This is a genomic window from Shewanella sp. AC34-MNA-CIBAN-0136 (assembly GCF_040309945.1).
Lineage (GTDB): Bacteria > Pseudomonadota > Gammaproteobacteria > Enterobacterales > Shewanellaceae > Shewanella.
This window is the reverse complement of record NZ_JBEOPJ010000009.1, coordinates 57,672-173,014: the sequence shown is the minus strand read 5'-3', so window position 1 is coordinate 173,014 and position 115,343 is coordinate 57,672. Positions and strand designations below refer to the sequence as shown.

The 115,343-nt window shown below is 40.9% G+C and carries 100 protein-coding genes and 1 pseudogene (2 of these 101 cut by a window edge); 51 read left to right on the top strand and 50 right to left on the bottom strand.

The window, feature by feature from the left end; all coding sequences use genetic code 11:
• From lolA to lrp, 3 genes are all read right to left on the bottom strand, one after another.
• Positions 1-152 carry the 5' portion of an outer membrane lipoprotein periplasmic chaperone LolA gene (lolA, locus tag AAEY94_RS11290; protein WP_350978867.1) on the bottom strand. It extends 493 nt beyond the left edge of the window, so only the first 152 of its 645 coding nucleotides appear in the window; it begins with the start codon at positions 150-152; the stop codon falls past the left edge of the window.
• A 2-nt stretch (positions 153-154) separates the two neighbouring features.
• On the bottom strand, positions 155-2,812 hold the full coding sequence (locus AAEY94_RS11285) for a DNA translocase FtsK (protein ID WP_335692158.1): 2,658 nt from the start codon (positions 2,810-2,812) through the stop codon (positions 155-157).
• Positions 2,813-3,085: 273 nt separating this feature from the next.
• Positions 3,086-3,583 carry a leucine-responsive transcriptional regulator Lrp gene (gene lrp, locus AAEY94_RS11280; protein ID WP_101087629.1) on the bottom strand — a complete coding sequence of 166 codons (498 nt, stop codon included), beginning with the start codon at positions 3,581-3,583 and terminating at the stop codon, positions 3,086-3,088.
• 182 nt (positions 3,584-3,765) lie between these two features.
• On the opposite strand from lrp, the gene ald reads away from it, so the two are divergent.
• On the top strand, positions 3,766-4,881 hold the full coding sequence (ald, locus tag AAEY94_RS11275) for an alanine dehydrogenase (protein WP_101087653.1): 1,116 nt from the start codon (positions 3,766-3,768) through the stop codon (positions 4,879-4,881).
• Positions 4,882-4,979: 98 nt separating this feature from the next.
• On the opposite strand, the gene AAEY94_RS11270 is transcribed toward ald, so the two are convergent.
• From AAEY94_RS11270 to AAEY94_RS11255, 4 genes are all read right to left on the bottom strand, one after another.
• Entirely contained in the window at positions 4,980-7,238 is a 2,259-nt protein-coding gene (locus tag AAEY94_RS11270) for a bifunctional diguanylate cyclase/phosphodiesterase (protein WP_350978847.1), read from the bottom strand.
• A gap of 223 nt (positions 7,239-7,461) precedes the next feature.
• The gene (locus AAEY94_RS11265) at positions 7,462-8,676 is read right to left on the bottom strand and encodes an RsmB/NOP family class I SAM-dependent RNA methyltransferase (RefSeq protein WP_059746707.1); all 1,215 of its coding nucleotides are present in this window, start codon (positions 8,674-8,676) and stop codon (positions 7,462-7,464) included.
• A 302-nt stretch (positions 8,677-8,978) separates the two neighbouring features.
• The gene (locus AAEY94_RS11260; protein ID WP_350978844.1) at positions 8,979-10,244 is read right to left on the bottom strand and encodes a sugar MFS transporter; all 1,266 of its coding nucleotides are present in this window, start codon (positions 10,242-10,244) and stop codon (positions 8,979-8,981) included.
• 165 nt (positions 10,245-10,409) lie between these two features.
• Positions 10,410-12,044, bottom strand: coding sequence for an alpha-glucosidase family protein (locus AAEY94_RS11255; protein WP_350978842.1), 1,635 nt, complete (start codon positions 12,042-12,044; stop codon positions 10,410-10,412).
• 505 nt (positions 12,045-12,549) lie between these two features.
• Between AAEY94_RS11255 and AAEY94_RS11250 the strand changes: the two genes are divergently transcribed.
• The 4 genes from AAEY94_RS11250 to AAEY94_RS11235 all read left to right on the top strand — a co-directional run bounded on the left by AAEY94_RS11250 (position 12,550) and on the right by AAEY94_RS11235 (position 21,050).
• Complete coding sequence (locus AAEY94_RS11250; RefSeq protein ID WP_192116063.1) at positions 12,550-15,267, top strand: TonB-dependent receptor; 2,718 nt, start codon at positions 12,550-12,552, stop codon at positions 15,265-15,267.
• Between the two features lie 116 nt (positions 15,268-15,383).
• Complete coding sequence (locus AAEY94_RS11245; RefSeq protein WP_350978840.1) at positions 15,384-16,907, top strand: tryptophan halogenase family protein; 1,524 nt, start codon at positions 15,384-15,386, stop codon at positions 16,905-16,907.
• A gap of 68 nt (positions 16,908-16,975) precedes the next feature.
• Positions 16,976-18,895 carry a glycoside hydrolase family 13 protein gene (locus AAEY94_RS11240; protein WP_350978838.1) on the top strand — a complete coding sequence of 640 codons (1,920 nt, stop codon included), beginning with the start codon at positions 16,976-16,978 and terminating at the stop codon, positions 18,893-18,895.
• Positions 18,896-19,061: 166 nt separating this feature from the next.
• Entirely contained in the window at positions 19,062-21,050 is a 1,989-nt protein-coding gene (locus AAEY94_RS11235) for an alpha-amylase family protein (protein WP_350978836.1), read from the top strand.
• A gap of 104 nt (positions 21,051-21,154) precedes the next feature.
• Here the strand turns inward: AAEY94_RS11235 and AAEY94_RS11230 are convergent, their stop codons facing one another.
• Both AAEY94_RS11230 and AAEY94_RS11225 read right to left on the bottom strand, forming a co-directional pair.
• Positions 21,155-22,468, bottom strand: coding sequence for a coproporphyrinogen III oxidase family protein (locus AAEY94_RS11230; protein ID WP_350978835.1), 1,314 nt, complete (start codon positions 22,466-22,468; stop codon positions 21,155-21,157).
• 419 nt (positions 22,469-22,887) lie between these two features.
• The gene (locus AAEY94_RS11225) at positions 22,888-23,130 is read right to left on the bottom strand and encodes a YecH family metal-binding protein (RefSeq protein WP_182743654.1); all 243 of its coding nucleotides are present in this window, start codon (positions 23,128-23,130) and stop codon (positions 22,888-22,890) included.
• Positions 23,131-23,220: 90 nt separating this feature from the next.
• On the opposite strand from AAEY94_RS11225, the pseudogene AAEY94_RS11220 reads away from it, so the two are divergent.
• Positions 23,221-23,420, top strand: a pseudogene (locus tag AAEY94_RS11220) (delta-class carbonic anhydrase); the annotation flags it as partial.
• 172 nt (positions 23,421-23,592) lie between these two features.
• Here the strand turns inward: AAEY94_RS11220 and AAEY94_RS11215 are convergent.
• Complete coding sequence (locus AAEY94_RS11215) at positions 23,593-24,063, bottom strand: GNAT family N-acetyltransferase (RefSeq protein ID WP_182743655.1); 471 nt, start codon at positions 24,061-24,063, stop codon at positions 23,593-23,595.
• A gap of 290 nt (positions 24,064-24,353) precedes the next feature.
• Here AAEY94_RS11215 and trmY point away from each other — a divergent pair, with 290 nt between their 5' ends.
• The 5 genes from trmY (at position 24,354) to AAEY94_RS11190 (ending at position 32,597) form a co-directional block, all read left to right on the top strand.
• Positions 24,354-24,950, top strand: coding sequence for a tRNA (pseudouridine(54)-N(1))-methyltransferase TrmY (gene trmY, locus AAEY94_RS11210; protein ID WP_335692166.1), 597 nt, complete (start codon positions 24,354-24,356; stop codon positions 24,948-24,950).
• 223 nt (positions 24,951-25,173) lie between these two features.
• Positions 25,174-27,267 carry a glycoside hydrolase family 97 protein gene (locus AAEY94_RS11205; protein ID WP_101087616.1) on the top strand — a complete coding sequence of 698 codons (2,094 nt, stop codon included), beginning with the start codon at positions 25,174-25,176 and terminating at the stop codon, positions 27,265-27,267.
• Positions 27,268-27,666: 399 nt separating this feature from the next.
• Complete coding sequence (locus AAEY94_RS11200) at positions 27,667-29,226, top strand: MFS transporter (RefSeq protein ID WP_101087615.1); 1,560 nt, start codon at positions 27,667-27,669, stop codon at positions 29,224-29,226.
• Positions 29,227-29,566: 340 nt separating this feature from the next.
• Positions 29,567-32,029: a glucan 1,4-alpha-glucosidase gene (locus tag AAEY94_RS11195; RefSeq protein WP_335692167.1), complete on the top strand. Its 2,463-nt coding sequence runs from the start codon at positions 29,567-29,569 to the stop codon at positions 32,027-32,029.
• Between the two features lie 172 nt (positions 32,030-32,201).
• Positions 32,202-32,597 carry a DUF805 domain-containing protein gene (locus tag AAEY94_RS11190; protein ID WP_101087613.1) on the top strand — a complete coding sequence of 132 codons (396 nt, stop codon included), beginning with the start codon at positions 32,202-32,204 and terminating at the stop codon, positions 32,595-32,597.
• A gap of 164 nt (positions 32,598-32,761) precedes the next feature.
• Here AAEY94_RS11190 and AAEY94_RS11185 read toward each other — a convergent pair whose 3' ends face one another.
• Both AAEY94_RS11185 and AAEY94_RS11180 read right to left on the bottom strand, forming a co-directional pair.
• The gene (locus tag AAEY94_RS11185; protein ID WP_101087612.1) at positions 32,762-33,694 is read right to left on the bottom strand and encodes a DUF808 domain-containing protein; all 933 of its coding nucleotides are present in this window, start codon (positions 33,692-33,694) and stop codon (positions 32,762-32,764) included.
• Positions 33,695-33,902: 208 nt separating this feature from the next.
• On the bottom strand, positions 33,903-34,940 hold the full coding sequence (locus tag AAEY94_RS11180) for a LacI family DNA-binding transcriptional regulator (protein WP_101087611.1): 1,038 nt from the start codon (positions 34,938-34,940) through the stop codon (positions 33,903-33,905).
• Positions 34,941-35,301: 361 nt separating this feature from the next.
• On the opposite strand from AAEY94_RS11180, the gene AAEY94_RS11175 reads away from it, so the two are divergent.
• Positions 35,302-35,727, top strand: coding sequence for a T6SS effector amidase Tae4 family protein (locus AAEY94_RS11175; protein WP_350978865.1), 426 nt, complete (start codon positions 35,302-35,304; stop codon positions 35,725-35,727).
• Positions 35,724-36,131 (top strand): hypothetical protein, encoded by a 408-nt coding sequence (locus AAEY94_RS11170; RefSeq protein WP_101087610.1) that lies wholly within the window; start codon positions 35,724-35,726, stop codon positions 36,129-36,131. Before AAEY94_RS11175 ends, AAEY94_RS11170 begins: the two co-directional genes overlap by 4 nt.
• A 145-nt stretch (positions 36,132-36,276) precedes the next feature.
• Here the strand turns inward: AAEY94_RS11170 and AAEY94_RS11165 are convergent, their stop codons facing one another.
• On the bottom strand, positions 36,277-36,987 hold the full coding sequence (locus AAEY94_RS11165) for a DUF3334 family protein (protein ID WP_101087609.1): 711 nt from the start codon (positions 36,985-36,987) through the stop codon (positions 36,277-36,279).
• A gap of 275 nt (positions 36,988-37,262) precedes the next feature.
• On the opposite strand from AAEY94_RS11165, the gene AAEY94_RS11160 reads away from it, so the two are divergent.
• From AAEY94_RS11160 to AAEY94_RS11100, 13 genes are all read left to right on the top strand, one after another.
• A complete protein-coding gene (locus tag AAEY94_RS11160) occupies positions 37,263-38,879 on the top strand; it encodes a methyl-accepting chemotaxis protein (RefSeq protein WP_162024329.1) in 1,617 nt (538 codons plus the stop codon).
• Between the two features lie 334 nt (positions 38,880-39,213).
• Positions 39,214-39,471 (top strand): HPr family phosphocarrier protein, encoded by a 258-nt coding sequence (locus AAEY94_RS11155; RefSeq protein ID WP_041413537.1) that lies wholly within the window; start codon positions 39,214-39,216, stop codon positions 39,469-39,471.
• Between the two features lie 12 nt (positions 39,472-39,483).
• Entirely contained in the window at positions 39,484-41,205 is a 1,722-nt protein-coding gene (ptsP, locus tag AAEY94_RS11150; protein WP_350978829.1) for a phosphoenolpyruvate--protein phosphotransferase, read from the top strand.
• A gap of 81 nt (positions 41,206-41,286) precedes the next feature.
• A complete protein-coding gene (crr, locus tag AAEY94_RS11145; protein ID WP_101087606.1) occupies positions 41,287-41,796 on the top strand; it encodes a PTS glucose transporter subunit IIA in 510 nt (169 codons plus the stop codon).
• 275 nt (positions 41,797-42,071) lie between these two features.
• Positions 42,072-42,413: an ArsC family reductase gene (locus AAEY94_RS11140; protein ID WP_101087605.1), complete on the top strand. Its 342-nt coding sequence runs from the start codon at positions 42,072-42,074 to the stop codon at positions 42,411-42,413.
• Entirely contained in the window at positions 42,413-43,546 is a 1,134-nt protein-coding gene (gene dapE, locus AAEY94_RS11135) for a succinyl-diaminopimelate desuccinylase (protein WP_194956173.1), read from the top strand. Before AAEY94_RS11140 ends, dapE begins: the two co-directional genes overlap by 1 nt.
• The gene (locus AAEY94_RS11130) at positions 43,537-44,247 is read left to right on the top strand and encodes a D-alanyl-D-alanine carboxypeptidase family protein (RefSeq protein WP_192116076.1); all 711 of its coding nucleotides are present in this window, start codon (positions 43,537-43,539) and stop codon (positions 44,245-44,247) included. The genes dapE and AAEY94_RS11130 overlap by 10 nt, the downstream gene beginning before the upstream one ends.
• A gap of 35 nt (positions 44,248-44,282) precedes the next feature.
• Positions 44,283-45,131 carry an alpha/beta fold hydrolase gene (locus tag AAEY94_RS11125; protein WP_182743663.1) on the top strand — a complete coding sequence of 283 codons (849 nt, stop codon included), beginning with the start codon at positions 44,283-44,285 and terminating at the stop codon, positions 45,129-45,131.
• 109 nt (positions 45,132-45,240) lie between these two features.
• Complete coding sequence (gene can / locus AAEY94_RS11120) at positions 45,241-45,855, top strand: carbonate dehydratase (protein WP_101087601.1); 615 nt, start codon at positions 45,241-45,243, stop codon at positions 45,853-45,855.
• Between the two features lie 169 nt (positions 45,856-46,024).
• Positions 46,025-47,209 carry an 8-amino-3,8-dideoxy-alpha-D-manno-octulosonate transaminase KdnA gene (kdnA, locus tag AAEY94_RS11115; protein WP_011637227.1) on the top strand — a complete coding sequence of 395 codons (1,185 nt, stop codon included), beginning with the start codon at positions 46,025-46,027 and terminating at the stop codon, positions 47,207-47,209.
• 71 nt (positions 47,210-47,280) lie between these two features.
• Positions 47,281-48,351 (top strand): 3-deoxy-alpha-D-manno-octulosonate 8-oxidase KdnB, encoded by a 1,071-nt coding sequence (gene kdnB, locus AAEY94_RS11110; RefSeq protein ID WP_101087600.1) that lies wholly within the window; start codon positions 47,281-47,283, stop codon positions 48,349-48,351.
• A gap of 88 nt (positions 48,352-48,439) precedes the next feature.
• Complete coding sequence (gene kdsB, locus AAEY94_RS11105) at positions 48,440-49,177, top strand: 8-amino-3,8-dideoxy-manno-octulosonate cytidylyltransferase KdsB (protein ID WP_101087599.1); 738 nt, start codon at positions 48,440-48,442, stop codon at positions 49,175-49,177.
• Positions 49,178-49,252: 75 nt separating this feature from the next.
• The gene (locus tag AAEY94_RS11100; RefSeq protein WP_182743665.1) at positions 49,253-49,495 is read left to right on the top strand and encodes a DUF2897 family protein; all 243 of its coding nucleotides are present in this window, start codon (positions 49,253-49,255) and stop codon (positions 49,493-49,495) included.
• Between the two features lie 259 nt (positions 49,496-49,754).
• On the opposite strand, the gene AAEY94_RS11095 is transcribed toward AAEY94_RS11100, so the two are convergent.
• Both AAEY94_RS11095 and AAEY94_RS11090 read right to left on the bottom strand, forming a co-directional pair.
• Entirely contained in the window at positions 49,755-50,837 is a 1,083-nt protein-coding gene (locus AAEY94_RS11095) for an AI-2E family transporter (protein WP_101087597.1), read from the bottom strand.
• A 25-nt stretch (positions 50,838-50,862) separates the two neighbouring features.
• Positions 50,863-51,084, bottom strand: a complete 222-nt coding sequence (locus AAEY94_RS11090) for a sulfurtransferase TusA family protein (protein WP_162022940.1) — start codon at positions 51,082-51,084, stop codon at positions 50,863-50,865.
• A 163-nt stretch (positions 51,085-51,247) separates the two neighbouring features.
• On the opposite strand from AAEY94_RS11090, the gene bepA reads away from it, so the two are divergent.
• The 4 genes from bepA (at position 51,248) to AAEY94_RS11070 (ending at position 55,624) form a co-directional block, all read left to right on the top strand.
• Positions 51,248-52,681 (top strand): beta-barrel assembly-enhancing protease, encoded by a 1,434-nt coding sequence (gene bepA, locus AAEY94_RS11085; RefSeq protein ID WP_254439930.1) that lies wholly within the window; start codon positions 51,248-51,250, stop codon positions 52,679-52,681.
• A 97-nt stretch (positions 52,682-52,778) separates the two neighbouring features.
• Positions 52,779-53,135: an arsenate reductase (glutaredoxin) gene (arsC, locus tag AAEY94_RS11080; protein ID WP_350978824.1), complete on the top strand. Its 357-nt coding sequence runs from the start codon at positions 52,779-52,781 to the stop codon at positions 53,133-53,135.
• An 11-nt stretch (positions 53,136-53,146) separates the two neighbouring features.
• Positions 53,147-53,524, top strand: a complete 378-nt coding sequence (locus AAEY94_RS11075; RefSeq protein WP_011637219.1) for a DUF2069 domain-containing protein — start codon at positions 53,147-53,149, stop codon at positions 53,522-53,524.
• A gap of 150 nt (positions 53,525-53,674) precedes the next feature.
• The gene (locus tag AAEY94_RS11070) at positions 53,675-55,624 is read left to right on the top strand and encodes a hypothetical protein (RefSeq protein ID WP_350978822.1); all 1,950 of its coding nucleotides are present in this window, start codon (positions 53,675-53,677) and stop codon (positions 55,622-55,624) included.
• Positions 55,625-55,737: 113 nt separating this feature from the next.
• Here the strand turns inward: AAEY94_RS11070 and hda are convergent, their stop codons facing one another.
• Entirely contained in the window at positions 55,738-56,448 is a 711-nt protein-coding gene (gene hda, locus AAEY94_RS11065) for a DnaA inactivator Hda (RefSeq protein ID WP_059745344.1), read from the bottom strand.
• Positions 56,449-56,602: 154 nt separating this feature from the next.
• Complete coding sequence (locus AAEY94_RS11060; RefSeq protein ID WP_350978820.1) at positions 56,603-57,700, bottom strand: DUF2066 domain-containing protein; 1,098 nt, start codon at positions 57,698-57,700, stop codon at positions 56,603-56,605.
• Between the two features lie 238 nt (positions 57,701-57,938).
• On the opposite strand from AAEY94_RS11060, the gene AAEY94_RS11055 reads away from it, so the two are divergent.
• Positions 57,939-59,168, top strand: a complete 1,230-nt coding sequence (locus tag AAEY94_RS11055; protein WP_101087591.1) for a uracil-xanthine permease family protein — start codon at positions 57,939-57,941, stop codon at positions 59,166-59,168.
• A gap of 123 nt (positions 59,169-59,291) precedes the next feature.
• Here AAEY94_RS11055 and grxD read toward each other — a convergent pair whose 3' ends face one another.
• Positions 59,292-59,633, bottom strand: coding sequence for a Grx4 family monothiol glutaredoxin (gene grxD, locus AAEY94_RS11050; RefSeq protein ID WP_101087590.1), 342 nt, complete (start codon positions 59,631-59,633; stop codon positions 59,292-59,294).
• 234 nt (positions 59,634-59,867) lie between these two features.
• On the opposite strand from grxD, the gene sodB reads away from it, so the two are divergent.
• From sodB to AAEY94_RS11030, 4 genes are all read left to right on the top strand, one after another.
• The gene (gene sodB / locus AAEY94_RS11045; protein ID WP_350978818.1) at positions 59,868-60,452 is read left to right on the top strand and encodes a superoxide dismutase [Fe]; all 585 of its coding nucleotides are present in this window, start codon (positions 59,868-59,870) and stop codon (positions 60,450-60,452) included.
• 297 nt (positions 60,453-60,749) lie between these two features.
• Positions 60,750-62,684, top strand: a complete 1,935-nt coding sequence (locus tag AAEY94_RS11040; RefSeq protein WP_182743669.1) for a PrkA family serine protein kinase — start codon at positions 60,750-60,752, stop codon at positions 62,682-62,684.
• 63 nt (positions 62,685-62,747) lie between these two features.
• Positions 62,748-64,013 (top strand): YeaH/YhbH family protein, encoded by a 1,266-nt coding sequence (locus AAEY94_RS11035; RefSeq protein WP_182743670.1) that lies wholly within the window; start codon positions 62,748-62,750, stop codon positions 64,011-64,013.
• Between the two features lie 9 nt (positions 64,014-64,022).
• Entirely contained in the window at positions 64,023-65,534 is a 1,512-nt protein-coding gene (locus AAEY94_RS11030) for a SpoVR family protein (RefSeq protein WP_182743671.1), read from the top strand.
• A gap of 133 nt (positions 65,535-65,667) precedes the next feature.
• Here AAEY94_RS11030 and fadR read toward each other — a convergent pair whose 3' ends face one another.
• Complete coding sequence (gene fadR / locus AAEY94_RS11025; RefSeq protein ID WP_101087586.1) at positions 65,668-66,387, bottom strand: fatty acid metabolism transcriptional regulator FadR; 720 nt, start codon at positions 66,385-66,387, stop codon at positions 65,668-65,670.
• 588 nt (positions 66,388-66,975) lie between these two features.
• Between fadR and nhaB the strand changes: the two genes are divergently transcribed.
• On the top strand, positions 66,976-68,562 hold the full coding sequence (gene nhaB / locus AAEY94_RS11020; RefSeq protein ID WP_101087585.1) for a sodium/proton antiporter NhaB: 1,587 nt from the start codon (positions 66,976-66,978) through the stop codon (positions 68,560-68,562).
• 116 nt (positions 68,563-68,678) lie between these two features.
• Positions 68,679-69,188 carry a disulfide bond formation protein DsbB gene (gene dsbB / locus AAEY94_RS11015; protein ID WP_350978815.1) on the top strand — a complete coding sequence of 170 codons (510 nt, stop codon included), beginning with the start codon at positions 68,679-68,681 and terminating at the stop codon, positions 69,186-69,188.
• A gap of 70 nt (positions 69,189-69,258) precedes the next feature.
• Here dsbB and AAEY94_RS11010 read toward each other — a convergent pair whose 3' ends face one another.
• The 3 genes from AAEY94_RS11010 to AAEY94_RS11000 form a co-directional block, all read right to left on the bottom strand.
• The gene (locus AAEY94_RS11010; protein ID WP_162022933.1) at positions 69,259-69,705 is read right to left on the bottom strand and encodes a YcgN family cysteine cluster protein; all 447 of its coding nucleotides are present in this window, start codon (positions 69,703-69,705) and stop codon (positions 69,259-69,261) included.
• Between the two features lie 62 nt (positions 69,706-69,767).
• Complete coding sequence (locus tag AAEY94_RS11005) at positions 69,768-70,736, bottom strand: lytic murein transglycosylase (protein ID WP_350978813.1); 969 nt, start codon at positions 70,734-70,736, stop codon at positions 69,768-69,770.
• Between the two features lie 31 nt (positions 70,737-70,767).
• Positions 70,768-71,046 (bottom strand): YcgL domain-containing protein, encoded by a 279-nt coding sequence (locus AAEY94_RS11000; protein WP_101087581.1) that lies wholly within the window; start codon positions 71,044-71,046, stop codon positions 70,768-70,770.
• Between the two features lie 119 nt (positions 71,047-71,165).
• On the opposite strand from AAEY94_RS11000, the gene minC reads away from it, so the two are divergent.
• The 3 genes from minC to minE are packed head-to-tail and all read left to right on the top strand — an operon-like array spanning position 71,166 to position 72,931.
• Complete coding sequence (gene minC, locus AAEY94_RS10995) at positions 71,166-71,831, top strand: septum site-determining protein MinC (protein WP_101087580.1); 666 nt, start codon at positions 71,166-71,168, stop codon at positions 71,829-71,831.
• 27 nt (positions 71,832-71,858) lie between these two features.
• Positions 71,859-72,668, top strand: a complete 810-nt coding sequence (gene minD, locus AAEY94_RS10990) for a septum site-determining protein MinD (protein ID WP_011637202.1) — start codon at positions 71,859-71,861, stop codon at positions 72,666-72,668.
• A gap of 2 nt (positions 72,669-72,670) precedes the next feature.
• Positions 72,671-72,931, top strand: coding sequence for a cell division topological specificity factor MinE (minE, locus tag AAEY94_RS10985; protein ID WP_011637201.1), 261 nt, complete (start codon positions 72,671-72,673; stop codon positions 72,929-72,931).
• A gap of 117 nt (positions 72,932-73,048) precedes the next feature.
• On the opposite strand, the gene rnd is transcribed toward minE, so the two are convergent.
• The 12 genes from rnd to AAEY94_RS10925 form a co-directional block, all read right to left on the bottom strand.
• On the bottom strand, positions 73,049-74,161 hold the full coding sequence (gene rnd, locus AAEY94_RS10980) for a ribonuclease D (RefSeq protein ID WP_101087579.1): 1,113 nt from the start codon (positions 74,159-74,161) through the stop codon (positions 73,049-73,051).
• A gap of 89 nt (positions 74,162-74,250) precedes the next feature.
• Positions 74,251-75,924, bottom strand: coding sequence for a long-chain-fatty-acid--CoA ligase FadD (fadD, locus tag AAEY94_RS10975; RefSeq protein ID WP_101087578.1), 1,674 nt, complete (start codon positions 75,922-75,924; stop codon positions 74,251-74,253).
• A 198-nt stretch (positions 75,925-76,122) separates the two neighbouring features.
• On the bottom strand, positions 76,123-77,016 hold the full coding sequence (locus tag AAEY94_RS10970; protein WP_335692175.1) for an alpha/beta fold hydrolase: 894 nt from the start codon (positions 77,014-77,016) through the stop codon (positions 76,123-76,125).
• 21 nt (positions 77,017-77,037) lie between these two features.
• Positions 77,038-77,820 carry a class I SAM-dependent methyltransferase gene (locus AAEY94_RS10965; RefSeq protein WP_243756366.1) on the bottom strand — a complete coding sequence of 261 codons (783 nt, stop codon included), beginning with the start codon at positions 77,818-77,820 and terminating at the stop codon, positions 77,038-77,040.
• A gap of 77 nt (positions 77,821-77,897) precedes the next feature.
• A complete protein-coding gene (locus AAEY94_RS10960; protein WP_101087575.1) occupies positions 77,898-78,575 on the bottom strand; it encodes a M50 family metallopeptidase in 678 nt (225 codons plus the stop codon).
• A complete protein-coding gene (locus AAEY94_RS10955; RefSeq protein ID WP_182743677.1) occupies positions 78,568-78,897 on the bottom strand; it encodes a hypothetical protein in 330 nt (109 codons plus the stop codon). Before AAEY94_RS10955 ends, AAEY94_RS10960 begins: the two co-directional genes overlap by 8 nt.
• 59 nt (positions 78,898-78,956) lie before the next feature.
• The gene (tsaB, locus tag AAEY94_RS10950; RefSeq protein ID WP_162022929.1) at positions 78,957-79,658 is read right to left on the bottom strand and encodes a tRNA (adenosine(37)-N6)-threonylcarbamoyltransferase complex dimerization subunit type 1 TsaB; all 702 of its coding nucleotides are present in this window, start codon (positions 79,656-79,658) and stop codon (positions 78,957-78,959) included.
• Positions 79,659-79,731: 73 nt separating this feature from the next.
• A complete protein-coding gene (gene yoaA, locus AAEY94_RS10945) occupies positions 79,732-81,657 on the bottom strand; it encodes a DNA repair helicase YoaA (RefSeq protein ID WP_182743678.1) in 1,926 nt (641 codons plus the stop codon).
• A gap of 222 nt (positions 81,658-81,879) precedes the next feature.
• A complete protein-coding gene (locus tag AAEY94_RS10940) occupies positions 81,880-82,407 on the bottom strand; it encodes a hypothetical protein (RefSeq protein WP_208062953.1) in 528 nt (175 codons plus the stop codon).
• Positions 82,408-82,439: 32 nt separating this feature from the next.
• On the bottom strand, positions 82,440-83,462 hold the full coding sequence (locus AAEY94_RS10935; protein WP_101087571.1) for a YHYH protein: 1,023 nt from the start codon (positions 83,460-83,462) through the stop codon (positions 82,440-82,442).
• 362 nt (positions 83,463-83,824) lie between these two features.
• Positions 83,825-84,055 (bottom strand): thioredoxin family protein, encoded by a 231-nt coding sequence (locus AAEY94_RS10930; RefSeq protein WP_101087570.1) that lies wholly within the window; start codon positions 84,053-84,055, stop codon positions 83,825-83,827.
• A gap of 16 nt (positions 84,056-84,071) precedes the next feature.
• Positions 84,072-85,085: a permease gene (locus AAEY94_RS10925; RefSeq protein WP_350978807.1), complete on the bottom strand. Its 1,014-nt coding sequence runs from the start codon at positions 85,083-85,085 to the stop codon at positions 84,072-84,074.
• 348 nt (positions 85,086-85,433) lie between these two features.
• Here AAEY94_RS10925 and AAEY94_RS10920 point away from each other — a divergent pair, with 348 nt between their 5' ends.
• Positions 85,434-86,777 (top strand): hypothetical protein, encoded by a 1,344-nt coding sequence (locus tag AAEY94_RS10920; RefSeq protein ID WP_350978806.1) that lies wholly within the window; start codon positions 85,434-85,436, stop codon positions 86,775-86,777.
• A gap of 165 nt (positions 86,778-86,942) precedes the next feature.
• A complete protein-coding gene (locus AAEY94_RS10915; RefSeq protein WP_350978804.1) occupies positions 86,943-87,494 on the top strand; it encodes a DUF1569 domain-containing protein in 552 nt (183 codons plus the stop codon).
• Between the two features lie 55 nt (positions 87,495-87,549).
• On the opposite strand, the gene AAEY94_RS10910 is transcribed toward AAEY94_RS10915, so the two are convergent.
• Both AAEY94_RS10910 and AAEY94_RS10905 read right to left on the bottom strand, forming a co-directional pair.
• Positions 87,550-87,933, bottom strand: coding sequence for a Fis family transcriptional regulator (locus tag AAEY94_RS10910; protein ID WP_101087566.1), 384 nt, complete (start codon positions 87,931-87,933; stop codon positions 87,550-87,552).
• Positions 87,934-88,167: 234 nt separating this feature from the next.
• The gene (locus AAEY94_RS10905; RefSeq protein WP_101087565.1) at positions 88,168-89,052 is read right to left on the bottom strand and encodes a diguanylate cyclase domain-containing protein; all 885 of its coding nucleotides are present in this window, start codon (positions 89,050-89,052) and stop codon (positions 88,168-88,170) included.
• 810 nt (positions 89,053-89,862) lie between these two features.
• Between AAEY94_RS10905 and hisG the strand changes: the two genes are divergently transcribed.
• The 8 genes from hisG (at position 89,863) to hisIE (ending at position 97,160) form a co-directional block, all read left to right on the top strand.
• The gene (gene hisG / locus AAEY94_RS10900; RefSeq protein WP_101087564.1) at positions 89,863-90,762 is read left to right on the top strand and encodes an ATP phosphoribosyltransferase; all 900 of its coding nucleotides are present in this window, start codon (positions 89,863-89,865) and stop codon (positions 90,760-90,762) included.
• Positions 90,763-90,767: 5 nt separating this feature from the next.
• Positions 90,768-92,057, top strand: a complete 1,290-nt coding sequence (gene hisD, locus AAEY94_RS10895) for a histidinol dehydrogenase (protein ID WP_350978801.1) — start codon at positions 90,768-90,770, stop codon at positions 92,055-92,057.
• Positions 92,058-92,140: 83 nt separating this feature from the next.
• The gene (gene hisC / locus AAEY94_RS10890; RefSeq protein ID WP_162022921.1) at positions 92,141-93,190 is read left to right on the top strand and encodes a histidinol-phosphate transaminase; all 1,050 of its coding nucleotides are present in this window, start codon (positions 92,141-92,143) and stop codon (positions 93,188-93,190) included.
• Between the two features lie 80 nt (positions 93,191-93,270).
• Positions 93,271-94,338, top strand: coding sequence for a bifunctional histidinol-phosphatase/imidazoleglycerol-phosphate dehydratase HisB (gene hisB, locus AAEY94_RS10885; RefSeq protein WP_101087561.1), 1,068 nt, complete (start codon positions 93,271-93,273; stop codon positions 94,336-94,338).
• A 9-nt stretch (positions 94,339-94,347) separates the two neighbouring features.
• On the top strand, positions 94,348-94,998 hold the full coding sequence (gene hisH, locus AAEY94_RS10880) for an imidazole glycerol phosphate synthase subunit HisH (RefSeq protein ID WP_101087560.1): 651 nt from the start codon (positions 94,348-94,350) through the stop codon (positions 94,996-94,998).
• The gene (gene hisA / locus AAEY94_RS10875; RefSeq protein ID WP_350978799.1) at positions 94,995-95,732 is read left to right on the top strand and encodes a 1-(5-phosphoribosyl)-5-[(5-phosphoribosylamino)methylideneamino]imidazole-4-carboxamide isomerase; all 738 of its coding nucleotides are present in this window, start codon (positions 94,995-94,997) and stop codon (positions 95,730-95,732) included. Before hisH ends, hisA begins: the two co-directional genes overlap by 4 nt.
• On the top strand, positions 95,714-96,487 hold the full coding sequence (gene hisF / locus AAEY94_RS10870) for an imidazole glycerol phosphate synthase subunit HisF (protein WP_101087558.1): 774 nt from the start codon (positions 95,714-95,716) through the stop codon (positions 96,485-96,487). The genes hisA and hisF overlap by 19 nt, the downstream gene beginning before the upstream one ends.
• Before the next feature lie 52 nt (positions 96,488-96,539).
• On the top strand, positions 96,540-97,160 hold the full coding sequence (hisIE, locus tag AAEY94_RS10865; protein WP_101087557.1) for a bifunctional phosphoribosyl-AMP cyclohydrolase/phosphoribosyl-ATP diphosphatase HisIE: 621 nt from the start codon (positions 96,540-96,542) through the stop codon (positions 97,158-97,160).
• Between the two features lie 83 nt (positions 97,161-97,243).
• Here hisIE and AAEY94_RS10860 read toward each other — a convergent pair whose 3' ends face one another.
• The 14 genes from AAEY94_RS10860 to speA all read right to left on the bottom strand — a co-directional run bounded on the left by AAEY94_RS10860 (position 97,244) and on the right by speA (position 113,968).
• Entirely contained in the window at positions 97,244-98,113 is an 870-nt protein-coding gene (locus AAEY94_RS10860; RefSeq protein ID WP_101087556.1) for a mechanosensitive ion channel family protein, read from the bottom strand.
• Positions 98,114-98,161: 48 nt separating this feature from the next.
• Positions 98,162-99,097 (bottom strand): lauroyl-Kdo(2)-lipid IV(A) myristoyltransferase, encoded by a 936-nt coding sequence (gene lpxM / locus AAEY94_RS10855; protein ID WP_101087555.1) that lies wholly within the window; start codon positions 99,095-99,097, stop codon positions 98,162-98,164.
• Positions 99,098-99,412: 315 nt separating this feature from the next.
• Positions 99,413-99,712: an integration host factor subunit alpha gene (ihfA, locus tag AAEY94_RS10850; protein WP_011637176.1), complete on the bottom strand. Its 300-nt coding sequence runs from the start codon at positions 99,710-99,712 to the stop codon at positions 99,413-99,415.
• Between the two features lie 3 nt (positions 99,713-99,715).
• Entirely contained in the window at positions 99,716-102,103 is a 2,388-nt protein-coding gene (gene pheT / locus AAEY94_RS10845; RefSeq protein ID WP_350978796.1) for a phenylalanine--tRNA ligase subunit beta, read from the bottom strand.
• Between the two features lie 15 nt (positions 102,104-102,118).
• Positions 102,119-103,102 (bottom strand): phenylalanine--tRNA ligase subunit alpha, encoded by a 984-nt coding sequence (gene pheS / locus AAEY94_RS10840; protein WP_059745381.1) that lies wholly within the window; start codon positions 103,100-103,102, stop codon positions 102,119-102,121.
• A gap of 479 nt (positions 103,103-103,581) precedes the next feature.
• Positions 103,582-106,449, bottom strand: a complete 2,868-nt coding sequence (locus tag AAEY94_RS10835) for an ExeM/NucH family extracellular endonuclease (RefSeq protein WP_350978793.1) — start codon at positions 106,447-106,449, stop codon at positions 103,582-103,584.
• A 551-nt stretch (positions 106,450-107,000) separates the two neighbouring features.
• Positions 107,001-107,885, bottom strand: a complete 885-nt coding sequence (locus tag AAEY94_RS10830; RefSeq protein ID WP_350978791.1) for a putative ATP-dependent zinc protease — start codon at positions 107,883-107,885, stop codon at positions 107,001-107,003.
• Positions 107,886-107,940: 55 nt separating this feature from the next.
• Positions 107,941-108,291 carry a DUF3802 family protein gene (locus AAEY94_RS10825; protein ID WP_101087551.1) on the bottom strand — a complete coding sequence of 117 codons (351 nt, stop codon included), beginning with the start codon at positions 108,289-108,291 and terminating at the stop codon, positions 107,941-107,943.
• A gap of 82 nt (positions 108,292-108,373) precedes the next feature.
• Positions 108,374-108,949 (bottom strand): YceI family protein, encoded by a 576-nt coding sequence (locus AAEY94_RS10820; protein ID WP_350978789.1) that lies wholly within the window; start codon positions 108,947-108,949, stop codon positions 108,374-108,376.
• 60 nt (positions 108,950-109,009) lie between these two features.
• Positions 109,010-109,507 (bottom strand): YaiI/YqxD family protein, encoded by a 498-nt coding sequence (locus tag AAEY94_RS10815; RefSeq protein WP_101087549.1) that lies wholly within the window; start codon positions 109,505-109,507, stop codon positions 109,010-109,012.
• Entirely contained in the window at positions 109,507-110,145 is a 639-nt protein-coding gene (gene pdxH / locus AAEY94_RS10810) for a pyridoxamine 5'-phosphate oxidase (RefSeq protein WP_101087548.1), read from the bottom strand. The genes AAEY94_RS10815 and pdxH overlap by 1 nt, the downstream gene beginning before the upstream one ends.
• Positions 110,146-110,247: 102 nt before the next feature.
• Positions 110,248-110,517, bottom strand: a complete 270-nt coding sequence (locus tag AAEY94_RS10805) for an arginase family protein (protein WP_350978787.1) — start codon at positions 110,515-110,517, stop codon at positions 110,248-110,250.
• Positions 110,518-110,874: 357 nt separating this feature from the next.
• The gene (locus AAEY94_RS10800) at positions 110,875-111,804 is read right to left on the bottom strand and encodes an adenosylmethionine decarboxylase (RefSeq protein WP_162022914.1); all 930 of its coding nucleotides are present in this window, start codon (positions 111,802-111,804) and stop codon (positions 110,875-110,877) included.
• 253 nt (positions 111,805-112,057) lie between these two features.
• Entirely contained in the window at positions 112,058-113,968 is a 1,911-nt protein-coding gene (gene speA / locus AAEY94_RS10795) for a biosynthetic arginine decarboxylase (RefSeq protein WP_101087546.1), read from the bottom strand.
• A 588-nt stretch (positions 113,969-114,556) separates the two neighbouring features.
• On the opposite strand from speA, the gene AAEY94_RS10790 reads away from it, so the two are divergent.
• Positions 114,557-115,343, top strand: the 5' portion of a protein-coding gene (locus tag AAEY94_RS10790; protein WP_101087545.1) for a CvfB family protein. 47 nt of this gene lie beyond the right edge of the window; 787 of the gene's 834 nt are visible here — the first part of the coding sequence; it begins with the start codon at positions 114,557-114,559; the stop codon falls past the right edge of the window.

The window sequence follows — 115,343 nt, the reverse complement described above, 5'->3', positions numbered from 1 at the left end:
TTAATGTCAGTCACTTGTTGGGTAAATGTCGCATGCAAGCTGTCTATATTAGATAGCTTAGCGCGTAATTCGGTTGCGTCATCGGCCATTGCGGCAACGCTGCTTAAACTTGTGGCTAATAATAGGCTTAACACTGTAATACGTTTATTCATCATTAATTCCTCGGTGGTGGCGGAGCCAACACTTCACGATTACCATTGTGGCCTTGGGCTGTCACAATACCTTGGCTTTCCATCATTTCAATAATGCGGGCGGCGCGATTGTAACCAATTTTAAATTTACGTTGTACGCTAGATATGGAGCCGCGGCGAGTTTCGGTAACAAATGCTACAGCGTCATCATATAACGCATCCAACTCTTCTTCGCTATCGGAGGTTTCACCGGGTAACAGTACTTGTTCACCATCTGTAGCACCATTAAGAATTTCTTCAATATATTGTGGCTTACCACGAGCACACCAATCGGCTACGACTTTATGCACTTCATGATCATCAATAAACGCCCCATGAACACGATTTGGCAAACCGGTTCCTGGAGGTAAATACAGCATATCGCCCATGCCTAATAGGGTTTCTGCGCCCTGTTGATCAAGAATGGTACGAGAGTCAATTCGTGACGACACTTGGAACGCAATACGGGTTGGAATGTTAGCTTTAATCAAGCCAGTGATCACATCAACCGATGGACGCTGTGTCGCTAATATTAAGTGAATACCTGCCGCACGCGCTTTTTGCGCGATACGGGCAATGAGTTCTTCTACTTTCTTACCAACAATCATGATCATGTCAGCAAATTCATCGACGACCACCACAATAGAAGGCAGTTTTTCTAATGGTGGCGCATCGTCTAGCATGCTTTCAGAAGACTTCCATAATGGATCGGGAATGTACTCCCCTTTGGCGGCTGCTTCTTTAATTTTAAAGTTGTAGCCTTTAAGGTTACGCACACCTAATGCCGACATTAATTTATATCGGCGTTCCATTTCACCTACACACCATCGCAGTGCATTGGCTGCTTCTTTCATGTCGGTAACCACTTCACACAATAAATGTGGAATACCTTCATACACCGACAATTCGAGCATCTTAGGGTCAATCATAATAAAGCGGACATCATCTGGGCCCGATTTATACAACAAACTGGTGATCATCGCATTCACACCGACCGATTTACCAGAACCCGTTGTACCAGCAACTAATAAATGCGGCATTTTGCCTAAATCAACGACCACAGGCTCACCGGCAATGTCTTGTCCTAACACCATAGACAATGTCGATTTGCTGTCTTTAAACGCGGCAGAATCGAGTACATCGCGCATAAACACGGTTTCACGGAACTTGTTCGGCAATTCTAAGCCTACATAAGCTTTACCTGGAATAACTTCAACTACACGCACGTTTTCAGATAATAATGAACGGGCTAAATCTTTCGATAAATTGGTGATTTTAGACGCTTTAACCCCTGGAGCTAATTCAAGTTCAAAACGAGTAATCACAGGTCCAGGATACACCCCTACTACATTGGCGATAATGTTAAAGTCGGCCAGTTTTGTTTCAACCAATCGAGCAACTTGCTGTAATTCAGCTTCACTTATGGGGTTTTTCTTACGATCTGGAACATCAAGTAAGGTAATGCTCGGTAGCGGATCCATTTTTTGACGCGCTTGTTGAGGGGTTTGGCCATCAATTACCACAACGCCATCCACAATTCGGACATCTTTTTTCGGCTTTTGCTGAGCGACTAATGCCCCTGTTGAATGAGGCTTATTAAATGCTTCCTCAAAAGGTTCATCTGCGATATCTAGATTATTAATTGCAGGGCTATCATTAACGCCATCATCATTGTCGTCATCAATATCAAAATCGACATCATCTTTAGTCGCGACCCAAGGTGCAAAAGGTGTGTCGTCATTATCGAGTTGCATCGACGGTTCTTGGCGATCATCTATATCAAATTCATCGTCATCATTGTCTGATACGTTAATATCTTCAGCAGGTTTAGCCTTGCGGCTAAAGAAACTGCGTTTTTTCTCAACAATAGGTGGCGTCTCTATTGCTGGCTTAATATGAATTGGCACTTTGACTGCCGATTTGCTTGGCTTATCCAGTGAGGGTTCATTTTGTAGATCAATTTCATTACGGCGTTGGGTAAACTTATCCACTAATGACATAAAACCTTTGGTATCTTCGGTCTCACGTTCACGTTTAAATAATCGTGGCAATGTCCATATTTTCTTAGCTAACCAGATAGAACCTAAACCCGTTAACTCAATAATGGTTAACCAACTCACGCCTGTCGCTAAGGTGAAGCCTGCACCAATAAAACACATTAATAGTAATGTGGTGCCGAGCTTATTAAAATACGGCAACATGGCTTGACCAATAACGTCACCTGCAACACCACCGGCTGAAAACACAAACATATTCTCGGCATTCATACTGACCAGCGCAGCTAACGCCAGCAACATCAGAATAAAACCAATGATTCTTAGGCCAACAGAAAAATAATCTATTTCGAACACTCGATGCGCGCGATTAAAAATAAACCAACCGGTTGTGGCTATAATCATGGGAATTAAAAAAGCGATGAACCCGAAGAAATAAAACAACACATCTGCTGTCCAAGCACCTACAGCACCAGTCCAGTTGTGTATCTCACCTTGGAAATGCGACTGACTCCAGCCAGGGTCACTTGGATTGAAACTGGATAATGCCAATAGAATATAGGTTGCAACCATGCAACATAATATAAGACCACCTTCAAGTAGCCTTTGTAGGCCACTGAGTGTTTTAAGACTATTTTCCTGAGTCAAACGAAAGCATCCATAAAAAAGTGAAAAATAAGGGTTAAGATAACAGAATATCACTGTATTTGCAGTGATTATGCACCTTGAATTAATCAAGCTCAATCGATTGTTATGTCGAATTAATCAAGAAACATAAAAGCATTGATGATGGTAGTCAAGATGATGATTTTATATACAAAAAATGTTTAGTTAGCGAAAAAGATGAACATAGGCAACAACAGTCATCTATAATTCATCATTCCGGCTCTAAAAACGGGATAGGCGATTAAGTTAGTGAGATTACCCTAGGTTGTATAACGCAACCTTATTGGTTTGTTTAACCTCCTCCATCACTACATAAGTACGAGTGTCTGAAATGGATGGCAGTTTCAGTAAGGTTTCACCTAGTAATCGCCGATATGCAGACATATCTGACACTCGAGTCTTTAATAAGTAGTCAAAATCACCAGAGACCAAATGGCATTCTTGGATGTCATCAAGCAATTGTACAGCACGGTTAAAGCGGTCAAAAATGTCTGGAGTGTCACGATTTAGAGTGATCTCAACAAAGACTAATAAAGAAGCACCGAGAAAATGTGGATTAACCAACGCAGTATAACCGCTAATAAAACCTTGTTTCTCAAGCCTTTTTACTCTTTCTAAACACGGTGTAGGACTTAAGCCGACTCGTTTAGATAGTTCAACATTTGATATGCGACCATCCTGTTGAAGTTCATTTAAGATATTACGATCAATGCGGTCTAAATCTTTCACTGAAAAGCTTTTACTATTTGCCATATATTCAACCTTGTTTTGTCCTTAAAACAACACTTCTGCCTATTAATTATCGAAATTCAGCAACATAATCTGCTAAAGCAGCACTATACTAGAGTCACCTGAAATAAGCACGTTCAGGTCACAATTAATAACAACTATACCCACTTGAAGTGGGGTTTTTTATGTCAATCGAGGCTCAAATAATGATTATTGGTGTTCCAACAGAAATCAAAAACCACGAATACCGTGTAGGCATGGTTCCTTCAAGCGTACGTGAATTAACCATAAAAGGTCACGTTGTTTATGTTCAATCAGATGCGGGTGTGGGTATTGGTTTTACCGATCAAGACTATATGGATGCGGGCGCCTCGATTTTAGCTACAGCAGCTGAAGTGTTTGCTAAATCAGACATGATTGTAAAAGTTAAAGAGCCACAAGCAGTTGAACGTGCAATGTTACGTCACGACCAGATTTTATTCACTTATTTGCACCTTGCACCAGATTTGCCGCAAACTGAAGAATTAATCACCAGTGGCGCTGTTTGTATTGCTTACGAAACCGTAACAGATGACCGCGGCGGATTACCATTACTTGCACCAATGTCAGAAGTGGCTGGCCGCATGTCAATCCAAGCAGGAGCTCGCGCACTTGAAAAATCATTAGGCGGCCGTGGTATGTTGCTTGGTGGTGTTCCAGGTGTTGAGCCAGCTAAAGTGGTCATCATTGGTGGCGGTATGGTTGGTACAAACGCAGCGCAAATGGCTGTTGGTATGGGTGCTGATGTTGTTGTTTTAGATCGCAGCATCGATGCATTACGTCGCCTAAACGTTCAGTTTGGTTCAGCGGTTAAAGCCATTTACTCAACAGCTGATGCTATTGAGCGTCACGTATTAGAAGCTGACCTTGTAATTGGCGGTGTATTAGTTCCAGGTGCTGCAGCGCCAAAATTAATCACTCGTGACATGGTTAAGCGCATGAAACCAGGCAGTGCAATTGTTGACGTTGCAATTGACCAAGGTGGTTGTGTTGAAACATCGCACGCTACCACTCACCAAGACCCAACTTACATTGTTGATGACGTAGTACATTACTGTGTGGCTAACATGCCAGGTGCAGTAGCGCGTACTTCTACATTTGCATTAAACAATGCAACACTACCTTACATTATCAAGTTAGCTAACCAAGGTTACAAACAAGCATTATTAAATGACAAACATTTATTAAATGGCTTAAACGTAATGCACGGTAAAGTAGTCTGTAAAGAAGTGGCAGAAGCGTTGAACCTTGAGTTCACTGAACCAAAAAGCATGCTTGCTTAAATGAGTAAGTCATTGAATTAACTTTATTCAATAAAAATGCCGCATTAATAAATGCGGCATTTTTTATGTTTATTAAGCGCGAATATTAAACACTGATATCAAAAGATACGAGATTGTTTCGCCAATAATGCAAAGAAGTCAGCTTTTGGCATAGGTTTATAAAAATAATATCCTTGCACCGCTTCAATACTCTGTTTTTTGATAAAATCTAATTCAACTTCAGTTTCAACACCTTCAGCGACAATTGACAGATCTAATGCTCGGCTCATACTGACAATAGCTTCAATCAACGCTTCATGTCGCGCACCCAATGAAATTTTCTGGATAAAGGATTTATCAATTTTAACTTGATCCACAGGGAAGTTTGCCAAATAAGATAAAGATGAATAGCCAGTACCAAAATCATCAACTGAAATTTTCATTCCACGATGCCGAAGTTCTGTTAATAATTGGCTAATCGATGATTGTTGTTTCATCATTAATGATTCGGTGATTTCTAAAGTGATCAGCTGATACGGGATCTGGCTACCACCTAACAACTGTGAAAGGTCATCAAAATAGCGTAAAAATCGTTGTTGTAGATCGGTCGTCCAAAATTCAATCGTCGACACATTAATTGAAAATGGAATGGCATAACCACTTTTCTGCAATGCGATGATACTGGTTATTGCTTGTGTTCTCACCCACTCACCGATTTGAACAATTAAACCAGACTCTTCTGCAATAGGAATAAACTCATCAGGCGAAATAAATTGACCATCATGTATCCAGCGCAATAACACTTCAGCTTTAATGATTTGGCCACTAAACGGATTCACAATGGGTTGATAATACAGTTCAAATTCATTCTGGCTCAATGCAGACTTAAGGTGTAAGTACAATTCTGCATGTCTTTCTGCATCTTTTTGGATCTGCTGATTAAAGAACTGCAGACAATTACGACCTCGAGATTTTGCGTTGTACATAGCTTGCGTGGCGCAATTTAATATTTGTTCCACATTATCAGCATCGTGTGGATAACGAGCAAGGCCAGTACTCATGGATAACATGACATCTTGACCGCCAACAATAAAAAGCTTTTTCAACTCATCCGTTAGATCATCAAAAAGACTAATTAATGACTCGGTACACATTTTACCCGGTAAAACTAATGCAAATTCATCGGCCGCAATACGCGCAATAAGGACATTATCAGGAATGGCACTCAGTAAGCGCTGCGCGACAAATTTCAATACAAGATCACCGTTATCATGTCCGAGGGTGTCGTTAATTTGTTTAAAATGGTCGATGTCCATCAGCATCAAGCTAAAGTCTTGCTTACAACCGTTTACGCTGTCTTCTGAATCGATCATAGCTTGTAGACTTTCAAACAAGTATTTACGGTTCGACAATCCGGTAAGTTGATCGTAGTTGGATTGAAAGTTAATCATTTTTTCAGCGTTTTTACGGGCGGAAATATCGGTAATTAACCATGCAAAACAATTCTGTTGCGTAAAACTATCCCGAATAACGGTCACATTAAGCGAGATATCAATAATATCATTGTCGGTTTTAAGACCTTTTAACTCCCCTTGCCAAGGGTGTCCGCGCTTTAAATGCTCAAATAAATCTGCTACTACATCTTGTTGGGAGTGACTCAAAAAACGATGAACATCAAATAATTTAAGATTGGCGTAATAGGTAGATGTTAAGGATTTAAAAATTGGATTGGCTGATAACACCGAGTTATCTTCACTGGTGATAACTAACGCAATAGGCAAACTGTTAAAAATCTTGCTACTTAACCGTTGAATATGCATTCCGCGGCTTCGTTCAATGGCTAAACTGGCCAAACGTGCCGCTTCTAGTATTAGGTGCAAATCTTGCTTGGACGGCGATTTAATCGTGTCATAGTACATGGCAAAAGTACCCAGTACTTTTTGATTACTGTCTTTTATCGGTTCAGACCAACACGATTTTAGTCCGGCTTTTAAAGGTAATGCTTTAAAGTCTTTCCAATTAGGATGATGTTCAATGTCTTCAACAATGACTCTTTCACAAGTATATGCGGCGGCGCCACAAGAGCCCACATCAACGCCAATCTCGATGCCGTTAATCGCATTGTTATATTCTTCAGGAAGATTAGGAGCCGCACCCGAGAATAACCGTTTACCGTCATCACTCAATAAAAGCACTGATGCACGAGTACCAATTTTTTGTGCTTCTATCAATAATACTAAGGCATGAAGCATTTCGCCTAATGGTAGGCCCTGCAATACCATATCGAGTATTGTACTGTATCGCTCGATACTCGATTCACGAAAATCATGTTGGTCTGTATCTTCTATGAATTTATTGATATGCGGTCCTATATCCATAACGCTCCATTATTACGGCGAATGCTTAAAAATAGATATTTCTAATATGAATAAGATTATGCATTTGTGAGAACTTAATCAATGTCTTAACGTAAATTAATTCAAAACACTCAGTTTAACGAGCAAAATTTATCCATAAATAAAAACAGTGCAAATAAATGCACTGTTTTTATGTTACTCACCATCAATTTAATGAATATAAAAATTGGTATTATTTGAATAATTATTCGCTAATGCGTTCCATCTTTGCAAGATAGAAACCATCGAAGCCGCGTTCTGAAACTAAGATGTTTTCATCTTCAATAAGCGTAAACTGTGGATTGTCTGCAAGAAATGCATCAATTTGATCGCGATTTTCTTCTGGCATGATTGAACAAGTCGCATAGATTAATATTCCGCCGACTTTAACCATACGGCTGTAGCTTTGCAAAATATGTTTCTGCAATTCAACCAGCACAGGCAAACGCTCTGGAGTATCACGCCATTTTGAATCTGGATTACGTTTTAACACGCCAAGTCCAGAACAAGGTACATCTAGTAGCACGCGGTCAGCGGTTAATTTTAAACGCTTAATGGTTTTCGAACTGGCAATAATCCGTGTTTCAACATTATGAGCACCTGCACGTTTAGCGCGAGTTTTAAGATTATCCAGTTTCCATTGTTCAACATCCATCGCGAGCAAACGGCCCTTACCTTGCATTTGTGCCGCGATGTGCAAGGTTTTACCGCCTGCGCCAGCACAAGCATCAACAACACGCATACCTGGTTTTGCATCCACAGCATTGGCAACTAACTGTGAACCCGCGTCTTGCTGTTCAAACCAACCGTCTTTAAATGCATCGGTGCGAAATAATGCTGAGTCTGATGTGACCTCAATAGCAGAAGCTACATCGCTTACTTCTATTGCCGTTACGCCTTCTTTTTTAAGCCTTTCAATAAGGGCGTCGCGATTACATTTCAGTTCATTAACGCGTAAATAGCGTTTTGGTTGTTCAGCCAGTGCCGCACGTTCAGCAGGCCACTTATCACCCAATTGTGCCTGACCAAGCTCATTTAGCCACTCAGGACAACCATCCCATAATACAGGATCAGTTTTGGCTTGTTCTAGATTCGCCTCAAATGCTGCTTGCTCTAGTTGCAATGAATACTGCATTTTAGGTAAATCTAAGCCGTGAAATACATGCCAACCGTTGAGTAGTTTTGACCCTAAACGATCAAATTCTTCTGGTTTAATATCAACCAGAAAACAATATAAGTTTAAACGACGTAAAATATCGCCGGTGACTTGCGTGATCCGCGCTTGCTCTGATGGGTTAAGCGTTAAACCAGAAAAATGCTCTGAATAAGCTCTATCTAATGGTTTTCCTCGGGTTAACACCATGGTTAGTACATTTAAGACTAACTCTGATGAACTGCCTGACAACGGATAAGTCAACATGGGGGCTCTCTATCTAATATAACGATCAATTTAAAAACGTGCTGATCATAGGGATTAAAGCTGTTGATAGCAAGGCCATATCAGGCTTTACTCCTCACTTTGACAGCATAGAATAGCCAATTATTCTACCTTTATAGGTTTTCTGTGAATAACATTTTGTAGCAGCAACCGACCTTAATACCCTGAAGCTAACCCGTCCCCATTCATAACTGCATGATGTTATGTTCACTAATGCAACGCATTAAAAAAGCGGCCCGAAAGCCGCTGATGGTTAATACTAATGACCGGTAATCAAAACGAGATTACATTCTTGAGCCTTTAGCACCATAGAATAAAATAAACGCGTAACACACAACCGGTAAAATAAACGCCACTTGTAAGCCCATACTATCGGCCATCACACCCTGTAATAACGGTACAATTGCGCCGCCAACAATGGCTAAACATAATATGCCACTGCCTTGTGAGGTGTGTGGGCCTAAATCTCGGAGTGCTAAGCTAAAGATAGTTGGGAACATAATCGAATTAAACAATCCAACTGCCAAGATAGACCACATGGCCAATGCGCCAGTACTGTTCATTGCCACTAACACCAGTGCAGCGGCAACAAAGGCATTAAAGGCTAACAAAGTACCTGCTGGAATTTTTTGCATAATAACCGAACCGACAAAACGGCCTATCATCGCCCCGCCCCAATAGTAGGTGATATATTTAGCGGCTTCTGCTTCTTGTAAACCGGCAACTTGCTCTTCGCCTAAAAAGTTAACTAAAAAACTACCAATAGACACTTCAGCACCAACATAGACAAAAATACCTACAGCACCTAACACCAAATGGATGCTTTGTAAGGCACTTGTTTTGCCATTATGCGTTATCACGCCAGTCGCTGAATCATCGCTGTGTTCAGCAATGGTAGGTAAATTGAGTTTAGAAAAAATTAACGCGAGTAAGCCTAACATTGCAGCCAAAATAAGGTATGGAAGTTTAACCACTTCTGCTTCTGATTGCGCTTGGCTTAAGCCTTCTACCGCGCCAGATGCAACAGATAATATCAATACAGCACCAAAGAAAGGAGCAACCGTCGTGCCTAATGCATTAAATGCTTGAGTTAGGTTTAAACGACTTGATGCGGTTTCAACGCTGCCTAACGCATTGACATAAGGGTTTGCCGCCACTTGTAAAATGGTGATCCCAGACGCCAATACAAACAGTGCACCAAGGAATAATCCATACGTTGCAAACGCTGCAGCAGGGTAAAATAACAAACACCCGATACAAGCAATAACAAGCCCTGTTACGATGCCTTTTTGATAACCTAATTTTTTGACTAACTTACCTGCTGGTAATGAGACTAAAAAGTACGCCCCAAAGAAACAAAATTGGATCAACATCGCTTCGGTGTAATTAAGCGAGAACACCGCTTTTAAATGTGGAATGAGAATATCATTTAAACAGGTAATAAATCCCCACATGAAAAACAATGAAGTTAATGACACAAGTGCAAAGCGATAACTACCGCTGCCTCCGGTCACTGTTGTTTGTTGAGTACTTTGCATTGATGAAGCCATAGTGTGGTCTCTTGTTGTTAATTATTATTATGTCGCTGTTTTATAAATTTATAATGGCGGCCGTATAGCATTTGAAGTTTGATACATTAATTTTTATATTGTCTCTCTACTGAAAACTAATAGATCAAAAAAGCTGAAATACTGTCGTATTTCAGCTTAGTCACTCTACTTAGCAAGCAAGCCATAAAAACTGGCATAACTTGGTAATACGAGAGTCGCAGGATGCTGTTTATCTTGCATGCCACTGAGTAAACCATGGCCATCTATAATAGAAGATAAACGTAACTCTTTTAGGTCAAAGGTTTGTTGCATTGCTGACAAGTTAAACAGAACTAGCATCCGTTGTTGATCTTGACTGCGGATGAACGCTAATACATCAGGATGGCTATCAATAAACTGAATATCACCTTCAATCAGGATATGTTGCTGTTTACGCCACTGTAAAAAATGACGATAACTGTTCAGTATTGAATCTTGATCGGCTTCTTGTACATCTACAGCACTGTTATTGTGTAACGGATCTATTGGTAGCCAAGGTGTTGCGTCACTAAAACCTGCATTAGGTGCTTCTTTTACCCAAGGCATTGGCGTGCGACATCCGTCACGGCCTTTAAACATCGGCCAAAATGCTATGCCGAAGGGGTCTTGTAATTGATTAAACTCAATCGGTGCTTCCGTTAAGCCTAATTCTTCACCCTGATAACTACACACACTGCCGCGTAATGAAAACAACATCGCATTGAGCATTTTCACCATCGTTGGGTTAACACTATCTTTACCCCAACGTGATGCAACCCGCTTCACATCATGATTGCCGATAGCCCAACATGGCCAACCATCACCAATACTGGCTTCCAGTTCTTCAACAGTTTGGCGAATATAAGCCGCGCTAAAATCATCGGTTAACAACTCAAAACTGTAGGCCATGTGTAAACGGTCATCGCCTTGAGTGTATTCAGCCATCGTGGCAAGTGAATCTTCAGATGACACTTCACCTAAGGTAACCGCGCCAGGGTAACGATTAATTAATGCACGTAACTCTTCAATAAAGCCAACGGTTTGTGGACGAGTATTATTGTAGTAATGGTATTGGTAAGCATACGGGTTATCTTCACTGAAGCCACGGCCTTGACGCTTATCTTTTGGTTTAGCGGGGTTATCGCGTAATTGTTCATCGTGATAACAGAATGTAATCGCATCGAGACGGAAACCATCAACGCCTTTTTTAAGCCAAAATTCAACATTATCCAGCACAGCTTGACGAACCTGCGGACAATGGAAATTCAAATCTGGCTGACTTTTAAGAAAATTATGCAAATAGTATTGCTGACGGCGTGGTTCCCATTCCCATGCACAACCGCCAAAAATAGCGAGCCAATTGTTTGGCGCACTGCCATCATCTTTAGGATCGGCCCACACGTACCAGTCTGCTTTATCGTTATCACGGCTTTGACGACTTTGCTCGAACCAATCATGCTGATCTGAGGTGTGACTGAGTACTTGGTCAATCACCACTTTTATATTTAATTGATGGGCTTTCTCAATAAGTTGGTCAAAGTCGGCCATGGTGCCAAACAGTGGGTCTATTTCAAGATAATCACTAATGTCGTAACCAAAGTCTTTCATCGGTGATTTGAAAAAAGGCGAAATCCAAATAGCATCAACGTTTAAACTGGCAATATAATCAAGTTTAGCAATGATGCCCTGTAAGTCGCCAACACCGTCACCATTAGAATCCATTAAACTGCGTGGATAGATTTGATATACCACTCCACCGCGCCACCAGGTTACCTGATCCATTGCTTCCCCTTAGAATTAAGCTAACCCCAAAATTACCTGTGAGTTACCTTGATGTTGCGGCTGGGTAACAGCTCGCTGTTGTTTTTCATTACCCCGAGGATACGTGAATAAGGAAATCAGGTTCAATACACCTGCATACGTATGCAAAGAATTAATTGACCTAACGCACTTACTGAAAGCAATAAAAAAACCATTAATACAATAAGTTAACTTGCATAAATAGTATCCTTAAGTTGTTTCGTAATTGTAAAATTGAGCCGCTAATTCGCCACTAATAACGTTGAATACGTATGCATAATATTGTCGGCAAAACTGTACTGGGAGTAGTATCGTCACTGTTGCGCAACAATTTGGTCATAACTTCAGCACTTATGCAGTCACTTATAAAAGTTAATTAAGCATGCTGAGGGAAAAACACAATAAAGACTGTAACCAAAATTCAAAAGGACACTAACACTCGACCTGGACTTCAAGTTGTTAAGTATCCACTAAAGGGGAAAGATGAATGTTGCTATTTAAACCGAGCCTACTTACGCTAGCGTTAGTTGCTGCAGGTGCAAGCATGAGTGCTTACGCTGCTGATGACGTTAATACTACTGACACTGCCGAAGAAAATATTGAAGTGATTCAAGTCACTGGTATTCGTCGCAGCTTACAAGAATCACAATCACTAAAAATGTCTTCATCATCCATTGTTGAAGCCATTTCTGCCGAAGACATTGGTAAATTGCCTGATGTCAGTATTGCAGAATCACTCGCACGCTTACCCGGTGTATCAGCACAGCGTTTAGATGGACGTGCAAACGTTATCTCTATCCGTGGTTTAGGCCCAGATTTTACTACCGCGACATTAAACGGTCGCGAACAAGCCTCGGTTAACGATAACCGTGGTGTTGAGTTTGACCAATATCCTTCTGAATTATTAAATCGTGTTGTGGTGTACAAAACACCTGATGCGTCTGTCATGGCGCAGGCCATTGGCGGCACGGTAGATATGCAAACTATCAGCCCATTAACCCATGGCGAGCAAACTATTGCGATGTCGCTTCGTGGCGAAATGAATGATTTAGGATCACTTAACAGTGGTTCAAGTGACACAGGTTATCGTGGCAGCATTTCATACATCGACCAGTTTGCAGACGACACTATCGGTATTGCGTTAGGTTATGCCCGCATGATGTCACCAAACCAAGAAGAACGCTGGCAGGCATGGGGTTACCCAGAAAATGATGCCGGTGACAGTGTTTTAGGTGGCGCAAAACCATTTGTGCGCTCAAGTGAATTAGAACGTGATGGTGTATTAGCTGTATTTGAATACGCACCTAACGAAAAATTCACTTCAGTTGTTGACATTTACTATACAAAGTTCACTGATGACCAGCGTTTACGCGGTATTGAAATCCCTGCAGCTTGGGGTACTAACGGTGGAGTGACTGCGACAACTACCGAAGATGGTTTAGTGACACAAGGAACCATTAATGGTGCCGAAGTCGTTATCCGTAATGATGTCAACAAACGTGATGCTGAATCACTTTCAATTGGCTGGAATAACAAGTTCACCATTAATGATAACTGGCGCGTTGAAGCTGATATTGCTTTATCAAAAGTTGATCGTACCGACATTGGTATGGAAAGTTATACTGGTACAGGCCGTGGCACCGGTGTTGGTGCAGTTGATGACTTAGGCTTTGCTTACAACGGTAATGGTGGTTACAACTTTACTCATGACCTTAACTATGCAGACCCTAATGTCATCAAATTAGGTGACCCACTCGGTTGGGGTAGCCCACTTGGTGCCAATACTCAAGACGGTTTTATTAACAAGCCTGAAATTGAAGATGAGTTAAACTCGTTCCGTTTAAGCGCAGAATATGTGTTTGATGACGGTGCAGTGCGCAGCGTTGAGTTTGGTGTTAACCGCACTAATCGTGATAAAAGCAAACTTGATAAAGGTTATTACCTAACGTTAGCGGGCTATGACGGTTCTGATAACTACCTAGAATCTGTACCAGAGCAATATTTATTATCGCCAACCTCACTCGACTTTTTCGGCATGGGTGATGTGCTCAGTTATGATTCGTTAGCCTTTTACAATGCGGGCGGCTATACCGAAACAGACGTAGCAGATGTCGATTTATCCCGTGCGACTAACTCTTGGGACGTTTCAGAAGAAGTCTCAACTTTTTATGTTAAAACCAACTTAGAGTCTGAGCTATTCGGATTCCCACTAACCGGTAACATTGGTATACAGGCCGTTCATACTGATCAAAGCTCAAATGGCACTGTCGCGACAGTTGAAGATGATGCAGTTGTATTGACAGCACGCACAGCGGGCGATACCTACCTTGAATGGTTACCAAGCATGAACTTAGGCTTTGAAGTTGCCGATGGTCAAATGCTGCGTTTTGCCGCTGCACGTACGTTAACCCGCGCACGCATGGACAAAATGAATGCTAACGTAAACTTTAGCTACAACGAAAACCCAACTGACGGCGTAAACTGGTCCGGTGGTGCAGGTAATCCAGAACTACGCCCATGGTTAGCGCGTCAGTACGACATTAGCTACGAAAACTACTTTAGCGACCAAGGTTATTTCTCATTAGCTGTGTTCTATAAAGACTTAGAAAACTATGTATATGACCAACAAGCTCCTTTTAACTTTGGAGAGTTGTTCCCAAATCGTGAAGGCAATCCAATTGGTTTAGCCTCACAACCACAAAATGGTGAAGGTGGTTATGTACAAGGTATAGAAGCGTCTTTGTCTCTCGACTTTGGCCTTTTTGCAGACCAACTAGAAGGTTTTGGTACTATCTTGAGTGGTTCGTACAACGACAGTGAAGTGAAAGAAACACCAGATAGCGATCCAACCACGTTACCTGGCCTTTCAGAAAAAACCTTCAATGCCACGGTTTACTATGAAAATGCTGGCTTCGAAGCACGTATTAGCTCACGTTACCGTAGTGACTTCTTAGGTGAAGTCACCGCAATCAGCTTGACTCGTGTAAACGTAAACGTAAAAGCTGAAACCGTTGTTGATGCGCAAATTGGTTATGACTTTACCGAAAGCGGTATCGATGCTCTTTACGGCTTATCGGTTCAGTTCCAAGTAAACAACTTAACCAACGAGCCATTTACATCGTACACAGGTGAAGATGCACGTCACGTGCGTGATTATCAAAACTACGGTCGTAACTTTATGTTAGGCGCAAACTACAAGTTCTAATGGGCTTATAGAATGTACTAAACCGACAAAAAAGCCTCTGTAACCTATTACAGGGGCTTTTTTATTTTATCGGATTCAGTAAAAATAAATCAAAAATAGTTAAAAAGGCGATAACAATGGATCAAACAATAATAAAAAACATTGTCATTGTAGGCGGCGGAACGTCGGGCTGGATGACCGCAGCGATGTTAGCCAAGTTGTTTAAAACACAACTTAACATCACCCTTATTGAGTCTGATACCATCGGCACTATAGGTGTGGGTGAAGCCACCATTCCGCCCCTGCAGATATTTAACAGCGTATTAGGCATTAGCGAGAAAGACTTTATTAAAGCAACTCAAGCCACCTTTAAATTGGGCATCGAGTTTGAAAACTGGCACCAACAAGGCGATGCTTATATGCACGCTTTTGGTAACATTGGTCGTGACTTAGGCTTTACCTCGTTTCATCATTATTGGCTCAGCGCTCAAGCTAATTGTAGCCAACAAAATCAAAATTCATTTAACGCTAATGACTTTTGGCAATACTCGCTTAATTATCAGGCCGCTAAACATAATAAATTCCAACCTATTCAAAGTATTGCTCAAGCGCAGATGAGTGGTATCACCCATGCCTATCATTTTGATGCCAGCTTATACGCCAACTTACTTCGCCAATACAGCACACAACGTGGCGTAACTCGAATAGAAGGCACTATAACCAGCACTCAACTCACCAATGATGGCTCGATAGACAGTATCACCTTACAAAATGGTGACTGCATTAATGGTGACTTATTTATTGATTGTTCAGGTTTTTCTGCTTTATTAATTGAAAAAGCATTAGGGGTAGAATACGAAAACTGGCAGCATTGGCTCCCCTGTGACAGCGCATATGCCGTGCCATCTGAAAGCACCTCTCCTGTCACACCTTACACTAAAGCAACCGCCCATGATGCTGGTTGGCAGTGGCGTATTCCACTGCAACATCGCACTGGCAATGGCATTGTGTATAGCAGTAAACATATGAGCGACGAGCAAGCTAAGCAGCATTTATTAGCCAACCTAGACGGAAAACCGCTAGCCGAGCCACGTAAAATCAACTTCACCACAGGCAGGCGCGTCAAGCAATGGCATAAAAACTGTGTTGCTATTGGGTTATCGAGCGGATTTTTAGAACCCTTAGAGTCCACCAGCTTACATTTAGTCCAATCGGCTATCATTCGTTTAACCAAATTATTTCCCCGAAACGGCATTCAAGCACAGCACATTGATGAGTTTAATCGCCAATCACAAACAGAGTTTGAGCAAATCCGCGACTTTATTATTTTGCACTATCATCTTAATGCTAAACAATCTGCCGACGGTGAACACGGTTTATGGCAGCAATGTCGCGACATGGACATTCCCGCAAGCTTACAACGTAAAATAGATTTATTTACCACCACGGCAACGGTTTTTCGGCATCAAGATGAACTCTTTACCGAAACGGCCTGGATCCAGGTCATGTTAGGGCAAGGCATTATTCCTACAGATTATCATCCACTTACCCAAGCGGTCAGCCAAGTCGATTTAACCGACTACTTAACTAATATCCGTAAGGTCATTGCCAGCACGGTGAAGCAAATGCCGACCCATGAAACCTATATCGAAAAAATTTAAGTATTTGATAAAAAGTAATAATGAGTTAACAGAATAAAAATAAATTACATAAAACAGGACTAGTAATCATGTCATCACATTACTCACACCCAACGCCCCTAGGCCAACATCGCATCAGCAAGCTCGCATCACGTTTAGTATTAGGCTGTGCGCTCAGTGTCAGCGCCATGTCGGTGAATGCCGCACTTAACGTCGAGCCCATGTCATGGTGGGCGGGTATGCAACAACCTACGTTACAACTGTTGATTGCTGGCGATAACATTCGCGACACCCAAGTGAAATTAATCAAGGCTGAAGGTGTCACGCTCAGCAGCGTAGATAAAACCGACAGTAACGACCATTTATTCGTTAATTTGGACTTAAGCCAAGCTAAACCACAACAACTTACTGTGGGTCTATATAAAGACGACCAATTAATTGATCAATTTGATTATGAGCTGCAAACCCGTCAAAAAGGTTCACGCGATCGCCAAGGGTTTAGTAATAAAGATGTGATTTACTTAATCACTCCAGATCGTTTTGTTAACGGTAATCCCGACAATGATAACCACCCAGACATGCTTGAAAAAGCCGATAGAAGCTTTGATGGCGGCCGCCATGGTGGTGATATTATGGGGATCCGCAAAGCACTGCCCTACTTGCATGATTTAGGTGTCACTCAATTGTGGATTAATCCACTGCTTGAAAATAACCAACAAAAGTATTCTTACCACGGTTATTCCACCACAGATTTTTATAAAATAGACCCTCGGTTTGGTAGCAATCAAGAATACCAAGCCTTGGTAGATGAAGCGCAATCATTTGGCATTGGCATTATCCAAGATGTGGTTGTTAATCACATGGGCTCTGGTCATAAATGGATGAACAGTATGCCGAGTAACACTTGGATTAACGGCCAATCCCGTTGGGCGAACGATTCAACTGATGTCAATTACTCAAGCCATAGACGCACTACAGTACAAGATCCTTATTCAGTGAATGCAGACACGGTCGATTTTAGTGATGGATGGTTTGACGTCACTATGCCAGATCTCAATCAGCGCGATCCACACATGGCAACATACTTAATCCAAAATAGCATTTGGTGGGTTGAATATGCGGGGCTGAGCGGTATTCGTGAAGATACTTACTCTTATGCTGACAAAGATTTTCTAACAGCATGGTCAAAAGCCATTATGGATGAATACCCGCATTTTAATATTGTTGGTGAAGAATGGAGTAGTAACCCAGTGACGGTAAGCTACTGGCAAGCTGGTAAGGTAAATGCAGATGGTTATCAATCTTTTGCACCCAGCATGATGGATTTTCCGTTGTATGACACTCTTATAGCAAGCTTAACCAAAGAGGAAGATTGGGGAGCTGGTTTTATCGATCTTTACCAAATGTTGGCTAACGACGTGGTGTATGCCAATCCAAGCCAGTTAGTGTTATTTGAAGGTAATCACGACACTAACCGTATTTACAGTTTAATGAAAAACGACATTGAACTGTACAAAATGGCCATGGCTTATGTACTGACCAGCAACCGTATCCCACAAATATTTTACGGCTCAGAAATAGTCATGCAAAGTCCTACAGAAGACCGTAACGACGGCGCTGTGCGCGCAGATTTTCCTGGTGGCTGGCCACAAGACAGTGTCAATGTGTTTACGGGTAAAGGGTTGAATGCACAACAAACCGAAGCACTTACCTTTGTACGTACATTATTAAATTACCGTAAAAACTCATTGGCGATTCAACAAGGTAAGTTGCAGCACTTTGTGCCAAAAGACAGTATTTATGTCCAAAGCCGTCATCAGGGCAATGAAACCTTACTGGTCATTTATAATAAAAACAGCCAAGCCATTGAGCTTGATTTACAACGTTTTAAATCTGCTATTAATGACAACACTACTGGCGTTGATATTATCAGCAAACAAACGTATTCATTATCTAAGCCGCTTACCTTGGCCAATAAAGGTGTCACGATTCTTAAACTGAGCCATTGATTTTTATCACAGATATGTAGACTCGAATATGTAGAGTCGAATATTTAGACGTTGGAATTTACGCTCTAAAGTTTAGATACAGATACGTTCAGTTATTTGAAATTAAGGAGTGGTTCTATTTGCCTTCAATAGAACCACTCCCATAAAAACAATAAAAGAGAGACTCATGGGCCCCATAACTAAACCGTTAGTAAGCCAACTTCACCGACCTTCCCCAACCTCTAAGGCATTGGTAATAGCCTGTATGCTGGGGTTAGGATTAAGCGCTTGCCAACCCAATACCGTTGAACAAACTGATACTGCGGTAAAAAACGATAACGAAAACGTATCAGTTACTCAAACAAGTCAAACTGCTGCAGCAGGCAAACCTGTGGTATATCAAGTATTCACTCGTCTGTATGGCAACACCAATACTACCAACAAAGCTTGGGGAACTATTGCCGAAAATGACGTAGGCAAATTCAGTGATTTTACTGATGTGGCATTACAAGATATAAAATCATTAGGCACCACTCACCTTTGGTATACCGGCGTACCACATCATGCGTTGGTCAATGACTATACGGCTTATGGCATTGGTAATGATGATCCTGATGTCGTCAAAGGCCGTGCGGGTTCACCTTATGCGGTAAAAGATTATTACAACGTTAATCCAGATTTAGCGGATAATCCGGCTAATCGCTTGGCAGAATTCGAAGCATTAATCGACCGCACCCATGCCAATGGTATGCAAGTGATTATCGACATAGTGCCTAACCATGTCGCGCGCAATTATCATTCTATTTCAGCGCCAAAAGGCGAGCCAGACTTTGGTGCTAACGACGATAAAACTAACACCTATAGTAGACACAACAATTTCTATTATGTAGTCGGTCAAGACTTTCAAGTCCCACAAGCATCGGATGGTTATTTGCCATTAGGCGGCGAAACACATCCCCTCATAGACGCAAAGTTTGCCGAGTCACCGGCTAAATGGACCGGCAACGGTTCACGTTTAGCCAAGCCCGATGCCAACGATTGGTACGAAACCGTTAAAATAAATTATGGAGTCAAACCCGATGGTAGCCATGACTTCTCTGCTCTGCCAAAAGAATATGCAAACAAAAGCACCGCCGAGCATTTAGCCTTTTGGCAAACACAAGCGGCCGATAACATTCCCGATTCATGGCGTAAATTTGAGCACATTGCGCAATATTGGCTAGCCAAAGGCGTAGATGGTTTTCGCTACGACATGGCTGAAATGGTACCAGTAGAGTTTTGGAGCTACCTCAATAGCCACATTAAGCACACCAATCCAAATGCGTTTATTCTGGCTGAGGTGTATAACCCCGATTTATACCGCGATTATATTCATTTAGGTAAAATGGATTACTTGTACGACAAAGTCGATTTATATGACACCTTAAAAGCCATTATTCAAGGTAAAGCTAGCACTGCAGCCATTGCGACAGTTCAAGCCAAAGTCAGTGACATCGATCAGCACATGCTGCATTTTTTAGAAAACCACGACGAACAACGCATCAACACCAACGAGTTTGCTGGCAATCCATTTAATGCCCTACCAGCGATGGTGGTGTCTACAACCTTAAGTCGCTCACCCACCTTGCTGTATTTTGGCCAGGATGTTGGCGAACAAGGCGCTGAAAATGCAGGCTTTGGCCAACCGACTCGCACCAGTATTTTTGATTATATGGGCGTACCGGCTCATCAACGCTGGATGAACAACGGCAAGTTTGATGGCGGACAGTCCACAAGCGATGAAAAGACATTACGCGCTTATTATCAAACGTTATTAAACTTAAGCCACACTGCTACTGCGCTAAGCGGTGAGTACAGGGAACTCGATAGCCTACAACGCCAAAATAAGCTTAAAGGCTATGACGACAGCGTATTTGCTTTTAGCCGTTTTAACGAAGTACAGCAATTGATCATTGTCAGTAATTTCAGTCAAAGCCACAGCAAACAATTTACCCTTCAGTTGCCAAACACACTGATACAAACGTGGCAAATTAGCAGTAATAAAAAGCTGACAGATTTGCTGAAAAGTACCCCACAGAATCAACAACTCATTTTACACAAAGATGGCAGCGCCAGTGTTGATATTGAATTAGCCCCTTTGCAGTCTGTTATTCTTAACGTCGCCAATAAGGCATAAACTGATACTTATAATTGTTTAGTTTATGTAAAAAAGTATCTCATTAAAAAGCCACAGATATGCTTACCTGTGGCTTTTTTAAACGTTTATCGATAACGCACAGACTAAATATTCGGCATCGTTTCAATTGTGCTTAAGGGCAATCCACAGGCCTGTTCGCGTAAAAAATCCATTCCAGACAAAAAGCCTGAAAACATTTTTAGCGCTATAAACTGGCCCTCAACCGTAGTGATATAATTATCGCCCTGCTTATTCAGTGCTCCAGCTGAAATTAAAAAACTCATTTCTAACGGGAATGCGTGCCACAAAGACTTGCCGGTATAGGCTTTACATTGTCGATTGTCCAGTAAGCCGCAGCCCATCATCATCATTAAATAATGCTGTGACAGTGCCTTGGTTTTTAATGGTTTGGTATAACAAGTGCCGCTATGTCCTGCTTTGATACGGTTAATGTAATCTGGGATATTAAAACTGGAAATTCTAAATTGCTCCCCAAAGCGGCCAAATGCGCCTGAACCGACACCGAAGCAGTCTTCACCATCTAATACATATTTATGTTCAACTGGCTGACCAAAATTACGGCTAAAGGTCCACGGAAACTCCATAATATAGTGTTCAGCTAACGCTTGTTTTACCGCTAAAAACTGTGGCCATAACGCTTCAGGTTCGCCAGCAAGGCAACCGGCTTTTTTGCGATTTTTACCAATGCCAATGGTTAACGGATAAGTGGTAATTTGATCTGGACGTAAACGAATGGTTTGAGCCAAGTCGTTCGCCACCGTCTGCGGTGTTTGCATGGTAAAGCCATACATCATATCGAGATTAACCGTAGGGATAATCTCGATAGCGCGGCTAACATACTCAGCTTGTTGTAAACCGCTGCCAAATTTTTCAAAACGACCAACCGCTTTTAAAATCTTATCGTCAAAGCTTTGTATTCCAATCGACATTCGGTCGACCAAACCGTTAAGCAAATGCGGCTGACCATTTTTAAAGTAAATAGGATCGCTTTCACAAGTGACTTCACGTACTGATGTTAATGACTTAATCAACTCTATTGTTTTGATCAGCTCATCTTCTAAAATAGTTGTGGTGCCACCGCCGATATACACCCGATTAAAACGAAATCCTTTGGCAAGCACTTGGCGGATTTCTTGTCTCAGCGCCTTAAAGTATTCTCGGGCTACTGGTTCATTAAATTTAATTTTATGAAACGAGCAATAACGGCACAAGGTATGACAAAAAGGAATGTGGATATAAAGCGTTTCAATCGGCTTGTCTGGCACAATCAGCTGTTGTAATTCATCAAGTGCTACAGCATCTTGCAGATTTAATGAATGTCTTATGGTTTGGCCCATAACCCAGTCAAGGCTGCTTGTGGCAATATTCAACTTTGAGGACGAAAAGAATGTGTTCATGAGTTGGCCTTAGTCTTAGATACTGCCAATGGCATGAGTGTTTAAATCAGCAGAATGGGCTTCAGCCAATCCTGAGTATCTGCGTAAGTGTGCTATTTAACAGCGATTATTTGTGTGATATTAGATTGCGTGATTAGATTGCGTAATTAGAAAATCTATATTTATATGTATAACCACACCTATACCTTTATCTACACAATACGAGCCTTCCTATTGTTAAAGTTTGATGTTGATCACATATTGAAATTCAAAGGTTCAAAGGGGATTGTGTGCTTAATTGGTGAAATGGATTTATCCGAGCCAGAAATCAACACTGAAGAGTTAGTGAGTTAAATTGAAGAGTGTATGGTAAATTATATTTACATTAGGCTTATCTAGAACCAACTAGTGCTAAGCCACATATTGTCATCTTGATTAATTTAGTGATTACAAATTTTATCTGCTGCAGTGGTAATACCGCCGTCACTGGGAATAAACTTACCTTTGCCCTCTAAAAACTCAATCAGCATCTCAGCGTCCATCTCTGTTGCAGAGCAAGTATGATAACGAGTATCTGCACCAAATGTAGTTTGCATCATCATTTTAAGTTCTTGTTTTGTTAACGCTGAGCCGTGGGTTAGCATCATTTGCATAACTTGATGACCGTGAACTGATCCAGACATAGTATCTCCAATTAAAGATGTAATTTATTTGTACTTTATAACGTATTTTTTAATTATAAATATCGATCTCACACACAAGATTTGATTCAGTATAATGGTTCAACAACAGGCCTTGGTTATAATGAAAAAGGATCACCATTCCAAGTGTCTTGGAGTGTCCGCCCTAAAGGGGTTAAAGTGAATGTTAGCACTGTGGGCAAGTGGTGTGTGGGTAACATTTTCAAGGAGAAAACGCTCTTGGTGTGAGAAACTTAGTCACTAACCCAGCGCTACTTGCAGAAATCAAGTAACTGCGATTCGCCGAACTTTAGCTGATGAAATGAGAAGTCACAGATAGCAGATCTGTGAACTTCTGGATTACATCTTGTAGATAACTGTCTATAATTATGGACTTTGCTATTTATTTGGCGGTGATTAAGGGGTTATGACTGTTACCGCAATTGCAGAATGATAATTGATGCTTTAGTTTTTAAGCAATTTTCGCATCGGAATGCAATCCAAACTAATTCCCCTTGGCGAATGATAAGTCGATACTTCATCACCAACAAAACCACAGGCACGGTAAAATGACGCTGCGTTCAGTGTAGATTCAAGTTGTAATAATTTCAGATCATTATCCAAGGCTAACTCTTCCAGAAAAACCAACATGAACTTTGCGACCCCTTGGCCAGAATGGTCAGGATCGACAAAAATAGCGTCTATCATGCCAGTTTCGAGATTAACTTTACCGCATCCGATAACACGATCCTTGAATACCGATACAAAGAAGTTCGCTACAATATCATTAATCAATGCTGCTGAAATGTCGCCTTGTGTCCATAGTGCCAACTGCGATGAACTATAAAAGCCGGTGCATTTTTCAATAATAGCTCGGTTTCTCATGCTGTAAATAGATTGAACGTCAGACTCTAGCGCTTTCCTGATTTTCATCATAAATGACCTTGAATTAGTGACCTCATGAATGTAATTTACGGGTTTGGTGACCAGCACCAATAATTGAATAAATCACACGTCTTCATTATCAATAACATAACGCTTAGCGCTTGTTTTAACAACTGTATTGCTCAATAGCACTAGTCTGTGCAATCTAAAACTCAACCATTAGATTAATCGCGTTACAGCCAAGCTCAAAACTGCAATAATAATGCTATGCGCAGTAACTGATTGATTATTCGACTACGTTATCCGCTTCATGTTTAATTTACCTCTAATAGGATTTCCCCATGCGCGCTTTTGTAGTTCGAGCCAGAGCAGCTCCCGTTGATAGCCAACAATTTTTGGCAGGTATTGGTCAATCGGCCCACACTGAAATTTTAGCTCACACTTTGATGAATACCATTTTTGTCGCCCAATCACATCGCGACGATGTAGTGGTGTATTTAGTGTTAGAAAGCACCCTCGACTTTTCGCGCACCATTTGCTTTCATTCAAGTGAGTTAGGTCATATTGGTGGTTTTCATGAGCAAAACTTAACCCATAAAATTGCTAAAGCTTTAACGACATCTAAAGGCATGGCGAAAGAACAGTTACGTGAAGTTGAAGCAGGTATCACAGTGCGCACTGTTAGCTTTGAAAAACTGGTGCAAGAGTTAGCGGAAGATTATCAGCTGTATATGTTAGAGAAAAAAGGCACCCCAGTACGTGATATCGAGTTTGCTGCTAACCCGTGTTTTTTACTGACCGATCATATTCCTATGCCTAAAAAGAGCTTTAACAGTCTTAAACGCCTGGGTACCCAGCACATAAACTTGGGGCCCAAAATGTTGTTTGCATCACAATGCGTGGTGTTAATACACAATGAATTGGACATGAGATTGTAAATTAATACGATTGCGTAAAGGATAAAGTGTTGGTGAACAATGTCTGAGTCAAGTAATCAACCCTGAGCCAATCATTGTTCGTGGGGTAATAAAATTGTTGCGTAATTTCACTTCAAGCACTTGCTTGGCACACTGAATACGTATGCAAATCTTTGCTGTATAAACGAAAAGCGTCATATATTACTTGTTCTAAAGATAAAATAATAATCAACAAGGACATACTATGGCGCGCGTTTTATTTAACGGAGCAAATCCGCTATCCACACAGTCACACTTTGCACTTAATGTTATCGCAGTAGCTTGTGCTGTCGCGTTATCAACCATTCCCAGTCTCGCTCAAGCTAAAACCATTAATGTCGCCTCGCCTGACAAGCACATCAACATCAGCTTGACCGATGATAATGGCCGTCCTGAATACCAAGTAAAATTTAATGACAATATTGTTATCAACCCAAGTAAATTAGGGTTGGTATTTCAACAGGTAGGTGAATTAGGTACTGATTTTAACATTAAACATGTGACTAACAGCAGCGTAGACCAAACATGGCAGCAACCTTGGGGTGAACGTGAAAATATCCGCGATCATTACAACCGCGTGGTCGCCACCCTGAGTAACGGCAAAATTGACTTTGATATCGAATTTAAAGCATTTAATGACGGTATTGGCTTTCGTTACCTAGTGCCAAAACAAACCGGGTTGGCTAACACACCAAAACTCGATATTACCGATGAATTGACTGAATTTGCCATCCCAGATCCACAACACACAACCGCATGGTGGATCCCCGGGCGCGGCTGGAACCGCTACGAATATTTATACCGTACAACCTCACTTGATAAAATCGACAGAGCCCACACACCTATGACTTTTAGAACGGCTGATGGCGTGCATTTAAGCATCCATGAAGCCGCCCTCACCGATTATGCTGCAATGGTGCTTAATCAAGGGCGTGACGGTATTTTACGTGCTGATTTAACCCCCTGGTCAGATGGTATTCGAGTGAAGACTCAACCTGGCTTTTCAACACCTTGGCGTACGATTCAAATTGCTAAAGATGCCCCAGGTTTACTTAACTCAGATCTTATCCTTAATCTTAATGAACCCAATAAACTAGGTGATGTGTCTTGGGTGCAACCGGGTAAATACGTCGGCATTTGGTGGGGAATGCACCTCAATGAAAACACCTGGGGAAGCGGCCCTAAGCATGGTGCGACCACCAGCGAAACTAAGCGTTATATGGACTTTGCCGCCCAATATGGGTTTGATGGGGTATTGGTAGAAGGTTGGAATGAAGGCTGGGATGGTAGTTGGTTCGATAACGGCGATGTATTCAGCTTTACGAAGGCTTACCCTGATTTTAATATCGATGAGATTACACAATACGGTCACAATAAAAATGTCCGTTTAATTGGTCATCATGAAACCTCAGGTTCAGTGACTAATTACCGAAATCAAATGAGTGATGCTTATGATTTATATCAAAAAAATGGCGTGACTCAAGTTAAAACCGGTTACGTAGCAGACGGTGGTGACATTAAGCGCGTTGATGAAAATGGTATAGTGCGCCATGAATGGCACGACGGCCAATTTATGGTTAACGAATATCTACATAGCGTTACCGAAGCCGCAAAACGTGGCATTAGCATTAATACTCACGAGCCGATTAAAGATACCGGTCTACGTCGTACTTATCCAAATTGGATAGCACGCGAAGGCGCTCGAGGCCAAGAGTTTAATGCATGGGGAAGCCCACCTAATACTCCAGAACATACAGCAATTCTACCTTATACCCGTATGCTGGCTGGGCCGATGGACTTCACCCCTGGGATCTTTAATTTAGCGCCTGAAGGTCTAGATGCGGTTAACCGCGTAAAAACCACACTCACAAAGCAATTAGCCTTGTATGTCGTGTTGTACAGCCCTATTCAAATGGCTGCAGACTTACCGCGTAACTATGTGCGACGTCTCGATGCCTTCCAGTTTATTGAAGATGTACCAACAGATTGGAGCGACAGTATCGCCCTTGCAGGTGAAGTTGGCGACTATGTTGCCTTTGCAAGAAAACAGCGCGGTGCTGAAGACTGGTACCTAGGCGCATTAACAGATGAAGATTCACGAAAATTGACGTTAAAATTAGACTTCCTCACGCAGGGGAAACGCTACCAAGCCCAAATTTATCGTGACGGTGATAAAGCGGATTGGCTAACAAACCCTTATGATTACGTGATTGAAACCAAAATCGTTACTGCAAAAGACGCGCTGACACTTAACCTCGCAGCCAGTGGGGGTACCGCGATTCGTTTTAAAGCTTTGTAACGCTAGAATGTTACATAAGTGTTCGCATTAGGTTGCTCACAAAGCATGAATACGTATGTAGTCAGTTGTACCAAGAACAAGCTCGAGGATACTATAAAACATGCTATTTCGTTTCTAATTGCAGGATGGAATGGTTTAGGTCGTTTCTGGTGTGTCTTCGGCCATGGAGACCATCAGCTTTAGAGTACCTTGATTAACTTTATCCACTGATTATTTGACGAAAGTCGCTAATGGATAAAGCGTAGGTTTTGGCGAATATCCGTCTTAGGGAGATGCGTATTCGCCATTTTTTTAACTATTAATATGTAACATAGCCAACGTAATGGTTACCAACGAATTCGCCATAAGCAATAAAATTAAAAAGAAGTAAGCACAACGACTTACCAAAAAGGATGTCACATGTCTGACAATAATTATAAAAACGTCACCCAACAACCGCAGCTTAATTTTTGGCAAATCTTCAATATGTGTTTTGGATTTTTGGGGATCCAATTTGGTTTCGCACTGCAAAACGCCAATGTCAGCCGTATCTTTCAAACTCTAGGAGCATCCATTGATGACATTCCCATTTTATGGATTGCCGCACCGCTCACGGGTCTCATAGTACAACCTATCATCGGTTATTTAAGTGATAACACTTGGAATGGATTAGGCCGTCGTCGCCCCTATTTTTTAATTGGCGCCATACTAACCACCTTGTCGCTATTTATCATGCCGCACTCACCTACGTTATGGATTGCGGCGGGTATGTTGTGGATTATGGATGCCTCAATCAATATCGCCATGGAACCGTTTCGTGCTTTTGTCGGCGATAATCTACCCAAAAACCAACGGACCCAAGGCTATGCAATGCAGAGCTTTTTCATTGGTATTGGTGCGGTGGTGGCATCTGCCTTGCCATATATTTTAACCAATGTATTTGATGTGGAAAATACCGCCCCAGCGGGCGAAATTGCCGACTCTGTACGCTATGCATTTTACTTTGGTGGCGCGGTACTAATGTTGGCCGTGGGTTGGACCATTATTTCAACCAAAGAATACTCTCCAGAGCAATTGGCTGAATTTCATCAACAAGACACTACTGATGCACAAGACACTAACGCCAATACGCGTACAGTCAAACAATATCAACATGGTGCCATTATATGGATGGCGATTGGCGCCATTTTCACTCTCGCAATTGTAAGCCTAGACCTAGATAAGCAACTTTATATTTTAAGTTTGGGTATTTTTACCTTCGGACCACTGCAACTTTACTGCTCGCGTAAGTTAGCCAAACTGTCAAACAATAACGCTGAATCGTCAGCAACACGCGACGGCTTAGGCATGACGTTTAATGTTGTCGATGATTTGTTTCATATGCCTAAAGCCATGCGTCAGCTAGCACTGGTACAGTTTTTTGCTTGGTTTGCGCTATTTGCAATGTGGATTTACACCACAGCGGCCGTTACTTCGTACCATTACGGCACCACTGATGTGGTATCACAAGCCTATAATGATGGTGCAGATTGGGTCGGTATCTTATTCGCGTCATATAACGGCTTTGCTGCAATTGCTGCGATTATTATTCCGTTTCTAGCTAAAGCCGTCGGCATTAAGCTCACCCATACCATCAACATGTTTATTGGCGGTGCGGGTCTCATCAGCTTTATGTTTATTGAAAACCCTAACCTGTTGTGGATACCGATGATTGGCGTTGGTTTTGCTTGGGCATCCATTCTATCGGTACCTTACGCCATGTTATCAGGTGTATTACCCCCGAAAAAAATGGGCGTTTACATGGGGATTTTTAACTTCTTCATTGTGATCCCACAGCTGTTAGCGGCCAGTATTCTTGGCTTATTGCTTAAGGTATTTTTTGATGGACAACCTATTTACGCGTTAGTACTAGGCGGGATATTTATGATGTTGTCGGGCATTGCGGTGTTATTTGTCGATCAAGACAAGCAAACACAATAAGAATTACCAGTCTTTGTCACTGGTAACTAGGGTCTGTTGATCTTTGCAGGTTAAATTTTGTTCGAGATAAAAACGTTTTAATCGAGGCGAGCGGATTGCTGCCTAGCAATCTAAGCTACTTTTACTTAACGAAGAGTAACTCAACAAAGAGTAAAACGTTTTTAGCCGAACCCTTCGGGCAGCGTTTGTTGGTCATTTTTACTGCGTTATCGACTTTTTATGTAGAATAACTACACCACAAAGTCTCTGCCTTGTACAAATGACCAACAATTTGCTGCAAAAACAACCTTGAAAGATCAACAGGCCCTAAATTAAGATCATTATTTTTTGGGGGAATTCCATGTTAAAACCACATTTACTCACGCATCACAGCATCATAGCGAAAGCTGTCACAACTAGTCTGATGGCACTAGCCTTAAGTGCATGCTCACCAGCTGATACTCAAGTAAACACACAAGCTCAGGTTATTAACGTCGCACCCGGTACCCCGGGCATAGAACCTACTTGGGCTTTCTCAGGAAAAACTGGCATAGGCACATCTTACGAACCCTATGTTAACGGCCATTATCAAGACACAGCTGCAAACCCTGTCAGTAAAGTGTGGTTTTCGATAGCTCAAGGCGTATTAACCGAAACCATGTTTGGCCTTATTCACAATGCCCAGCTTAAAGAACTGCAATTTATTATCTCTGGCAATGGCTTTGTCGATACTGAAAAAGACCACACTATCAGCACTATTGAGTATTTAGATACCGATGATATGGGACGACCATTATCGCTGGCTTATAAAGTCATTAATAAAGATGTTGAAGGTAAATACCAAATAGAAAAACATATTTTTACCGATCCCGATAGAAATAGCTTGATGATGAAAGTCACCTTTACTGCTTTTGAGGCTGGCATTACGCCACACCTTTATGTCAATCCGCACATTGATAACAGTGGTTCAAATGACATTGCTAGTGTTGAAGGCCAATCGCTAGTGGCTTACACCAGCGACACTAATTCAACGGTAATGACCGTTAAAACAGATGTTGATTTTGTCGCTGCAAGCGCTGGGTTTGTCGGCACATCAGATGGTATTGTCGATTTACAAGATAACGGTAAACTTGACTCTCATTACCAAACCACTAGCGACACCAATCAAGGCGGCAACGTCGCCCTAACCGCACAATACCCTACCCTCACCAATGCTAATGACAGCCTAAGCTTTAATTTGGTTATTGGTTTTGGTAAAGACAAAGCAAGTAGCTTAGCCACCACTCAAGCGACATTAGATGCGGGTTATGACGCCGTTAAACAAGCGTATTTAGGCGACGATAAACATCTTGGCTGGAAAGATTACTTAGCCTCGCTGAAGCCATTAAATGACATGAGCAGCAACACTACAGATAACGGTAAATTACTCTATGCCAGCGCCTTAGTGTTAAAAGCTCAAGAAGATAAAACCCATGCTGGTGCGTTAATCGCATCACTTTCAAATCCTTGGGGCGACACCGTTTCAGCTAAAGTCGGTAGCACAGGCTATAAAGCCGTATGGCCACGTGATTTTTACCAATGTGCAATGGCATTTTTAGCCATGGGCGATATTCAAACACCAAAAGTGGCTTTTGAATATTTAAAGCAGGTTCAAGTTCAACAACAAACACCTGGTTTTGCAGGTACTCCTGGATGGTTTTTACAGAAAACCCATGTCGATGGTGAAATTGAATGGGTTGGCGTGCAGTTAGATCAAACCGCTATGCCAATCATGCTCGGCTGGAAACTGTGGCAAGCAGGTGTGCTTAGCGATGCAGAAATAATCCAATGGTATAACGACATGCTTAAACCAGCCGCTGACTTTTTAGTTAAAGGCGGCAAAGTAAAACTGGATTGGAATGACACTGAAATTAACCCTCCTAGTACCCAACAAGAACGCTGGGAAGAGCAAGCAGGATTTTCTCCATCCACAACCGCAGCCGTAATTGCGGGTTTAGTGGCTGCCAGTGATATCGGAGCGCTAGCCAAAGATGAACAAGCACCTGAATATGCCGATTTAGCACGTAAGCTACAACGTCAGCTCGAAACAACGATGGTCACCACCACTGGCTTATTAGGTGAAACAGATGCCAAAGGTAAAGTTGCACCTTACTATGTGCGCATTAGCCCAAATGGTAACCCTAATAACACCGATAAACTCATCGATAACAATGGTAAACCTGGTTTAGATCAGCGCATGATCCTCGATGGTGGTTTTTTAGAATTAGTCCGTTATGGTGTGGTTAACGCCCAAGACCCTGTTATTAAAAACAGCGTCATGCTAATAGACAACCAAGGTCTTGAAGATAACTTACGAGTTAAATACCAATTTACCGCCAAAGATGGCAGTAAAGTACCAGGATACCGCCGCTATGGTAACGATGGATATGGTGAAGACACAATCACAGGTCTTAGCTACGCTGAAAGAGGCGACACCGAAAATCAACGAGGTCGAGTATGGCCTTTCTTTACCGGTGAACGCGGTCATTACGAATTAGCCTTAGCAAAAGCGAACGACACCTTAACCCCTGACACGAAGAAAGTATTAATCAATACCTATGTTCAAGGCATGGAAACCTTTGCTAACCAAGGGTTAATGTTACCTGAGCAAGCTTGGGACGGCGTAGGCAATGAGACTCGTTATAATTACAAAATGGGCCAAGGTACCAACTCAGCAACACCGCTAGCGTGGACTCATGCTGAATACGTTAAATTGGTGCGTTCGATGACCGATGAAAAAGTATGGGACTTTTACCCTGTTGTACAACAAACACTCGCTAAATAGCACTGTATTAATCACAGTGTATTGATAGCACTGTATTAGCTTGTTCAATAAGCCGTTGTGACTCACAACGGCTTTATTTTTTGTGTGTATTTTGAAACAAATCCTTGTTAATTCAACACTATCTTGTTACAAATACACCGGATTAATAAAAGTTAACGTTAAGGAACAACAAATGGATTGGTATGTAAAAGTATTGAAGCAGTATTTTGATTTTAGCGGCCGTGCACGTCGTAAAGAATACTGGATGTTTGGATTAATCAGTGCGGTGATCAGTATCGTACTGACGCTATTAGACATGGGTGTCGGTTTTTACAGCGACGTCTACGGTGCAGGGGTATTAAGCTCAATTTATTCACTCGCCATCATGATCCCAAGTATCGCAGTGAGTGTCCGTCGTTTACACGACACAGACCATTCTGGTTGGTGGTTATTATTGATATTTATTCCATTGCTTGGCATATTAATTTTACTGGTTGTGATGTGCTTTAACAGTAAAGATGACAACGAATATGGGCCAAATCCAAAAACAGTACCAAATCCAGACAGTCCCGATAATTTAACGGTTTAGTCCTAAGAGACTGATTAACATCGTCGTTATCGTCAATACCACGAAAAAAGCATAGCCATGGACTATGCTTTTTTCGTATGTTTTTACCCATCATTGCTTACCACAACAAATACTTGGATTAACTAACTTTTTGCTGGCATTAACTAGTTTTTTGCAGGCAGTAACTAATCTTTTGCAGGCAGTAACTTGGTCACACCATTCATCAATAATACCGCCAAACCACCAGCAACAACACCAAATAATGCATTCAACACGCTTGGGGTTAATAGCCCTAAAACGTCACCAACAACACTCACTTGGCTTACCAGCGTTTCTGCATGCACAATCCATTCAGACACCACATGAATTCCGTGAGTTAAAATACCGCCACCGACCATAAACATGGCAATAGTGCCGACAAATGTCAGGACCTTCATTAAGTAAGGGGCAGCAGATACTAATCCTAAACCCAATTTATGCCCTATTCCACTTGGCTTACGCTGAGCCAGAAACAAACCAAGATCATCGATTTTAACAATCCCTGCTACTAAACCGTATACCCCTACCGTAATCACAATGGCAATCACACATAAGGTTAAAAATTGCCCCATTAGATCCATGTGTGCAGCCACACCTAAACTAATAGCGATGATCTCAGCCGATAAGACAAAATCGGTACGAATAGCCCCTTTTATTTTTTCTTTTTCGAATGCGGCTAAATCTTCGATATCCGCTTTTGCTTTGGCGACTACCGCATCGTCATCAATCACAGGAGCACGCTTATGTGTTAGTGAATGATAGACTTTTTCAAAGCCCTCATAACATAAAAACAAACCACCAAACATTAATAAAGGCGTTATAGCCCATGGAATAAATGCGCTGATCAGCATGGCCATCGGCACTAAAATCACTTTATTTTTAAATGATCCCATCGCCACCGCAAATACCACAGGCAGTTCACGATCAGAAGCAACACCCGACACTTGTTGTGCATTTAAGGCTAAATCATCACCCAGAACGCCCGCAGTTTTGCGTGCAGCCACTTTACTCATTGCCGCCACATCATCCAGAATAGTCGCAATATCATCTAATAGGGTTAATAAACTGGCACCGGCCATAAAAAACTTATCCTTTAAAAACAATTGAATAGCAGGAATTACACACATATTTGAAAGCGATTTAATGATATGAGCACGTAAGTTGTTACTGTAAAATAAGTGATCTTAACTCAGAGCATTAGTTTGCCAAGCTTCTGTAAATAAACAAAAATAGCACTACATAAAGTATTCAATGCACTTAATATCAATTATCTAATTATCTAATTATCTAATTATCTTCAACATTTGCACCACATGAACTACGCACCACTAAATGGGTCTTGATTAATCGCTGGCTAACTTCTTGACCACGGATTAACTTCAACACACTTTCGACAAGTATTTCACCTGCGAACTGAGTATCTTGCTTTATGGTTGTTAACGCCGGATTGGCAAAACTGGCCACTGGAATATCATCGTATCCCACTACAGCAACTTGATCTGGCACTACAACACCGCGCTTTTTCAATGCACGAATGGCCCCTATCGCAATAAGATCACTCGCAGTAAAAATAGCATCAAATGTCACGCCGCTATCTAATAATACGTTGGCGGCATGATAGCCAGAGGCTTCGGTATTAATAGCGTCATGCTGTAACTGTTTGTCAGCTTCGATACCGGTAGATTTTAAAGCATCAACATGACCTAAATATCTGTCGCGAAATTCAGGGCTGCGACTTGACGAGTCACCTAAAAACGCAATGTGTTTATGCCCTAACCCGAGCAAATGCTCCGTGGCCACAAAACCACCTTGATGATTATCGCAACCAATAGACAACACCGCTTTATTGTTATGCTCAGCTCCCCAGATAACAAAGTGAGTATTTTTTTCGATAAGCTTATCAAGTTTATGGGCATAATCCATATAATCGCCATAACCTAATAAAATAATACCATCGGCTTTATTGCTGTCTTCATAATCTGCATGCCAATCCGTTGAAAGCTGCTGAAATGACACCAATAAATCATAACCTTGACGGGCGGTGGCTCGAGTGATCGAACCCAGCATAGAGAGAAAAAATGGGTTGATCATCGACTCATCGTTAGTAGGATCTTCACAAATTAGCAATGCTAACGTATGGCTATTTTGCATGCGTAAGTTACTGGCATTTTTATCGACTTTATAATTGAGTTCTTTTGCAATGGCTTGAATACGCTGTCGCGTTTCTAAATTTACCAATGGACTGTTTCTTAACGCACGAGACACTGTCGATTGCGACACGCCTGCACGGTAAGCTATATCAATAGAAGTCGCTTTAGATGTCATTTCTCTGCATCGCCTTTAGTTAATGGGTGAAGGTTTGAAACTGAAAGTACCCACATTTGCTTTTAATAATGATTTAAAAAAATAGTTAGCCTCTACTATTATGAAATTTATAAATATTGTAGTTTATTCACTTAAAATATTTATTCATAATTCTATCATTTCATAGTAATGAGCCAACTTAAGCTAGCTGAATACGTAAATGGGGGTAGTTAACTACATCATTTACTTTGGTTTTAGGTATCTATTATCATATGTTAAGTTAAGTTATCAGTAATTACTATGGGTAATTTTTTTAACATTAAGAAGGTGGTATTGTTAATTATTCATTTAAAAGGACTTAGTAACATGCTTATTCAATTTAATAAATTATGGGTTAACCATCCTTATCCCAGCAACCCTTGCGACAAAAACATTATTCGCTAATCAATGTGCTATCCGTATGGGTGTGTCATTAGAAGCGTCTGGAATCGATATTTCATCTTTTGATAAAATGTATCCTCAACGTCGCTGTTATCCTGGTTTAAAACATACACCAAGGCATATCCTTGCTGCACAAGAACTTGCAAATTGGATTGACTCTGCTAGCTGTACATTTGTTGGTAACAAACAAGTCCTTAAAAACGATGCTCTATCTGTTTTAAAAGATAAAAAAGGCATTGTTTTTATAATGAATGGTTGGGGAAATACTGATCATATTGATTTATGGGATGGTGAATATTTAAAGGCTGGAGATCCTGACTGGCTTAATTTAGGAGAGCAAATATGGTTCTGGGAAATGTCAGCATGATTCGACCATTTGGTTTACTCGGATCATTATTGTTAATGTCATGTGCTAACGCTCATGTCAGTTTGAACGATGATTCAGGGCAATGCGTTTTCGATAAAGATACTCAACATATTTCTTTACAACTAAAAACACCATGTTCTCTCGTAAAGGTTAATGACGATGGGCGTTATTTTTATCAATACAATAATGTGAAAGTTTATATTGTTGCTGGTGCGCCTGCAGCTTTAGATGAACTCAAAAGATGGCAAGTGAAAGCGATTGATAAATGCTCATTACAATCACAAGCAGTGTTTATCACTGATGGCAAGATGACTGTTTCAACTGTAAGAGATAAAGGGTTAACGTGTCCAACAATTGGCCTAGATGAAAAGGTCTACCGTCACTTCTTAAATAATAAACAATAAATTTTTCTGGTAATAAGATTCTAACGCTATAAGTTGAATGTCTTTAAAGAGCTTCAATAAAGAAATTAACAACCAAGATGGCCTAAATCGAGAGAAACAACCAAGATGAATTGCTTATTTGGTTATGTCTCTCAATCTGCATTACTTATAATCCAAGTTCACTAAGCAAGTCATCTGCGTCATCGACAACAATGCCTTTAATATTGGGATCATTTAATACATCTTTTGATTTTACAGTGCTGACTTGCGCTGTTTTACCATGAGTTTCAATTAACGAGTCCAAATCAAACTCTTCGTCCATTTCAAAGTCTGCTGAGCGAATAAACTCGGTTTTATCCATGGCGAATTCAAGATAAAAAATATGATTATTTTCAGTCTTAAATGACACTCGTCTGGCAACTGCATTATCGAGGTTTGTATCGATAGAAATAGTTAACTCTTTATTAATAACCAACATTTTAGGTTGGCTTTGGCTAATTGATGTTTGCAATTCTTTCGATATTTTACCAATAAAATCACCCAAAATTTGGTTCATTAATTCGCCCATAACATTACTGACATCATCAGAAGTATGTGAAAACGCGAGTTCTGTTTCAGGCATGCCCATGTTGATCATATAGCGGCGATAAATTTCAATAGCCGCAGCAGCTGAAAAATTGATAACAACTAGACCTGAAAAGCCGCCGTCGAAAATGGAAAAACACGCCAAATCAGGCTTTAAACGGGTACGAGAAATACTTTGAACCATCCCAGCATGACTAATATGGCTCGCACTAGTGCTAGACAGAACATGAGAAACAGAATGACAAAGTTTAAGTAAAATGTCGTCATTTTTGACTGTAGAAGATGAATTCATAACGTAGGTACCTTATCCATTAATTAAGCTAATCTTGCGGGTAAATCAAAAAAAAATCAAAATTAAAACAATCGATTAGCATGTTAATTAACCAATCAAACTTAATGGTACACTAATCATTTGATAATCAATAATTTTTTACAAATAAACACATTCAATTAACAAATGTAAAAATCAGCTGTTTGCTCACAAAAACAATCTTTCAAGCTTATGTTTTTTCATATTTTCATTATAATCGCACAACTTTGTATGGATTGTTTGAATTAGGACTGATGATGATTGGATTATTAAGACGCTTAACCATTTTAAAGCGCTTATTCATTATGTTAGCTTTAGCTGCTGTAGGCACTGTGGTTTTCGGTTCTTTTTCAATTAAAGAACAATATAATCATTTAATTGAGGAAAAATATAAGCAGATAAGTGGACAAGTCAGCCAATTAAGTAGCACTCTTGATGCGTTTAAATTGGCTAAGCCGGACGCTACGGTTGAAATATTAAGCCAATTTGCCAGTCAAATTGAGGTTAATGATCATCAAGCTTTTATCATTGTTGATAACCAAGACCGCATTATTGTTAATCCGCTTAATCAAAACTCTATCGGTAAACCACTTGCCAATTTAGCAACATTCAACGGTTCTAATTCATATCAACAATTGATCGCTAACGCCAAAAAAAACAACATCGCACAAAATGAACTTGCTATTGTCGACCAACAAAATCAGCCTCAAACAGTATTAGTCGCAGCGCAGTATTATTCAGCCCTTGATTGGACCTTAATCACTCAAGCTAACGTCAACGATGTTAATGAAAGCATGACAGGTATCATTATTGACTATTTTATTATCATGATGATTATTTCAGTGCCTATTTTTGCATTCTTTTTATTGTTGAATCATTCCATTACCCAACCTCTCAACGTCACGATCGATGCGATGGAACAGATAGCCAAAGGTGAAGGTGACTTGACCCAGCGTTTGTCGACTGAAGGTAACGACGAAGTGGCTAAATTGGCTGATGCATTCAATCAATTTGTGATTAAAATTGCCAATATGGTGGCTAATTTGCAACCGCTCGGGCATACCTTAAATGATGAAGCCATACATTTATTAGACACCGTAAAGTCATCTAATCAAAGCGCGAATCAAGTGCATAGTGAAACCCAAAGTGTCGCCGCGGCTATCAACCAGATGTTATCGACTAGCCAAGAAATGGCACGAAATACACAAGATGCAGCTGACGGTGCCGCTAATGTAAAACATCAAGCGGAACAGAATCAAAAATTGATGCAACAAACCGTTGAACAAACACAAAGTTTAGTCCATGAATTACATCAAGCTGAAACAGTGTCACTAACACTGAGTCATTCATCCGCTGAGATTGGCAGTATTCTTGATGTTATTGGCAGTATTGCAGATCAAACTAACCTGCTTGCGCTCAATGCCGCCATTGAAGCAGCACGAGCCGGTGAACATGGTCGAGGCTTTGCTGTAGTGGCAGATGAAGTACGAGCACTCGCGAATAGAACTCAGTCATCGACTAATGAAATCAATAAAATTATTAGTCAGATCCAAACGGGTATTCAATCGGTTATCGACAGCATTACTCATACCCAACGGGAGTCTGCTCAGTTACAGTCAAAAGCCGTTCAGTCAAGCGATGCAATTATCGAAATTCTAGCACTCATCGATAATATTAGTGGCATGACAGCACAACTTGCTAGTGCCACTGAAGAACAAGCATTGGTTACCGAAGACATCAATGTCAACGTCAATACCATTTCTGAACTCACCGAACAGTCGTTAACCGCTAACGAAACCCACAGCCAGGCAGCGCAATCGTTGCAAGCCATTAGTGTTGATATGAGCAAAACACTAGGGCAATTTAAAATATAATTAATAAAACGATTTATTAACTAAGGCTTGTCAGGCGGAGCATTGCAAATGTCAGCCCCAAAAGCCTTAGTTTTTTACCTGCTAAACCCTCTCATTCTTAGCACTGCCAATATTGGCTTATATCCCTGATGATTACATCGCCGATCATTTCGAGTCGAACATCACTTTTAGCCCTTCTGACTTTAGGGTATATTGTCTCCATCAGATTAAAAACTTGGGTTCTACAAGCATTTTTCAACCAAATGGCTAGTGAGTACTTTCGACTAGCTTATTGAAATATTGATACTTAATCCGATGAGTATTTAGTTGTCATTCATTACAGAGTATGTTGTTTATGTATCAAAAAACGGTCACCATTGTTGCTCCTCACGGTATTCACACCCGTCCAGCGGCATTACTGGTAAAAGAGGCAAAAGAGTTTGATTGCGACATTATGGTCGAATGTAATGGAAAACAAGCCAGTGCGAAAAGTTTATTTAAGTTGCAAACATTAGGCCTTTACCAAGGCATGTCTGTGACGGTGTTAGCGTCAGGTGAACACGGCCAAGCAGCCGTTGACAAAATAGCCTCAATGCTGATTACGCTTAGTTAATAGGACAACGTTATGTCAATCAATGGAATCGTTGTATCTGCAGGTATCGCTTTTGGTAAAGCATTGACTATTACCACCCAACTGCCACCACTCGATTTTAAACTGCTTTCTATTGAACAAATTGACCAGCAACAGCAACAGTTAACCCAGGCAATTCATCACTTGATTGCACATTTACAACACTGCCAACATCACCTGTGCCCAGATTGTGATAATTTCCAACTGATTGATAGCGATATTATGTTGCTTGAAGATGAGGAGCTGCAGCAGCAACTACATCAACATATTGAGCAATTTAGAGTCTGCGCAGCTGTCGCAGTTGATCGTATTTTTAATCAACATGCTGCAGAAATGTTGTCATTAGACGACCCTTATTTGGCCAATCGTAGCGGTGATATAATTTGTTTGGCTAAACGCCTCACCAGTGCTTTGCATGGCCATTTGCAATGGGATTTATCAACACTCACTGAAGACACTATTTTACTCGCTGATGACTTAACCCCTGCTGAATTTGCCATATTGCCATTAACCCACATTACTGGACTTATTCTCGAATCAGGAGGCCTAACAAGCCATACTGCCATTTTGGCTCGGGCAGCAGGAATTCCTGCATTACTCAATTATCAGTTTTCACAATCTGAAGATCCTATTACAGATGGTTCGCAGCTTATTTTAGATGGAATGTCTGGTGAGTTACATATCGCTCCATCAGCTGAACTTTTCGACCAATTAAAGCAAAAACAACAACAAGAGTTACTGCGTCGCCAAGCGTTAATGATTTATAAAGATAAGCCCAGTCAAACCAATGATGGTCATCTGGTCACTTTGCTGGCCAATGTGGGTAATCTGAGTGAAATATCTCATACAGCCGAAGTCGGAGCACAAGGCATTGGCTTGTTTCGTACTGAATTTTTATTGATGAATGCCAAAGCGCTACCTAATGAGCAGCAACAATATAAACTCTATTGTGACGCCCTTCATAGCTTACAAGGTGACGTACTGACCATTCGAACATTTGATATCGGCGCAGATAAAGAGATCCCTTGTTTGCCGCAAAGTAACGAAGATAATCCAGCTCTTGGCATTCGTGGTATTCGCTATAGTTTGGCGCACCCAGAGACCTTTATCACCCAGGTAAAAGCAATACTTCGGGCGGCGAATCATGGCCAGGTTCGATTAATGTTTCCGATGGTAAGCCAGGTTGAAGAACTTGACGCCGCATTTTTATTAATTGAACGTGCCAAAGCAGAATTAATTGAACAAGAAAAAGGTTTTGGTACCCTGAGTTACGGCATTGTGGTTGAAACCCCAGCAGCGGTACTGAACCTACCCAGCATGCTGCCACTGCTCGATTTTGTCAGTATCGGCACCAATGATTTAACTCAATATACTTTAGCGGCCGATAGAACTAATCCACATTTAGCCAAACAATATCCACCTTTATCACCTGCTGTTATTCAATTAATTTCCATCACCATAAACCACTGTAAACAGGCAAATGTTAAAGTCTCTTTATGTGGTGAACTTGGCAGCGATCCATACGTCTTACCTTTGTTAGTCGGACTTGGGCTTGATGAGTTGAGTATCAACCCGGCTAATTTATTAGACGTAAAAGTGGCATTGATTAAAGGTAATTACACAAAATTTGTCCGCCATGCACAACACATTGCTTTGTTAACTCGAATTACTGAAATTCGTAAAGCCATTAACGCTTTTGCACATGATTGCGATTAATCACACGAATAAAGTTGGTAAAGTTGACAGAGCCGTTTACAATTAAGCGCATAAAAATATTAATAAAAGGGGCTTGTTCTTATGGGATTTTTAAGCCGCATTAGACGACTTATTTCCGGCCAACCACCATTAACGGGTGGTATTGCCATTTATGCACCTGTATCGGGTGATATTGTTGCAATTGAAAAAGTACCCGACGTGGTATTTGCTGAAAAAATTGTTGGCGATGGGATTGCTATCGACCCTAAGGGCGAATTTATTGTTGCCCCGATTGATGGCACTATAGGTAAAATTTTTGAAACCAACCACGCATTTAGTATTGAGTCTCCACAAGGGCTTGAGCTGTTTGTGCATTTTGGGGTTGGTACCGTTGAACTTAGAGGCAATGGTTTTAAGCGTTTAGCCGAGGAAGGTCAGCAAGTTAAAGCCGGTGAACCGATTTTGTCTTTCGATTTAGCTTACTTACGCGGAAAAGTTGATAGTTTACTCACTCCGGTAGTGCTGGCCAATATGGAAGACGTTAAACAATTAGATAAGGCCCAAGGCAGCGTTATTGCGGGTAAAGATATTATTTTTACGGTGCAAATGTAACATCAAATTGGTTCGATTTATTTAATACCTCTACTCAATCGTGTCGTAAACTATTACGCCACGATAATATGCAACCTTCAGCTTAAGTGAGCGTAGGTTGCATATTATGAAATCTTTTCAAAACACCGTCTTCGGCTTGTCCAAGCCGCTTCACAATGCCACAATGTTGTTAAATGCATTCAATGATATCAATGTTACATAAGGCACTTTTTCAGGCTTATCTATAGAGCCAAGCCTCTACATGACACCCCTATCGACATTAATGGAGTATTCTTTTGACTTTATACGGCATAAAAAATTGCGATACCGTTCGTAAAGCGCGCAAATGGCTTGAAGCCGAAAAAATTGATTACACGTTTCACGACTTCCGTGAAGATGGCCTAAATGAAGCCATGGTTACGCAGTGGGCTGATGTTGTAGGTTGGGAAACCTTGTTTAACAAACGTAGCACCAGTTTTCGTGGTTTATCTGATGCAGATAAAACGGATATCACTCAAGACAAAGCCATTGCCTTAATGGTGCAACATCCAACATTAATTAAGCGCCCTGTTCTCGTCAATAACGATAAATTACTGGTTGGTTTTAACCTAGCTCAATACCAAGCGTGGTTCGCATAATGAATAATGATGTAGTTGAATTAGCAAAGGATCTGATTTCACGTCCATCGGTAACACCATTGGATGAAGGTTGCCAAACCTTAATGGCCAATCGCCTTGCCGCCATTGGTTTTAACATTGAACCAATGGTTTTTGAAGACACCACCAATATGTGGGCAAGAAGAGGGAACAGTGATCCGGTTTTCTGCTTTGCAGGTCATACCGATGTGGTACCTACTGGTGATCTTAACCGTTGGCATACTCCTCCGTTTGAACCGACCATCATTGATAACTATTTACATGGTCGTGGTGCAGCAGACATGAAAGGATCATTAGCCGCGATGATTATCGCGACTGAACGTTTTGTTGCTAAGCATCCAGACCACAACGGCTCTATTGCTTATTTAATTACCAGTGACGAAGAAGGTCCTTTTATTAACGGTACCACTCGGGTTATTGATACGCTCGAAGCTCGTAATGAAAAAATGACATGGGCGCTAGTTGGCGAACCTTCATCAACGCATAAATTGGGTGATGTCGTCAAAAATGGTCGTCGTGGCAGCTTAACGGGCAACTTAACCGTTAACGGAATTCAAGGCCATGTTGCCTATCCACATTTAGCCGACAACCCTATTCATAACGCGGTTCCAGCACTAACTGAACTCGCACAAATGCATTGGGATAACGGTAATGAGTTTTTCCCACCGACCAGTTTCCAAATTGCTAATATAAATGGCGGTACAGGGGCATCGAATGTTATCCCCGGTGAATTAACCGTGATGTTTAATTTCCGTTACTCAACCGAAGTGACCGCAGAAGAATTGATCCAACGGGTGGTAAGTATTCTTGATGCTCATGGCTTAGATTATGATATCAACTGGATATTTAATGGTTTACCGTTTCTAACGGGTGACGGTCCACTGCTTGATGCCACACGGGAAGCGATTCGCGAAGTCACAGGTTATGAAACCGACCCCCAAACCTCAGGTGGTACCTCAGATGGTCGCTTTATCGCACCAACTGGCGCACAAGTGTTGGAGTTAGGCCCAGTCAACGCGACAATTCATAAAGTGAATGAATGTGTCAACGTGGCCGACTTAGAAATATTAGCTAATTGCTATGAACGCATTTTGGAAAAGCTATTGTGCAAATAAGCTCACTGCTTTGTTCGATTGATATCCCTAACGAGCAAGCTAAACTATACGGTTTAGACGATCGTCATTTAGTTTCAGTAGGACAGTTTTTGCTTGAACAACGCACTGCAACTGCATTTCAGCAGTTGCAGAACGCGGCATCTGCTGCGGGGTTTAATGTACAAATATGTTCGGCATATAGACCATTTGATCGTCAATTGAGTATTTGGAACGCCAAAGCCACAGGTCAGCGACCATTACTCGACCAAGACTCAAATCCAGTTGAGTTTACGTCACTCACGCCCCAACAGCTGATTGATACCATTTTGATATGGTCTGCCCTCCCTGGCGCATCTCGGCATCATTGGGGCACCGATTTCGATATATATGATGCGAATAACATTAGCAAACAAGCACTGCAGTTAATCACTGCAGAATATACCGCCGATGGCCCTTGTGCTTCTCTACATCAATGGCTTATCTCGCATGCTGCTGAGTTTGGATTTTATTTCCCCTATCAACCTGATTTAAGTGGCGTTAGTCCTGAGCCATGGCACATGAGCTATTTTCCTGTCGCTAATGAGTTGTTGGAGCAATTTAGCGCAGATGAATTTGCAAAAGTGTTGTCTGCGGCAGAAATATCGTTAAAATCACCCTTAATTGAACGGCTAACAGAGTTAGTTAATCATTATGTTTTCTTTGTTGCGCCCTCTCCGGCTTAATGTTTGCGCGCATTTCCTCTTTGAATGAGTTTGTTATGTCCACTTTAATGCATCACATAGAAATTGATAATCAACCACTGTATTACTTAGATGAAGGACATGGACCTGTTGTTATTTTTTGTCATGGCTTACTCACCAATAGCACTATGTGGCGATCGCAAATTGACCAACTGTCATCACAGTATCGATGTATTGCCATCGACTTTTGGGGCCATGGTCAAACAACCACTATCCCAGAATCTGTTGAAAATTTACAAGATGTGGCCCAAAACGTATTAACGTTAATGGATAAGCTTGAAATCAACTCTGCCGCCATCGTAGGTCATGGTAGTGGCGGTGCAATTGCGGCAGAGCTTATATTACATGCACCGGCTCGCATTAATGGCTTGGTGATGTTAAACAGTTTTGTGGGATTTGAACCGCAAGTTAATTGCGTTAAATACCAAGGGTTAATGGCTCAAGTTGCCAACGACCAAGCTATATCAGCAGACCTTGCACAAACCATTAGCACATTATATTTTAGTAAAGAGATTGAGCAATTGGTCAACCAAGACCCCAATCTAGCTAATATTGTTGCACAATTTAGCGCTGAATTAACGTCTTACTCTGGCGCCCAACTTACTGCGTTACTTAAATTTGCCAATATGGCCATATTCAAACGTGACACACTCGAATCGGTTGAGTTATTAACATTACCGACTTTGGTGGCCGTAGGATTAAGTGGTTATTTGCGTACCGCACTGGAAAGTTATTTAATGCATGACTGTATTGATGGCAGTCAATTATTGCACATTGAACAAGCTGGTCACTTAGCTAACATCGAAAAACCAGCCATTTTTAATCAGCATCTTGTTGATTTTTTGAGTAAAGTTAATTTTAATTAATCACCTCAATGGATAGACCAGATCCGTCGGCATTGCTGATATACTCATTACAAAATGACATATTACCTGTAATACCTTACCGGTAAAAAACGACCTAATTCGAGCGCTCATGAAACTTCTTAAACCATTATTTGATAATAATCGCCGTTGGGCTGAACGGATCAATAAAGAAGATCCTACCTTTTTTGCGCAACTGGCAAAACAACAAAACCCAGAATACTTATGGATTGGTTGCTCAGATAGCCGAGTGCCTTCTAATCAGATTATCGACTTATTACCCGGTGAAGTGTTTGTTCACCGTAACATCGCTAATATGGTCATTCACACAGATTTAAATTGTTTATCAGTGCTGCAATATGCTGTCGATGTACTAAAAGTAAAGCACATCATGGTCGTTGGGCATTATGGCTGTGGTGGTGTTCGTGCGGCAATGAATAAAGAGCGACTGGGCCTGATTGACAATTGGCTCGGACATTTACGTGACATTTATCGTATTCACGAGGATGCTCTTGAATCGATGAGTGAACAAGGGCGTTTTGATCGCCTGTGTGAGCTTAATGTGATGGAACAAGTGTCAAATGTTGTGTCGACCAACATCGTTCAAGAAGCATGGGATCGTGGCCAAGATGTTGCAATACATGGTTGGATTTACGGAATTAATAACGGATTACTCACAGATTTAGACGTGACAATCGACCGTCTTCATGGGCGCAATTTAGCTTAACCTTGCCTTCTATCTCCATTTACACTTTTAATAGGCCTGTTATTTAGCAGGCCTTTGTTTATTGTTATTAAAAATATGCAATAAAAGTCGCGAACCACCACTGAAGAACGTTATAATCATCCAGTTTATTTAGCGCTACTATGCGCAGAATTTTTAGGAGATGATTTCCATGCCTGGTTTTGAATTATTTGGTCCTGAAGAAAAGCAGGAAGTTGCTGACGTAATGGAGAACGGTTTTACCTTCCGTTATAACTTCGACCATATGCGTAATGATCGCTGGAAAACCCGCGACATGGAGCAACTACTTTGCGAAAAAATGAACGTGAAACACGCTCATTTAGTATCAAGCGGTACTGCTGCATTACAAACTGCAATGGCAGCAGCGGGCATTGGTGCTGGCGATGAAGTTATTGTGCCTCCATTTACCTTCGTAGCCTCTGTTGAAGCCGTGTTTATGGCCGGTGCTGTACCTATTTTTGCTGAAATTGACGAAACATTATGTTTATCTCCAGAAGGTATTGAAGCTGTCATCACACCACGTACCAAGGCTATTAACCTTGTTCATATGTGTGGTTCTATGGCGAAGATGGACGAAATCAAAGCGGTGTGTAAAAAGCATAACTTGGTGATTTTAGAAGATGCATGTCAAGCCATCGGTGGCAGTTATAAAGGCCAAGCATTGGGCACCATCGGTGATGTAGGTTGTTATTCATTTGACTCAGTTAAAACCATCACCTGTGGTGAGGGTGGCGCGATTGTCACTAACAATAGCGAAATTTATAACCACTCACACATGTTTTCAGATCACGGTCATGACCATGTTGGTAATGATCGTGGTGCAGAATCACACCCAATTATGGGTTTGAATTTCCGAATTTCAGAAATGAATGCAGCAATGGGTTTAGCACAATTACGTAAGCTTGATAAAATCATTGCTATTCAGCGTAAAAATAAGAAAACCATTAAAGATGCTATGGCATCTATTGCTGAAATCACCTTCCGTGAAATTCCAGATCCAGACGGCGATTCTGCAGGCTTCTTAACATTTATGATGCCAACAGAAGAACGCACTCAAGAAATTAATAAAAAGCTGGCTGCCAACAAAGTTGATGGTTGTTTTTACTGGTATGTTAACAACTGGCATTACCTTAAAAATTGGAAACACATCCAAGAACTTAAAGCACCTGCCGCATTACCTATTATGCTAATCGCTGATCGCCCTGACTACACTAAAGTGCTGACACCTAAATCTGACGCTATCATGAGCCGAACGATTTCGATGTTGATCAAGTTGTCTTGGACTGATGAGCAAATAGCTGAACGTATTGAAAATATCAAACGCGCTTTTGCCTAGCATTGATGCCTCTCGGTCAGTGATGGCTCAGAGCACTTTTTACAGTACTTATCTCAATGGAGACTGTTGTAATGAGTTTTAAAAATTTTAAATGTGTACCAAAAATGATCTTTGGCCGTGGTTCATTTGTACAACTTGATGTTGTATTAGGTCAAGAACGCCAAGATGCTAACGATTTTGTCGTTTTCCTTGTCGATGATGTACATCAAGGTAAACCGCTAGCTGACCGCGTGCCAACTCAAGCGCACGACCTACTGATTTACGTAAACGTAGATGATGAGCCAACAACTGAACAAGTTGATGCGTTAACGGCGCAAGTTAACGCATTTAACACTAAGTTACCAGTGAGCGTAGTTGGTTTAGGCGGCGGTTCAACGATGGACTTAGCCAAAGCCGTATCACTAATGCTCACTAACCCTGGTAGTTCTTCTGAATACCAAGGTTGGGATTTAATTAAAAATCCTGCAATACATCATATTGGTATTCCAACAGTGTCTGGCACGGGTGCTGAAGCATCACGTACTGCAGTATTGTGCGGACCCGTTCGTAAGCTAGGTTTAAACTCAGATTACACCGTGTTTGATCAAATCATCATGGACTCTGAATTAATTGCAGGGGTTCCGACTGATCAGTGGTTCTATACTGGTATGGATTGTTTTATCCATTGTGTAGAATCATTACAAGGCACATACCTCAACGAGTTTGCTAAAGCATTTGCCGAAAAATCAATGGATTTATGTCGTCAAGTGTTCTTAGACGACCACGCAGAAAAAGACGACAAGTTAATGATGGCGTCATACATGGGCGGTATGAGCATTGCTTATAGCCAAGTCGGTGCATGTCATGCGGTATCTTACGGTTTAGGTTATGTACTGGGTTATCACCACGGTATTGGTAACTGTTTAGCCTTTGACGTGCTGGAAGAATTCTATCCAGAAGGTGTGACTGAATTCCGTAAAATGATGAAAATTCATAACATCACTCTGCCTAAAAACATCTGTAAAGATTTGCCAGATGAAACTATCGCTAAGATGGTTGCCGTGACTAAGAGCATGGGTCCACTTTGGGACAACGTGTACGGTAAAGGCTGGGAAGAGAAAGTTACCGATGAAATGCTGACTAAGTTATTCCGTCGTATATAATAAACGACAGATTAAGTCATAAAGGGCTCTTATGAGCCCTTTTATTTATTGTCTATATTATTGTCACAACCACAAGTAGGTCATATTAATGAAAGTTACTCTATTAATCCCGGCACGTTATGGTTCAAGCCGTTTCCCGGGCAAGCCGCTAGCCCCGATTAATGGTAAACCCATGATCCAACACGTTTATGAACGTGCATCATTAGCAAAAGGCCTCGATAGCATCTATGTTGCTACAGATGACGACCGCATTAAAGATGCCGTTGAATCCTTTGGTGGTAAAGTCGTAATGACCAGCCCTGATGCCGCCTCTGGTACCGACCGTATTAATGATGCCATTGCATTGCTTGGTCTTAACGATGACGATTTAGTGATTAATTTACAAGGCGATCAACCGCTGATTGATCCTATCTCAATCGAACAAATCATAAGTCTATTTGAACGTCACCCTGGTGAATTCGAAATGGCGACATTAGGATTTGAAATCGTCGATAAAAGAGAATTAGACGACCCTATGCACGTTAAAATGGTATTTGATAATGACCATAATGCATTGTATTTCTCTCGCTCTCGTATCCCCTTTGGTCGCGATACCAATGACTATCCGGTTTACAAGCATTTAGGTGTTTATGGCTACACTAAGCGTTTTGTGAATGCCTTTGCTAAGTTACCTTTAGGTAGACTTGAAGATCTCGAAAAATTAGAACAGCTACGCGCACTCGAATACGGCCACAAAATTAAAATTGCTATCAGCGCATTTGACTCTCCAGAAGTCGATACCCCTGAAGATATTCGCAAATGTGAACTACGTTTAGCCGTCGACTAACCAAACATATATGCTTATAGCTGGTGTTGTCTTAACAACATCAGCTATAAAATTGCAGGTTAAAAGGAGTTTCCAATGAGTCTAGAAGGTTATGAAGTTTGGCTAATTATCATTTTAGTCATCGGCGTTATTGCAAGTAACATTGCGGTGTTGAAATATTCTGCCAAATTTAAAATGCCTCAATTTGGTGAACATAAAGACCGAGAGCAAAATCCTGAAAAAGAAACCAGTTCACCAGAATCTGAACAAAAACTGACTGAAGAACCTTCAGACGAGAAAGACAACGGCAGCAAAGACAGCAAAGACAAAACGTTATAATGCTCAATGTACCTATCTATAAAATGAGCCTATCTATAATTTAGTGGGTTGCAAATAGCAAAACGCCCATGTTGGCCTATCTTCTCGTTCTTAATCGTTGTTATTTGCCTAGCAGTTATTTTATATCTGTATTTCCATTCGTCATAACCTCTATATGGCGCAACTTAAGCTAATAATAAAGCTAACCTCATAATGGGGTTAGCTTAAAGTATCCAACGGCTCTGTTGCTATACTGATGTTTTAATACCACAGGCAAGTGTTACTCACTGTCAAGTGTGACTCGTTGTTGCTCTTGGTTATTAGGCCAAGCATTAATGACTGCTTTTACTAGCGATGCTAGTGGTATGGCAAAAAAGACTCCCCAAACGCCCCATAAGCCCCCAAAGACTAACACGGCGGCAATAATCACAACCGGGTGTAAATCAACCGCATCAGAAAACAATAGCGGTACTAATACATTGCCATCTAGCGCCTGAATAATCCCATAACCTAACATTAAGTAACCAAACTCAGCACTAAAACCCCATTGAAAAAATGCGACTAATGCAATCGGCAATGTAACCAAAGTAGCGCCAACATATGGGATCAATACCGACAAGCCTGTCAATACACCTAGTAGTGCTGAGTAACGCAGCCCCATGATAGCAAAAAAGATATAACTGGCTACGCCAACAATAACAATTTCAATCACTTTACCACGAATATAATTAAAGATTTGTTGGTCCATTTCAAACCAAACTTTTCTCGCTAGACCACGGTTAGACGGGAAAAATCGTTTGCTGCCATTTAATAAAAAGTCTTTGTCTTTTAAAAAGAAAAATACCAACAATGGCACTAAAATGGCGTACACCATTAATACTAATAATGACGCAGAATAACCTAAAATTTGTTTCCCTAAATCAATAAGGTGCTGTGTATCAAGCATCTTATTAATTTCTTCCATCATCGAATCAAGTTGTGATGCACTCACAAACTGCGGGTAATCAGCGCTAAACTCGCGCACAATTAGCATGCCCTTATCAATCATTGAGGGTAAATCAGTAACCAATGACACCCCTTGACGCCAAATACTCGGCACCAAACCAAACATCAAAATAATCATCACCCCTAAAAATACCACCAACACGATTGTTGCCGCAGCGGTTCGGCTTATACCCAGTCGCGACATTTGTGCTACCGGCCACTCCAGTAAAAACGCTAACACCAAAGCAACCAGCAAAGGCGCAAGCAATCCAGAACCGAAGTACAATGCAAGACCAATCCCAATAATAATAAACATTAACGTTATGGCTTGTGGATCACTAAAACGGGTTTTGTACCAATCAGTTAAAATTTCCAGCATTGAAAAACCTTTTATATAAACAATATCAATTTGTTTTGGTGATGATAAATGACAAACAATGCGGTTGATCAGCAATGATTTCAATACCAAAACCCATTTTTTTTATCAACAAGGGAACATCTCGGCGTGAACCAGGGTCAGATAAGAGTACATGTAATTTTTCATCCACATCCATCTGTTTTAGTAAAAGTTTCACTTTTACTAAAGGATAAGGACAAACATAGGGTGTTAAATCAATTAAAATCATTATCAACTTGCTTTAAACAATCTAGGGCTATTATCCTAGCTTGTACAATAAACCACAAGCAATGTAACTTAAGCAAACTTGCTGGTTAAGCTTAAATTTTCGATTCAATCATCATTAAAGGTTCCGCTTGAGTAAATTATCATTATCGACCTTTTCAAAATCACTGGCTGCTAGCGCTATTAGTGTGCTTTTTGCTGCCAGTATTGGCCACAGTTTTGCCAATAATGATCTTCCAGATCTAGGTACCGCAGCGGTCAATACTTTTAGTTTAGAAAAAGAAACTGTCTACGGAGACGCTTATATGCGCGTTATTCGTTCATCGGCACCGGTACTCAGTGATCCAGTGTTAACCCAATATTTATCTGAACTGGGTAACAAACTTGTTGCTAATGCCACGGGGGTAAAGACACCATTTTATTTCTTTTTACTCCGCAATGATGAAATCAACGCGTTTGCGTTTTTTGGTGGTCATGTTGGCGTACATACGGGGTTATTTTTAAATGCCGACAACGAAAGTGAACTTGCATCGGTATTAGCCCACGAAATTACCCACGTCACTCAACGCCATTTAGCACGATCTCTTGAGGCACAACAAAAAAGCTCAACTGCCACAATTGTGGGAATGTTAGGGGCTATTTTATTAACGATTGCTGCACCACAAGCCGGTATGGCAGCCTTAGCAACCACTCAGGCCTTAGCAACACAATCTAAAATTAACTATACCCGCTTACATGAAAAAGAAGCTGATCGTATTGGAATGCAAATTCTTGTCGATGCCGGATTTGATCCTAATGCTGCCGCTACATTTTTTGGTCAACTGGCAATTCGTTATCGTTTTACCACAACACCACCACAAATGTTGCTGACGCATCCATTGCCAGAATCACGTATTACCGAGGCACGTAACCGCGCGGCTCAGTACCCTAAAAGTAATGTCCCTAACAGCCTTAACTTTCAGCTAGCTAAAGCGCGTATCCAAGTACGCTTTTCAAGTTTTAGTGATGATGCCGCGTTATCTTTGTTTAATCAACAACTCAAAAAGAACGAGTATTCGTTTAAACAGGCCGCGCTCTATGGCAAAGCTTTAGCACTTTTCCGTTTAGAAAAATTTGCACAAGCTGAAGTGATCATTGATGATTTACTAAAACAAGATGACAATAATCTGTTCTACATCGACACCAAAACAGATTTATTAGATCAGAAAAAAGATTTTGCAGGTGCAATAGCATTATTAGAAGCTCAACGGAAATTAAAACCGACCTCACAAGTGGTCAACGCTAACTTAGCCAATATTTATGTTCAGGCAGATCAGCCTAAAAAAGCTATCCCGCTGTTAGAAGAACTGATATTTTTCGATAAGCAAAGTATGCTGCCGTATCAAATTATGGCTGATGCATATCGTAAGCTAGACAATAAAGCGCTTGAGTATTATAGCAATGCTGAACTCATGGCCTTATCGGCTAACTACAAAGGTGCAATTGACCAACTCAATTATGCATATCGCTATTCTGATGGCCAAAACCTACAAATGGCACGAATTGAAGCAAGAATAAGACAATTCAGACAAGCAGATAGGGCAATGGAAGAATTAAAATAGCCGCGATAATCTAACCTTACAAGCTATTCTTTGATAGAATAATGGCAAACAATAAATCTACTTATTGTTTGCCATTTTTTAATGACGGACTATGACAATGACAACCACCAAAACAACGATATACCATAACCCTCGCTGTTCAAAAAGCCGTGAGACGCTCGCATTGTTGCAAGCTAATGCAGTAGATGTCACTGTCGTTGAATACTTAAAGACGCCACCTACAACCGCTGAAATTCAGACTATTTTGCAACAACTTGGTTTAACAGCTCGCCAGCTTATGCGCACTAAAGAAGACGAATATAAAGCTCAAAATTTGGCTGACACATCGTTATCGGAAGATCAGCTCATCGCTGCAATGGTAGCAACACCTAAATTAATTGAACGTCCTATCGTGCTAGCCAACAACAAAGCAGCCATTGGTCGTCCACCAGAAAATGTTTTGTCTATTCTTTAACGAGTAAAATAATGACTTCACAAACCTTGTTTCAACTAAGTCGAATTGGTTACCTTGCATTACTCCTGCTGCTCAGCGGCTGGTTTATTCAACAAGGCATGAATGGCACCTACTCGCTAGGATTCAGCTTAATATGGATTGTACCTCTACTGTTTCCGCTTAAAGGCATCTTAACCGGTAACCCATATACATATGCATGGGCCAGTTTTATTCTGTGTGTATACTTATTACATGGCTTAACCCTTGCTTATGTCACCACTGATGCGCTGGTATTTGCACTGATTGAATCGGTATTGATTTGTGTCTTGTTGGTGAGTTTTCCATTCTATGCTCGTAAACGCGGCCGAGAACTGGGATTAGGGTTGAAGAAAAAGTCTGAACAACAATAAACAAACTTCATTTTTGTTGCCTCACTAAGCGCCTTCGGGCGCTTTTTTGTTAGTTGCATTTATACAAAACAGCGTGCTACATTATTTTGCAAACAAGATGTTATAAAAATGTATTGTTAAATAATAATAAAATAGACATGGAGTCGCTTAATGAAGTTATCGCAAAATTTAGGGATCTATAGCCTTTTAGCCAGTGCCATATTCGTTAGCGCCTGCGGAGGAGATTCAGACAATAACGATCAAGGTGTGCCTACCTCATCCACTTTCGAAATCTGCAGTGAAAGTTTAACTTATTCAATTACCGACACAAACTCTCAATTGACTTTTACCCTTGAACAGCATTATGCCAAAGACAAGCCTGGCAGCATTATTGCCAACCTTAATGAACAAGACACTATTGGCAAATCATTTTTGTGGCAGCAGATATCAGGACCCAGTCTTGAACTAGCTGCAGTTAATAGCCAAGTGTTAGCATTCACACCCACAAGTAACCAAGATTACGCTTTTAAGGTGACTGTCTCTGGCGGTAATATCAACATTGAAGAAACGATATCAATTACTGCCGATTCTAATGACAATATTTTACGCATTAATAGCGATCATCAAATGGTGAATAGAACTGATGCGAGTTTACGTATACAAAATATAAACGGCCAAGTACCTGAAAATATTAGTTGGTGCATGTATCCGAGTGCTAATAATAAAGCCTTTACCAACGTGGATTTGAGTGACATAAATAGGCCACTTTTTGTTGCGCCAAACGTCGATACCGATCAATTATTCAGTCTTAAAGCCACTGCCACATTTGATGGCAAAACCATTAGTGATGACGTCAATTTACTCGTAACCAAAGAAAAAAACGCCCCATCGGACGCCTACTTCAACTCCCCCATTGCACGAATGCACCCTTACAAGCCTAACTCACCTTATGCTAATAATCTGGCCTATTGTGTTTACTCGAACCAACTAGTCAATCAATGTAATATTCTTAACGAGCTGCCCTTCATTAGCCAAGATACTAAGCCAGATCCGATTGATACTATTATGGACAGAGTACTGGTTTCACACGACTGGATGGGGGCAAACTTTGAAGCCTATTTACGTGCACAAACTCATAATGATTTTGTAGAATTGTTGCAATCAGTGACTGCTGTCGTCATCAGTTACGATATCAGACCAGCCTTTTATACTGGTTTTATAGGAGCAATATATCTAGACCCTGAATTTCTATGGCTGACTTCTGCTCAGCGAGATACGATTAATGAAACCCCTGATTATCGCAGCAACTTTGGTGAAGATCTAAATTACCTCTCGCCATATCGTTATGTCAAAAACAACGATTATGCTGGTCAATATATAGAAATAGGCAACCGTACTAACCGTACCATGGAGAATATGTCTTCTAACCTAGCCAGGCTCTTGTATCATGAACTGGCTCATGCAAATGATTTTTATCCACAAAACATGCATGCCAATATTCAAGGCCCTACTTTAAAAGACGAATTTAATCGTCGTTTTGATGGTAAAGAGATGACATCAGACCAACTTAACATCCGCTATCCATTAACCAGTACTGAAATGTACGCTCTTGCTAGCGTTCAATACTCTGGTGAAAATGCAAATAATACCCAAAAAGCGTATACACCGAACGATGTAGCGCAATTTATTGCAAACGATCTCGCCAACGATGATTATGCCTATTCATCAACACGAGAAGATGTTGCCATGTTGTTTGAAGAAGTGATGATGAGCCATCGATATGGTATTTTGCGTGATATCGCCATTACTGACAAACCAGAAATTGAGACGAGCTCGACGATTGTGGTTGAATGGGGCCAACGCGGCCGAGTCGGTCAACCTGAGTTATACGATCGCGCTAGCTACGTATTGAGCCAAATACTGCCTGAAGTTGATGTTAGCCAAGTGATGGACGGTTTACCTGCACCAGTAGCGTTAGTTAAAGGCCAAACTTGGGCACAAAACTTGGTGCTAACAACTGATCCATCAAAATCACCACAGAAAATCTCATCACAAACTGAAAAAAACACTGCTGAGACTAGACCATTGCAATTTAGTGGCAGTGATCACGTGAAGCAATAAACCATTGACTCACACAATAAAAAACGCCAAATGAATTCATTTGGCGTTTTTTATTGTGTGATTGCGTAGACTGATGACGATAATTTTTGCCTAAAGAATTAAAACCTAAGGTATTAAAGTCTCAACATCTCTTTTATAAACGGAATCGTCAGTTTACGCTGATGTACCATAGAAGCTTTATCGAGTTTATCGAGTACATCAAACAAGGTGCGTAAATCACGCGCCATTCGCGTCAGTAAAAAGCGCCCTACTTCATCAGACAACTGCAAACCACGCATTGCCGCTCGGCGCTGCAAGGCCACGAGCTTTTCATCGTCTGCCATTGGTTGTAATTGATAGATTAATCCCCATTGCATACGAGAAACCAAATCTGGCAATAAAAACCCCGTTTCAGAAGGTGATGCCTTTCCGCTAACAATTAAACGGCAATCTTGTTGCTCAGCTATACGATTATATAGATGAAAAATAGCTTCTTCCCATACAGGATGACCCGCTATGGCTTCTATATCATCAATACAAATCAATTCCAGAGATTCTAGGCCCTCAAATAATGCCGGTGAAATACTCGCATGAATGCCTAATGGGATATAGAGAGTGCGGCGTTCTAGGTCATTGGCAAGGGCACAAGCTGCATGCATTAAATGCGTGCGGCCTGATTTTTCTGGGCCATATACATACAAAGAAGACGCTAGATTGCCTTCAGCGCTAGCTTGAAGTTTCTGGATCAACTCATCATTACCCGAAGCAGGATAATAACTCTGAAAGGTTTCATCGTCAGGTAGATAAACGGGTAAAGATAATTGTCTTGGTGAGTTTTGTGTCACTCAGATAGGTCTCAAAATCATAAACTAACTAACGTTATTATACCTAAATCCGTCAATTATGCGAGTATCAGCAAGAATCCTGCACATAAAGATCACCTCGGTATAGCATTTCACGCTGTACAATTAAAGTGTACAGCGCACCTTTTGATAATACTTATTGGCCCAACCATTGATAAAGTAATTTAGGCGTAGAATTGTCGGCCTTAGACTCATAAAATGACTCCACACTGCCAACGGTATCTAATTTTGATAACCGACTATCAATATTAAGCAATCGTTGCAAATCATCTACACTGCTAAACAATTCTATCGTATAAGTGGCTGCTTCACCCTTAAACTGACTAAGTTTCAGGGATTTCACCGCACTAAGCTGACGAAGATAGGTTTCAATATGTACCACTTGAGTCATGTTGTTTAACCCAGTAAAGCTGACTTGGGTAGCTACATCACTGCCTGTCGAGGCTATGGCAAACTGGCTAATATAATAATCGGCCAGAATGTTCATCATTCGCTTCGTAGCTTGTTGATAATCCGTCGCTTCACCCTGTTGTGAAATTAACGGCTGTAGTACACCATTAGTTCTATTTTTATCAAATAATTTGATGGTGAAATGAACGTTACTGCTTTGAGTATCCAAATTGGCAATAGCGAAGTAATCAGCTTGATAACGGGTAGATGCATTAGCTAACACATCAGTAAACATTCCACGTACATCAGTGATACTCACTTGCATCACATCATCCAAATCCATAATCGGCAGCAATAACGGAATGCCTTTATTATTAGACTCTTGAGCCAACTCTGATCGAATATCGGCTGAAGAAGCATCAGCTAAAATAGACGGTTCATTATTTTCATCAACCGACATCCATAACAGGGTTAATGGTCGTTGACTGCCCCAAACAGGTAAACCGGCTTGACGTAACGTTGAAATAACCCGTTGATGATCAAAGCTGGCTTTGAGCATGAGTTCGCCATTTTTCTCATAATAACCATATTGAGTCAAAATGACTTCTGGGTTATTAATTTGGTCTTTTACCAATGGGTTTAATACTACACTCGGCAGACCAGAGTTTTTTAAGAAAACGGCAGCTAATGCCTCTTTAAGGGCGTTATTTTTCACATCGTTTGCGCGTGAAGCTACCGTAATATCGGCTTCATCAAGCTTGCTCACTTCAGCAGCATGTACAAGCGTAATCGAGGTTAACGCAATTAGTGGTAACGTAATGAGATTAATTAGTTTTTTCAGCATCTGATAACATAAACGCAGCAAATATAAGTGCACAAATTATATCATAATAAAATTCTATCGAGTAATGGATAACGAAAACTCTTTTTTACTGCCGCCAAATTGACCCAGTATTGTAGCCATATCAAATAACAATAATCGCTACAGCGTCCTCAAAGTTGTTATGCATATTATCGCTTTTATGTGACAATTCGCGCCGTTTAATCACACGCTAACTTTCTAAATAATGATGGAGAACAATATGAAACGCGTGTTAATTCCGCTTCAAGGCGCACAAATGCTATTTGTCGCTTTTGGGGCACTCGTGCTAATGCCGTTATTAACGGGTTTAGACACCAGTGTCGCATTATTTACAGCCGGTTTCGGTACCCTACTGTTTCAATTAGTCACTAAACGTCAAGTACCTGTATTCCTCGCTTCTTCCTTTGCCTTTATTGCGCCCATTTTATATGGCGTACAAACATGGGGTATTCCTGCCACCATGGGCGGTTTAATGGCTGCTGGCGTGGTGTATATGCTACTTGGATTAACAGTAAAACTTCGTGGCACTGGATTTATACATACTTTATTACCTCCGGTTGTTGTCGGCCCAGTCATTATGATCATTGGCTTAGGCTTAGCGCCTGTAGCCGTCAATATGGCATTAGGTAAAAGTGGTGATGGAAGCTTGATCATCGTAGAGCAAAATGTCGCGCTAACGATTTCACTTTCGGCATTAATGACCACCATAATAGTAGCGATTTTTGCTAAAGGATTGGTCCGACTAATGCCTATTCTGGCGGGTATATTGGTTGGCTATGGTGTGAGCTTAGCCTTTGGTGTTGTCGATTTCACCCCAGTTACTCAAGCAGCTTGGTTAGCCATGCCAAACTTTGTCGCCCCAGAATTTAACTGGCATGCGATTCTATTTATGATCCCAGTTGCCATTGCACCAGCGGTTGAACATATCGGCGATATTTTAGCCATTTCTAACGTGACGGGTAAAGACTATTTTAAAAAGCCTGGTTTACATCGCACCCTTACTGGCGATGGTATTGCTACGATAGCAGCGTCGGCATTGGGCGGTCCGCCTAATACCACTTACAGTGAAGTAACCGGTGCGGTTACACTGACCAAAAGTTTTGATCCACGGATCATGACTTGGACAGCCATCACTGCGATAACCCTAGCTTTTGTCGGTAAATTGGGTGCCATGATGCAAACCATACCTGTACCGGTAATGGGCGGTATTATGTGCTTATTATTTGGCTCGATTGCAGCTGTTGGATTAAATACCTTAATTCGTCATCAAGTCGATTTATCTGAACCTCGTAATCTGAGTATTGTCGGGGTAACGTTGGTGTTTGGTATTGGCGGAATGGCGTTTGGTATTGGCTCGTTTAGCTTAACGGGGATAAGTTTGTGCGGTATTGTTGCTATTTTGATGAACTTGATTTTACCTGCCGTGAAAAAGCCACAGGTTGAAAAGTAACTTTCTGTAACCGCATGCAGAAGCACTGCTTTGTAAGTACATGTTTTAAAAAATAATAAAAAGCCCCAACAACCTTTCGCTTTGGGGCTTTTTTTGAGTGCGTAAACACTCAATCATCTGCAATTACTCTGCTGCGTCTTCTGTACGGAATTTATCAGCAGTTGCTTTAATAATTGGTTGAAGTTCACCTTTTTGGAACATTTCAGTGATAATGTCACAGCCACCAATTAACTCGCCTTCTACCCATAATTGTGGGAATGTTGGCCAGTTAGCAAATTTTGGTAATTCAGCACGAATATCTGGATGCTGTAAAATATCTACGAACGCAAATTGTTCACCACAGTTGATCATCACTTGAGCAACTTGAGATGAAAATCCACAGCTTGGTAATTTAGGTGAACCTTTCATGTACACAATAATTGGGTTTTCGGTAATTTGCTGCTTAATCTTTTCTACAGTTTCCATTTGATTTCCTAAGTACGACGACTGAATACATAATGTCTATTGTACGACACCTAGACTAAGAACAAAATGCCACAGTTTGTAGGGTTTATCTAAAATCCATAAAATCGATTACTGCAATCCACATAATTCCCTAAACAATGATTCACATCACAAAAATAATCAGTACAATAGCAATAGAGCAATGTTACCTGATGGGTAAACAAAACGATAACCTGAATCCATGGAGAGATACTAATGGCCTTCGAATTACCAGCATTACCTTATGCAAAGAACGCACTTGAACCACACATTTCTCAAGAAACCATTGAGTTCCATTATGGTAAGCATCACAACACATATGTGGTTAAACTAAACGGTTTAGTTGAAGGAACTGAGTTTGCGGGCAAAACACTAGAAGAAGTTGTTAAAACTTCAACTGGCGGTATGTTCAACAACGCGGCTCAAGTTTGGAACCACACTTTTTACTGGAACTGCTTAGCACCTAATGCTGGCGGCGACGCAACTGGCGATATCGCTGCTGCTATCAATGCTTCTTTTGGTTCTTTTGAAGAATTCAAAGCTAAATTTACTGATTCTGCAGTAAATAACTTTGGTAGCGCTTGGACATGGTTAGTGAAAAAAGCTGATGGTTCATTAGCGATTGTTAACACTAGCAATGCTGCTACACCGTTAACAGATGAGTCTGTTACGATTCTATTAACTGTAGATGTATGGGAACATGCTTACTACGTTGATTACCGTAACGCACGTCCAGAATATTTAGCTCACTTCTGGCAGCTTGTTAACTGGGAATTTGTTAATAAGAATTTTGCTGCTTAATTTCGATTAACTGCAAAAACTAAAGGAGCCTTATGGCTCCTTTTTTTGTCATTTTATCCGCCTAAAGTACGCTGCCTATCATCAGACTATGTTTGCAACTATTGCAAATGCTACTGTTTGTTATTGTTTTTATTTGATTTATTTTTCATTAAAACTTCGCCAAGTTATTTACCCTGTCCTACACTTTAGTCGTAAAGCCTAATATTGCGCTAACAGATTTAACATTACATTCTTGACCATCGCATTCATCACTCAGGCTTTTTACGTCATACAACTGTACGTTTTGAGGGGGTTACTATGGGCATTTTTGAGCACTATCAACAACGCTATGAAAAAAAACGTGACGAAGAATATACCTTAGAGCAATTTCTCGATATCTGTAAACAAGACAGAAGTGCCTATGTGTCTGCTGCCGAACGGTTACTCATGGCCATTGGTGAACCGCAGATTATTGACACAGCAAAAAATCCAATTTTAAGTCGGATTTTTTCTAATCGTGTTATTGCACAATATCCCGCATTTAAAGATTTCTATGGCATGGAAGATGCGATTGAACAAATCGTGGCCTACTTGAAACATTCTGCTCAAGGCTTAGAAGAGTCAAAGCAAATATTATATCTCTTAGGCCCTGTCGGTGGCGGTAAATCATCGCTGGCCGAAAAACTCAAAGCATTAATGCAACAAGTGCCGATTTACATATTAACTGCCGATGGCGTTCGTAGTCCTGTCAACGACCACCCATTTTGTCTGTTTGATCCTGAAGAAGACAGTGAACTACTCAAAAACGAATACAACATACCAAGTCGTTATATCAAAACGATTATGTCACCATGGACAGTAAAACGTTTACACCAGTATGGTGGTGATATCTCAAAATTTAGAGTCGTAAAAGTGTATCCATCGGTGCTCGATCAAATCGGTATTGCTAAAACAGAACCCGGAGACGAAAATAACCAAGATATTTCTGCTTTGGTGGGTAAAGTTGATATTCGTCAGTTAGAACATTTTTCACAAGATGATGCCGACGCTTATGCTTACTCAGGTGCGTTATGTCGTGCAAACCAAGGGTTGATGGAGTTTGTTGAAATGTTTAAAGCCCCCATTAAGGTACTTCATCCATTATTGACTGCGACTCAGGAAGGCAATTACAACGGTACTGAAGGCTTATCGGCCTTGCCGTATAACGGTATTATTTTGGCCCATTCTAATGAGTCAGAATGGTCCGCGTTTAGGAATAATAAAAATAACGAAGCGTTTTTAGATCGCGTCTATATTGTCAAAGTGCCCTATTGTTTGCGGGTATCTGAAGAAATGGAAATTTATCAAAAATTATTGGCTAATTCTGAATTATCCACTGCATCTTGTGCACCAGGTACCTTAGAAACCCTGGCACAATTTAGTGTGTTATCGCGTTTAAAAGTGCCCGAAAACTCGTCTATTTATTCAAAAATGCGCGTCTATAACGGTGAAAGCTTAAAAGACACCGATCCCAAAGCGAAATCCTACCAAGAATATCGGGACTATGCTGGCGTAGATGAAGGCATGCAAGGGCTATCGACCCGATTTGCATTTAAGATTTTGTCACGAGTATTCAATTTTGACAGTGCAGAAATCGCCGCAAACCCAGTCCACTTATTTTATGTACTGGAAAAGCAAATTGAACAAGAACAATTTCCTAACGATATAAGTGAGAAATATTTAGAGTTTCTTAAAGGTTATTTAATCCCTAAGTATGTTGAGTTTATCGGTAAAGAGATCCAAACCGCTTACCTTGAGTCGTATTCTGAATACGGACAAAATATTTTCGATCGTTATGTTACCTATGCTGATTTTTGGATCCAAGATCAAGAATATCGCGACCCAGAAACAGGACAACTTTTTGATCGTGGTGCCTTAAATGCTGAATTGGAGAAAATTGAAAAACCAGCGGGGATCAGTAATCCAAAAGATTTCCGCAATGAAATTGTTAACTTCGTCTTACGTGCTCGAGCCAATAATGAAGGCAATAATCCTCTGTGGACTAGCTATGAGAAATTACGCATCGTGATTGAGAAAAAAATGTTTTCCAACACTGAAGATTTGCTGCCCGTTATTTCGTTTAACGGCAAAACATCGAATGACGATCAGCGTAAGCATGACGACTTTGTTAATCGCATGATGGAAAAAGGTTATACCAAAAAACAAGTCAGACTATTGTCAGAATGGTATTTACGAGTGCGTAAATCATCGTAGACACCCAATAATTGGTAGCGCCGCTGACAGGGCGCTACCAAAAATCAGACTTGGGAGCGACGTATGGCAAATTTTATTGATAGACGACTCAACGCAAAAGGAAAAAGCACTGTTAATCGGCAGCGTTTTATTGAACGCTATAAAAAACAAATCAAAAAAGCTGTCGGTGATGCGGTAACACGCCGAAGTGTTACGGATATTGATAAAGGTGAACAGATTAGTATTCCCAAGCGGGATCTCAGTGAGCCTGTTTTTAGACAAGGACAAGGTGGAATAAGGGACAGAGTTCATCCTGGCAATGATCAATTTAATCGTGGCGACCAAATTCAACGACCTAAAGGCGGACAAGGCGGTGCAGGTCAAGGCGATGCCTCAAATAGTGGCGAAGGTGACGACGATTTTGTATTTACTATTTCAAAAGATGAATATTTAGCATTGTTGTTTGAAGATCTCGAACTGCCAAACTTACAGAATAATCGCCTTAATAAATTGGTTGAATATCAAACCTATCGCGCAGGCTTCACCAATGATGGCGTACCCGCCAATATCAATATTGTCAGATCACTGCGTTCATCACTCGCTAGACGCATCGCCATGAGCGGCGGGAAAAAGAAAGCACTACAGGCATTGGAAGCCGAACTTGCGGTATTAGAAGATACTCCTGGCGCTCAAGCCGAGCGGATTATAGCCATCAAAGAGCAAATAACAGTGCTCAAGCAGCAAATCGCTAAAGTACCATTTATCGATACCTTTGATTTACGCTATAACAACTATGCGAAACGCGAAGTCCCTTCTAGTCAAGCGGTGATGTTTTGTTTAATGGATGTGTCAGGTTCGATGGATCAAGCTACCAAAGATATGGCTAAACGTTTTTATATTCTATTGTATCTATTTCTGACCCGCAGTTATCAGAACCTCGAGGTAGTATATATTCGCCACCATACACAGGCAAAAGAAGTCGATGAACACGAATTTTTTTACTCACAAGAAACCGGCGGAACCATAGTATCAAGCGCATTAAAACTGATGCATGAAATACAACAAGCTCGTTACCCTGAAAATGAATGGAATATCTATGCAGCTCAAGCTTCTGATGGCGATAATTGGTCCGACGACTCCCCCACTTGCCATGAAATATTAGCAAAACATATTCTGCCCAAAGTACGCTATTTCAGTTACATCGAAATCAGTCATCGGGCTCATCAAACCTTGTGGCATCAATATGAACAGTTACAACAGCAATTTGACAATATTGCGGTACAGCATATTCACCAAGTTGAAGATATCTATCCCGTTTTCCGTGAACTCTTTAAAAAACAAGCTATATAGGAGGCTATCATGGTTCAACATAAACGTAACCCGTTAGATGATGGTCCCGAGTGGACATTTGATTTACTGCAACAATATCAATATGAAATTGAACAGGCCGCGGCTTTCTTTAAACTTGATACTTATCCGAATCAAATTGAAATTATTACCGCGGAACAAATGATGGATGCCTATGCAGGGATAGGAATGCCCATTGGTTACACTCATTGGTCATTTGGTAAACGGTTTATCCAAACAGAACAAGGCTACAAGCGCGGCCAAATGGGGTTAGCTTATGAAATTGTGATAAATTCCGACCCCTGCATCGCCTATTTAATGGAAGAAAATACCATCACGATGCAAGCATTGGTTATGGCTCACGCCTGTTATGGCCACAATAGTTTTTTTAAAAATAACTATTTATTTAACACCTGGACCGATGCCAGTTCGATTATTGATTATTTAGTTTTTGCTAAGAATTATATTCGTGAATGTGAATTACGTTATGGTGTAGAGCAAGTTGAACTGACCTTAGACTCTTGCCATGCATTAATGAATTACGGTGTAGACCGCTACAAACGTCCAGCTGAAGTGTCACTCAAAGAAGAACAAGCAAGACAACAAGAGCGTGAAGATTATCTGCAAAGCCAAGTGAATGACTTATGGCGAACGCTGCCTACATCACCACAAACAGACACCCCTGAAACGACGGCTATTTTCCCCAGTGAACCTCAAGAAAACATTTTATATTTTATTGAAAAAAACGCACCATTATTAGCACCTTGGCAACGTGAATTGGTGCGCATAGTACGTAAGATGGCGCAATATTTTTACCCACAAAAGCAAACCCAAGTGATGAACGAAGGCTGGGCAACTTTTTGGCATTACACCATACTCAATCGCTTATATGATACCGATAAAGTTACCGACCGTTTCATGTTGGAATTCTTGCAAAATCACACCGCAGTGGTCGCTCAACCTGCCTATAATAGTCCACATTATAGTGGCATAAACCCCTATGCTTTAGGGTTTGCAATGTTTATCGATATCAGACGCATCTGCGAAACCCCCACTGAAGAAGATCGAAAATGGTTTCCAGACATTGCAGGCAGCGATTGGCTGACAACGGTTCACTTTGCCATGAAACACTTTAAAGATGAGAGTTTTATTAGCCAATATTTATCACCTAAAGTGATTCGTGACTTTAAGCTATTTGGTATTTTAGATAATGAAAAACGCAGTCAACTATCAATATCGGCCATTCATGATGATCAAGGTTACCAAGATATTCGCAACACCCTATCACAACAATATAATCTGTCGAATATCGAGCCCAATATACAAGTACAACAAGTGCAAGTGAACGGTGACAGGTCAATTATCTTACGCTACATACCATTTGACGGCATCCCGCTGGCAGACAACCATCAAGAGGTATTAAAGCATTTACATCGATTATGGGGATTTAATGTCACCTTGGAGCAACTTGATGACTTAGGCATTGTTAGTACCTTATCAATGTGTCCAGAAACGGCAGCATAAAGTCTATCTAGTTTACAGTCTGTGGTTTGAACGAGATGATTTATGCTATAAAAAAGAGCCAATCGATTTAATTGGCTCTTTTTTAAGTGTAAATGAGAGGTTTTACTCACTAATTCACTAATTCACTAATTCACTAGGATTTATCATGACCCATTTCAGCAGGTAAATCATCACGTAATTTTTGCCACATTTTGCCACTTTCGATACCATTGATACGCATTAATGCTGGTACGTCAGAGTAATTTTTATCTTTAGCTAACTTTTCAAGTTTGACATAAAAACGCATGGTTAATTCACGAGCTTCTTGGCTCGAAAAATAATATCGACCAACACGATTATAAAGACCTTTGAAACCATTTAAAATCAATACATACAATGGATTACCTGATGCAAAAGCTAATGTATGATGCAATTGATAATCAAATGTAGCATACGCTTCTGCATCATTTTCTAAGCTATGAATACCCGCTAATACATCAACTACTTTTTCAGGATTGTGGCGAATGGAGGCCCGAAAGTAAATGTTGCTTACGTTACCACGAGCAGCCATTAATTGGTCGACAAGTAGCGGAAAACCATCCGGATTTAAATCAGCAATGGTTTCTAAAATATTTAACCCAGACGTTTCCCAAAAATTATTCACCTGGGTAGGTTTACCATGTTGAATTTTCAACCAACCATCTCGAGCAAGACGTTGTAACACTTCTCTTAACGTTGTTCGAGTAACACCGATAAGTTCAGAGAGCTCACGTTCAGCAGGTAAAATTGATCCCGGTGGAAATTTGTTTTCCCAAATGGAACGAACAATATATTTCTCGGCAAAACTCGCTGGCCCTTTGGCATTGATGATCATCAGCCTTCATATCCTATTGCTAAACAATGGCGAAACTATTGTGACTGATCATACCAGAGCGGTAGAAAATAAAAACCATTGTTTAATCACTACGCTCATTACGATTGATTTTCAAACAACTAAACTGAGCAAAAATCAATAATTGAATATTCATCACATTAAACCACTATAATCATCGACATATCATCAATTTATCTGATAGAACTCTTTAAGTTTAGTATATAATGATGTAGCTGGTTTGTTAACGCTACGTGTTAATTCTAACGACAATAACAGCGTTACAATTCGATTTTTTTTAAGCTACACTAGCGATGAAAATAAGAGCCATACGTAGTTAGTGAGTAAACTATTTTGCTAACACATTGTTTGCTATAACAAGATATCTTTATTCAACAGAGAGTAATTGGCCAAAATACTCAGTTCAATCGAATTGAATTTTAAACTCAATTAACGAAAAATTGATGCTTATCAAGTTTTCTAATCTGAGTTGCCTCTATTCTCCCAAATCTATTTGAAAATAATGATGTATTGTAAGCTATCAAAAAATGGTAACAATACTGCCACAATAACAATATCGGAGAGGCTGATATGCCTGTAACCAAAAGTCAGGCGCTATTTGTAAACTTTTTAGGCAATTCACCTAAATGGTACAAATACGCAATTTTGGCATTTTTAGTAATAAATCCCCTGCTGTTTTTTTATGTCAGTCCATTTATCGCTGGATGGGTGCTAGTCGTTGAATTTATTTTCACTCTAGCAATGGCACTTAAATGTTATCCACTTCAGCCAGGCGGTTTGCTCGCAATTCAAGCCGTATTTATTGGCATGACATCTCCCTCGCAAGTTCTACATGAAATTGAAGCAAACTTAGAAGTATTGTTACTTTTAGTCTTCATGGTCGCTGGTATTTACTTTATGAAGCAGTTGTTACTGTTTGTATTTACCAAGATGATTACCAAAGTACGTTCGAAAATCATCGTTTCATTGATGTTTTGTACTGCGTCGGCATTTTTATCTGCGTTCTTAGATGCGTTAACGGTCATCGCGGTTATTATTGCTGTTGCCGTTGGTTTTTACTCTATCTACCACAAAGTGGCTTCAGGAAAGAGTTTTAATGATGGTCACGACCATACATCTGAAACAACTGAACAGTTAAACAATGAAGAATTAGAATCGTTCCGAGCATTCTTACGTAATTTATTAATGCATTCAGGCATTGGTACCGCTCTTGGTGGTGTTTGCACCATGGTTGGCGAACCACAAAACTTAATCATTGCGGCCCAAGCCCATTGGCAGTTTGGTGAGTTTTTCTTACGGATGTCGCCAGTGACAATGCCAGTATTGGTTGCAGGTATATTCACTTGTTTTCTTGTCGAAAAATTCAAAGTCTTTGGTTATGGCGCACAATTACCTGATGCAGTACATAAGATTTTAACTGATTACGCCACTCATGAAGACTCGCACAGAACCAATCAAGATAAAATGAAATTGGTTATCCAAGCCCTTATTGGTATTTGGTTAATTGCTGGTTTAGCACTTCACCTAGCTTCTGTTGGCCTCATTGGTTTATCAGTCATCATCTTAGCCACTGCGTTTAATGGTATAACCGACGAACATTCTTTGGGTAAAGCATTTGAAGAAGCTTTACCTTTCACTGCACTATTGGCGGTATTTTTTGCCATCGTTGGTGTGATTATTGACCAGGAACTGTTTGCTCCAGTGATCCAATGGGCATTAGGTTATGAAGGCAATATGCAGTTAGTGATTTTTTACATCGCTAACGGCTTGTTATCTATGGTCAGTGATAACGTGTTTGTGGGAACTGTTTACATTAATGAAGTGAAAGCAGCATTGATGAGTGGCCAAATCACTCGAGATCAATTTGATTTACTTGCTGTGGCAATTAATACCGGTACTAACCTACCTTCTGTGGCTACGCCGAATGGACAAGCAGCGTTCTTATTCTTGTTAACCTCGGCCATAGCACCGCTTATTCGTTTATCGTACGGCCGTATGGTATGGATGGCGTTGCCTTATACGATTGTATTATCAATTGTGGGCGTGATGGCCATTGAGTCAGGTTTCTTAGTCGACATGACTGATTTACTTTATGAAACTCAATTAATTATCCACCACTCAGCCAAAGACATCAGTGGCGCGGCAATGGGGCATTAATTAAATCAGCTTATTGGACTTAGTAGATAAATTATCTTAAAGTCTCTATTGTTTGTGTAAACACCCTCATTTGAGGGTGTTTTTTTATCTGTTAACACATTTATTAGGAACTGAAATTGTCGCAACTACAGCAGTTTTGCCATAACCGTTTGTCTTGGGGTTTATTATTATTGTCCGCCATTGGATTGGAATTGGCAGCCCTTTTCTTTCAATATGGAATGGATCTAGCGCCGTGTGTCATGTGCATTTATATTCGGGTTGCTGTACTCGGTATTATTCTGGCAGCGCTGATAGGGATACTACAACCTAAAGTGTGGTTGTTACGATTAGTGGGTATGGCTGGATGGTCTGTATCGGCGGTTTGGGGCTTCAAATTAGCTTATGATCTAAACCAGATGCAAGTTAATCCTTCACCGTTTGCGACTTGTTCTTTTTACCCCGAATTCCCCAGTTTTATGCCATTAGACACCTGGTTACCTTCAGTATTCTCGCCAACAGGCATGTGTAGTGACTCACCATGGTCGTGGCTGTCTGTCAGCATGGCACAATGGATGATGCTTGGTTTTGCTGTTTATGGTGTTATTTGGTTGTTGATGTTGTTACCTGCACTTAAATCTGTAAAATAAATCAGCAAAAAGTTCGAAATCAAATATAAAAAAGACCTCATTGAGGTCTTTTTTATATTTAAAGAATTGATTATTCAACGTCTAGCATCGGCCACAGTACAATACAGTCTTCCAAATACTTCACTTTCATTTCGTTTACGGTTTTACCTTGTACCGAAATACCCGCCGCATGCATAGCCTGTTTATTTCCAGTCAATAACGGATGCCAGCTAGGTAAGCCTTTGCCAACATGCAAACGTCGGTAAGCACAGCTATCGGGTAACCAAGTCAGCTCAGCAATATTCTCAGGCGTAATGGCAGTACATTCAGGCACATAAGTAAAACGATCAGGATATCTTCGGCAACCACAAGTATCGTTGTCCAATAGATGGCAGGCGGCATTGGTATAATAAAGTTCATCCGTTTCATCATCGATGATTTTATTTAGACAGCACTTACCGCAGCCGTCACAAAGAGACTCCCATTGTTCGGGGGTCATGTTTTCTAGAGGTGTGGTTATCCAAAACTGAGTCATCATTTTATGTCTAAAGTGGCTTATTATCTAAATTTTCACGCATTTTACACCTAAAACGGTACAATTTACTGTTTAATTTTCTCAGAAAGGTAGGTTATTGCCAGTGTATCGTACAAAGAATTATTAAATTGATGTAATAATCGAAAATTATTATAGGTTAAATAAAAGCGGCCTTTGGGTCCATCCGGCGCAATTAATGATACTTCCATGTCATTACGTTGGGGTAAATTTGTACCATCAAAACGCCTGACACCATAGGCTTGCCAATCTGGAAATGTGTGATGTGATTGTAAACCAAGTAAGTTTGGATCTAACATCATTGTCGTTTTTACCTGTCTTCCCCACGTAGAATCATATTGCCAATCTTGTTGATGTAGCATATTAGCCGTAGATGCAAAGGCATCATCCATACTGCTCCAAACATCAATGATGCCATCTTTATCGGCATCTATACCGTATTGGAGTATCTGGCTAGGCATCATTTGCATCTGTCCCATCGCCCCTGATGAAGAACTTTGCAATAAATCTTCGGTAATATTTTTTTGTTCGATTAGCTTGAGCGCTGCAATAAATTCATTAATGTAAAAAGCTTCTTTATCGCCTTTATAAGCCAGTGAGGCTAAAACAGATAACCCAGAAAAACGTCCTGTTCGCTCTCCAAATCGAGAGTTCATCCCCCATAATGCCATCAGGAATCGGGACTGAACTTGATAAGTTCGGCTAATATTTTCTATTTGCGATTCATGTTGCTGAAACATTGCTCTGGCTGTACTCACGGTAATTTCAGGTACAGCTTGGGGAATAAAGTGTTCTAATGTTTGTGATTCATCTGAATGGGTATTGAGGCTGGCTTTTTTGAAGATTTTAATATTAGCAATATAGCGTTCTGCTGTCAGTTGATTAACGCCAGTGGCTATTGCCCTTTGTTGTAGTTCCAACAAATAGTCGGAAAATTCGCCACGACTGTCTTCTGCCATGGCAATATTAGAACAAATGAAGTAACAAAATGCACATAAAATGATTTTTTGAATCATATTCGTCTTGATTACTCCTTTAAGAATGAGCTTATTTCTTAAAAGCTAATTCTTGTTTATGTTGTTCGAGTAAATTAATTTGCGGTGGTGGTATTTGCAAGTAATAGCCTTTTTCTACTAATGCTGACTTAACTTTGTCAATATCAGCGATACCTAAATGATCTCGTTTAGATAAAGGTACAATCATCACTAATGTCTTTGAACCAAACATTTCCATTAACGGTTCAGGAACGTCATCAAATACATCACGTTTTTTGACAAAAAGGTAAGTATCTGCTCTTCGACCGCTTTTATATACTGCACATATCATTTTAGTGTAAATTTCCAAAGGTTCAAACTTGATAGTCAACTAAGCACACTATAACATGGTGGCACAAGAAAATAATTGTAAATCAGTTTATCGCTGAAGTATTGGAGAATCACGCCGGGATGGCTAAACAAAATCTCGAATTAAAGGCCACGTCTTTTACCTTATCAGTACTGCATATCAATCATAACGATCTCGATATCATTGCGGCTGAATTAGACAACAAATTGGCTCAAGCTCCCCAGTTTTTTTTGGGCGCCCCCTTGGTATTAAATTTATCAGCCATTCAGCATACTCACATTGATTTTAATGCACTAAAACAATTATTAATTGACCGAAATCTTATTATTGTAGGCATTACCGATGCCAGCCCAGAACAAATTGAACAAGCAAAAAGCATGGCAATTGCAGTGGTTAAATCGGGTAAACAAGCCCGCAAAGCTGAGTTGCCTGTACGAGCAACTAAAATTGTTAAACAAAATGTGCGTTCTGGACAACAAATATACGCACAAAATGCTGATTTAATCATTTTTGGTGCGGTTGGTAATGGCGCTGAAGTCATTGCTGATGGTAGCATCCATATATATGGTGCTCTTCGTGGGAAAGCCATGGCGGGTGCTGCGGGAGATAATCAAAGTGTGATTATCGCTAACTCGTTAGAAGCAGAATTAGTATCGATTGCTGGACAGTATTGGTTGACAGAACATTTGCAACAATACGATCTAAGTCAAAGAGGCTGTGTTCGCCTTGAAGGCGCATCTCTTACTGTTGAATCATTGCCCCAATAATCGGCAAATACAAGGATATAAATATAAATGGCGCAAATTATTGTTGTCACATCAGGTAAAGGCGGTGTGGGTAAAACAACATCCAGTGCAGCAATTGCCACCGGATTGGCCTTAAAAGGAAAGAAAACTGTCGTTATCGATTTTGATATTGGGTTACGTAATCTTGATTTGATTATGGGTTGTGAACGCAGAGTCGTATATGATTTTGTTAACGTCATTAATGGTGAAGCTAATTTGAACCAAGCGTTAATTAAAGATAAACGCTGCGACAAACTGTTTATCTTACCCGCGTCTCAAACACGCGATAAAGATGCGCTCACTAAAGAAGGCGTTGGCCGGGTACTTGAGAATTTAGCCAAAGATTTCGATTATATTGTTTGTGATTCACCAGCGGGTATTGAACAAGGTGCCATGATGGCGCTTTACTTTGCCGACATCGCGATTGTTACCACTAACCCTGAAGTGAGTTCTGTACGTGACTCAGATCGTATATTAGGCATGCTGCAGAGCCGTTCACGTCGTGCGGAATTGTCTTTAGAGCCCATAAAAGAATATTTATTGTTAACTCGTTACTCTCCTGCGCGGGTCAAAACGGGTGAAATGCTCAGTGTTGAGGATGTGAAGGAAATATTAGCCATTGAATTACTCGGTGTGATCCCTGAGTCTCAATCGGTACTGAAGGCGTCAAACTCTGGTGTACCGGTCATTATTGATCAAGAAAGTGATGCAGGTTTAGCTTATGGCGATACGGTTGCACGCTTATTAGGTGATGATGTACCTGTTCGATTTATTACAGAAGAAAAAAAGGGATTCCTTAAAAGGATATTTGGGAGCTAACTATGTCGATACTTGATTATTTTAGAAGCAGTAAAAAGCCCAATACCGCATCATTGGCAAAAGAACGATTACAAATTATTGTGGCTCATCAACGTGGTGAACGTGGTGCACCTGATTATTTCCCAAAGATGAAACAAGAAATCATCGAAGTGATCCGTAAATATGTGCAAATATCAGATGACCAAGTCTCTGTGCAACTTGACCAAAACGATGACAATTTATCGGTGTTAGAGTTAAACGTTACCTTACCTGATTCAAAGTAATCAGCCAAGGTCACCCTACTCTGCTTAACACAAAAAAGGATACTGGCATTATGCGAGTATCCTTTTTTGGTATGTTGATAAATTGCATTAACTAAAGCGGTATCAACTAAAGCTGTATTAACTAAAGCGCACTGGCTCTAGTAAATCACCTACCAACTGCCCACGCCAACCGACCAAGAGTATCGGTGTTGGTGTTTGTTTGTTGTGATACAACCATAATAGAAATTCATGAATATGGCGCTTAGAACCAACAAATTCTAATGCGACATTTTCACGCTCACATAATTCAGTTAAGACTGTTTTAACTTCTTTAAAAGCTGATTTATAACCTGACTTAAGCGCAACAACATCAACTTCTTCAGGTAGATTAATTAAATCTGCCGTCGCCATAACTGTTAATAAATCTTTGCCGTGAATACGTTTCTCTTGATCTGTTAAGTCATTTAAACTATTCAATTCCGCCAGTGTGGTCGGTTGTTTTTTGGCTAATGCAATTAATGCATGGTCTTTTACCACAAAACCCAGCGCAAGATTACGGCTTACCGCTTTGGCTAGACGCCATTTCGCCAATACTTTTAAATAGGCTAGCTGCTGACTCGATAGTTGAAACGCATTTTTAACTTTAAGGTAAACGCTGTCGCCTTCTGGCAATGACATGCGCCCTTCAGTCATACGCTGACCTTCTTCAAACAACCATTCAAGACGATTGTCCGCAGCAAGCTTCTGTTGCAGCTGAGGGTATAATTGATATAAATAAAACACATCATTAGCCGCATACTGTAATTGCGCATCAGACAGTGGACGATTCATCCAATCCGTACGTGATTCGCCTTTATCTATTTCGACTTGCAAGCATGCGTCAACGAGCTTGGCATAACCTAATCCGTGGCCTAAACCAGCAAAGCTTGCCGCTATTTGGCTATCAAATAAAGGGCTTGGTTGGCATTCACCATAATGAGCAAACACCTCGAGATCTTCACTGCATGAATGCACTAATTTGACAATATTTTGGTCAGTTAATAACTGCCAAAATGGGCTTAAATCGGTAATCGCAACCGGATCAATTAAGGCTAAAGTTTTGCCATCATAGGCTTGAATAAGGCCTAATTTAGCATAATAGGTTCGAGTGCGGACAAACTCAGTATCTAGCACCAGCAAGGTGCTTTGTTGGTATTGTTCAACTAATGACAACAGGCTGGCATCATCACTGATATATTCAAACGTTAACAAAATAGGCTCCGCTAAAAAAAGGTGTGAGCAATACGATAAGCTGATAACAACCAAACATAAAAAAGCCGGCTTAGTTGCCGGCTTTGATTTTACGCTTTGTTAACTTCATCTCGAAGTTGTCGGCGTAAAATTTTACCCACATTGGTTTTCGGTAATTCGTCTCTAAATTCTACCAGCTTAGGAACTTTATATCCCGTTAAATGATGACGGCAGTGCTTAATCAGTTCTTCTTCGGTTAATGATTTGTCTTTTGCTACCACAAAAATCTTCACTAACTCGCCACTGGCATCATTAGGAACGCCAACAGCAGCGACTTCGATAACTTTAGGGTGTAGGGCAACAACCTCTTCCACTTCATTCGGAAATACGTTAAAACCTGACACTAAAATCATGTCTTTTTTACGATCGACAATGAAAAAGAAACCTTTTTCATCCATATAACCAATATCACCAGTGGCTAACCAACCGTTTTTATCAATCACACTGGCCGTTTCTTCCGGACGCTGCCAATAGCCTTGCATCACTTGCGGGCCTTGAGCATACAACTCACCGGTTTCACCCTGGGCTAATACTTTACCATCATCATCACGTATCTGAATGAAGGTTGAAGGCGCAGGAAAACCAATAGAGCCATTGTACCCACTGAGATTATATGGGCAGCATGTGACCAATGGTGAGGCTTCAGTTAAACCATAGCCTTCGAGTAAACGTGTCTTAGTAAGGTTTTGCCATTTATCAGCAACGGCGCGCTGCACCGCCATCCCGCCGCCAATAGACAATTTTAAACCAGAAAAATCAAGTTGAGTAAATTCTTCATTATTAACCAAAGCATTGAATAAGGTATTAACACCCGTCAATACCGTAAACGGGTACTTTCTAAGTTCACCCACAAATGCTGGGATATCTCGAGGGTTAGTGATCAGAAGATTTTTACTGCCTTTGTGTAAAAACAATAAACAGTTAACTGTCAGTGCGAAAATATGGTAAAGAGGCAATGCTGTCACCACAAACTCAGCACCATCATCAAGCGTTGGAGAATAAGCGCCACTAGCTTGTAAAACGTTACTTACTACGTTTTTATGGCTTAACATGGCACCTTTAGATACCCCTGTAGTTCCACCGGTATACTGTAAAAAGGCCAAATCCTCGCCACTAATATCGGCTTTAATGTACTGCAGGCGTCGGCCTTTAGAGAGCGCATCGCGAAATGATAATGCATGCGGTAAATGATATTTTGGTACTAATCTTTTAATGTATTTAACAACAAAATTCACTAAGGTGCGTTTGGGTGCGCTGAGCTGATCACCAAGGTTAGTGATAATGACCGACTCTATTGGTGTTTGATCAACAACTTCTTCTAGAGTGTTAGCAAAGTTAGACACCACAATGATGGCTCTTGCACCCGAATCGACTAATTGATGTTTTAATTCCCGTGGCGTATACAGTGGGTTAACATTAACCACCACCATACCCGCACGTAAAATACCAAACAGAGCAATAGGATATTGCAGCAAATTGGGCATCATAATGGCAACACGGTCGCCTTTATTTAAGTGCAGTTCGTTTTGTAAATATGCAGCAAATGCTCGACTTCGCTCTTCGAGTTTACGGTACGTCATCGTCGCACCCATGTTAATAAATGCAGGTTGGTCAGCATATTTTGCTACTGCATCTTCGAACATGTGTACTAAAGAACTGAATTGAGATGGGTCGATTTCGGCCGGAACATGTTCAGGTAAATTATTAATCCAAGGCTGGTCCACAGGTGTCTCCTAATAATGCCCACTGTGCTAAGACGTGCATTCCCCGTCAGTGGTAAAATATTTTATTGTCTGCGTATCATTAATATTGTTTTCGCAGGCTTTATTATGTTGCTTGTCATGAACTAAATCATACAAGTGTTTTAATTTTCGATCATAATCACATAAATAAACTAAAAATAACAGCGTTTTCACCTATGGCTAACGGCTATTTAGAATAAATGCTCCAATCGATTTAGCAACCAGGTCGGCATTCCCCATGTGAAGATGATGGTCTCCGGCTAAATGAACGATATCAATATTGGAAAACCATTTATTGGCTTGCTCTGTTGATACTGTTAATTGTTTATAGCCATCATGGCCAACAATGAGTAACGAAGGCGTGTCACTTATTGTCATCAAAGCGTCAACCTGTTCAAAGGTAAAACGGTTAAGTGAGTCTAATTTTAACCGAGGATCACTACGCCAAGAATAGTGGCCATCAGTGGTAGCCATATTACGTTTGGTGATCATTTCGCACCATGGTAATGCTAATCCAGTGAGTTGATGGCGAGCCTGAATCGCAGTATCCATTGAAGAATACGTTGGAGTGACTCTGGCGAGTTGACGATTAAAGCGTTGTTGTTGCTGTAAGCCTTTTCGTAAGCGATCTTTAGCTTGTGTGGCAGATTCAGATAACGGTGCTAGGGCTTCTATTAATATGAGTTTATGGATGTTGTCAGCAAGACATGCATTGTAAGCTGACGCCACAATGCCGCCGAGCGAATGGCCCAATAAGATAATGGGACCCGTTTCTTGTGACAGGGTATGGATCACGGCTTGCAGATCGTAAATATAATCAACCCAATGCAACGGATAACGCCCTGGGCGATGATCTGATAATCCATGCCCTGGCCAATCGATGCACATCAGTTGAAATTTATCGAATAACCCTTGCTGAGCAAAGGCCTGCGCTAAGGGGATAAAACTGTCGACATTATCAAGCCAACCATGCAAAGCCAAAATCACTGGCTTGTCGGCTTGACCATAACGTTTAGCTGCAAGAGTAATATGAGCCAACGGCAATTGAATTTCTTCTACATCAATGTTCAACATTGTTGGCTCACTTTACAAAAATTATTTAGCGGCTATTTTGGTAAATTTGATTGTCATACGATCACTTTCACCAATATCAAGATACTTCTGTTTATCTTGATCGCCCATAGCTAAACGCGGTGGTAATGTCCACACACCTTTTTGATAATCTTTAGTGTCTTTAGGATTGGCATTCACTTCAGAGCTGCCGGTTAATTCAAAACCGTATTTATTGGCTAACTCAACCATTTGATTTTGATCCATATAGCCACTTTCTGCAGCCATACCGATATTGGCACGATGTTCAACAATGCCTAATGAGCCTCCAACTTTTAACACGTCATGAGCGGCTTTAAACACACCTTCCAACTCTCCTTTCATTGCCCAATTGTGCAAGTTACGGAATGTTAATACGTGGTCTGCAGAATTATCTTTACCCAATGAAAACTTAGCCGGTGGATCAAGCGTTACAAACTGTACATTGCCTACACTGGCTTTGTTATCGCTAACCCATTTTTCAAACTTCAAACCAGCTGATTTGTAATAAGCACTTTGATTCGTGTCTGTTGCAGGATTAGTCTCAAAATTAGCAGCTACATATTGGCCTTTTTCAGCTAGGTATGGCGCTAAAATTTCAGCATACCAACCACCACCTGGCCATAGTTCAATCACAGTTTGTTCAGGCTTAATATCAAAAAACGCTAATGTTTCAGCAGGATGACGATATTGGTCACGTAGTTTATTATCTGCAGTACGAAACTCGCTGGCCACTGCTTTAGCAAGGGCAGAACTAACCTGCGGTGCTGTCACTTTTTTATCGGGCATACTATCGGCTGCGTATATTGCGGTCGACATACCTAAACTTGATAAGCCAATTAAGGCTCCTAACATCATGTTACGTTTCATTTTGACACTCCCTTTTTTCGATCAACTTTACGCCAACAGAGCAACAACATAAACCCGCTAAAGGCGAGCCATGTTATTACCCATAACCATGCAGGTAGCCAAGTCATTTTAGCTAACATAACCGCATCGCCTTGACCGCTTAACCCCAATAATACCATCGGACTTGCCATGGCATTTAAAATAATCATTAACCCTAATATACGCAGTAAGGTGTTTAACAGACTACTGTTTTTTAATTTAAGTGGTAACAAAAAAAGTATTATCAATACGCTGAGTATAACAATGGTTAACACATCGCGAGCCCAAAAAAGTAACGATGCTGCCACGGTAAACGCGAGTAAAGTCAGGGTAAATCTAATGGTCTGTTTTTGCGTTGCCATCAGAAATATCGAATAACCCCAGAGTGCGGCGCCAAAATAGCCCGCATAAGCGATTAATATACTGCTGCCGCCTTGGCTAAAACAAAAGCCAGCGCCGTTTGGAAATAGCTGAATATGACTGACCGAGCCACCGGTCAATAATGTCGCGATGCCATGAGATAATTCGTGAAAATAACTTTCAAACCATTTAAAAGGTATAGAGATATAAGGGAATCGCGTCAGTAAAAAAGCCAACAGTAATTCAATCACAAAACGGCTACGACTGGGTGTTGCAGACAACGGCACATTAGGCATATAAATCAATACCAACCATTTGTTGAATTTCGTCTCTTTTAGCAGAATGCTGTGTCGATAAATACTGAGCTATAGCGCCACGCTGACTGTAAGTCTCACGGTCGAATTCAACACGCGCTTGCTGTTTGGCCGATAAAGTTGAATCGTCAACAATGGCCATGTTGCGAGCTTCAATCCCTTGAACCTCAGTTTCTACAGTAGCAGGATTAACAATAATAGGTTCGTGGGCCGCTATGATCGGCCGATTACCGGCAACAGCTTGGCTCAGGCTAATTGGGCCTGATTGATTATTTGCCATTGATAATGCTGAATTTATCGTCATTAACGACACCGTTTACCTATATTTGAATCTTATACTTTATGTCAAATTGCCGTGAATGGCTATTCTCGGCCTGGAAGTTTTTTCCACGTAACAGTATCACGAAGGTACACAGGCGAAAGTTCATCAACAGTAGTATGCAAACCTTGTTGATAACCTTGTTGTGCCAGAATTAACATGGCTTTCGCATCTGGATAAGTTGCTTGGGTGCATGGTGTCATGTGTGGCGCTATCGTTAATAATTGTGGATAGGCTTCAAAGCCTGTGCCACAAACACTAATGTTTTGTTGTGTATCGAGGGTTAACTCAATCGCTTCTGGCGCGCTAACGTGTTCTTGACCTACTAAGGTAGCAATGCCGTCTTTGGCAATGTATTGGCCCCAATAGACTTCCTTCATACGGGCGTCAATACAGCACAATACTTGCGTAGCACCTTGCTCTGTTATGGCTAATTGGGCCATAGCGGCTAAGGTCGAAATGCCAATAACCGGCAAGTCGAGTCCCAAGGCTAATCCTTGGGTCATGCTGGTACAAATGCGGATACCGGTAAAACTGCCAGGACCGCGGCCATAGGCAATCATGTCCACATCGGCCAGTGTCACTTGGGCTTGGGCTAGCACTTCATCGACCATAGGTAATAATCGTTGACTATGCTCACGTGGTGCATCAGCAATAAGTGCAAACACCTCACCATTAATGGTTAACGCAGCGGAGCAAGTTTCAGTGCAAGTATCAAGAGCGAGGATGGTTAACGGCTTTGGCATTATGATGGGTTACCCAGTAAAAAAACATCAAATAGACTCAATATGATAACTGATGCGTACGGTTTTAAAAAGCTTAAGGGATTTGTTTTAAAAATTGTAATGCACGGTCTAAGTCACGTGTGCGTTGCATGGGTGGCAAAGAATTAATAAACGCCTGGCCATAAGCGCGGTTAACGATACGGTTATCGCACAAAATAAGCACACCACGGTCTTTCTCATCACGAATTAGCCGCCCGACGCCTTGCTTTAAACTTATGACCGCTTGTGGCAGGGAAATATGGTTAAAGGGGTCAAGCCCTTGACGTTCGGCATTGGCTGCACGGGCTTTGTATAAGGCATCATCTGGCGATACAAACGGCAACTTATCGATAATCACGCAGCTGAGTAACTTACCGCGAACATCGACGCCTTCCCAAAAACTGCTGGTACCGAGTAAAACGGCATTACCTAACTGCCTAAATTTATTTAACAAACTTTGTTTACTGGCTTGGCCTTGTACCAGTAAAGGATAAGCGACTTTACCTTGTAAAGCGGATGCAACTTGTTCGAGCATTTGATGGCTAGTAAACAATATGAACGTACGGCCTTGAGCCGCGTTGATAGCTTGAATACACACATCGACTAATTGTTTTACCGTATGTTGCGACTGCCCTACTTTACCTAAATGGCGCGGTACACAAAATACCGCTTGATTAGGGTAATCAAATGGACTGTCTAAAATGATTTGTTGCGCTGATAACAAGCCTAGCTCAGTCGCAAAATGGCCCAAACTTCGGTTTACTTGTAAGGTAGCCGAGGTGAAAATCCAGCGAGTTTTGGCATCAAACAGCTGCTGGCATTGTTTTGCCACATTGATAGGACTCAGTCTTAACAGGATAAAGCGCGGACCTAACTCGACACTATAAGCCGCTTGCATGTCTTTGCATTCAAAATAGTCTTGTAGCTTTTCAGCAAGCTCATGCAATTGTTCAAACGCTAAGTCGAGTTGGTCTTCACGCCCAAGATGATGACGCATTACATTGGTAAGGTCGGTAAGTGCCTGTTGTAGTGCCCACGATACTGTCGCTAAGTGTTTATTGGCGAGTACTTTACGCCAATCAGTTACTTGGTTGTCGTACATAGCGTTGTGCCAGTCACTCAAAGCCAACAGCCCACGTTGCGACAGTTGCTCTATTTGAATACTGTCGCGAATGAGTTGTTTGTGTATTTTAATGATGCCATTAAGCAACTGATCAATTTCGCGACTGGAGATATGGCTGCCAAAGTAGTTAATGCAAATATCTGGCACCAAATGGGCTTCATCAAAAATAACCACATCAGGATCTGGCAATAACTCGGCAAACCCGGTGTCTTTGAGTAAGCGGTCGGCAAAAAATAAATGGTGATTAACCACCACCACTTTTGCCTCCATGGCCCTAATACGTGCTTTACGGGTAAAACACACATCATAATGATCGCATTTTTTACCCGTACAGGTTTCTTTGGTACTCACAATGCTAGGAATAACCTCTGAATGCTCTGCCACCGAGGTTAAATTGCCGATATCGCCATCTTTGCTTAAATGTGCCCATTGGTTAATCTTGAGTAAATCATCAATATAATATTCGCTAAATTGACTGGCATTTTGCATCTGCTTTTCAAGACGTAACTGACATAAATAATTGTTACGCCCTTTTAATAACGCAATCGGTACATGTACATCTAACATGGCAAGTAATGCGGGGAGATCTTTGAGGAATAGCTGCTCTTGCAGATTTTTACTGCCGGTACTCACAACCACTTGCTTGCCGCTGAGTAAGGCCGGAATTAAATACGCATAGGTTTTACCCACACCAGTACCCGCTTCTAAAATCAGATTATGCTTTTTAGCAATAGCGTCACTGACCGCAACGGCCATATCTGTCTGACTTTGTCGATGGTGGTAATGATGCACATGTTTGGCTAACGCACCGCGATCGCTAAATTCATGGATTACAGATTGGGTAAGTGTAGAGCTCAAAGCATCCTCAAATTATCGCGCTAATGCATATGTAGTGTGATTTGGGCTATTATGCTTATAACGGCATCATGTTCCAACTGTTTATCACCAAAAGTTGTAAAGGAGATAGGTTAACAATGTCGACTCTCCGATGGATTAAACTGGAAACAAAAAATGCTGGCCACCAGCGTGACTCAGCATTTTTGACTCGTTCAACGCCTAACTTAATCGTTGGACAGTGAGTTATTCAGCAAATAGGTTTTGAATAGGGTGTTCCGGGGTGAGTTCAAACGCCATTTTTTGATTGGCCGCCTTGTGTTTCACACTCATGCTCATGACTTTTTCAGCCTCGGCTAGGCCAAATAAGTCTAATGAGAAAATTAAATTTGTCGCGTTGTTATCAATAGCAAAACGCCCCATAACAATTAATTGCGTCGCTGTATCGGCGTCATGATGATCATCGCCTAACGAAAACATTAACCCCTCTAATGGACGCAAACCATTATTATCTTTTAATTTAACCTTAGCCAATATTTGAGCAATGATTTCAACACGATGAGCGTTAAACTCAACCGTTGATAAATGACCATTAATATCATCATCTATATCATTAAACGCACTGATCGGTAATGATAACACCATAAACGCACCATTATTGACCATATTGATGGTGCCGTGTTGAGCCACCATCATGTGAGATTGAGCCTCTGTTGCCAACAGTAAACTCATCATAAAAATAATCATTATTATTTGTTTTTTCAAAACGCGCATGTAATGTCCTCCTTACGTGTAATAAGATTGATTTATTGAGGTGGTGGAGGTAATTGGCCAGCAGCTTCAACTTCACCTTTCACACATCGCTGAAAGAACGGGTAACTGTCTGTCGCGTAATAATGATAAATGCCATTAGGGAACTCTGGAGTGACCCCAAAGCGGCCGTTACATTCATCTAAATCACCTGATCCATCTACATATTTCCAATCTTGTTTAAAGGTACCTAAAGCATATAAATCCGTCGATGGTCTGTTATCACTCACTGTTGTGACTAATTGGTAACTACCCGTGACCACTTTAAGTCCTGAAGTAGCATCATCTGCGCTGCTATAACCATAACGAGCATAAATCGGAAATCCATCAGATGCCCATGCAATTAAGGTCATAGTGTCACTGCTGCCACCGTGTAGCGTAATAAAACCTTCAGGCATACCGTGATAATGATATTCGCCACTTGGTTGAACATGCGCATTATTGTCATCAGTACCAAAATCAAAGCTTGATTGACCTAGCGCCTCAATATTCCAGTTGCCAACATTCATAACTGCATCACAAATTAAACCAGAATCATCACAGGTTCCGGCTGTGCTGGCATCGATTTTAACCCCATTTAACACATACCCCTGCGGGCCTGATGGGCCACCTAATTCTTTAGCAACATCAGTTTTAACAGGCTGTAAAGTAATACTGGCTGTAATGTCTTGCACGGTGATCATGTTCGGATTGTTATCATTAGGAAAAGTCCCAACAGCGTGATCAGGAATACCGTTTGCCACTAATTCGCGCATATCATCGGTACAATTCCACTGTGAATCGCTGTTATAACCCACAGACTCAGAATCATTGAATTCGCTGTATGCATAATCACATAGTACACCGTCAGTAGTGCCGTCGTAACTGACACCATTATCAGTGACCACTGTCGTGCTCTCATCGACTGTAGCTGTGTCAGTGTTATTATCACTGCCGTTGCAGGCTGTTAATAAACCTGCGATAACCAAAGAACACAAAATTGATTGAGTGAATTGTTGATGTTTAACGAATAATTTCATGGCATCGATTCCTTTAAGTGGATCGTTATTGGTTTAACTAAAGAGATATTGTATTACCAATAGATGATATAGACAGAAAGTGCAGAAATTATGTAGAAAAATAACAAAAGTGATGGATTCGGTGAATCATCTGTTAATGACGAGACGTCACTTACAGCGTTGTGAACAACGTAACGTGGGAACGTAAAAGCGATGAGGAGGAACCTTAGCTTTACGCTTAAATATACCTGAGCAGAGTAAACACAACAGGGTTAAGGTTGATTTGAATATAGTAAACTTATAGATGATCGTATTTCAATCTAATGGCAGGTTACTACTAACTTACAGCCAATAGCCCCAAGCCATTAATCGCTACAGACACATTATATCCACATTGCCATTTGATCTTTGGTGGGTTTACTGCCTTTATGGACCACTTTTTCATCAACCACTACCGCTGGCGTACTCATTACGTCATAAGCCATAATTTGCGCCATATCGGTTACTTTTTCTATTTTTATAGCAACACCTTTTTCGTCGGCAACAGCTTGGGCAAGCTCAGCAGTTTCAAGACACTTTTTACAACCTGAACCTAATACTTTAATGATTTTCATTTATTGTTCCTTGTGACTAATTCGTAGATGATAGAAACGGAGCAAATGCATTAAATATCCACCCCACTAAAGTGAATGAAACTAATAGAAGGCTAAATAATATTGCCAGTAAACGCCATTGCATGACTTGCTTTAACAAAATAAATTCAGGAAAACTGGCCGCTACAGTGCTCATACAAAATGCTAATGTGGTACCTATTGGTAAACCATTGATAATAAGGCTTTCCATAATCGGAATAACACCTGTCGCATTGGAATAAAGTGGAATGCCGAGCAACACCGCAGCAGGAACAGACCACCATTGTCCGTCGCCCAAATGCGCTTCAATCCAACCGTCTGGTACAAAGCCATGCAGCGCCGCGCCCAAACCCACCCCAATGATGACCCATTTCCACACTCGGCCGAATATATCTAGCATCTCAGTTTTGGCAAATTGATGCCTTTGTGGCAATGACATAGTTTGCACTTTGCCACTATCATCAGCAATATTGCCAACCCCCTTCTGCTGACCACGTTTTAAGGCTTCGGCCGCAAACGACTGTAGCCAACGTTCAGCCTTAATACTGTCAAGAAACAGGCCGCCTAACATTCCCACACTCATTCCAACGGCAATATACAATAAGGTAAATTTGAGCCCCAATAAGCTCATAAGCAGTAATATTGCGACTTCGTTGATTAAAGGCGAGGTAATCAAAAAGCTCATGGTGATCCCTAATGGGATCCCGGCAGAGGTAAAACCTAAAAAAACAGGAATGCTCGAACAAGAACAGAATGGCGTTATGACACCAAAACCTGATCCCATTAAATAACCTAATCCTCGGTGTTTACCTGCTAAATAATCTCTGACACGCTCAACATTTAACGAAGCCCGGATGAGGGCAATGAAATAAATCATCACCAGCAGTAAAGCAAAAATTTTAGTGACGTCTTCAACAAAAAAATGCAGCGCATCTCCGAGTTTGGTCTCTGGCGACAACCCCAATAAACTGTATATAAGCCAAGATGCAAAATCAGAAAAAATCTGAAACATAAGTTATTGCTCTATAAAAACACTACTGTAAAGATAGCCTTATTTTTAGTCGCAATATAAGATCCAGGTCTCGATTTTGTTGATGATAAAAATAAACATAGATTATCCGAAATAATATCGGGTTAATTTTTTTCTAAGTGGAATGTCTCGTTTTTGTCAGTTTTACCTATGATGACTTATTCAAACTCAAAATTTAAATGTCGATGATAAATTAATATAAAAATTAGTCAGTTAAACTCGTTTTTATTAAATCTATTACTGAATAATTCGTTGCAATGTTAACGGCATCATAATAACGTAGCCCTAGAGATCTTTGAACACAGTCAATAAGCTTAAGGAAAAGCAATAATGAAATGGTTAATTGTAGTGGTTATAAGTTGGTGTATCGGGTTTATCAGTTATCCGCTGATATGGCCTAGTGACACCCCAGACACTACCGAACATGCCGATTTATTGTCCAAAACACCACAAGGCAACACTTCAAAATTTGTCTCTGCAGGTCAAGCTAATCTTACTTCGGTAAATGATGTAACCCAGAACACTCACGACCGAGAAGCATTTAAGGCATCGTTAGGCAATGATGAAACGCCTTACATGTCGATTTTTCGCATCATGCAACTGGCCGAACAAGACCCTCTAGAAGCATTACTCGTTGCCGAAGAAACGCAACATGAAGACTTATATGGATTAATTTTAGAAATAGCGGGGAAAATGCAATTTTCAAATGTCATTTCATGGCTAGAACAGCAAAAGTCGACTGAACAATATGAATCATTACTCGACGGTTATTTACGTGGTTTAGCGTCTGTAAATCCACAACAAGCATTAAGCGATGTAGAGTTATTAGCAGTAGAACCAATGAAGTCGTCGATCATAATGTCGATTGTCGACTCATGGGCCAACACCGATGCAATAGCCGCATTTGAATGGTTAAAATTGCAAACAGAAACTCAATCAACGTTAAAAATGTACTTAAATACCATGTATTATTACATTGAACAGTCACCTAACGAAGCCGCCAATCTCATTTCATCACTGCCATTAAATGAATCGACTAATTATCTTATTACATCGATGGTATATCAGTTGGTTGAAAAGAATACTCAAGATGCTGTCGATTGGTTAGATACTATTGCCGTAGAGCAACGTGCCAGCGGGATATATATTGTCTCTCGAAAAATGGCAGAAACAGATCCTGAGGCTGCTTTAGTATTTTTAAACAATCAAAAACAAGCTTACGATTTAAATCAAGATTATTTCAACAGTGCCTTAGCTGAAATAGCCAGTGTGGAACCCAATATGATGCTAGCGCGAATAGATAATTATGAAGCGAATGTTCAGCGGGATATTATCATTAACGCTAGCTACGCCCTCGCAGAAAATTCGGAAGTCGATTTTTTGCAGGTAATAAACTCGCTGTCCGATGACAACAAAGATATTGCTTTTCGTCAACGATCAGCCCAGTTGAGCCAAACAGATCCACAACAAGCGTTTAATGTAGCCGAACGCATTAATGATGCCACGACTCGATTAGAATCTATTGCCAGTACCGTCAATGTCTGGAGTGGGTTTGACAAACGAGCAGCGATGACAGCAATTGATAACTCAACCCTCTTAACAGCCAGTCAAAAAGCCGAAATAAGCAGTCAAATACAATTGCAGCTGACATCATCGAATATTATTTACCCTTGAGTAGCCATTTGATTATTTGGCTAACGAGCTTGTTCTATTGATTGACACGGCAATTAACATCTTGTTATAGAAATAAGCAATCCACACAGTCGTTAAGTTGATGATGATGATGATGATGATGATGACATTAAATAGTAAGTTAATGCCTACCAAAAAGGCCACATAATGCAACGCAGACAGTTTTTAAAAGTGGGAATGTTAGGCGCTGCGGTAGGATTAACTGGTGCCAGTGCATTATGGTTAAGCCAAGGCAATGATCCAACACAACTGAACATTGCTGCACTATTAGCCAAGTTGAATAAGTTAACGATGTTATCAACCGAACAACTTGCAGGTTTAAGCACTGGCAAGTGGAACAGTGCTGAAGTGTTTACACATTGCGCGCAAAGTGTTGAGTTTTCAATGAGCGGGTTTCCAGAGCATAAATCAGCACTCTTTAAACAAACTGTCGGAGCCCTGGCATTCACCGCATTTGTCACTAAAGGTGCAATGTCTCATAACTTAGCCGAACCAATCCCTGCTGCGCCAGAGTTAGACCGCAGTGTTGATGTTAATCAAGCACTCGCTAGGCTAATACAATCTTTAAAAGATTTTCAACAATATCAAACTGATTTGGCACCACATTTTGCTTATGGTGAATTAAACAAAGCAGATTACGAGCTTGCCCATGTACTGCATTTTTATAATCACCAACAGAACTTTAATCTAATGAGTTAACGGTTAAAAAATTAACATTAAATATCAAGAGCTTAAACAAAATCCCAATACAACGTTAGTGCAGCTTAGATAGCCCGTTTTTATCGATACTACTGGCATTATGTAATCGCAACGCCCAATTACCATGATGTTGCTGATCACAAGCAGTTTCAGTATCAAAACTAACATGTTGATTAATATTTTTGAGATCAATCTGGTATTGAGCAAGGGTGCGTTGAATTAGCGTTAACAGTAGCGCTTTATGACCACTTTGATTAAATTGCGTTAGTTGTGTTTCAGTATCAAATATACAAATAATTCGTAAGCTCTTGGGGAATGTCGTGTAATCAACGACGTGCGTAATCCATGCAAAACCAGGATAGCTATCCAGTGCATGTTCGCATACGACGGTTAACCCCTCTCTTAATTTATTATCGATTTTTTTATCGGTTTTTCGCATACTAAAATGTTCTTCCTAATCTGTACAACTAGATGAATACATCATCATATTAAAAGCTATCGAGTACATTATGTTTTTATGCGCAGAACATATCGTTAACCATAGTTCTGGTTACCATTAATGATGAACGGCTATTTCGTTACATAACTCTTGTTAAAGTTTGAGCTAATGACGAGGGCCTGTTGATCTTTGCAAAAACAGCCTTGAAAGATCAACAGGCCCTAAACCGTAACCCTACTTAAGATGGTCTACACCAGTATCGATCCGGTTCCCTCCAGCATTTTTTGCTCTATACATAGCTTGATCTGCATATTGAATTAATTGCTGCTCATCAGCACCATTATCGGGATAACGAGCGACACCAATACTCGGTGAAAGTTGCAAATTAAGGCTATCAAATTGATAAGTTTTCTCCAGTTCAAGTCGAATATTCTCTGCAATAAACAGCACACTATCAACAGAATCAATACCATTTAGTACAACGACAAATTCATCGCCACCAAAACGTCCAACCGTATCTGATTTACGAACGCAATCACGCAAACGCTGAGCGATATTCTTAAGTAGCTTGTCACCAACAAGATGCCCATAGCTGTCATTAACATGTTTAAACCCATCAATGTCGATAAATAACAAAGAAAGATGAGAGCCTTCGCGACGCGCCAGTCCAAGCGATGTTTGTAAACGCCCAAACAACAATGCTCTATTAGGTAATTCTGTTAATGGATCATGTCCTGCAATGTAATGAAGTTGCTGCTCCATTAATTTTCGTTCAGTAATATCGTGAGCAACTGCAATTCTAAACTGGTGATCTTCAGACCATCGTGCCGACCAAAGAATATCAATTATTTTGCCATCTTTACGAACCCAACGATTTTCAAAACGAGGTAGTTTTTTGCCACTCAGCAATGATTCAACGACTTTAAGTGTCTTTATACCGTCTTCAGGATAAACATGGTCAAGCATAGGTTTGCCTATCACTTCGTCAGGAGAGTATCCAAAAATATCTTCAAATGCAGCACTAACAAACACAAAATTTCCTGCTTTATCAACCACACATACTGCATCGAGCATTAAGTCCATAACATCTCTAAGCGCCACTACATCAATGGTCTTCATACTGTGCGTACCTCGAGAAGTTAGCTAAATTAATAAAGCGTAATACACGCCAGCTTATAAGTAGCGTCCAATAAACTCAATGGCTTATAACGATATGATTTAAACATTGCGATTCATAAAGACTAAAGGAACAAGTTTCATCACACTAAAACATCGTTTATCCCTTGAATAATCGACTAGCACACGGCTCTTGTTGCATAAGAATCAAGCCATTAAACGATATCATTAACCTAAGTGATGTAGAGTGCCAAATGGGAGGCGTCATTACGCTAACGGTCTACCCTTTGTATTTATTGAGTTCTCAAAGTCATTTATCGACAAACAACAAGTAGAGGTTAATCCCCAAGGGCATTGATAGCTAAAATATTAAGCAGTTGTGTTGTTAACGCTTTCTTAATCGGCTCTAATGATCACAAACAGACAAGAAAGCATATCTTATGCAAAAAATATGGTAATTAAATAACATTAATGCTTTATCCGCTCTTGCAAACAAGCATAAATGCGGTTAAGTTAACTACAAGTCGATATACACGACATCAGATGAGTGCATAATCCCTCATTTGAACTGATTTACTAATATCAAATAAAGAGTACTGAAATGAACATCCAAGTGACTACAATCCACCATCATCACCATATGCGGTAGCCTTCGGATGCTAACTGCCGAAGGACGATATCCTTCTGGTGGTGAACAATTATTCACATAAACCCCTGGAAGGAATTTCAGGGGTTTTTTGTTTTCTAGATTTTTATTTTTATTTAAGCAGTTAAATTTACACATTTTATATTTAATACATAAGGAATTATCACATGAGTGAGTCAAAGCGTTTACGTATAGCCATCCAGAAATCAGGCCGTTTATCTAAAGAATCTCAACAATTGCTGAAAAGCTGTGGCGTTAAATTTAACGTTAATGAGCAACGCTTGATTGCACACGCAGACAACATGCCAATCGACTTATTACGCGTTCGTGATGATGATATTCCAGGCCTAGTAATGGATGGAGTTGTCGACCTAGGTATTATCGGTGAAAACGTTCTAGAAGAAGAACAAATAGAGCGCCAACTAGCAGGTAAACCGGCTGAATGCACTAAATTACGTGAATTAGATTTTGGTTCATGTCGTTTATCACTCGCGGTACCTAATGAGTTTGAATATAAAGATGCCAACTCACTAGAAGGTCTGCGCATCGCGACATCTTACCCGAACTTACTGCGCCGTTTTATGCTAGAAAAAGGCATTAACTACAGCGACTGTATGCTTAAAGGTTCTGTTGAAGTCGCGCCACGGGCAGGATTGTCAGATGGCATTTGTGATTTAGTCTCGACCGGTGCAACCCTTGAAGCGAACGGCTTGTATGAAACCGAAGTCATTTACCGCTCAATGGCTTGCATTATTCAATCAAACAAAACTCAATCTACTGAAAAACAAGCTCTAATCAACAAAATCTTATCGCGTATTAATGGCGTTATCCGTGCCCGTGAAAGTAAGTACATCTTATTGCACGCTCCAATTGAAACGTTAGATCAAATCGTTGCCCTACTCCCAGGCGCTGAAAACCCAACCGTATTACCACTTAATGACGACACTAATCGTGTGGCTATTCACGTAGTAAGCACAGAAGATTTATTCTGGGACACTATGGAAGAATTAACCGCACTAGGTGCAAGCTCAATTCTGGTCATGCCTATTGAAAAAATGATGGGGTAACACAAATGCAAATTCTCGATTGGGCTTCTTTATCTACTGAACAACAACGACAAACGTTAGCGCGTTCGCCATTAATTGGTGATGCAAGTGTAGAGCAACGTGTTCGTGACATTATTGAGCAAGTCAACGCTCAAGGTGATAGCGCATTACTGGCTTATAACAAGCAATTTGACGGTGTTGAACTGACTGAGCTCGCATTATCAACTGACGCCATTGCGGCAGCATGTGCACGTGTAGGTGACGACGTCAAACAAGCTGTTGCGCAAGCGGTGAACAACATTGAAACCTTTCACAAGGCGCAGGTGTTTCAAGGTGTTGATATAGAAACTCAAGCGGGAATTCGTTGTGAATTGCGCAGTGAACCCATCGAGCGAGTCGGCTTATATATTCCCGGTGGTACAGCTCCATTAATATCCACAGTAATGATGTTGGCGTTACCAGCAAGAATTGCCGGTTGCGAAAAGCGTGTGTTAGTCAGTCCACCACCGATTAATGATGCGATTATTTATGCCGCCAATGTCTGTGGTATTACTGATATTTTCCAGGTGGGTGGTGCCCAAGCCATTGCGGCATTAGCATTTGGGACAGAATCGGTGCCAAACGTAGACAAAATATTTGGTCCGGGTAATCGTTATGTAACTGAAGCAAAACGATTAGTGTCACAGGACAGCCGTATTAGTGTGTCAATAGACATGCCTGCAGGTCCGTCTGAAGTGTTAGTGATTGCCGACAAAGATGCAAATCCTGGTTTTGTTGCGGCCGATTTATTATCCCAAGCAGAACATGGTGTTGACTCGCAAGTAATGTTAGTGACTGACTCATTAACACTGGCAGAGCAAGTCAACCAAGCGTTAACTGAACAATTAGCACAGTTGAGCCGTAAAGACATCGCCGCACAAGCGCTAGAATGCAGCCGCAGTATTATTGTTAGCGATATGGTGCAAGCTGCAAAAGTGTCTAATTTGTATGGCCCAGAACATTTAATTATTCAAACTACTGCCCCACGCGACGTGCTTAGGCAAGTTCGCGGTGCCGGCTCCGTCTTTTTAGGCGCTTATACCCCAGAGTCTGTGGGCGATTATGCTAGCGGTACTAACCATGTTTTACCGACTTATGGTTATAGCCGTTCAGTTTCAAGTTTGTCATTAGCCGATTTTAGTCGACGTTTTACAGTGCAAGAGCTCAGCCAACAAGGGCTTAAAACTTTAGGTAACACTGTGATGGTGTTGGCAGAAAATGAATTATTAGATGCACATAAAAATGCTATCGCCATTCGTTTAGCCAGTTTTGAGTAGTGAGTAGTGAGTCATTCATATTGTCAGCGCTATCGCTAAGCGCTAGTTAGCACCTTATAGAGTAGAAAGTAGAGAACACCACCATGAGCCAAACCTTAGCTGCGCCTTTTGATCCAAAAACGTTGGCCAGACCCGAATTATTGACATTAACACCCTATCAAAGTGCCAGACGAATTGGTGGTCGCGGTGATATTTGGATTAACGCCAATGAATCGCCATTCAATAATAGCCCGCTTGATAAAGTGAATCGTTACCCAGAATGCCAACCTGCTGAACTCATCAATGCTTACAGCCGTTATTCAGGCGTTAAGGCAAGTAATATTATTGCCAGTCGCGGTGCCGACGAAGCGATCGAATTACTCATTCGTACATTTTGTATCCCTGCCGTCGACAGTATTGCTTGTTTTGGTCCAACTTATGGAATGTATTCAATTAGTGCTGCAACCTTTAATGTAGCTGTCACAGCGTTAAGTTTAACCGATGAATATCAGTTACCGGATGCGTGGCCAACACAAATCGGCAATGCCAAAATTGTATTTATTTGTAACCCAAATAACCCAACCGGCACCGTGATTGCAAAAGACAAAATTGAACAAGCTATTAACGCAGCACCTAAAGCTATTGTGGTGGTAGACGAAGCCTACATTGAGTTTTGCCCAGACTACAGCGTGGCAGATTTACTTGGCACCTACCCTAACCTTGTGGTGTTGCGCACATTATCAAAAGCATTTGCTTTAGCAGGTGCACGTTGTGGCTTTATGCTCGCCAGTGATGACATTATTGACTTAGTCATGCGAGTCATCGCCCCTTACCCGGTGCCATTACCGGTGTCAGACCTTGCGGTAAAAGCGTTAAGTCCTGCTGGCATTGACACTATGCGAACTCAAGTCGCCAGTTTAATTGAACAAGGCAAACGCTTAAGCGTTGCATTAACAGCCTATGGCGCTAAGGTGTTACCTGCCAACGGTAACTATGTTTTAGCCCAATTTGACGATGTACAAGCAGCCGCTAAACGATTAAGCGATTCCGGCGTGGTTGCTCGAGCATACAAAGACCCACGCCTTGCTGATGCGATTCGTTTTAGCTTTACATCAGCCAAACAAACCGATGTGATTATTCAGTTATTTGGTTAGTGCGTTAGTGCACGTTGCATATCGGTCAATACCCTATACATCATAAATAAGAATTAGATATCACCATTAAGGTAGTTAGCATGAAACAGAAAATCCTTTTTATCGACCGCGACGGTACATTAGTTGAAGAGCCAGCCATCGATAAACAACTCGATAGTTTGGCTAAATTAGTGTTTGAACCACAAGTGATCCCAGCGTTACTTAAATTGCAGAAAGCCGGTTTCCGTTTAGTCATGGTCAGCAATCAAGACGGTTTGGGCACACCTTCGTTTCCAAAAGCAGACTTTGATGCCCCGCACGACATGATGATGCAAATTTTTTCAAGCCAAGGTGTCGTTTTTGACGATGTGGTTATCTGTCCACACTTTAATGATGAAAACTGCAGCTGTCGTAAGCCTAAACTTGGTTTAGTAAAAGACTACTTAACCCAAGGTAAAGTAGATTTTACTGAATCAGCGGTAATTGGCGATCGTGAAACTGACGTTGAGCTCGCTAATGCCATGGGCATTAAAAGCTTTAAATATAATCGTCAAACACTCGACTGGGATGCTATAACCAGCGCTTTATTAAGTAAAGGTCGCGTGGCAACGGTAGTGCGTACCACCAAAGAAACCGACATCAAAGTCACCATCGACTTAGACAACCAAAGCAAAGGTAAGATTGAAACCGGGATTGGCTTTTTTGACCATATGCTGGATCAAATTCAAACCCACGGTAATTTTAAAATGGACGTGCATGTTGACGGCGACCTAGAAATTGACGACCACCACAGCGTAGAAGACACGGCCCTCGCTATTGGCGATGCCATTCGCCAGGCCTTAGGCGACAAGCGCGGTATCGCTCGTTTTGGTTTTAGCTTACCTATGGATGAAGCCAGTGGCGAATGTTTAATGGACATTTCTGGTCGTCCATTCATAAAATTCAATGCTGATTTTGATCGCGAAATGGTCGGTGAAATGGCTATCGAAATGGTGCCTCACTTCTTCCGCTCATTCGCTGATGGCCTACGTTGCACTTTGCACATTGGATCGAAAGGCGATAACGATCACCACAAAGTAGAAGCACTGTTTAAAGTGTTAGGCCGTACGCTTCGCCAAGCGGTGAAAGTCGAAGGTGACATACTGCCATCAAGCAAAGGTGTACTGTAAGGAGTTCATGTGACACAAGTATCGAATACTTCAAACGCTAGCAATGATCTTACCGTGATTATTGATACCGGCTGTGCCAATTTAAGCTCTGTACGGTTTGCTTTTGAGCGCCTGAATGCCAATGTCTTAGTCAGTGCTGACTTTGATGTCATCCGCAGCGCCGCAAGAGTGGTACTACCGGGTGTTGGCACCGCTGGTGCGGCCATGGATGCCCTAAAACAAAAGAACCTTATCGAGCTAATTAAAAGCTTAACGCAACCTGTTATGGGCGTGTGTTTAGGCATGCAAATGCTGGCATCATTGTCTAATGAACATGGCGGCCGCAGCGAGCAAAATATCACCTGTCTAGGATTAGTGCCGACAGACATTGGCGACCTAGACAGTAAAGGCTTACCGCTGCCACACATGGGCTGGAATCAAATAGAGGTGAGCGATCACCCATTATTTGTTGGCATTGAAAATGGCAGCTACGTGTATTTTGTTCACAGTTACCGTGCACCAATCAGTGAGTACACCCTAGCCAGCAGCACTTATGGCGAGTCATTCAGTGCCGCCATTGGTAAAGGTAACTTTTTTGGGGTGCAATTCCACCCAGAAAAAAGTGCCAAAGTAGGCGCACAAATTTTACAGAACTTCTTAAACATGGGGACACCACAGTGATTATTCCTGCCATTGATTTAATTGACGGCCAAGTGGTGCGCTTGTACCAAGGTGACTATGACAAACAGACCACCTTTGACTTAAGTCCACTGGTACAATTGCAGTCTTATCAAGCCCAAGGGGCAAAATTGCTGCATATCGTTGACTTAACGGGTGCTAAAGATCCGAATAAACGCCAAACTCAATTAATTGCTGAACTTGCTGCGGGACTTGATGTTGATATTCAAGTCGGCGGCGGTATTCGCAGCGAAGAGCAAGTCGCGGAATTATTAGCCATTGGGGTTAAACGTGTGGTGATAGGCTCTCTTGCAGTCAAAGAGCCTGAACTGGTCAAAAGTTGGTTTGTAAAATACGGCAGCGATGCCATTTGTTTGGCTCTTGATGTCAATATTAACGATAACGGCGACAAAATTGTCGCCGTATCGGGCTGGCAATCGGGTGGCGGTAAGTCATTAGAGTCGTTAGTGGCTGAATTTGAAACCGTCGGTCTTAAGCATGCTTTAGTGACTGATATCAGCCGTGATGGCACCTTAACAGGCGCCAATACCGAGCTCTACACAGAACTTGCCGCAACGTATCCCCATATCCTTTGGCAAGCCTCTGGTGGCATTGCAACACTTGACAATGTTGCCGCTGTACGCGACAGCAAAGCATCGGGCATTATTATCGGTAAAGCTTTACTGATTAACCAATTTACCGTGAAGGAGGCAATACAATGCTGGCCAAACGCATAGTTCCGTGTCTTGATGTACGCGAAGGTAAAGTGGTTAAAGGGGTGCAGTTTCGCAATCACGAGATTGTTGGAGACATCGTTCCCCTCGCCGCCCGTTATGCAGAAGAAGGCGCTGATGAGTTAGTGTTTTATGACATTACCGCCAGCGCGCACGACCGCGTTATCGATAAATCTTGGGTTAGCCGCGTAGCTGAACAAATTGATATTCCGTTTTGTGTCGCCGGGGGCATTAAAACCATCGAGCAAGCACGCGAAAAACTTGCCTTTGGTGCTGATAAAATATCGATTAACTCGCCTGCATTAAGCGACCCGAGTTTAATATCACGCCTACAAGATGAGTTTGGCCGCCAGTGTATCGTTATCGGTATTGACTCATTTTATGATGCTGTCAGCGATAGTTACAAAGTAAAACAGTTTACCGGGGATGAAGCCGCCACCAAAGACACTCAATGGTATACTCAGGATTGGGTTGAAGAAGTGCAAAAACGCGGTTGTGGCGAGATTGTATTGAACGTCATGAACCAAGACGGCGTGCGCGGTGGTTATGACATCAAACAACTCAGCATTGTACGCGCCATTTGCGATGTACCGTTAATTGCTTCTGGCGGTGCGGGCACCATGGAGCACTTTAAAGAAGTGTTTGAACTTGCCAAGGTTGATGCCGCATTAGCAGCAAGCGTGTTTCATAAAGGCATCATTGATATTGGTGAGTTAAAACAATACTTGCACGCCAATAACATCGCGATTCGTTTATAGGCTTAGACTTTTACGAAACTAGAAAATAGCCTTACCCAAAAAGAGATTACAGATGACAGACATCAAATTTGATAGCACAGGCGTAGATTGGGACAAGCAACAAGGCTTGATCCCAGCGGTTGTACAGCACCACCTAACGGGCAAAGTCCTCATGCTAGGTTACATGGACCAAGCTGCATTAGAGAAAACCTTAGCCACCAAACAAGTCACTTTTTTTAGTCGTTCTAAACAACGTTTATGGACCAAAGGCGAAACCTCAGGCAACACGCTTGATCTCATTGCTATCGACAAAGATTGCGACAACGACAGTTTTCTAGTTCAAGTTATTCCTAACGGCCCAACTTGTCACACTGGGACAGAAAGCTGCTGGAAAGATGGTAACGCGCATCCTTTTATCGATAATCTAACCAAGTTGATTATTTCACGTAAAGGCCAAAGTGCTGAGTCAAGCTATACTGCCTCGCTATTTGAACGTGGTACTAAGCGTATCGCCCAAAAAGTCGGTGAGGAAGGTTTAGAAACTGCGCTTGCTGCTGCGACTCATGATAAAGAGGAGCTTGTGAATGAAGCCTCTGATTTGATGTATCACTTAATCGTGTTACTTGAAGACCAAGGCTTATCGATGGCTGATATTAATAAAAACTTATTAGATCGCCACAATAAAGCCAAGTAGTTTTCGAGTTCTTCTGCATTAAATAGAAAAAGACGCTACGGCGTCTTTTTTGTTGATATACATTGATATAAAAATGGTTTTATTTACATTTTATGACTTTGAGTTATCGTCAAATTACCATTAACATGCAAATCACGTTGTGGGTATGCTATCACCACATTATTCTCGTTAAATAGTTCATACATTCTAAAGCGAATTTCGCTACGACGGCGGCGGATATCCGTTTCTGACACTGCACTGACCCAGAATATTAAGTCGAAAATCAATGCGTTGTCGCCAAAGTCCTCAAATAAGACAGAAGGTTTAGGTTGCGGCAGAATATCATCCCGTTCAGCAATAACTTGATAAATCAGCTCACGTACTTTAATCACATCCGAACCGTAAGCGACACCAACACGAACAAATGTACGTGCATTTTTATCGATCAAGGTCCAATTAGTTACGGTATTTTCCAGTAACTGACTGTTAGGCACTAGCATGTGCACCCCGTCATTTCGGCGTATCAAGGTTGAGCGAGTATTAATACACTCCACTACTCCACGGGCTTCACCGACTTCTAAAAAGTCACCGATACGGATTGGCCGTTCCCACATTAAAATCCAACCACTGATAAAGTTATTGATAATGTTTTGTGCACCAAAACCGACCCCAATGGCTATCGCACCAGACACAAACGCAAATGCCGTTAATGGAATATTTAAAATTTCCATACTGGTAAACACCAGCACCGCAATACTGATAATAAAATACATGCGAGTGAACAGGTGAATTGCATCTGCGCCCACTTTACGACGTTTTAGTGCTTTAACAATCAATCGCCCAACACGAGTGATAATAAACCACGCTAAAAATATGTAGAGAGGCACTTGCAACAGCTGCAATAAGGTGATGTGATGATTATCATAAGTGAATACCACAAACGATAAAGCCGCTAATAACTCATTAAAATCCATATAAACCTCTTATTATTATTGTGTTCATATCATAGTAGTCGTTATATTTTAGTAAAATTCTTGCTCGCCCGGAGGACGAGTTTTAAGTAATTTCAAAAACCACATATATTGCTCTGGATAAGCATTAATGACTTGTTCAACCACTTTGTTTAATGCGATAGCTTCGTTTTCTTTGCCAATCATTTCATCAGGATTCACCGCTGGCATCACTGTCATAATAAATTGTTTAGCTTGTTGATCGTATCCTATTTTAACAGGCATAACTTGTGCATTGCCGGCTTGAGCTAAGCGCCCTACCACGGGTAACGTCGCTTTAACAGTACCCATAAAAGGTGCAAACACACTTTGTTCAGGGCCTAAGTCTTCATCTGGTAAATAGAAAAAACTGTTATCATTTTTTAACTCTGCTAACAATGCTCTGATGCCTGCTTCACGCATATACACGCGACCATTTTGACTGCTGCGCATCCGGTTACTAAACCAATTAAATAACCCATTGCGATGAGCCTTAGCCATAGTCACTAAAGGTATTTCCATGTTAATACGAAGACCTGCGTACTCCATCGGCCATACATGCGGCATGATGAAAATAATCGGCTGCTTAGCATCGCGAGCTGCTTTAACATGCTCAAAACCGTTAAGTTGAATACGTCGTTTAAGGTGCGCGGTAGAACGAATAAGCAGCTCTGCTTGCGATAATAAAGTAATGACAAATGTCTCAACATTTTTTTTGATTAATTCATCGACTTGTTCAGCTGATTTTTCTGGAAAACAATGGGTAATGTTCACCTTTGCTATTCGCAATGGTTTTTTGGCCACTTTCATCACGACTCGAGCCAATAGTCTCGCAATGGGATCTCTTACGCTTGCGGGAAGTACGCCAAATAGAAACAACACAGCGATAGCTAGCCATGTTCCCCAGTAACGAGGATGCAATAGTGATTTATTAAAGCGAGTATCAAAATATTTTGCTTGTCGTGCCAAAAGAAACTCCAAATAAACTGACCGTGACCCACGGTAAAAAATCATATTATAACGAAGGCATTATACTAGTGATTAATGAGTGTGAAACAGAAATTATACCAGACAATAGCAAACGTCTTTGTTGCACAGCTTACTCACACCTATTTTAGAACAGCCTGGGCAAGATTTATCGAATACACTGGTTACCATGCCAATATCAAGCTGATGCAGCAAACGGTGGGTTACATTCACCAAATTCAAAAACAAAAGAGCCACTCAATTAAGAGTGGCTCTTCGTAATACAGATCCGTTCGGATTGGCGTATTAACTAGTGAACTATTTTTTACCCGAGTTTGCCGCTTCGACACGTGATTTTAACTTCTGTCCAGGACGGAAGGTAACAACACGGCGTGCAGAAATCGGAATATCTTCACCAGTTTTCGGGTTCCTTCCCGGTCTTTGATTCTTGTCCCTAAGGTCAAAGTTGCCAAAGCCAGATAACTTGACCTGCTCACCACTTTCGAGTGCTTCACGAATTTCTTCAAAAAAAGACTCAACCATCTCTTTAGCCACACGTTTGTTAATGCCCAATGTTTCAAAAAGATGTTCTGCCATTTCGGCTTTGGTAAGTGCCATACTTTAATCCCTCAACGATGCGTTGAACTCGGTCTTTAGAGCCGATACCACTGATTCCATAGTCTCAGTAATATCTTTATCTTCAAGTGTACGAGTAGTGTCTTGTAACGTAAGTGCGATGGCTAGGCTCTTTTTGCCTGGCTCAACACCTTTACCTTGGTATACATCGAACAAGTTTAAGCCAACCAACTGATTTTCGCCAACTTTTCTTATCAAATTCATAACATCAGTTGCAGAAACTGTTTCATCTACTACTACCGCGATGTCGCGACGATTGGCAGGAAACTTAGATACAGCTTGGGCTAGCGGCAAACGGGCGTGCAATAATGCATCCAGTTCTAACTCAAAAACAATTGTTTTTCCATTGAGTCCAAACGGCTTTTCCAAACTAGGATGGATAGCACCGATGTAACCAATGACTCGATTATTTCGTAATATTTCAGCACATTGACCTGGATGCAGCGCAGGATGTGTTGCCCCTCTAAAGCTAAATTCTGTAGAGGCAACTGTCAAGCCGATTATTGCTTCTAAATCACCTTTTAAATCAAAGAAGTCGACAGTTTTCGATTCCATTGACCAATGTTCTTCGTTTTGAACACCGGAAATAACCGCGCCCAGCATAGCTTGTTGACGAACTCCAGAATCTGCTTGTGCATCAGGAACAAAGCGTAAACCGGTCTCAAATAAACGTACTCTATTTTGCTGACGGCTCTGGTTATAGCCTACTGCGGTCAATAATCCAGTAAACATTGATAAGCGCATTGCTGACATTTCGACAGAAATCGGGTTAGGCAATACCATGGCTTCTTCGCCAGGATGAACAATGTTCTGCATCTTAGGGTCGACAAAGCTGTAGGTCACCGCTTCTTGGAAACCACGAGCCACAAATATACTGCGCACACGTTTTAACGAAATATCCGCTTCTTTGTGATCTGGCATGCTTAACGCCGCTTGAGGGGCGATATTAGGAATGTTGTTGTAGCCGTAAATGCGGGCGACTTCTTCGATTAAATCTTCTTCAATCGCCATATCAAAGCGATAGGTAGCCGTTGTCACATGCCATACATCACCGCTGGTCTGCACGCTAAAACCTAAACGTTCTAGAATTTCAACCACGTCAGAATCTGGAATAAAGTGACCTAAGCTTTTATCTAACTTGCTACGACGCAAAGTGATATTAGCGGCTGCGGGCAAATGCTCAGCAGACACGGCTTCAATCACCTGCCCGGCTTCACCACCACAAATATCTAATACAAGGCGTGTAGCGCGGTCCATAACCTTATGTTGCAACTCAGGGTCTACACCACGTTCAAAACGGTGTGACGCGTCTGTGTGTAAGCCTAAGCGACGAGATTTACCCATGATGGCTAATGGTGCAAAGAAAGCGCACTCTAAAAGAATGTCTTGGGTGTTTTCATTCACACCGGTACTTTCGCCGCCAAACACACCCGCAAGCGCAACCGCTTGTTTATCGTCTGCAATCACTAAGGTATCGCTTGGAACGGTAATTTCGTTGCTATCCAGTAAGGTTAGCTTTTCAACACCATCAGCTAAACGCACGGTAATACCGCCGTTTAAGGCATTTAAATCAAACGCATGCATTGGCTGACCAAATTCGATCAACACATAGTTGGTGATATCAACGATGGGATCAATTGAGCGAATACCACTACGACGCAATTTTTCTTGCATCCATAATGGCGTAGCAGCCTTAACATTGATGTTTTTAACCACACGGCCTAAGTAACGTGGGCACAAATCTGGTGCAACAACATTAATGCTAAACGGCGCGTCGATAGTGGCCGTTACCGCTTCCCAGGAAGGCTCTGTCACTGCTTGGCGATTTAATACACCCACTTCGCGTGCAAGCCCTGCCATGCCTAAACAATCAGCGCGGTTAGCCGTTAAATCAACATCAATAATGGCGTCATCTAATTGCAAGTATTCACGCACATTGACGCCTAAAGGCGCATCTTGTGGTAATTCGATAATGCCATCACTTTCGATGTCCATACCTAACTCGCCATACGAGCACAACATGCCCATTGACGGTTGACCACGTAACTTGGCTTTTTTAATTTTAAAATCGCCAGGTAACACAGCGCCAACCATCGCTACAGCCACTTTTAAGCCTAAACGGCAGTTTGGTGCTCCACAAACAATGTCAATAAGCTCATCGCCGCCAACATTGATTTTGGTGACGCGTAATTTGTCTGCATCTGGGTGTTGGCCACATTCAACCACTTCGCCAATAATAACACCGCTAAAATCGGCAGCTACGGCATCAATACCGTCAACTTCAAGACCGGCCATGGTGATTTGGTGTGATAATGCGTCACGACTTACTGATGGGTTAACCCACTCACGAAGCCAAGATTCACTGAATTTCATCTAATTTTTGCTCCGTTATTTGAATTGCTTAAGAAAACGTAAATCGTTTTCGAAGAAGGCACGTAAATCATTTACGCCGTAGCGCAACATGGTTAAACGCTCAACACCCATACCAAAAGCAAAACCAGAGTATTTTTCAGGGTCAATACCCACACTGCGCAATACATTTGGATGTACCATGCCACAGCCTAATACTTCTAACCACTTACCGTTTTTTCCCATCACGTCTACTTCGGCTGAAGGTTCTGTAAATGGAAAGTAAGATGGGCGGAAACGTACTTCTAAGTCTTCTTCAAAGAAGTTACGTAAAAAATCATGCAAAATGCCCTTAAGCTCGGCAAAGTTAACGTTTTCAGCAACCATTAACCCTTCAACTTGGTGGAACATTGGCGTGTGAGTTTGGTCGTAATCATTACGATAAACACGGCCTGGAGAAATGATCCGAAGTGGCGGCTTTTCATGTTCCATCGTGCGAATTTGTACGCCCGATGTTTGGGTGCGTAACATCACTTTAGGATTAAAGTAAAAAGTGTCATGATCAGCACGAGCAGGATGATGCTCAGAAATATTTAACGCATCGAAATTATGGAAATCATCTTCGATTTCAGGACCTTGCTTAACAACAAAGCCTAACTCACCAAAGAAGGTTTCAATACGTTCGATAGTACGCGTAACCGGATGTAAACCACCGATATCTAAGGTACGACCGGGTAAAGTCACATCAATATTTTCAGCAATTAATTTGGCTTCTAACTCAGATGCTTTTAATCCGTCAATACGCTCAGTCAACTGCTGTTGAACGGCTTGTTTAGCTTGATTGACTGCGGCACCAAAGGCAGGTTTTTCTTCTGCACTTAATGATCCCATCATTTTCATCATGTCAGTGATTTTACCTTTTTTACCAAGGTAATCGACACGGATATCATCCAATGTCTTTAGATCACTGGCCTTATCAATGACTTCTAAGGCTTGTTCTACGATCTCGGTTAACTGCTGCATGTTATCATCCACTGCATTTTTGCATTTAAATGCGATTGGGCGTCTTGTCGGCTATGCGAGTACACAAAAGTGATAACTCGGTAGTGAGTGACGACGCGGTAGTTTGACGCTTATTATGACAAATAAACCATCAAAACTGGGGTTAAAATAAAAGAGTGAAATTTTACGTTAGCGAGTCTAAATTTACTAGTCATTATTGGTATATTTAATGGCAAATAGTTGTATTTAACTACAATTACCCCTCTTAGTGTGTATCGGTGACGACAAGTAATAAGCTAACAGTCTTGCTAAGCAAAATCGTCGGTCTGCTGATGATGAGAATAGATGAATGTCTATTGAGCTTGCATGCAACAATTTAGTGCCGTTGAACAGTCATCATAAAGGTCGGTTTACGCGGATAAAACACAATAAAAAAGGCGCATGTTGCGCCTTCTTCATTATTTTCCGTGAATATTTATTCACATATCGACAATATTTACCTATCTAAAATTGAGTGTTGCAGTGTCTTTTTCATCGTCATTATCGACTACCGTCAGTGACACAGCTTTATCGCGACGACTGAAACTAAACGCGATTGGCCCATGTGCTTTTCGACCATTATTAAATAGCCAGTTTTGACGTTTAATAAAACCGTCTTGGTCATAGCTCGTTGAAATAAATAATTTCATAAACCATAAGTTAACCAAGTGTATTTGTGCAGTTGGCGCAATATTAGCCGGTTCAACAAGCACATTTATGGTTTTCACGGTTGTCACAACCTCACCTTTATTGTCAGTAACAGTAAGCTGAACTTGATAATTACCTGATTGCAGATATTGATGTGAAGCCGTTTCTCCATTAGCAACGGTACCATTAACGATAGTACCATCACCAAAATCCCATTCTAATGACGTAATATCACCATCATTATCAACAGAGGTAGACTGAACCTGTAGTTGGCTACCATTGATTTGATGATCAAAACTGGCGATTGGGAGCTCATTTTTCACCTCAAATTGCAGTGAAACAATCACAGGATCATGGTCTGAAGAGCGGAAGCCATCAGCTTGATACAAATCTTGTATCTGAGCAGCAGATTTAAACTCTTGGTTATAATCAAGGATCCTTGGCTCGTCAGCATTGATGTGCCATTCCGTTATGGCTAATACATTATCCAATAACGCTTGGTTTGCTAATGCATGGTCTAATTGGCCTGACTCACCCGAGAACACATAGGAGTATGAATTAACACTGCCAAGATGCTCATTTAATTCGCTATAGCCATGGCTGGCAAGTTGAGTGAGTGGATTTTCTTTGGCATAAGCATTTAAATCACCCATTACCAAGATTTTTTGCTCTGGATACTGCTCCATTAACCATTGCCCAATAGCATCTGTTGCCCGGGTACGGGTTAAATTACAGTTACCTTGGCCATCCAATAAATCAGGATCATTGTTACTGTCGCAACTACTTCCTTTTGATTTTAAATGGTTTACGGCGACAACAATGCTGCCCTCACGGCCATTGAGCATAAATGATTGCGTTAACATCGGACGGTTTTTACCGTCATCAAACAATGCCGCGCCATTTCCATCAACAGGCGAATTAGCTGAAGATAATATTTGAGCATCACCTGTTGGAGTGATTTTATCAGCACGGTAGATCATTCCCACAGCAATTGCATCGGAACCTATTTGTGCCACTGAAGGCACAACATAAGCGTATACCTCCGCTCCCATAGCTTGGTTTAATCCGCTGACTAAGTCGTTAATGGCTGAATCACTACCATAGCCGTCATTTTCAATTTCCATTAAACCAAATACATCAGCGTTAATCGCATGCATTGCACTGATAATTTTCACGCGTTGACGCTCAAATTCAGATAATGTGTCGGCGCCGCGATCAGTCGGAAATCCATTGCCGTTGCCATCACCGTTGAAATAATTAAGCACATTGAAACTGGCGACACGAAGATCTGCGCCAAGCGCTAACTCTGGAGTAGATTGTCGCGGGTTACTTTGCACTACATTGACCACTTGAGTTGGCATCACACGATATTGGCTAAAGCCATAATGCATAATACCCTCGAGCCCGGTAACAGAATCGCCTACCCGTAAGGTATTTGAGGCTGATAACCCAGGAGCTGGATAAGGTATCTGTTCAGGATTTTGGCTGGTTAAGCCATCATCCAACAAGATACTATCTCTGGCATTCGCTTCAGTCACTGCCAGCGCTGCTGCACCAGGTAAAGCAACTTGAGTACCGATAAAATGGCGACTACTGCCTAATGATACTTCACCATAACGGCCTAAGTTATACACTTCATTGACCACCAGAGATTGATCGAATATTACTCGCATGCCTTCAACACGCTCAAGTTGTTGATTGTCGGCTAACGGCAATGTGACAGTAGCAACCACAGGCAATGGTAGGTTAGTACCACATAACGCAAATTGAGTCACATTAGACAACTGAGTTGTGCCTTGATATTCGGCAACAGAAGCTTGTAAACGAATTCTATCACCGGCATTCACGTCAAGTGATTGATTACCGCTGTAAACAAAAATACCTTCTGAGGTGTTAATGTCAGCATCGACTTCGCTGTCAGCCATTTGGATAAATATACCCTTTAGCCCAGCTTGTTGATTACTCGTCACAATCGCTTCAACCACCACGTCTGAACCCACTAGAGGGCTTGTGTCATCCATCCCTTGAATGTCATGGATTGCGACTGCGCTTTGTGAACAGACAAATTCTATTGGCTCAGTTGGATCTACTGGGTCTACCGGATCTGTTGGACCTGAATCATTACCCGCGAAAACACCTAAATCGCTGATGTCATCTTGAGCAAAACCTTGCCAGCCAGTAAATGTGACTTCGTCGTCAATGATGGTATCGGCAATTAATTGAGTGGCGTCACGATGAAGAGTATTGTTTTGGGTCGATAAATCACCTGTTCCCCATTGTGAACCGGGGTCTGTACCCACTTGTCCTAGGGAGTCGATCACTACGCTATTGTGACTGAGTACAATGGCATCATCACCATTAAAAAAGCTCGCAGTACTAATCTGTTGGGCAAGCGCAAGGATTTCTGCTGATGCATCATTATCGGCAATAACAAACGTTGAGTTGGCTGCAATATTACCATCCAATGTAATATTGGTTGCCGCTGCGGTATTGCCATTAAAATAAAATGACAACACATAATCACTCAAATCTATCGCTGTCGAACTTGGATTGTACAATTCTATAGCTTTGTTATTACTGCTGCCTTCTATGTACTCTGAAATAAGCACATCTTGAGCAGCAACATTGAATACCATTAAAGATGATATCGATATCGCGAGCAACGACTTTTGAACTAACATAGTGAACCCCTATTCATTATCCATAAATCCAATGAGTTAATTTAATTATTCAATTGATATTTTATTGCTTGGTATAACCTCAGCTCGGAATAACCGTTGTAATAAACAGATAAAGATCCGTTTATGTTCAAATCATCAATATCAAGCTTGCCATTGTTTTGCTAACAAACCGTATTGACGAATCAATAGTGTGCGAGTTGTAAGTTGATACAACAGCGATAGCGAAATAAGCGCATGTTTGATAAGCATTTATGATCCCGCGTTGAGGCTACATAGCTCAATCAGCGCTTACTATAACGATTACGGATGACAATAAGGTTGCAAAGATGTTGCAGTGAATACAAAAGCAATTTCAGTCAACAACCGCGCCTAACTACCGCTTATTCACACACCTCTTTCTACGATCTTTTTTGGTTACCTAGGCGTGAAAAACAGCCAAAAAAATACCGCTCATATTGAGCGGTATTGTTAGCTGATGTTATTGAACGATGTTATTGACCAGCGTTATTGACCGATGTTATTGACTGATGTTATTGACCAATAATAAGCAATTAATGCTTTTTAGACACATCAACCATATAGTGACCTTGTAACCAATTTCGGCCAATTAATAATTTATAACCCATTTTGGTACGGTCTTTAAGATTCACATCGACTATAAATTCATGACGAGGTTCACCAACACTTAACCTCACCATATAACGCCTTTCTGTACCTTGTGCATTACGAATTAACGATGTGCCCCGAATTTTGGTGCGAACATCAGCTTTTTCGCCTTTTTCATTCGCTGTGGTGAACGTAATCATCTTACCGATGTTATTTTCAATGTTCACTTTGTCTTCATTTTCGACTCGAATATTAACTGCATGTAATGAGTTTTCAACGGCGCCAGTATCTATACGCGTATTGTACATTAAGCCAGTTTGCTTAATGCTCAGCTCAGCTAAAGGGCCAATGGTCTTTTTGTCAGAAACATCCACAATGTAGTTATGTTTTAAAAAGTTACGCCCAATAAGTAATTTGTAATTCATGTGGCTACGATCGCGTAAGTTAACATGAATATTATGCAATTGTTCAGGAGAACCTATATCAAGCTTCACCATGTAACGAGTTTCAATACCTTGAGAGTTTTTCACCCTTGAAGTACTGACAATTTCGGCTTGAATGCGTTTTTTCTCACCACGTTCATTTTCAGTAGTGAATTCAACAATTTTACCAACATTGCTTTTCATTTTTTTGGATGCACCGCCAAGGATTTCTAAATTGACAGCGTGCAGTGAAGTGTTCACGGCACCTGTATCAATGCGAGCATTATATTGTAGTCCTGACTTAGCGACGGTCATGGTTTCAACTTGACTTAAAACGGTTTTATCACTCGCAAAAACAGATATAGAAAGCAAACACAGCAGAGTCGAAATCACAATTCTTTTAAACATGATCAATCCCAAAAAATCCACAAATCGCTTTAGTAGCGGCTAGTTTTATGTACGTTTATTGCAATAAATGATCAACTTCTTGATCGAATAAATTTTTAATCAGTCCTGAAAACTCAGTAATAAAAATGCTTTGTTCGGGGGTGGCTTGTTGATTGGCTACAGAGGCTAAAATCTCTTCTAAGTCATATACAATCGCGTCAATTTCGCGGATCACCATATTACGTTGTGCAAATGATAATTGCGGGTTTTGCCCACATACCATAATGATCTGAGCAGATAACTGCTCTTCAAACAATTCCATGACAGTTTCCGTTGCAGCGGCATTACTCTCAGACGACTCAAATAGCCCTAAATGTTCAGTTAAATACTGAATTAAATGCATGTATCCGTCTTTGTCAGTAACCATTTCATACCACCTTTCTTAAAAACGACTTAACAGGAAATGGCTCCCAACCTGATGATTGAAAACCATTAATAACCACATATAACTATTGCGCTAAGGTTAGCACAAATGACACTGGCACCGCTAAGCTGATACTCGGCAATCCCGCCATTTCTTTAAGTTTTTCGACACCGGACACTAAACCAAATTCACTTGCTTGAACAATCACTGGCGCTAAGCTTGAAATCACCATTTTCTTATCCGACAATTTAGCGACTAACACATCAAAGCTCTTTTGTTGTTTCTGACCATGTAGCTTAATGGTTGCTTCAACTTGCGTCGTTAGCGTGTCACCGACTTTTAATCCGGCTAGCAATTTAGGGTTAACCACTGCATCCAAGGTTAACTTAGGAAACTGTGCCACTTCAAATAACACTGCTTGCATTCGTTGATCACGAACTTCTATTCCGGTATCAACACTGGTTAAATCAATCGATAAAGAAAATGCACCAGCATCCGTTAATGAACCTGCAACTTGTTTAAAATGATGCACTTCAGCAACATCGGCTTTCTTAATCGAAATGAAGCTCACCCGAGAATGATCTTGATTGACTTGCCAATCGCCTGCCATCACTGATGTACTCAGCAAGCTCGCGGCTAATAATGGTAACCATTTTTTCATCGTAAAGTCCTTTGTATAGAAAGTAAGATTAACAATAAATAAGTATAGAGTAATCTTTGGTTATATCTTGCTGGGGATCAATCTAGCCAGCCATTTGTCTAACGCTTGTGCAAAAGCATGTTTATCCGTTTGCGAAAAACTGTTCGGACCACCAGTATGGATGCCACTGCTGCGCATTTCTTCCATAAAATCGCGCATCGTCAGAATCTGTTTAATATTTTCAGCTGTATACACCGTACCACGAGGGTTTAATACTAGTGCGCCTTTATCAACCGCATCAGATGCCAGAGGAATATCAGCAGTGACGACTAAGTCCCCTTTGACGACTTGTTCCACAATGTAGTTATCTGCTTCATCAAAACCCGAACTCACCCGTATCATGCTAACTAAGGGCGAAATAGGCACTTTAATCATTTGATTGGCCACTAACACTAATCGAACCGATTTACGCTCAGATGCCCTAAACAACATTTCTTTAACTGGGTTGGGGCAAGCATCAGCATCAACCCAGATTTTATTGGTTATCACCGCAAAATGCTCCACTTCATTAACACTCATTAAGGTGCCAACCGATCAATATTCCAATCCGCATCGGTTTTAGTGTAAATAAATCGGTCGTGTAACCGATGTTCACCACCCTGCCAAAACTCAATGCTAGCTGGTCGCACTAAATATCCACCCCAAAACTTAGGTAGTGGAACCTCACCTTGGGCAAATTTAGCTTTCATTTCAGCAAATTTACCTTCTAACGCCTGTCGTGCGCTAATCTTGCTTGATTGTTTAGATACCCAGGCAGCAATTTGGCTGTCTTTTGGTCTAGACATAAAATATTTCGCCACGTCCAACATAGATAATGGCTCCGCTTGCCCTAATACAGCCACTTGACGTTCAAGTGGATGCCAAGGAAACAGTAAACTGACTTTACTGTTAATCGCAATTTGTTTTGCTTTGCGGCTTTCTAAATTAGTAAAAAACACAAAACCGTTATCATCAAACTTTTTTAATAACACAATACGTTGAAATGGCTGGCCATCTTCGTCTACCGTCGCGACACACATGGCCGTTGGGTCAGTAAGTTGGGCATCTTTTGCCTGTTGCATCCATTGTTCGAATAGATCCATTGGGTTAACAGGCAAATTCGCTCGTCTTAATCCGCCTTGGGTATATTCACGGCGAATATCACTTAAATCACTCATATTGGTTCCTCATTAAACCTTGCTGGACCTATTCTACGCTGAGCAGACACAAAAAAGCCAACGTCAACTCGTTGGCTAATGTGTTTAATTACAAAGTTGAAATTACTTTTTAATTAAGCCTTTACCTTCAGCCCACACCTGTAGCATTTCAAGGCCCAGTGTTGCTGCAGCTAGCGGGGTAACATCGGTATAATCATAAAAGAGTGCTAGTTCTACAACATCCATGCCGACAATATTTAAACCACGTAAGCCACGAATGATCTCGCTAGTGAACTTACCACAAACGGGCGTAGCGGTTGCAAAAGCTGGGTCTAAACATAAACAGTCAATGTCGAATGTCGAATGCGACGTATAACGGCATATCGCCAACACGCATAATTAACTGTTCAACCATTTGTTGAGCGGTTAAGTTATTGGCGAATCACTTCAAAGCCATGACCTTTTTTGTGCTATTCAGTACGAATAGCAATTTGCATTGAATGCTCAACATCAATAAACCCCTCACGCAGAGCATAGTAAAACATTGTCCCGTAGTCGTACCGTACTTACTGCCTTGGCGGTATCTGTGTGGGCATCAAAAGGTAAACCAATAACAACGTCTGCGTCAGACTCTGCGGGTTTGAAATCAAGCGGTTGGCGTAAATAGCCACATGGGTTTGAATAATACGAATAATCAAATTTTTCTACGAAAGTAGTTATAAACAATCAAAAGATGGCAACTGTTGATAATTATAATAGTGTAGGGCTCAGCAGTTCTGAGCAATCTTGCTGATAGTGGTTAAAGTGTATAGTGAAACCTTGCTCGATTGGCATCGCGCAATGGCTTAAACACAAATAATTTAAAAAGGGTTTATTGGCAATATGACTATTAAAGCCAATAATGTCACAGCTACTAGGCTGCAATAATCTTACCAGTTCAGCAAAAACATCAACCGGCGTTGAGCTAAGATCAATGTTAGTTTCAACACTCACATATGAGCTATTTTCTTGTGGTGTAATGTGTATTGTAAAATATTCAGCACCGCGAATACCGTTTATTGAATAACCTAACGGACTGAATAAATACTGATCAATACTAAAACCATTAAATAATTGTTCCAGTTGCAGCATCTGACTAATTTGAACAGTTGATTGCTGCTCACCACGTAAATAATCAGCTACTGCACCAGAAATATGGTACATCAGCAGTTCATTGGTAGTATCGAGCTGGCTAGCTTGATAGTCTTTGTTGGTCGAAAATATATAGTGATGATGGCTATCTAAATGACCCATTCGATAGGCCTGCCCAGCAATAAACTGCCTTAATCTAAACACATCATCGATAAAGGAAGTTGCTTGTAAATGGGCATAGTATTCATTTTTGCGTTGATAACAAATGTACGCAATCGCCTGTTCACTTAAATGTTCAATGCAGTAGCATGCAGATTCTACCAACGTGCTAGCCCCGCAAGTGAGCATAACGATACGATCATCCCAAACAAATAAACTCGATTCACTCAGCAAATAAGCATCACAATATTCATTACTTATGGAAGATAAAATGTCTGCATTTGAGGCAGCAACGAGCCCCAGCCAAAATGTTCGATCTAAGGATCGTAATTTAGGCGCTGATTCATTAACAATAATCTCTAACTTTTTCTCTGAACCTTCAAAAAACATGTGTAACTACTCAGCACTTATTCTAATTAGAGATGTTTGTATAAAAATGTAATGTCTCATGGTTAAGCCATATATGCGCAGTTAAAAGAGAAAAAAGCGTAGTTTAGCGGTTTAAATAAGCATTTCCCAACGATAAAATAGGCTTAAATAGAACTGCCTGAATAATTACAAATATGTTAGCAACTTAAAAGCCTAGCGACCTGAGATCGCTAGGCTTTTTTAATAACAAGCTAACATCACTTAGTCGATAAGATTAAAAATCTTCTAAGTAAGTGTAACCCTTAAGCCCTAACTGTAACTCTTCTAGAATACTGGCACGCTCTTCTTCAACTATATGCTGATTTACAAGCTCTTCATAAGTGCGCATAAAGTCAACCGCATCTAAGTTTACATAACGTAAAACGTCAGCTACCGTATCGCCTTCTAAAACAGATTCAATCTGGCTTAATCCACGCTCATCAATGCGTACAACAGCAGAGTTAGTATCACCAAACAAGTTATGCATATCACCCAAAATTTCTTGGTATGCACCCACCATAAAGAAACCAATCAAATATGGGCTGTCGGCACTCCATGCTGGGACTGGCAATGTGGTTTCAATTCCCTGACCGTCTACGTATTGGTCAACAATACCGTCTGAGTCACAGGTAATATCTAACATAACCGCACGGCGCTCAGGTGCTTTATCTAAACCCGATAACGGCAACACTGGGAACACTTGGTCAATACCCCATGCATCAGGTAATGACTGGAATAAAGAGAAGTTAACGAAAAACTTATCAGCTAACTTTTCATTTAATTCGTCAATCACTGGACGGTGATAGCGGTTATTGTTGCTTAATAGTCCCTTCACTTCATGGCAAACACGTAAATTAGCTTGTTCTGCCCAAGCTCGGTCAGCCAAACTTAATTGACCCACAGCAAACAATGAGTGTGCTTCAGAAATATCACTTTGACTATCATGGTAAATTTCAATAATTGCACGTTGATCATATCGACCGCTGATTTCTAACCAAGATTGCCACATATTGTGGAGCAATTGCGGCGCCTCTTCACTTGGTTCCTGAATATTTTCTGGTTGATACGCTTCAGTACCAATAACATCAGTAATTAACACCGCATGATGCGCCGTTAAATGGCGACCAGATTCAGAAATAATACGCGGCATTGGTTGCTCGTACTCATTACATAAATCAGTTAATACGTTGACGATATTGTTAGCATACTCATTTAAACCATAGTTCATTGAGTTATTGCTCTGACTACGAGTACCATCGTAGTCAACCGCTAACCCGCCGCCCACATCGAAACAATCAATGCTGGCACCAAGTTGGCGCAATTCACAGTAAAAACGGCCAGCTTCACTTACGCCTTGGCGAATGTCGCGAATATTGGCAATTTGCGAACCTAAATGGAAGTGCAATAGCTGCAGAGAATCAAGCATATTAGCACTTTTTAATTCAGCTATAACTTTCAACACTTGTGCTGCAGACAAACCAAATTTAGACTTTTCACCACCGCTGGCTTGCCATTTGCCCTTGCCCTGGAAAGCCAAACGCACACGTAAACCTAAACGAGGTGTAATACCAAGCTTTTCAGCTTCAATTAATACCATTTTAAGTTCTGACATTTTTTCCAGAACGATATACACCTTATGGCCAAGCTTTTCGCCGATAAGTGCTAAACGAATGTATTCTTTATCTTTGTAACCATTACATACAATGACTGAACTGGCTTTTTGTGCCATAGCAAGTACAGCCATTAACTCTGGCTTACTACCTGCTTCAAGTCCTAACTGAGGGACTTCTTTAGATTTTTGGCTAGCTAAAATTTCTTCAACTACCGTTTTCTGTTGGTTTACTTTAATTGGGTAAACTAACAAGTAATCATTTTGATAATCGTACTTCTTAATAGCATCATTAAATGCTTCGCATAAACTTTCCACTCTATGGTGTAAGATTTGCGGGAAACGGACTAATACCGGTAACGAGACGCCTGCTTCGACCATACTTTTGGCTAGTTCATTTAAGCCGACTTTATGATCAGGATTTTGTGGGTTAGGTGACACTGTCACTTCGCCATCTTCACGAATACCATAAAAACCTTGGCTCCAGTGAGTCACGTTATAACCCGAGCGAGCATCTTCGATAGACCAATCAGACATAATTATTTTCCGTATTTGTATCAAAGTTAGCAGTTGACCAAAAGTGGCTTCTGCTTGTTAAAAATCCAGATAACACAACAATGCTATCCAAGAAATAAAAATGGTTTATTCAGCACTATGATTATGGCTGTAAAACCTGTGACAGACAAAATGAAGGCCCTATAAATTGGCTCGACATCATATCGTCATTGTTATCATGTTTCGCATCTGCTTATATAGAACATCTTACGCACAAATCCACAAAGCATGCAAATTTTGGCTGCTGAACATCAGTTCGCTGCTGTAACAAGTATTTTACTGATTACGCCTGTAGTTAGTTCACTTTTTAATTGCTAACCAACCACATTTTTAGCCTTTATAAAAACGGCGCAATTAAAACCTGCTATGCGGTGTAATGCAAGTTAATTACCGATTAATTACTATAAAAAATCATCTACAATTGTTGTCATAAATCTCAACAAACAAGGCGATAAGCCTAAATGATTTTCGATAGCGCTTAATTGGCACAACGTGAGCTTAATTTACGTGTATAATTACGTGTTTTTCTTAAGATCATCTTTTTCATTTTAAATTAAAGTAGAGTCATTCATGATACAAATCGGTAAACGTTATTCATTAGAAGTTGTTAAACAAGTTAATTTTGGGGTTTATCTAAATGCTCAAGAGCTTGGACAAGTCTTGCTTCCTAATAAATTTGTCCCTACCGGTTGTAATGTCGGTGATATGGTAGATGTGTTTCTTTACCTAGACTCTGAAGACATTGTGATTGCTACTACCCAAAAGTCGTTAGCTCAAGTGGGTGAATATGCTTATTTAAAAGTAATCGCCACGGGCCCATTCGGCGCATTTTTAGATTGGGGCTTAGACAAAGATTTACTACTCCCTTTTGGCGAGCAACATAAACCGGCAGAAGAAGGCCACTCATATTTAGTTTATGTCCATGCTAACCATGCCGACGAACGTATTATGGCATCGTCAAAACTGGATAAGTTTGTCGATAAAACAGAAGCGCATTATACCGAAGGTGAACAGGTTAATTTAATCATCGGTGGCACTACAGAGCTAGGTTACAAAGCCATTATTAACAACCTGCATTGGGGCGTAATTTACACTAATGAAGTTTTCCAAAAATTGCGATTTGGTCAAAAAGTGACTGGTTATATCAAAACGATTCGCAGTGATGGCAAAATTGATCTTGTACTGCAAAAAGGTGATAAAGACGAGCTAGATAAAAATGCCCGGTTGATCATTAATAAATTGCGTAGCGCTAATGGTTTTTTACCACTACATGACAAAACTGATGCTGATGTCATATATGACAAACTCGGCATGAGTAAAAAAGCCTTTAAGAAATCAATTGGTGGTTTATTTAAAG

Bases quoted from the DNA above. Each gene is read 5' to 3' on its own strand.
- AAEY94_RS11225 (WP_182743654.1), bottom strand. From the start codon at position 23,130: ATGTCTGGATCAGTTCACGGTCATCAAGTTATGCAAATGATGCTAACC.
- minE (WP_011637201.1), top strand. From the start codon at position 72,671: ATGTCGATACTTGATTATTTTAGAAGCAGTAAAAAGCCCAATACCGCA.
- AAEY94_RS11190 (WP_101087613.1), top strand. From the start codon at position 32,202: ATGGATTGGTATGTAAAAGTATTGAAGCAGTATTTTGATTTTAGCGGC.
- AAEY94_RS11035 (WP_182743670.1), top strand. From the start codon at position 62,748: ATGGCAAATTTTATTGATAGACGACTCAACGCAAAAGGAAAAAGCACT.
- AAEY94_RS11060 (WP_350978820.1), bottom strand. From the start codon at position 57,700: ATGCTGAAAAAACTAATTAATCTCATTACGTTACCACTAATTGCGTTA.
- AAEY94_RS11010 (WP_162022933.1), bottom strand. From the start codon at position 69,705: ATGATGACTCAGTTTTGGATAACCACACCTCTAGAAAACATGACCCCC.
- AAEY94_RS10820 (WP_350978789.1), bottom strand. From the start codon at position 108,949: ATGAAAAAATGGTTACCATTATTAGCCGCGAGCTTGCTGAGTACATCA.
- AAEY94_RS11040 (WP_182743669.1), top strand. From the start codon at position 60,750: ATGGGCATTTTTGAGCACTATCAACAACGCTATGAAAAAAAACGTGAC.
- crr (WP_101087606.1), top strand. From the start codon at position 41,287: ATGGGATTTTTAAGCCGCATTAGACGACTTATTTCCGGCCAACCACCA.
- AAEY94_RS11185 (WP_101087612.1), bottom strand. From the start codon at position 33,694: ATGGCCGGTGCCAGTTTATTAACCCTATTAGATGATATTGCGACTATT.
- minC (WP_101087580.1), top strand. From the start codon at position 71,166: ATGGCTAAACAAAATCTCGAATTAAAGGCCACGTCTTTTACCTTATCA.
- AAEY94_RS11095 (WP_101087597.1), bottom strand. From the start codon at position 50,837: ATGCTGGAAATTTTAACTGATTGGTACAAAACCCGTTTTAGTGATCCA.
- AAEY94_RS10925 (WP_350978807.1), bottom strand. From the start codon at position 85,085: ATGTTTCAGATTTTTTCTGATTTTGCATCTTGGCTTATATACAGTTTA.
- trmY (WP_335692166.1), top strand. From the start codon at position 24,354: ATGCGCGCTTTTGTAGTTCGAGCCAGAGCAGCTCCCGTTGATAGCCAA.
- can (WP_101087601.1), top strand. From the start codon at position 45,241: ATGAAACTTCTTAAACCATTATTTGATAATAATCGCCGTTGGGCTGAA.
- AAEY94_RS10910 (WP_101087566.1), bottom strand. From the start codon at position 87,933: ATGCGAAAAACCGATAAAAAAATCGATAATAAATTAAGAGAGGGGTTA.
- AAEY94_RS10970 (WP_335692175.1), bottom strand. From the start codon at position 77,016: ATGTTGAACATTGATGTAGAAGAAATTCAATTGCCGTTGGCTCATATT.
- AAEY94_RS11160 (WP_162024329.1), top strand. From the start codon at position 37,263: ATGATTGGATTATTAAGACGCTTAACCATTTTAAAGCGCTTATTCATT.
- AAEY94_RS11075 (WP_011637219.1), top strand. From the start codon at position 53,147: ATGACTTCACAAACCTTGTTTCAACTAAGTCGAATTGGTTACCTTGCA.
- tsaB (WP_162022929.1), bottom strand. From the start codon at position 79,658: ATGCCAAAGCCGTTAACCATCCTCGCTCTTGATACTTGCACTGAAACT.
- AAEY94_RS11165 (WP_101087609.1), bottom strand. From the start codon at position 36,987: ATGAATTCATCTTCTACAGTCAAAAATGACGACATTTTACTTAAACTT.
- kdnB (WP_101087600.1), top strand. From the start codon at position 47,281: ATGAGTTTTAAAAATTTTAAATGTGTACCAAAAATGATCTTTGGCCGT.
- AAEY94_RS11155 (WP_041413537.1), top strand. From the start codon at position 39,214: ATGTATCAAAAAACGGTCACCATTGTTGCTCCTCACGGTATTCACACC.
- AAEY94_RS10935 (WP_101087571.1), bottom strand. From the start codon at position 83,462: ATGAAATTATTCGTTAAACATCAACAATTCACTCAATCAATTTTGTGT.
- AAEY94_RS11270 (WP_350978847.1), bottom strand. From the start codon at position 7,238: ATGGATATAGGACCGCATATCAATAAATTCATAGAAGATACAGACCAA.
- AAEY94_RS11230 (WP_350978835.1), bottom strand. From the start codon at position 22,468: ATGAACACATTCTTTTCGTCCTCAAAGTTGAATATTGCCACAAGCAGC.
- pheS (WP_059745381.1), bottom strand. From the start codon at position 103,102: ATGCAGCAGTTAACCGAGATCGTAGAACAAGCCTTAGAAGTCATTGAT.
- AAEY94_RS11030 (WP_182743671.1), top strand. From the start codon at position 64,023: ATGGTTCAACATAAACGTAACCCGTTAGATGATGGTCCCGAGTGGACA.
- ald (WP_101087653.1), top strand. From the start codon at position 3,766: ATGATTATTGGTGTTCCAACAGAAATCAAAAACCACGAATACCGTGTA.
- AAEY94_RS10965 (WP_243756366.1), bottom strand. From the start codon at position 77,820: ATGCCCGATAAAAAAGTGACAGCACCGCAGGTTAGTTCTGCCCTTGCT.
- AAEY94_RS11200 (WP_101087615.1), top strand. From the start codon at position 27,667: ATGTCTGACAATAATTATAAAAACGTCACCCAACAACCGCAGCTTAAT.
- AAEY94_RS11265 (WP_059746707.1), bottom strand. From the start codon at position 8,676: ATGTTGACTTATCCGTTGTCAGGCAGTTCATCAGAGTTAGTCTTAAAT.
- AAEY94_RS10815 (WP_101087549.1), bottom strand. From the start codon at position 109,507: ATGAGTGTTAATGAAGTGGAGCATTTTGCGGTGATAACCAATAAAATC.
- pdxH (WP_101087548.1), bottom strand. From the start codon at position 110,145: ATGAGTGATTTAAGTGATATTCGCCGTGAATATACCCAAGGCGGATTA.
- AAEY94_RS11100 (WP_182743665.1), top strand. From the start codon at position 49,253: ATGAGTCTAGAAGGTTATGAAGTTTGGCTAATTATCATTTTAGTCATC.
- hisF (WP_101087558.1), top strand. From the start codon at position 95,714: ATGCTGGCCAAACGCATAGTTCCGTGTCTTGATGTACGCGAAGGTAAA.
- AAEY94_RS10960 (WP_101087575.1), bottom strand. From the start codon at position 78,575: ATGCCTAATGTGCCGTTGTCTGCAACACCCAGTCGTAGCCGTTTTGTG.
- hisIE (WP_101087557.1), top strand. From the start codon at position 96,540: ATGACAGACATCAAATTTGATAGCACAGGCGTAGATTGGGACAAGCAA.
- AAEY94_RS10920 (WP_350978806.1), top strand. From the start codon at position 85,434: ATGAAATGGTTAATTGTAGTGGTTATAAGTTGGTGTATCGGGTTTATC.
- AAEY94_RS11170 (WP_101087610.1), top strand. From the start codon at position 35,724: ATGATTCGACCATTTGGTTTACTCGGATCATTATTGTTAATGTCATGT.
- kdnA (WP_011637227.1), top strand. From the start codon at position 46,025: ATGCCTGGTTTTGAATTATTTGGTCCTGAAGAAAAGCAGGAAGTTGCT.
- grxD (WP_101087590.1), bottom strand. From the start codon at position 59,633: ATGGAAACTGTAGAAAAGATTAAGCAGCAAATTACCGAAAACCCAATT.
- kdsB (WP_101087599.1), top strand. From the start codon at position 48,440: ATGAAAGTTACTCTATTAATCCCGGCACGTTATGGTTCAAGCCGTTTC.
- nhaB (WP_101087585.1), top strand. From the start codon at position 66,976: ATGCCTGTAACCAAAAGTCAGGCGCTATTTGTAAACTTTTTAGGCAAT.
- AAEY94_RS10940 (WP_208062953.1), bottom strand. From the start codon at position 82,407: ATGCGCGTTTTGAAAAAACAAATAATAATGATTATTTTTATGATGAGT.
- AAEY94_RS11125 (WP_182743663.1), top strand. From the start codon at position 44,283: ATGTCCACTTTAATGCATCACATAGAAATTGATAATCAACCACTGTAT.
- AAEY94_RS10825 (WP_101087551.1), bottom strand. From the start codon at position 108,291: ATGGTTACTGACAAAGACGGATACATGCATTTAATTCAGTATTTAACT.
- AAEY94_RS11255 (WP_350978842.1), bottom strand. From the start codon at position 12,044: ATGGATCAGGTAACCTGGTGGCGCGGTGGAGTGGTATATCAAATCTAT.
- speA (WP_101087546.1), bottom strand. From the start codon at position 113,968: ATGTCTGATTGGTCTATCGAAGATGCTCGCTCGGGTTATAACGTGACT.
- ptsP (WP_350978829.1), top strand. From the start codon at position 39,484: ATGTCAATCAATGGAATCGTTGTATCTGCAGGTATCGCTTTTGGTAAA.
- arsC (WP_350978824.1), top strand. From the start codon at position 52,779: ATGACAACCACCAAAACAACGATATACCATAACCCTCGCTGTTCAAAA.
- AAEY94_RS10955 (WP_182743677.1), bottom strand. From the start codon at position 78,897: ATGACGATAAATTCAGCATTATCAATGGCAAATAATCAATCAGGCCCA.
- AAEY94_RS10930 (WP_101087570.1), bottom strand. From the start codon at position 84,055: ATGAAAATCATTAAAGTATTAGGTTCAGGTTGTAAAAAGTGTCTTGAA.
- AAEY94_RS11195 (WP_335692167.1), top strand. From the start codon at position 29,567: ATGTTAAAACCACATTTACTCACGCATCACAGCATCATAGCGAAAGCT.
- AAEY94_RS11205 (WP_101087616.1), top strand. From the start codon at position 25,174: ATGGCGCGCGTTTTATTTAACGGAGCAAATCCGCTATCCACACAGTCA.
- AAEY94_RS10915 (WP_350978804.1), top strand. From the start codon at position 86,943: ATGCAACGCAGACAGTTTTTAAAAGTGGGAATGTTAGGCGCTGCGGTA.
- AAEY94_RS11070 (WP_350978822.1), top strand. From the start codon at position 53,675: ATGAAGTTATCGCAAAATTTAGGGATCTATAGCCTTTTAGCCAGTGCC.
- AAEY94_RS11235 (WP_350978836.1), top strand. From the start codon at position 19,062: ATGGGCCCCATAACTAAACCGTTAGTAAGCCAACTTCACCGACCTTCC.
- dapE (WP_194956173.1), top strand. From the start codon at position 42,413: ATGAATAATGATGTAGTTGAATTAGCAAAGGATCTGATTTCACGTCCA.
- minD (WP_011637202.1), top strand. From the start codon at position 71,859: ATGGCGCAAATTATTGTTGTCACATCAGGTAAAGGCGGTGTGGGTAAA.
- AAEY94_RS10860 (WP_101087556.1), bottom strand. From the start codon at position 98,113: ATGGATTTTAATGAGTTATTAGCGGCTTTATCGTTTGTGGTATTCACT.
- AAEY94_RS10830 (WP_350978791.1), bottom strand. From the start codon at position 107,885: ATGTTTAAAAGAATTGTGATTTCGACTCTGCTGTGTTTGCTTTCTATA.
- AAEY94_RS10800 (WP_162022914.1), bottom strand. From the start codon at position 111,804: ATGTTTTTTGAAGGTTCAGAGAAAAAGTTAGAGATTATTGTTAATGAA.
- AAEY94_RS11260 (WP_350978844.1), bottom strand. From the start codon at position 10,244: ATGGCTTCATCAATGCAAAGTACTCAACAAACAACAGTGACCGGAGGC.
- hisD (WP_350978801.1), top strand. From the start codon at position 90,768: ATGCAAATTCTCGATTGGGCTTCTTTATCTACTGAACAACAACGACAA.
- AAEY94_RS11240 (WP_350978838.1), top strand. From the start codon at position 16,976: ATGTCATCACATTACTCACACCCAACGCCCCTAGGCCAACATCGCATC.
- AAEY94_RS11000 (WP_101087581.1), bottom strand. From the start codon at position 71,046: ATGATATGTGCAGTATATAAAAGCGGTCGAAGAGCAGATACTTACCTT.
- AAEY94_RS11005 (WP_350978813.1), bottom strand. From the start codon at position 70,736: ATGATTCAAAAAATCATTTTATGTGCATTTTGTTACTTCATTTGTTCT.
- AAEY94_RS11250 (WP_192116063.1), top strand. From the start codon at position 12,550: ATGTTGCTATTTAAACCGAGCCTACTTACGCTAGCGTTAGTTGCTGCA.
- hisG (WP_101087564.1), top strand. From the start codon at position 89,863: ATGAGTGAGTCAAAGCGTTTACGTATAGCCATCCAGAAATCAGGCCGT.
- AAEY94_RS11215 (WP_182743655.1), bottom strand. From the start codon at position 24,063: ATGATGAAAATCAGGAAAGCGCTAGAGTCTGACGTTCAATCTATTTAC.
- lrp (WP_101087629.1), bottom strand. From the start codon at position 3,583: ATGGCAAATAGTAAAAGCTTTTCAGTGAAAGATTTAGACCGCATTGAT.
- AAEY94_RS10835 (WP_350978793.1), bottom strand. From the start codon at position 106,449: ATGTTAGTTCAAAAGTCGTTGCTCGCGATATCGATATCATCTTTAATG.
- fadR (WP_101087586.1), bottom strand. From the start codon at position 66,387: ATGATCATCAATGCCAAAGGGCCAGCGAGTTTTGCCGAGAAATATATT.
- sodB (WP_350978818.1), top strand. From the start codon at position 59,868: ATGGCCTTCGAATTACCAGCATTACCTTATGCAAAGAACGCACTTGAA.
- AAEY94_RS11055 (WP_101087591.1), top strand. From the start codon at position 57,939: ATGAAACGCGTGTTAATTCCGCTTCAAGGCGCACAAATGCTATTTGTC.
- AAEY94_RS11245 (WP_350978840.1), top strand. From the start codon at position 15,384: ATGGATCAAACAATAATAAAAAACATTGTCATTGTAGGCGGCGGAACG.
- AAEY94_RS11090 (WP_162022940.1), bottom strand. From the start codon at position 51,084: ATGATTTTAATTGATTTAACACCCTATGTTTGTCCTTATCCTTTAGTA.
- hisB (WP_101087561.1), top strand. From the start codon at position 93,271: ATGAAACAGAAAATCCTTTTTATCGACCGCGACGGTACATTAGTTGAA.
- AAEY94_RS10905 (WP_101087565.1), bottom strand. From the start codon at position 89,052: ATGAAGACCATTGATGTAGTGGCGCTTAGAGATGTTATGGACTTAATG.
- hisC (WP_162022921.1), top strand. From the start codon at position 92,141: ATGAGCCAAACCTTAGCTGCGCCTTTTGATCCAAAAACGTTGGCCAGA.
- ihfA (WP_011637176.1), bottom strand. From the start codon at position 99,712: ATGGCACTTACCAAAGCCGAAATGGCAGAACATCTTTTTGAAACATTG.
- pheT (WP_350978796.1), bottom strand. From the start codon at position 102,103: ATGAAATTCAGTGAATCTTGGCTTCGTGAGTGGGTTAACCCATCAGTA.
- AAEY94_RS11180 (WP_101087611.1), bottom strand. From the start codon at position 34,940: ATGACATCTAAAGCGACTTCTATTGATATAGCTTACCGTGCAGGCGTG.